General features: G+C 59.0%; 106 protein-coding genes, 4 tRNA genes and 1 pseudogene (2 of these 111 running past the window's edge). 52 read left to right on the forward strand and 59 right to left on the reverse strand.

What is annotated here, in order from left to right; translation table 11 throughout:
• The 6 genes from msrQ to LOY43_RS24010 all read right to left on the reverse strand — a co-directional run.
• Positions 1-57, reverse strand: partial view of a protein-methionine-sulfoxide reductase heme-binding subunit MsrQ gene (gene msrQ, locus LOY43_RS23985; RefSeq protein ID WP_258708823.1) — the 5' portion only. It extends 567 nt beyond the left edge of the window; the window shows 57 of its 624 coding nt (coding positions 1-57); its start codon is at positions 55-57; its stop codon lies beyond the left edge, outside the window.
• Positions 57-1,070 (reverse strand): protein-methionine-sulfoxide reductase catalytic subunit MsrP, encoded by a 1,014-nt coding sequence (msrP, locus tag LOY43_RS23990; protein WP_095048651.1) that lies wholly within the window; start codon positions 1,068-1,070, stop codon positions 57-59. The genes msrQ and msrP overlap by 1 nt, the downstream gene beginning before the upstream one ends.
• A 63-nt stretch (positions 1,071-1,133) precedes the next feature.
• Positions 1,134-1,991, reverse strand: coding sequence for a CDP-diacylglycerol--serine O-phosphatidyltransferase (gene pssA / locus LOY43_RS23995; protein WP_016983477.1), 858 nt, complete (start codon positions 1,989-1,991; stop codon positions 1,134-1,136).
• A 149-nt stretch (positions 1,992-2,140) separates the two neighbouring features.
• The gene (ilvC, locus tag LOY43_RS24000) at positions 2,141-3,157 is read right to left on the reverse strand and encodes a ketol-acid reductoisomerase (RefSeq protein WP_007909969.1); all 1,017 of its coding nucleotides are present in this window, start codon (positions 3,155-3,157) and stop codon (positions 2,141-2,143) included.
• A gap of 48 nt (positions 3,158-3,205) precedes the next feature.
• Positions 3,206-3,697 (reverse strand): acetolactate synthase small subunit, encoded by a 492-nt coding sequence (gene ilvN / locus LOY43_RS24005; RefSeq protein WP_003176102.1) that lies wholly within the window; start codon positions 3,695-3,697, stop codon positions 3,206-3,208.
• 2 nt (positions 3,698-3,699) lie between these two features.
• The gene (locus tag LOY43_RS24010) at positions 3,700-5,424 is read right to left on the reverse strand and encodes an acetolactate synthase 3 large subunit (RefSeq protein WP_093434972.1); all 1,725 of its coding nucleotides are present in this window, start codon (positions 5,422-5,424) and stop codon (positions 3,700-3,702) included.
• 399 nt (positions 5,425-5,823) lie between these two features.
• Here LOY43_RS24010 and LOY43_RS24015 point away from each other — a divergent pair, with 399 nt between their 5' ends.
• On the forward strand, positions 5,824-6,240 hold the full coding sequence (locus LOY43_RS24015) for a DUF4124 domain-containing protein (RefSeq protein WP_095048652.1): 417 nt from the start codon (positions 5,824-5,826) through the stop codon (positions 6,238-6,240).
• 105 nt (positions 6,241-6,345) lie between these two features.
• On the opposite strand, the gene LOY43_RS24020 is transcribed toward LOY43_RS24015, so the two are convergent.
• From LOY43_RS24020 to mrcB, 3 genes are read right to left on the reverse strand one after another with little or no spacing between them, the layout of a single operon-like run.
• Complete coding sequence (locus tag LOY43_RS24020; RefSeq protein ID WP_095048653.1) at positions 6,346-6,681, reverse strand: YqcC family protein; 336 nt, start codon at positions 6,679-6,681, stop codon at positions 6,346-6,348.
• Positions 6,681-7,430, reverse strand: coding sequence for a hypothetical protein (locus LOY43_RS24025; protein WP_095048654.1), 750 nt, complete (start codon positions 7,428-7,430; stop codon positions 6,681-6,683). Before LOY43_RS24025 ends, LOY43_RS24020 begins: the two co-directional genes overlap by 1 nt.
• 16 nt (positions 7,431-7,446) lie before the next feature.
• Complete coding sequence (mrcB, locus tag LOY43_RS24030) at positions 7,447-9,771, reverse strand: penicillin-binding protein 1B (protein WP_095048655.1); 2,325 nt, start codon at positions 9,769-9,771, stop codon at positions 7,447-7,449.
• A 118-nt stretch (positions 9,772-9,889) separates the two neighbouring features.
• On the opposite strand from mrcB, the gene LOY43_RS24035 reads away from it, so the two are divergent.
• From LOY43_RS24035 to LOY43_RS24050, 4 genes are all read left to right on the forward strand, one after another.
• Positions 9,890-11,446 (forward strand): bifunctional aminoglycoside phosphotransferase/ATP-binding protein, encoded by a 1,557-nt coding sequence (locus tag LOY43_RS24035; RefSeq protein WP_095125441.1) that lies wholly within the window; start codon positions 9,890-9,892, stop codon positions 11,444-11,446.
• Positions 11,447-11,536: 90 nt separating this feature from the next.
• A complete protein-coding gene (locus tag LOY43_RS24040) occupies positions 11,537-11,881 on the forward strand; it encodes a pentapeptide repeat-containing protein (RefSeq protein ID WP_007909940.1) in 345 nt (114 codons plus the stop codon).
• Between the two features lie 286 nt (positions 11,882-12,167).
• Positions 12,168-12,440, forward strand: a complete 273-nt coding sequence (locus tag LOY43_RS24045) for a TfoX/Sxy family protein (protein ID WP_258708824.1) — start codon at positions 12,168-12,170, stop codon at positions 12,438-12,440.
• Between the two features lie 16 nt (positions 12,441-12,456).
• Positions 12,457-13,257, forward strand: a complete 801-nt coding sequence (locus LOY43_RS24050; RefSeq protein ID WP_220556999.1) for a Crp/Fnr family transcriptional regulator — start codon at positions 12,457-12,459, stop codon at positions 13,255-13,257.
• Positions 13,258-13,484: 227 nt separating this feature from the next.
• On the opposite strand, the gene LOY43_RS24055 is transcribed toward LOY43_RS24050, so the two are convergent.
• Genes LOY43_RS24055 through LOY43_RS24070 form a run of 4 tightly spaced genes read right to left on the reverse strand, consistent with a single transcriptional unit; the run spans position 13,485 to position 17,031 of the window.
• Positions 13,485-14,336, reverse strand: a complete 852-nt coding sequence (locus LOY43_RS24055; protein WP_099757198.1) for a ChaN family lipoprotein — start codon at positions 14,334-14,336, stop codon at positions 13,485-13,487.
• A gap of 21 nt (positions 14,337-14,357) precedes the next feature.
• Positions 14,358-15,125 (reverse strand): heme ABC transporter ATP-binding protein, encoded by a 768-nt coding sequence (locus tag LOY43_RS24060; protein WP_258708825.1) that lies wholly within the window; start codon positions 15,123-15,125, stop codon positions 14,358-14,360.
• Entirely contained in the window at positions 15,125-16,162 is a 1,038-nt protein-coding gene (locus LOY43_RS24065) for an iron ABC transporter permease (RefSeq protein WP_095048660.1), read from the reverse strand. Before LOY43_RS24065 ends, LOY43_RS24060 begins: the two co-directional genes overlap by 1 nt.
• On the reverse strand, positions 16,159-17,031 hold the full coding sequence (locus LOY43_RS24070; RefSeq protein ID WP_095048661.1) for a hemin ABC transporter substrate-binding protein: 873 nt from the start codon (positions 17,029-17,031) through the stop codon (positions 16,159-16,161). Before LOY43_RS24070 ends, LOY43_RS24065 begins: the two co-directional genes overlap by 4 nt.
• A gap of 166 nt (positions 17,032-17,197) precedes the next feature.
• Here LOY43_RS24070 and LOY43_RS24075 point away from each other — a divergent pair, with 166 nt between their 5' ends.
• Positions 17,198-17,515, forward strand: a complete 318-nt coding sequence (locus LOY43_RS24075) for a Rieske (2Fe-2S) protein (RefSeq protein WP_095048662.1) — start codon at positions 17,198-17,200, stop codon at positions 17,513-17,515.
• On the opposite strand, the gene sfsA is transcribed toward LOY43_RS24075, so the two are convergent.
• Both sfsA and LOY43_RS24085 read right to left on the reverse strand, forming a co-directional pair.
• Positions 17,512-18,225: a DNA/RNA nuclease SfsA gene (sfsA, locus tag LOY43_RS24080; protein WP_258708826.1), complete on the reverse strand. Its 714-nt coding sequence runs from the start codon at positions 18,223-18,225 to the stop codon at positions 17,512-17,514. The two genes, LOY43_RS24075 and sfsA, sit on opposite strands and share 4 nt — an antisense overlap.
• Complete coding sequence (locus LOY43_RS24085; RefSeq protein WP_095048664.1) at positions 18,225-19,397, reverse strand: pyridoxal phosphate-dependent aminotransferase; 1,173 nt, start codon at positions 19,395-19,397, stop codon at positions 18,225-18,227. The genes sfsA and LOY43_RS24085 overlap by 1 nt, the downstream gene beginning before the upstream one ends.
• 334 nt (positions 19,398-19,731) lie before the next feature.
• Here LOY43_RS24085 and dksA point away from each other — a divergent pair, with 334 nt between their 5' ends.
• The 16 genes from dksA (at position 19,732) to LOY43_RS24165 (ending at position 40,775) form a co-directional block, all read left to right on the forward strand.
• On the forward strand, positions 19,732-20,175 hold the full coding sequence (gene dksA, locus LOY43_RS24090; RefSeq protein WP_007909922.1) for an RNA polymerase-binding protein DksA: 444 nt from the start codon (positions 19,732-19,734) through the stop codon (positions 20,173-20,175).
• Positions 20,176-20,367: 192 nt separating this feature from the next.
• Positions 20,368-21,264 (forward strand): tRNA glutamyl-Q(34) synthetase GluQRS, encoded by an 897-nt coding sequence (gene gluQRS / locus LOY43_RS24095; protein ID WP_258708827.1) that lies wholly within the window; start codon positions 20,368-20,370, stop codon positions 21,262-21,264.
• A 77-nt stretch (positions 21,265-21,341) separates the two neighbouring features.
• The gene (locus tag LOY43_RS24100; protein WP_003176118.1) at positions 21,342-21,518 is read left to right on the forward strand and encodes a hypothetical protein; all 177 of its coding nucleotides are present in this window, start codon (positions 21,342-21,344) and stop codon (positions 21,516-21,518) included.
• Positions 21,502-24,456: a sensor histidine kinase gene (locus LOY43_RS24105; RefSeq protein WP_176471287.1), complete on the forward strand. Its 2,955-nt coding sequence runs from the start codon at positions 21,502-21,504 to the stop codon at positions 24,454-24,456. The genes LOY43_RS24100 and LOY43_RS24105 overlap by 17 nt, the downstream gene beginning before the upstream one ends.
• Before the next feature lie 22 nt (positions 24,457-24,478).
• Positions 24,479-25,915 (forward strand): sigma-54 dependent transcriptional regulator, encoded by a 1,437-nt coding sequence (locus LOY43_RS24110; protein ID WP_095125446.1) that lies wholly within the window; start codon positions 24,479-24,481, stop codon positions 25,913-25,915.
• A gap of 734 nt (positions 25,916-26,649) precedes the next feature.
• Positions 26,650-28,050 carry a polynucleotide adenylyltransferase PcnB gene (locus LOY43_RS24115; protein ID WP_095048669.1) on the forward strand — a complete coding sequence of 467 codons (1,401 nt, stop codon included), beginning with the start codon at positions 26,650-26,652 and terminating at the stop codon, positions 28,048-28,050.
• A gap of 4 nt (positions 28,051-28,054) precedes the next feature.
• Complete coding sequence (gene folK / locus LOY43_RS24120; protein ID WP_258708828.1) at positions 28,055-28,540, forward strand: 2-amino-4-hydroxy-6-hydroxymethyldihydropteridine diphosphokinase; 486 nt, start codon at positions 28,055-28,057, stop codon at positions 28,538-28,540.
• 401 nt (positions 28,541-28,941) lie between these two features.
• On the forward strand, positions 28,942-29,742 hold the full coding sequence (panB, locus tag LOY43_RS24125; RefSeq protein ID WP_095048671.1) for a 3-methyl-2-oxobutanoate hydroxymethyltransferase: 801 nt from the start codon (positions 28,942-28,944) through the stop codon (positions 29,740-29,742).
• A complete protein-coding gene (gene panC, locus LOY43_RS24130) occupies positions 29,739-30,599 on the forward strand; it encodes a pantoate--beta-alanine ligase (RefSeq protein WP_220557003.1) in 861 nt (286 codons plus the stop codon). The genes panB and panC overlap by 4 nt, the downstream gene beginning before the upstream one ends.
• A gap of 210 nt (positions 30,600-30,809) precedes the next feature.
• A complete protein-coding gene (panD, locus tag LOY43_RS24135; protein WP_003205654.1) occupies positions 30,810-31,190 on the forward strand; it encodes an aspartate 1-decarboxylase in 381 nt (126 codons plus the stop codon).
• Between the two features lie 229 nt (positions 31,191-31,419).
• A complete protein-coding gene (pgi, locus tag LOY43_RS24140) occupies positions 31,420-33,084 on the forward strand; it encodes a glucose-6-phosphate isomerase (protein WP_095048674.1) in 1,665 nt (554 codons plus the stop codon).
• 230 nt (positions 33,085-33,314) lie between these two features.
• Positions 33,315-35,252, forward strand: a complete 1,938-nt coding sequence (gene acs / locus LOY43_RS24145) for an acetate--CoA ligase (RefSeq protein WP_258708829.1) — start codon at positions 33,315-33,317, stop codon at positions 35,250-35,252.
• A gap of 51 nt (positions 35,253-35,303) precedes the next feature.
• Positions 35,304-36,176: an oxygenase MpaB family protein gene (locus LOY43_RS24150; RefSeq protein WP_095048676.1), complete on the forward strand. Its 873-nt coding sequence runs from the start codon at positions 35,304-35,306 to the stop codon at positions 36,174-36,176.
• A gap of 138 nt (positions 36,177-36,314) precedes the next feature.
• Positions 36,315-37,331, forward strand: coding sequence for a class I SAM-dependent rRNA methyltransferase (locus tag LOY43_RS24155; protein WP_095048677.1), 1,017 nt, complete (start codon positions 36,315-36,317; stop codon positions 37,329-37,331).
• Positions 37,332-37,530: 199 nt separating this feature from the next.
• On the forward strand, positions 37,531-40,479 hold the full coding sequence (locus tag LOY43_RS24160) for a DUF748 domain-containing protein (protein ID WP_258708830.1): 2,949 nt from the start codon (positions 37,531-37,533) through the stop codon (positions 40,477-40,479).
• Positions 40,479-40,775, forward strand: coding sequence for a DUF2845 domain-containing protein (locus LOY43_RS24165; protein ID WP_258708831.1), 297 nt, complete (start codon positions 40,479-40,481; stop codon positions 40,773-40,775). Before LOY43_RS24160 ends, LOY43_RS24165 begins: the two co-directional genes overlap by 1 nt.
• 287 nt (positions 40,776-41,062) lie before the next feature.
• Here the strand turns inward: LOY43_RS24165 and LOY43_RS24170 are convergent, their stop codons facing one another.
• Positions 41,063-41,419: a BON domain-containing protein gene (locus LOY43_RS24170; RefSeq protein ID WP_047600285.1), complete on the reverse strand. Its 357-nt coding sequence runs from the start codon at positions 41,417-41,419 to the stop codon at positions 41,063-41,065.
• A 294-nt stretch (positions 41,420-41,713) separates the two neighbouring features.
• Positions 41,714-42,145 (reverse strand): pilin, encoded by a 432-nt coding sequence (locus LOY43_RS24175; protein WP_095048680.1) that lies wholly within the window; start codon positions 42,143-42,145, stop codon positions 41,714-41,716.
• A gap of 226 nt (positions 42,146-42,371) precedes the next feature.
• On the opposite strand from LOY43_RS24175, the gene pilB reads away from it, so the two are divergent.
• Genes pilB through yacG form a run of 5 tightly spaced genes read left to right on the forward strand, consistent with a single transcriptional unit; the run spans position 42,372 to position 46,983 of the window.
• The gene (pilB, locus tag LOY43_RS24180; protein ID WP_095048681.1) at positions 42,372-44,072 is read left to right on the forward strand and encodes a type IV-A pilus assembly ATPase PilB; all 1,701 of its coding nucleotides are present in this window, start codon (positions 42,372-42,374) and stop codon (positions 44,070-44,072) included.
• Positions 44,073-44,074: 2 nt separating this feature from the next.
• Positions 44,075-45,292 (forward strand): type II secretion system F family protein, encoded by a 1,218-nt coding sequence (locus tag LOY43_RS24185; RefSeq protein ID WP_093434875.1) that lies wholly within the window; start codon positions 44,075-44,077, stop codon positions 45,290-45,292.
• A 1-nt stretch (position 45,293) separates the two neighbouring features.
• Positions 45,294-46,166: an A24 family peptidase gene (locus LOY43_RS24190; RefSeq protein WP_095048682.1), complete on the forward strand. Its 873-nt coding sequence runs from the start codon at positions 45,294-45,296 to the stop codon at positions 46,164-46,166.
• Positions 46,163-46,786, forward strand: coding sequence for a dephospho-CoA kinase (gene coaE / locus LOY43_RS24195; protein WP_258708832.1), 624 nt, complete (start codon positions 46,163-46,165; stop codon positions 46,784-46,786). Before LOY43_RS24190 ends, coaE begins: the two co-directional genes overlap by 4 nt.
• Positions 46,783-46,983 carry a DNA gyrase inhibitor YacG gene (gene yacG, locus LOY43_RS24200; RefSeq protein ID WP_095048684.1) on the forward strand — a complete coding sequence of 67 codons (201 nt, stop codon included), beginning with the start codon at positions 46,783-46,785 and terminating at the stop codon, positions 46,981-46,983. The genes coaE and yacG overlap by 4 nt, the downstream gene beginning before the upstream one ends.
• Before the next feature lie 6 nt (positions 46,984-46,989).
• Here the strand turns inward: yacG and LOY43_RS24205 are convergent, their stop codons facing one another.
• From LOY43_RS24205 to LOY43_RS24215, 3 genes are all read right to left on the reverse strand, one after another.
• Positions 46,990-47,205, reverse strand: coding sequence for a hypothetical protein (locus tag LOY43_RS24205; protein ID WP_007909901.1), 216 nt, complete (start codon positions 47,203-47,205; stop codon positions 46,990-46,992).
• 65 nt (positions 47,206-47,270) lie between these two features.
• Positions 47,271-47,960 carry an energy-coupling factor ABC transporter permease gene (locus tag LOY43_RS24210; RefSeq protein WP_095048686.1) on the reverse strand — a complete coding sequence of 230 codons (690 nt, stop codon included), beginning with the start codon at positions 47,958-47,960 and terminating at the stop codon, positions 47,271-47,273.
• Positions 47,957-48,424 (reverse strand): FAD/FMN-containing dehydrogenase, encoded by a 468-nt coding sequence (locus tag LOY43_RS24215; protein WP_095048687.1) that lies wholly within the window; start codon positions 48,422-48,424, stop codon positions 47,957-47,959. Before LOY43_RS24215 ends, LOY43_RS24210 begins: the two co-directional genes overlap by 4 nt.
• A 130-nt stretch (positions 48,425-48,554) precedes the next feature.
• Here LOY43_RS24215 and LOY43_RS24220 point away from each other — a divergent pair, with 130 nt between their 5' ends.
• From LOY43_RS24220 to LOY43_RS24240, 5 genes are all read left to right on the forward strand, one after another.
• On the forward strand, positions 48,555-49,181 hold the full coding sequence (locus LOY43_RS24220) for a DUF1780 domain-containing protein (protein WP_007909887.1): 627 nt from the start codon (positions 48,555-48,557) through the stop codon (positions 49,179-49,181).
• A complete protein-coding gene (locus LOY43_RS24225) occupies positions 49,178-49,705 on the forward strand; it encodes an MOSC domain-containing protein (RefSeq protein ID WP_095048688.1) in 528 nt (175 codons plus the stop codon). Before LOY43_RS24220 ends, LOY43_RS24225 begins: the two co-directional genes overlap by 4 nt.
• 51 nt (positions 49,706-49,756) lie before the next feature.
• Positions 49,757-49,930: a DUF3094 domain-containing protein gene (locus LOY43_RS24230; protein ID WP_007909875.1), complete on the forward strand. Its 174-nt coding sequence runs from the start codon at positions 49,757-49,759 to the stop codon at positions 49,928-49,930.
• Positions 49,931-49,996: 66 nt separating this feature from the next.
• Positions 49,997-51,295 carry an NAD(P)/FAD-dependent oxidoreductase gene (locus LOY43_RS24235; protein WP_016986237.1) on the forward strand — a complete coding sequence of 433 codons (1,299 nt, stop codon included), beginning with the start codon at positions 49,997-49,999 and terminating at the stop codon, positions 51,293-51,295.
• Positions 51,296-51,613: 318 nt separating this feature from the next.
• Positions 51,614-52,021, forward strand: a complete 408-nt coding sequence (locus LOY43_RS24240) for a hypothetical protein (RefSeq protein WP_016986236.1) — start codon at positions 51,614-51,616, stop codon at positions 52,019-52,021.
• A 63-nt stretch (positions 52,022-52,084) separates the two neighbouring features.
• On the opposite strand, the gene LOY43_RS24245 is transcribed toward LOY43_RS24240, so the two are convergent.
• The 8 genes from LOY43_RS24245 to rluD form a co-directional block, all read right to left on the reverse strand.
• A complete protein-coding gene (locus tag LOY43_RS24245; RefSeq protein WP_095048689.1) occupies positions 52,085-53,710 on the reverse strand; it encodes a methyl-accepting chemotaxis protein in 1,626 nt (541 codons plus the stop codon).
• Between the two features lie 165 nt (positions 53,711-53,875).
• Positions 53,876-53,952, reverse strand: a tRNA-Pro gene (locus tag LOY43_RS24250).
• A 97-nt stretch (positions 53,953-54,049) separates the two neighbouring features.
• A tRNA-Lys gene (locus LOY43_RS24255) sits at positions 54,050-54,125 on the reverse strand.
• A 5-nt stretch (positions 54,126-54,130) separates the two neighbouring features.
• Positions 54,131-54,207 (reverse strand) — tRNA-Pro (locus LOY43_RS24260).
• Between the two features lie 9 nt (positions 54,208-54,216).
• Positions 54,217-54,292 (reverse strand) — tRNA-Asn (locus tag LOY43_RS24265).
• A 296-nt stretch (positions 54,293-54,588) separates the two neighbouring features.
• A complete protein-coding gene (clpB, locus tag LOY43_RS24270) occupies positions 54,589-57,153 on the reverse strand; it encodes an ATP-dependent chaperone ClpB (protein ID WP_095048690.1) in 2,565 nt (854 codons plus the stop codon).
• A 129-nt stretch (positions 57,154-57,282) separates the two neighbouring features.
• Positions 57,283-58,005 (reverse strand): peptidoglycan editing factor PgeF, encoded by a 723-nt coding sequence (gene pgeF, locus LOY43_RS24275; RefSeq protein WP_095048691.1) that lies wholly within the window; start codon positions 58,003-58,005, stop codon positions 57,283-57,285.
• On the reverse strand, positions 58,002-58,964 hold the full coding sequence (gene rluD, locus LOY43_RS24280; protein WP_016986220.1) for a 23S rRNA pseudouridine(1911/1915/1917) synthase RluD: 963 nt from the start codon (positions 58,962-58,964) through the stop codon (positions 58,002-58,004). Before rluD ends, pgeF begins: the two co-directional genes overlap by 4 nt.
• Before the next feature lie 151 nt (positions 58,965-59,115).
• Between rluD and LOY43_RS24285 the strand changes: the two genes are divergently transcribed.
• The 4 genes from LOY43_RS24285 (at position 59,116) to LOY43_RS24300 (ending at position 63,423) form a co-directional block, all read left to right on the forward strand.
• Positions 59,116-60,132 carry an outer membrane protein assembly factor BamD gene (locus LOY43_RS24285; RefSeq protein ID WP_258708833.1) on the forward strand — a complete coding sequence of 339 codons (1,017 nt, stop codon included), beginning with the start codon at positions 59,116-59,118 and terminating at the stop codon, positions 60,130-60,132.
• Positions 60,133-60,258: 126 nt separating this feature from the next.
• Positions 60,259-60,501: a PP0621 family protein gene (locus LOY43_RS24290; RefSeq protein ID WP_093434843.1), complete on the forward strand. Its 243-nt coding sequence runs from the start codon at positions 60,259-60,261 to the stop codon at positions 60,499-60,501.
• Positions 60,491-62,080: a PAS domain-containing sensor histidine kinase gene (locus LOY43_RS24295; RefSeq protein WP_095125453.1), complete on the forward strand. Its 1,590-nt coding sequence runs from the start codon at positions 60,491-60,493 to the stop codon at positions 62,078-62,080. The genes LOY43_RS24290 and LOY43_RS24295 overlap by 11 nt, the downstream gene beginning before the upstream one ends.
• Positions 62,077-63,423, forward strand: a complete 1,347-nt coding sequence (locus tag LOY43_RS24300) for a sigma-54 dependent transcriptional regulator (protein WP_220557010.1) — start codon at positions 62,077-62,079, stop codon at positions 63,421-63,423. The genes LOY43_RS24295 and LOY43_RS24300 overlap by 4 nt, the downstream gene beginning before the upstream one ends.
• A 115-nt stretch (positions 63,424-63,538) precedes the next feature.
• On the opposite strand, the gene thiO is transcribed toward LOY43_RS24300, so the two are convergent.
• The 7 genes from thiO to LOY43_RS24335 are packed head-to-tail and all read right to left on the reverse strand — an operon-like array spanning position 63,539 to position 70,309.
• Positions 63,539-64,639 carry a glycine oxidase ThiO gene (gene thiO, locus LOY43_RS24305; RefSeq protein ID WP_095125454.1) on the reverse strand — a complete coding sequence of 367 codons (1,101 nt, stop codon included), beginning with the start codon at positions 64,637-64,639 and terminating at the stop codon, positions 63,539-63,541.
• A 57-nt stretch (positions 64,640-64,696) separates the two neighbouring features.
• Entirely contained in the window at positions 64,697-65,098 is a 402-nt protein-coding gene (locus tag LOY43_RS24310) for a type IV pilin protein (RefSeq protein WP_258708834.1), read from the reverse strand.
• A 15-nt stretch (positions 65,099-65,113) separates the two neighbouring features.
• Positions 65,114-68,203 carry a pilus assembly protein gene (locus tag LOY43_RS24315; RefSeq protein ID WP_258708835.1) on the reverse strand — a complete coding sequence of 1,030 codons (3,090 nt, stop codon included), beginning with the start codon at positions 68,201-68,203 and terminating at the stop codon, positions 65,114-65,116.
• Positions 68,190-68,669: a PilX N-terminal domain-containing pilus assembly protein gene (locus tag LOY43_RS24320; protein ID WP_258708836.1), complete on the reverse strand. Its 480-nt coding sequence runs from the start codon at positions 68,667-68,669 to the stop codon at positions 68,190-68,192. Before LOY43_RS24320 ends, LOY43_RS24315 begins: the two co-directional genes overlap by 14 nt.
• Positions 68,670-68,679: 10 nt before the next feature.
• Entirely contained in the window at positions 68,680-69,393 is a 714-nt protein-coding gene (locus tag LOY43_RS24325) for a PilW family protein (RefSeq protein ID WP_095048698.1), read from the reverse strand.
• Positions 69,390-69,839 (reverse strand): type IV pilus modification protein PilV, encoded by a 450-nt coding sequence (gene pilV / locus LOY43_RS24330; protein WP_095048699.1) that lies wholly within the window; start codon positions 69,837-69,839, stop codon positions 69,390-69,392. Before pilV ends, LOY43_RS24325 begins: the two co-directional genes overlap by 4 nt.
• The gene (locus LOY43_RS24335) at positions 69,836-70,309 is read right to left on the reverse strand and encodes a GspH/FimT family pseudopilin (protein ID WP_095048700.1); all 474 of its coding nucleotides are present in this window, start codon (positions 70,307-70,309) and stop codon (positions 69,836-69,838) included. The genes pilV and LOY43_RS24335 overlap by 4 nt, the downstream gene beginning before the upstream one ends.
• 130 nt (positions 70,310-70,439) lie before the next feature.
• Here LOY43_RS24335 and LOY43_RS24340 point away from each other — a divergent pair, with 130 nt between their 5' ends.
• Positions 70,440-70,994: a GspH/FimT family pseudopilin gene (locus LOY43_RS24340; protein ID WP_095048701.1), complete on the forward strand. Its 555-nt coding sequence runs from the start codon at positions 70,440-70,442 to the stop codon at positions 70,992-70,994.
• Here the strand turns inward: LOY43_RS24340 and ispH are convergent.
• The 6 genes from ispH to murJ all read right to left on the reverse strand — a co-directional run bounded on the left by ispH (position 70,966) and on the right by murJ (position 78,388).
• A complete protein-coding gene (gene ispH, locus LOY43_RS24345) occupies positions 70,966-71,910 on the reverse strand; it encodes a 4-hydroxy-3-methylbut-2-enyl diphosphate reductase (RefSeq protein ID WP_095048702.1) in 945 nt (314 codons plus the stop codon). The genes LOY43_RS24340 and ispH overlap by 29 nt on opposite strands.
• Positions 71,911-71,986: 76 nt before the next feature.
• The gene (gene fkpB, locus LOY43_RS24350; protein WP_177409248.1) at positions 71,987-72,424 is read right to left on the reverse strand and encodes an FKBP-type peptidyl-prolyl cis-trans isomerase; all 438 of its coding nucleotides are present in this window, start codon (positions 72,422-72,424) and stop codon (positions 71,987-71,989) included.
• Between the two features lie 7 nt (positions 72,425-72,431).
• On the reverse strand, positions 72,432-72,944 hold the full coding sequence (gene lspA, locus LOY43_RS24355) for a signal peptidase II (protein WP_095048703.1): 513 nt from the start codon (positions 72,942-72,944) through the stop codon (positions 72,432-72,434).
• Positions 72,937-75,768, reverse strand: coding sequence for an isoleucine--tRNA ligase (gene ileS / locus LOY43_RS24360; RefSeq protein ID WP_258708837.1), 2,832 nt, complete (start codon positions 75,766-75,768; stop codon positions 72,937-72,939). Before ileS ends, lspA begins: the two co-directional genes overlap by 8 nt.
• Positions 75,769-75,781: 13 nt before the next feature.
• Positions 75,782-76,720, reverse strand: a complete 939-nt coding sequence (gene ribF / locus LOY43_RS24365; RefSeq protein WP_258708838.1) for a bifunctional riboflavin kinase/FAD synthetase — start codon at positions 76,718-76,720, stop codon at positions 75,782-75,784.
• A gap of 129 nt (positions 76,721-76,849) precedes the next feature.
• Entirely contained in the window at positions 76,850-78,388 is a 1,539-nt protein-coding gene (gene murJ, locus LOY43_RS24370) for a murein biosynthesis integral membrane protein MurJ (RefSeq protein WP_095048705.1), read from the reverse strand.
• Positions 78,389-78,640: 252 nt separating this feature from the next.
• On the opposite strand from murJ, the gene rpsT reads away from it, so the two are divergent.
• Positions 78,641-78,913, forward strand: coding sequence for a 30S ribosomal protein S20 (rpsT, locus tag LOY43_RS24375; RefSeq protein WP_003228351.1), 273 nt, complete (start codon positions 78,641-78,643; stop codon positions 78,911-78,913).
• Between the two features lie 183 nt (positions 78,914-79,096).
• Here the strand turns inward: rpsT and LOY43_RS24380 are convergent, their stop codons facing one another.
• From LOY43_RS24380 to rplU, 5 genes are all read right to left on the reverse strand, one after another.
• Positions 79,097-79,564 carry a CreA family protein gene (locus LOY43_RS24380; protein ID WP_007909822.1) on the reverse strand — a complete coding sequence of 156 codons (468 nt, stop codon included), beginning with the start codon at positions 79,562-79,564 and terminating at the stop codon, positions 79,097-79,099.
• A gap of 10 nt (positions 79,565-79,574) precedes the next feature.
• Complete coding sequence (proB, locus tag LOY43_RS24385) at positions 79,575-80,693, reverse strand: glutamate 5-kinase (protein WP_042561149.1); 1,119 nt, start codon at positions 80,691-80,693, stop codon at positions 79,575-79,577.
• Between the two features lie 220 nt (positions 80,694-80,913).
• On the reverse strand, positions 80,914-82,137 hold the full coding sequence (gene cgtA, locus LOY43_RS24390; protein WP_016986202.1) for an Obg family GTPase CgtA: 1,224 nt from the start codon (positions 82,135-82,137) through the stop codon (positions 80,914-80,916).
• 193 nt (positions 82,138-82,330) lie between these two features.
• Complete coding sequence (rpmA, locus tag LOY43_RS24395; protein WP_003176049.1) at positions 82,331-82,588, reverse strand: 50S ribosomal protein L27; 258 nt, start codon at positions 82,586-82,588, stop codon at positions 82,331-82,333.
• Positions 82,589-82,622: 34 nt separating this feature from the next.
• Positions 82,623-82,937 (reverse strand): 50S ribosomal protein L21, encoded by a 315-nt coding sequence (gene rplU, locus LOY43_RS24400; protein WP_003176051.1) that lies wholly within the window; start codon positions 82,935-82,937, stop codon positions 82,623-82,625.
• A gap of 239 nt (positions 82,938-83,176) precedes the next feature.
• Between rplU and LOY43_RS24405 the strand changes: the two genes are divergently transcribed.
• From LOY43_RS24405 to LOY43_RS24415, 3 genes are all read left to right on the forward strand, one after another.
• Positions 83,177-84,145, forward strand: a complete 969-nt coding sequence (locus LOY43_RS24405; RefSeq protein ID WP_007950962.1) for a polyprenyl synthetase family protein — start codon at positions 83,177-83,179, stop codon at positions 84,143-84,145.
• Positions 84,146-84,291: 146 nt separating this feature from the next.
• Positions 84,292-84,633 carry a zinc ribbon domain-containing protein YjdM gene (locus LOY43_RS24410; RefSeq protein WP_016986200.1) on the forward strand — a complete coding sequence of 114 codons (342 nt, stop codon included), beginning with the start codon at positions 84,292-84,294 and terminating at the stop codon, positions 84,631-84,633.
• Positions 84,634-84,838: 205 nt separating this feature from the next.
• Positions 84,839-85,096 (forward strand): hypothetical protein, encoded by a 258-nt coding sequence (locus LOY43_RS24415; protein WP_034153845.1) that lies wholly within the window; start codon positions 84,839-84,841, stop codon positions 85,094-85,096.
• A 146-nt stretch (positions 85,097-85,242) separates the two neighbouring features.
• Here the strand turns inward: LOY43_RS24415 and LOY43_RS24420 are convergent, their stop codons facing one another.
• The 3 genes from LOY43_RS24420 to LOY43_RS24430 all read right to left on the reverse strand — a co-directional run bounded on the left by LOY43_RS24420 (position 85,243) and on the right by LOY43_RS24430 (position 86,911).
• Positions 85,243-85,860, reverse strand: a complete 618-nt coding sequence (locus tag LOY43_RS24420; RefSeq protein ID WP_008078561.1) for an FKBP-type peptidyl-prolyl cis-trans isomerase — start codon at positions 85,858-85,860, stop codon at positions 85,243-85,245.
• A gap of 121 nt (positions 85,861-85,981) precedes the next feature.
• Entirely contained in the window at positions 85,982-86,287 is a 306-nt protein-coding gene (locus tag LOY43_RS24425; RefSeq protein ID WP_258708839.1) for a DUF6482 family protein, read from the reverse strand.
• 135 nt (positions 86,288-86,422) lie between these two features.
• Positions 86,423-86,911 (reverse strand): TIGR00645 family protein, encoded by a 489-nt coding sequence (locus LOY43_RS24430; protein ID WP_007909801.1) that lies wholly within the window; start codon positions 86,909-86,911, stop codon positions 86,423-86,425.
• Positions 86,912-87,069: 158 nt separating this feature from the next.
• Here LOY43_RS24430 and LOY43_RS24435 point away from each other — a divergent pair, with 158 nt between their 5' ends.
• Positions 87,070-88,899, forward strand: a complete 1,830-nt coding sequence (locus LOY43_RS24435) for a hypothetical protein (RefSeq protein WP_095048708.1) — start codon at positions 87,070-87,072, stop codon at positions 88,897-88,899.
• Between the two features lie 36 nt (positions 88,900-88,935).
• Here LOY43_RS24435 and LOY43_RS24440 read toward each other — a convergent pair whose 3' ends face one another.
• Together LOY43_RS24440 and LOY43_RS24445 are read right to left on the reverse strand one after the other, a co-directional pair.
• Complete coding sequence (locus LOY43_RS24440) at positions 88,936-89,250, reverse strand: hypothetical protein (protein ID WP_007909799.1); 315 nt, start codon at positions 89,248-89,250, stop codon at positions 88,936-88,938.
• A 311-nt stretch (positions 89,251-89,561) separates the two neighbouring features.
• Positions 89,562-92,000 (reverse strand): Lon protease family protein, encoded by a 2,439-nt coding sequence (locus tag LOY43_RS24445; RefSeq protein WP_095125459.1) that lies wholly within the window; start codon positions 91,998-92,000, stop codon positions 89,562-89,564.
• 416 nt (positions 92,001-92,416) lie between these two features.
• Between LOY43_RS24445 and LOY43_RS24450 the strand changes: the two genes are divergently transcribed.
• From LOY43_RS24450 to LOY43_RS24465, 4 genes are all read left to right on the forward strand, one after another.
• The gene (locus LOY43_RS24450; protein ID WP_007909797.1) at positions 92,417-92,905 is read left to right on the forward strand and encodes a DUF3015 domain-containing protein; all 489 of its coding nucleotides are present in this window, start codon (positions 92,417-92,419) and stop codon (positions 92,903-92,905) included.
• Between the two features lie 94 nt (positions 92,906-92,999).
• A complete protein-coding gene (locus tag LOY43_RS24455; protein WP_258708840.1) occupies positions 93,000-94,853 on the forward strand; it encodes a DUF4105 domain-containing protein in 1,854 nt (617 codons plus the stop codon).
• Positions 94,854-95,064: 211 nt separating this feature from the next.
• Entirely contained in the window at positions 95,065-95,421 is a 357-nt protein-coding gene (locus tag LOY43_RS24460; protein ID WP_093434789.1) for a hypothetical protein, read from the forward strand.
• Positions 95,422-95,491: 70 nt separating this feature from the next.
• The gene (locus LOY43_RS24465; RefSeq protein WP_258708841.1) at positions 95,492-95,986 is read left to right on the forward strand and encodes a GreA/GreB family elongation factor; all 495 of its coding nucleotides are present in this window, start codon (positions 95,492-95,494) and stop codon (positions 95,984-95,986) included.
• On the opposite strand, the gene gdhA is transcribed toward LOY43_RS24465, so the two are convergent.
• Together gdhA and ettA are read right to left on the reverse strand one after the other, a co-directional pair.
• Positions 95,983-97,320 carry an NADP-specific glutamate dehydrogenase gene (gdhA, locus tag LOY43_RS24470; protein ID WP_258708842.1) on the reverse strand — a complete coding sequence of 446 codons (1,338 nt, stop codon included), beginning with the start codon at positions 97,318-97,320 and terminating at the stop codon, positions 95,983-95,985. The genes LOY43_RS24465 and gdhA overlap by 4 nt on opposite strands.
• A gap of 349 nt (positions 97,321-97,669) precedes the next feature.
• Positions 97,670-99,334 carry an energy-dependent translational throttle protein EttA gene (gene ettA, locus LOY43_RS24475; RefSeq protein WP_038361738.1) on the reverse strand — a complete coding sequence of 555 codons (1,665 nt, stop codon included), beginning with the start codon at positions 99,332-99,334 and terminating at the stop codon, positions 97,670-97,672.
• Between the two features lie 285 nt (positions 99,335-99,619).
• Between ettA and morA the strand changes: the two are divergent.
• The 5 genes and pseudogenes from morA (at position 99,620) to LOY43_RS24500 (ending at position 108,146) form a co-directional block, all read left to right on the forward strand.
• Positions 99,620-103,469 (forward strand): annotated as a pseudogene (morA, locus tag LOY43_RS24480) (cyclic di-GMP receptor MorA).
• Positions 103,470-103,722: 253 nt separating this feature from the next.
• Positions 103,723-104,976: a serine hydroxymethyltransferase gene (gene glyA / locus LOY43_RS24485; protein WP_095125462.1), complete on the forward strand. Its 1,254-nt coding sequence runs from the start codon at positions 103,723-103,725 to the stop codon at positions 104,974-104,976.
• Positions 104,977-105,310: 334 nt separating this feature from the next.
• On the forward strand, positions 105,311-106,624 hold the full coding sequence (locus LOY43_RS24490) for a C4-dicarboxylate transporter DctA (RefSeq protein WP_007909782.1): 1,314 nt from the start codon (positions 105,311-105,313) through the stop codon (positions 106,622-106,624).
• A gap of 87 nt (positions 106,625-106,711) precedes the next feature.
• On the forward strand, positions 106,712-107,416 hold the full coding sequence (locus tag LOY43_RS24495) for a FadR/GntR family transcriptional regulator (protein WP_034153832.1): 705 nt from the start codon (positions 106,712-106,714) through the stop codon (positions 107,414-107,416).
• A gap of 19 nt (positions 107,417-107,435) precedes the next feature.
• Positions 107,436-108,146 (forward strand): GntR family transcriptional regulator, encoded by a 711-nt coding sequence (locus LOY43_RS24500; RefSeq protein WP_095048716.1) that lies wholly within the window; start codon positions 107,436-107,438, stop codon positions 108,144-108,146.
• A 98-nt stretch (positions 108,147-108,244) separates the two neighbouring features.
• On the opposite strand, the gene yjiA is transcribed toward LOY43_RS24500, so the two are convergent.
• The 3 genes from yjiA to LOY43_RS24515 form a co-directional block, all read right to left on the reverse strand.
• Positions 108,245-109,216, reverse strand: coding sequence for a GTPase (gene yjiA / locus LOY43_RS24505; RefSeq protein WP_095048717.1), 972 nt, complete (start codon positions 109,214-109,216; stop codon positions 108,245-108,247).
• A 159-nt stretch (positions 109,217-109,375) separates the two neighbouring features.
• Positions 109,376-109,573, reverse strand: a complete 198-nt coding sequence (locus LOY43_RS24510; protein WP_003228401.1) for a YbdD/YjiX family protein — start codon at positions 109,571-109,573, stop codon at positions 109,376-109,378.
• Positions 109,574-109,588: 15 nt separating this feature from the next.
• On the reverse strand, positions 109,589-111,655 hold the full coding sequence (locus tag LOY43_RS24515) for a carbon starvation CstA family protein (protein ID WP_038361749.1): 2,067 nt from the start codon (positions 111,653-111,655) through the stop codon (positions 109,589-109,591).
• Between the two features lie 159 nt (positions 111,656-111,814).
• Here LOY43_RS24515 and LOY43_RS24520 point away from each other — a divergent pair, with 159 nt between their 5' ends.
• Positions 111,815-112,183, forward strand: coding sequence for a PilZ domain-containing protein (locus LOY43_RS24520; RefSeq protein ID WP_220557021.1), 369 nt, complete (start codon positions 111,815-111,817; stop codon positions 112,181-112,183).
• Positions 112,184-112,311: 128 nt separating this feature from the next.
• On the opposite strand, the gene radA is transcribed toward LOY43_RS24520, so the two are convergent.
• The 3 genes in view from radA to katB are tightly spaced (at most 60 nt apart) and all read right to left on the reverse strand, a layout consistent with a single transcriptional unit that may run on beyond the window.
• Entirely contained in the window at positions 112,312-113,679 is a 1,368-nt protein-coding gene (gene radA, locus LOY43_RS24525) for a DNA repair protein RadA (protein ID WP_007909773.1), read from the reverse strand.
• Between the two features lie 45 nt (positions 113,680-113,724).
• The gene (locus LOY43_RS24530; protein ID WP_258708843.1) at positions 113,725-114,270 is read right to left on the reverse strand and encodes an ankyrin repeat domain-containing protein; all 546 of its coding nucleotides are present in this window, start codon (positions 114,268-114,270) and stop codon (positions 113,725-113,727) included.
• Positions 114,271-114,330: 60 nt separating this feature from the next.
• Positions 114,331-115,343, reverse strand: partial view of a catalase KatB gene (gene katB, locus LOY43_RS24535; RefSeq protein WP_095048720.1) — the 3' portion only. It continues 529 nt past the right edge of the window; only the last 1,013 of its 1,542 coding nucleotides appear in the window; the start codon falls outside the window, past its right edge; its stop codon occupies positions 114,331-114,333.

The raw sequence follows: 115,343 nt of genomic DNA on the forward strand, positions 1-115,343 counted from the left end.
CATCGGCCAGACTGCCGCCGCAATGAAAACGCCTGTACGCCAGTACGGGAATCGCATCAGTAATTCTTCCGCAGATCGAGCCCTGTGTATAAAGAAGCGACTTCATCCGAGTAGCCGTTGAACATCTGCGTATCCCGCACATTTGGCTTGAACAGGCTGTTTGGCAGTCGCCGCTCCCGCGCCTGGGTCCAGCGTGGGTGATCAACCGTCGGGTTCACATTCGCATAGAAGCCGTATTCATCTGCCGCGATACTCTGCCAGGTCGTCTTCGGCTGCTCGCTGACCAGGCTGATACGGACGATGGATTTAACGCTCTTGAAGCCGTACTTCCATGGCACCACCAAGCGCAGAGGCGCACCGTTCTGATTCGGTAACTCGCGGCCATACATACCAACCGCCAGAATCGCCAGTGGATTCATCGCCTCATCCAACCGCAAGCCTTCTACATAAGGCCAATCGATCAGGGCAAACCCTGAACGCTGGCCAGGCATGCTCTTGGGATCCTGCAAGGTTTCAAAACGGATGTATTTGGCCTTGGACGTTGGCTCGACCTGCTTGAGCAGCGCCGAGATTGGAAAACCGATCCACGGAATGACCATCGACCACGCCTCGACACAGCGCAAGCGATAGATGCGCTCTTCCAATTGGTACGGCTTCATGAAGTCTTCCAGCGCATAGCGCCCTGGCTTACCCACCTCCCCGTCGACCACAACACTCCATGGTTCGGTTTTCAGCGAGCCCGCATTCGCCGCCGGGTCGCCCTTGTCGGTACCGAACTCATAAAAGTTGTTGTAGTGAGTGGCGTCTTTATAAGGCGTGATCGCCTCATCCTTGACGTTGACCGCTCCCCATTTAGTAGAAGGCAGCTTCTCAGTGAACCATGCAGGTGCCTTGCCCGGCTCGACATCGGCATACCGCGCCGCATCGTCGGCATTGGCCCAGCGCGGCAGGCTGCTGACGGCGATACCGGCAGCAGTGACCCCCAATAATTGGCGGCGAGAAAGATAAATGGCTTCAGGCGTGACATCCGACTCGTGGCAGTCGGACGCTTTGGGGACTTTGATCAACATGGCAACTCCGCAGCTTTGGAGGACAGATGCACCCATAGACTGCGGAGTATGCGGGAAATTACATCACTCGGCTTTTTTGTGCCGACGAAGATGCAATAAGTACTGCACCGGGCCGGAAGCGGCGTAGGCAAGGAACACCAACAGCAGAATGCGCGGTGGATCGCTAAACACCACGGCAAACACCAGCACTACCGCAAGAATCGCCACAAACGGTACGCGCCCCTTCAAGTCCAGCTCTTTAAAGCTGTTGTACTTGATGTTGCTGACCATCAGCATGCCGGCAGCCGCCACCATCAACGCGACCAGGAACGACATCTTCGAACCCTGGATCCCGTAATCACTGAATGCCCAGACAATCCCCGCCACCACACCGGCCGCTGCCGGACTGGCCAGACCGATGAAGTAACGTTTATCCGCCGTGCCAACCTGCGTATTGAAACGCGCCAGACGCAACGCCGCGCCTGCTACATAGATGAAGGCAACCATCCAGCCGACCTTGCCCATGTCGCCCAACGCCCAACCGAATGCCAGCAACGCCGGTGCAACACCGAACGCGACCATATCCGACAGCGAGTCGTACTCGGCGCCAAAGGCACTTTGCGTATTGGTCATGCGCGCGACACGACCGTCGAGGCCGTCGAGCACCATGGCGACGAAAATCGCGATCGCGGCGAACGCGAAATACTTGCTCGCGTTCGCCGAATCACCGGCACTCAACGCAGCCTGGGCGCTCATCGAGTTGATGATGGAGTAAAACCCTGCGAACAGGTTTGCAGTGGTGAACAGGTTCGGCAGCAGATAGATACCACGATGCCGGACTTTACGACCTTCTGCGTCGTGCCCTTCTTCGATGTGTTCATCGATGGGCAACAGGCTTTCGGCGTCAGAAGCCTTGTTCGGCTCTTCGGGACGTTCGCTCATGGACATTACCTTGCAACGGTTTGAAGAAAATTCGACAGATGCTTGAGGACGACAGTTCGGCCACAAACGCTGCAGCTTTATACCAGAACCACCGCCTCAAACGAAAAAACGCGGCCGAGGCCGCGTTTTTTCATACAAGAGACAACGACTTAGTTTTTGGCTTTGTCGACGATCTTGTTGGCACCGATCCACGGCATCATGGAGCGCAGTTGCTCGCCGATGACTTCGATACCGTGAGCGGCGTTGTTACGACGCTTGGCGGTCATCGAAGGGTAGCCGGTTGCGCCTTCGCTGATGAACATTTTGGCGTATTCGCCGTCCTGAATACGTTTCAGGGCGTTGCGCATGGCCTGACGGGATTCGGCGTTGATCACTTCCGGACCGGTCACGTACTCGCCGTACTCAGCGTTGTTGGAGATCGAGTAGTTCATGTTGGCGATACCGCCTTCGTACATGAGGTCAACGATCAGCTTCAGTTCGTGCAGGCACTCGAAGTAGGCCATTTCCGGCGCGTAGCCAGCTTCAACCAGGGTTTCGAAACCGGCTTTTACCAGTTCAACGGTACCGCCGCACAGAACGGCTTGTTCGCCGAACAGGTCGGTTTCGGTCTCGTCCTTAAAGGTGGTTTCGATGATGCCGGTACGACCGCCACCAACGCCAGCGGCGTAGGACAGCGCAACGTTTTTGGCGTTGCCCGAGGCGTCCTGGTAGATAGCGATCAGGTCAGGGATACCGCCGCCCTTCACGAACTCGGAACGTACGGTGTGACCCGGAGCTTTCGGCGCGATCATGATCACGTCGAGGTCGGCACGCGGAACAACCTGGTTGTAGTGGATCGCGAAGCCGTGGGAGAAGGCCAGGGTGGCGCCTTTCTTGATGTTCGGCTCGATTTCGTTTTTGTACAGCGAGGACTGGAACTCGTCCGGGGTCAGGATCATGACCAGGTCGGCGGCAGCAACAGCGGAAGCAACGTCGGTCACTTTCAGGCCGTGAGCTTCAGCTTTGGCAACAGTGGCCGAACCTTTACGCAGACCAACGGTAACGTCGACACCGGAGTCTTTCAGGTTGCACGCTTGGGCGTGGCCCTGGGAACCGTAACCGATGATGGCAACTTTCTTGCCCTGGATGATCGACAGGTCGCAGTCTTTATCGTAGAAAACTTTCATGAATTTCCCCTTTATATCCAGGCCGTTCAGGCCATTCGCTAATTTGGTTTAGATGCTGAGTACTTTGTCGCCGCGGGCAATGCCGGTCACGCCGCTACGGACGGTTTCCAGAATCGATGCGGTGCCGATGGACTGAATGAAGCTGTCGAGCTTGTCGCTGGTACCGGTCAATTGAACGGTATACACGCTGGCGCTGACGTCGACGATCTGTCCACGGTAAATATCGGTGGTGCGTTTGATCTCGGCGCGCTGGGCGCCAGTGGCCTTGACCTTGACCAGCATCAGTTCGCGCTCGATGTGAGCGCTTTCCGAGAGGTCCACCAGCTTGACCACTTCGATCAGCTTGTTCAGGTTTTTGGTGATCTGCTCGATGACTTCATCGTGGCCCACAGTGGTCAGCGTCAGACGCGACAGGGTCGGGTCTTCGGTCGGGGCCACGGTCAGGCTTTCGATGTTGTAGTTGCGCTGCGAGAACAGGCCGACTACGCGAGACAAAGCGCCGGGTTCGTTTTCCAGAAGCAAGGAAATAATGTGCCGCATGATTAAGTACGCTCCGTCTTGCTCAGCCACATATCGCGCATCGAGCCGTCTTTGATCTGCATCGGATAGACGTGCTCGCTGGTGTCGACCGAAATATCGATCACGACCAGGCGATCCTTCATGGCGAACGCTTCTGCCATCTTCGACTTCAAATCTTTCGATTCGGTGATGCGTACGCCAACGTGGCCGTAGGCTTCAGCCAGCTTGACGAAGTCAGGCAGCGATTCCATGTAGGAGTGTGAGTGGCGGCTGCCGTAGCTCATGTCCTGCCACTGACGAACCATCCCCAGAACACCGTTGTTGAGGATGACGATTTTCACTGGCAAGCCATACTGCAGGCAGGTCGACAGTTCCTGGATGTTCATCTGAATACTGCCTTCACCGGTGACGCAGGCAACGTCGTCATCCGGGAAGCTCAACTTGATGCCCATGGCCGCCGGAAAACCGAAGCCCATGGTGCCCAGACCACCGGAGTTGATCCAGCGATTCGGCTTGTTGAACGTGTAGTACTGCGCAGCGAACATCTGGTGCTGACCCACGTCGGAAGTGATGAAGGCATCGCCTTTGGTCACTTCGCAGAGGGTTTCGATCACGGTCTGCGGCTTGATCAGGCTGCCGTCGCCCTTTTCATAAGGGAACAGGCCGCGATCACCGCGCCATTCATCCACCTGCTTCCACCAACTGGCCACGGACTCCTTGTTCGGGGTCTCGCCGATTTCCTTGAGAATCGCGACCATTTCGGTCAGAACACTCTCAACCGGACCAACAATTGGCACGTCGGCCTTGATGGTCTTGGAAATCGAAGCCGGGTCGATGTCGATGTGAATGATCTTGGCGTTCGGGCAGAACTTCGCTGCGCCATTGATCACGCGATCGTCGAAGCGTGCGCCGACAGCCAGGATCACGTCAGCATGGTGCATCGCCAGGTTGGCGGTGTAACTGCCGTGCATGCCGAGCATGCCGATGAACTGACGATCAGTCCCCGGGAAACCACCCAGGCCCATCAAGGTGTTGGTCACTGGCAGGTTGAGCATTTTCGCCAGTTCGGTCAGCGGTGCGGAACCGTTGCCGAGAATTACGCCGCCACCGGAGTACATGACCGGACGCTTGGCCGCCAGGAGCATTTCTGCTGCCTTGCGGATTTGCCCGGAGTGACCACGAACGGCCGGGCTGTAGGAACGCAGCTTGGCTTTCTTCGGGAAGATGTATTCGAACTTCTCGGCCGGGTTGGTCATGTCTTTCGGGATATCGACCACGACCGGCCCCGGACGACCGGATTGCGCCAGGTAGAAGGCCTTCTTCATGACTTCCGGGATTTCCGAGGCGTGCTTGATCATGAAGCTGTGCTTCACGATCGGCCGGGAGATACCGATCATGTCGGTTTCCTGGAACGCGTCGGTGCCGACCATGGTGCTTGGCACCTGACCGGAAATGATCACCATTGGAATCGAGTCCATATAGGCGGTCGCGATACCGGTAATGGCGTTTGTGGCGCCAGGACCGGACGTCACCAATACCACGCCGGCTTTACCGGTGGCACGGGCATAACCGTCAGCCATATGGGTTGCCGCTTGTTCGTGACGAACCAGAATGTGAGTCACTTCCGGTTCTTTGAACAGGGCATCGTAAACATGCAGGAGAGCACCACCCGGGTACCCGTAGATATATTTGACGCCTTCGTCACGCAAGAAGCGGACGAGCATCTCACCGCCAGATAAAAGCTCCACGTTGTTCACCTCTAAAACGCCAGAATACCGTCCACAAAAAAGGGGCGGGTCTTAATAGGTTTACTTCTCGGCAGAGCATGAGCGACGGTGGTCGCCGACTACGTCAGCACTGACTGAGCAAGTATTGGGATCGTCCCAAGTGTTGCGGGCCTTTCCCACCCAGCGCGAGGTAACGCGTTGCGGGTGTAACAGGTCGGCGCGGATGTGCGCCTCATGATCTACCGAGTGGGTCTGCTTCTGGCAGTCCCTCTACAGCGGACTTTGGATTCTTCTGTTTCGCCCTCTCCAAGTCAAGCCGTCTATGTGGTTAATTGTGGGTAAGCACATGAGAACGCAAGAAAAAACCTGAAAACCGCTACTCTGTTAGTGTCAATTGCGCAATTTTGCCAAGGAATCAGCATGCGAACGCTCCTCCTTACTCTGCTGATCGGCCTCAGCCCATGGTGCATGGCCGCTCAAATCTACAAATGGGTCGATGCCCAGGGGGTCACGCACTTCGATGCGCAGCCGCCACCGGGTCAGCAGTCGACAACCTTGCAGACGCCCTCCTCGCCCCCACCGAAACCGGCGGCAATGCCGGGCAGCGGTGTATTGGGCGATCAGAAGGCGATTGATGACAGGGTGAAGAAACAGGTGGCCGACCAACAGGCGCAGCTCAAACAGTTTTGCGAGCAAGCACGCACGAACCTTGCGCAATTGCAGAACAATCCGCGTTTGAGGGAAGAGGTGGAGGGACAGATGCGACGGCTGGATGATGCGCAGCGTCAGGAACGCATTGTCGAGGCTCAGAAACAGATAGCCGAGAATTGCCAATAGGCATCTGCAGGACTGTAGGAGCTGTCGAGTGAAATGAGGCTGCGATCTTTTGACTTTAAAGATCAATAGATCGCAGCCTTCGGCAGCTCCTACACAGAATCGGTATTAGCGCGAGGCAGTGATCAGCAGGTCAAACTCTTTAAGCAGCACCTGAAGCTGCCGATCCTTGCCACCCAGGTTGCGCTGGGCGAAGACCATTTCAGCCATTTCCTGAATCCCCGAGGCATTCGGCAATGGCAGATCCTCCTCAAGGATGTATTTCATCTTCGGCAGGAAGATCCATTGCAGCCACTGCTCGAAATCCAGCGTATCGACCGAAAACGGCTCGACACTGCTCAACGCTTCCGCCGACGGCGGAACCTCGTCCCACCAGCCTTGAGTGCGCAGTTCACGCTCGATCAGCAACAGCTGATCGGCGATTTTCGGGAAACGGGCATCCATCACAGCGAAACCTTGGCCTTCTGACGGGCCTGAGCGGCGCCCGCTGAATCGCCTTGTTTCTCACGGGACTGAGCGATGACTTCCCACAGGTTGGCCTGCAGGTCCGGACGACCGTTGGCCATGGTCAGCGCACGACGGGCGAACTGCTCGGCTTGCGGCGCATCACCTTGGGCCATGCGCACTTGCGCCAAGCGATAAAGCACTTGCGGCTCACGCGGGGCAACTCGCTGAGCACGCTCCAGGCTGGAGGACGCACCGTTGAGGTCGCCGCCGGCCTGTTGCTGCTGCGCTGTGGTCAGCAAGGCGAGCACCGGACCATCCAGTTGCTCGTCGGCGGAAAGTCCACCGCCACTGCTGGCCGAAGGAATTCCGCTCGGCGTCGAAGGCATGTTGTAAGTGCCCGAGTTGATCGGCGCCGATTCAACTGCTGATGGGTTGTACGGCCCAGGCGTGATACCACCGGACGCCGGACCCGGCACGATTGGCGAGGAGCTGATCGGCGCAGAAGTCGTCGCGCCGCCACCCGGCACCATCACCACCACGCCAGTGTCACCTTGCGGAATCGCCTGGGTCTGGCCCTGTGCTGGACGCTTCACCGTCGTTTGACGGAAGCCGCCATTGGCCGAAATACGTTCGCTGTTGGACACCGCAGTACCGGAGTCAACCACTGGAATCGAACCACGCTGTACGGTAGAGCAGCCGCTGAGCAAAGCCACGGCGGTCACCGCTGGAATCAACCACTTGTTCACTTGAAACCCTCTTTGCTTAATTCATCCAGCCCTTGACCCAATCCATCACCGACTCGCCGGAGGCAGGCGTTTCGCCCGCACACGCGGCGCCGGGTGGCGGTTCGCTGCCGCGAATATACGGCATCTGCACCGCCCCCGGACAGTTGGCATCGGAACCCTGCCCGGTACGCGAATCGACCCAAGCCTGTACGACATTGTCCGGCTGCGGCATGTCCAGCGGTAGCGGATCGGCCTTGCGCATGAAACTGGTCCAGACCTGCAACGCACCGGTGGCCCCGGTGAACGGCGTCTTGCCGTTGTCATCGCGCCCCAACCAGACCACCGCCAGCAGATCCTGACTGAAACCGGCGAACCAGCTGTCCCGGGAATCGTTACTGGTACCGGTCTTGCCCGCCAGCGTCAGGGTCTTGGGCAACACGTTATAAACCGAGCTGCCGGTACCTTCACGCATCACGCGCTGCATGGCGTTCTGGATCAGATAGATGGACGCCGGATCGAAACGCTGCTCGATCTGGAACGGATAACGCTTGAGCGGTTCGCCCTCGGCGGTCAGCACACTGCGAATGCCGCGCATCGGCGTATTGAAACCACCGTTGGCCAGCGTCTGGTACATGGTCGCGACTTCGATCGGGGTCATGCCACCGGCGCCAAGCAACATCGACGGGAATGCCGGGAACTCACGCGTTACGCCCAGACGACCCAAGGTCTTGAGTACGTTAGGTACGCCCACTTCCAGGCCCAGACGCGAGGTCGACAGGTTGTAGGAATGCGCCAGGCCTTGATAGAGGAACACGGTGCCGTGGGAGCGACGGTCGTAGTTCTGCGGTTTCCACACCTGACCGTTCGCGCCTTTGACCGACAACGGATCATCAGACAGCCAACTGGTCAGGGTGTACTGGCTCGGCTTTTCCAGCGCAGTCAGATAAACCGCAGGCTTGATCAACGAGCCGATCGGTCGCACGGCATCCAGTGCGCGGTTGAAACCGGCATAACTGGCCTGACGACTGCCGATCATTGCCTGGACCTCGCCGGTTTCCGGATTGGTCACGACCATCGCCGCTTCGACATCGTCGGAGCCCTTGCGCCCGGACAGACGTTTAAAGGTGTCGTTTACCGAGGCCTCGGCTTTCATCTGCAGGATCGGGTCGAAGCTGGTGAAGATGCGCAGACCTTCTTCGGTCAAGTCTTCGTCGCGATAGTCTTCACGCAACTGGCGTTTGACCAGATCGATAAAGCCCGGGAACGAGCTGTCGGCGAGCTTGCCGCGAGTAGTCACGCCCAGCGGCATTTTCTTCGCCGCTTCAACCTGTTCGGCCGTCGCCACGCCTTGCTGCTCAAGCACGTCGAGCACCAGGTTACGCCGCTCCAGCGCGCGCTCAGGATTGCGACGCGGGTTGTAGTAGGACGGACCTTTGACCATGCCGACCAGCATCGCCACCTGATGTAGCTTCAGCTCGGACAATGGCTGGCCAAAGAAGAACTGGCTGGCCAGACCGAAGCCGTGCACCGCGCGCTGACCATCCTGCCCGACGAAGACTTCGTTGAGGTAGGCCTCAAGGATTTCCTTTTTGTCGTAATGCAGCTCCAGCAGCATCGCCATCATCGCTTCGGTGAGCTTGCGGGTCAGGCTGCGTTCATTGGTCAGGTAGAAGTTTTTCACCAACTGCTGGGTCAGCGTACTGCCGCCCTGCGTCATCTTGCCGCCCGAGGTGTTGACCCAGATAGCCCGGGCAATCGACTTCGGCGACACGCCCCAGTGGCTATAGAAGTCGCGATCTTCGACAGCGATCAGAGTTTCGAGCAGATACGGCGGCACTTGATCAAGCTTGATCAGAATGCGGTCTTCAAGATTCTTCGGATAAATACCGCCGATCATCAGCGGTTCGAGGCGCACCACAGACAATTTCGATCCGTTGGTCGCCGACAGCTCAGCCACATAATCGCCAGAGAAACGCACGCGCACCGGCTGCGGTTTCTCCAAGCCTTCATAGAACTGGAAGCCACGGGTATTCAGATCGACGGTATTGCCGCTAACGGCTGCCGCGCCGGGACCATTGCTCACGGCTTCGCGGCGATAACCGAGGGCATCGAGTTCGGTAAGGAAGTCGTCCTTGCTGAGCTTTTGTCCGACGAACAGCTCGAGCGGCCGCGCGTAAACCTTGGCCGGGATGGTCCAGCGCTTGCCGGAGAACTTCTCCTGCACCACGGCATCGAGGTAAACGGCGAAGCCAGCCAGCACGACAAGGCCGACCAGACTGAGTTTAATGGCCCAGCTCAACCATGGGCTAAGGCCCTTGGAGGGTGGTTTTTTCTTGGTACGGGGGGATCGAGTTCGAGTCATGGCGGCGGATTATACGCACTTTATTCATCCTCAACAGGAGCGCTCCGAGGTTTGCGTCGGGCTGGCGAGCGGCCATAATGGCGGACTCGAATTTCCCCCAGTCTCTGAAGGATCGCCCGTGAGCCAGTCTCTGATCGCTGCCCTGCAAAACCCGGCCCTCTACCCGCACCCTGTCGAAGGGTTTCAGGTCATCGAAACCCATATCTCGTGGGTGATCCTCACCGGTCCCTTCGCTTATAAAATGAAGAAGCCGGTTAATTTCGGCTTCCTCGACTTCACTGGCCTCGAATCGCGCGCGCATTTCTGTGCGGAAGAGCTGCGTTTGAACCAGCGCCTGACCGATGATTTGTATCTGGAAGTGTTGCCAGTCACCGGCAGCCTTGAAGCACCGCAACTGGGCGGCGACGGTCCGGCCATCGAATACGTACTGAAAATGCGTCAATTCCCGCAGAGCGGTTTGCTCAGCACCTTGCAAGCCAACGGTGAGCTGACGACTCGGCACATCGACGAGATGGCAGAGCAGATCGCACGCTTCCACCTCACCGCGCCAAAGGTCCCGGCCGAACACGACGCCGGCACCCCGGACAGCGTGATGGCGCCGGTCTCGCAAAACTTCGAACAGATCCTGCCGTTTCTCAGCGACAAAAACGATCTGCTGCAACTCGATGCACTGAAAGCCTGGGCCGAAAGCAGCTTCGAACGTCTCAAGCCACTGTTCGCTCAGCGCAAGACCGAGGGTTTCACCCGTGAATGCCACGGCGATATCCACTTGGGCAACGCCACGGTCATCGACGGCAAAGTGGTGATCTTCGACTGCATCGAGTTCAACGAACCGTTCCGCTTCACTGACGTCTGGGCCGACACCGGTTTCCTCGCGATGGACCTGGAAGACCGTGGTCTGAAATCCCTGGCGCGCCGCTTCATCAGCCAGTATCTGGAACTGACTGGCGACTATCAGGGCCTGGAAGTGCTGAACTTCTATAAAGCCTACCGTGCACTGGTGCGCGCCAAGGTTGCCCTGTTCAGCATGCCGGCTGACGCGACCCCGGTGCAGCGCGCCACCACCCTGCGCCAGTACCGCAACTACGCCAACCTGGCCGAAAGCTACAGCACCATTCCTTCGCGCTTCATGGCGATTACCCACGGCGTTTCCGCTGTCGGCAAGAGCCACGTGGCCATGCGTCTGGTCGAAGCGCTGGGCGCGATTCGCCTGCGTTCCGATGTCGAGCGCAAGCGTCTGTTCGGTGAGCAAACCGTTGCCAACGACGTGCAGGCCGGTATCTATAGTGCCGACGCCAGCGCCGCCACTTACGCGCGTCTGCATGAAATCGCTGAAGTGATCCTGCACGCCGGTTTCCCGGTGGTCATTGACGCGACTTACCTCAAACGCGAACAACGCGACAACGCGGCAAAGATCGCCGAAGCCACCGGCACGCCATTCCTCATCCTCGATTGCAACGCGCCACAAGCGGTGATCGAAAGCTGGCTGGCGATCCGTCAGGCCGACCAAAAGGATCCGTCCGACGCCACCCTGGCGGTGATCGAAGCGCAGCAGGCCAATCGCGAAGCGCTGACGCCGGAAGAAATCCTGCGCAGCAAACGCGTACAGACCAATGAGTCCGGCACGCTGGACACCGTGGTCGCGCAGATTCGTCAGCGCCTGCCAGGCCTGTAAGAAACTATTTCGGCCGTGAAGCCCTCGCTTGCTTCACGGCCGTCAAATAGTGGCACTATACTGGCGTCATAAAACCAACGGTGATATGACATGAGCCAGCCGAAACTTCTCGACACCCCGCTATATGCCTTGCTGCACAAAGACGACATCACAGGTTTCAACAAAGAGCGCCCACAAGATGGCCCGATCGACATGGTCGGCGGCGATTTCCGTGGTCTTGATTTGCGTGAACTGAATGCCGATGGCGTGGATTTCAGGGACGCGTATTTCCGTTCTGCCGATCTGCGAGGCATCGATTTCCGCAATGCGTCGCTGGAAGGCGCGAGCCTGGCTCACGCGCAGATTTCCGGGGCTTACTTCCCGCCGGAACTGAGCGCTGACGAGATTCTGATGTCGATGAATTTCGGCACGCGCCTGCGCTATCGCACCCGCTGATAGTTGCCTCCCCTCTGACACGACGCCCACCCTGTAGGAGTGAGCCTGCTCGCGATAGCGGTCTAACATTCAACACATGTGTGCCTGCCAGTCCGCTATCGCGAGCAGGCTCACTCCTACATTGATATGTGTTTTTTCCCCTTCTTTCTGCGTTCGCAGGCCTTTCAAGCGCCCTTTCTTAGAAGCGTTTGCGTTGAATCTGACCAAACAATCACGCTTTTCCTACTGATGGCTACACTCCTGAGAAGCTCGCCCACGCACCATTCGGCCGTCGCAAGGAGGCTTGATGAATGATGAACTGCAACACCTGAAGAATCTTGGCAAGACGTCGGCGCAATGGCTGCATGCCGTGGGCATCCACAGCGCCTCGGACTTGCGTCGCCTGGGCGCGGTGGACGCCTACCGGGCCGTGCGTACCCGCGGGTTTCGCGCATCGAAGGTGTTGCTGTATGCGATCGAAGGCGCGCTGATGGATCTGCACTGGAACGACATCCCCGCTGAACGCAAGGACGCCCTCAACAAGCAACTCGAAGCCATTTCCTCGCGCCACAAGAACTGAACGGGCATTGACCGTCATGTATTTACTGGGGGAACAATCGGCCTACGCCGATGCCTTGATCAACCGTTTGCAGAGCTTGCCCGCACTGTGGCTGCGCGATTTGGCGCCTTGCGGGCCAATGCTGGAACTGGAGGCGGCGGATGATTTGCTGACGCAGTTACCCGCCGATCAGCTATTCATGCTGAATGAAGGGATGATCAACGGCTGTATCGGCGCCCGTCCGCTGTTTTATTGGCAGGACGGCGATTTGATCGGCCTTCAGCAAGGTGAGGACTGGGCTGATTGCCGTTTGTGCAGTGACGGGGCGTTGCGCTTGACGCCCTATTGGCGCCGTGAGGTTTTCCAGCATGTGTATGCCGACGCTCATCGGACAGACCAGTTTCTAGAGTATCTGCTGGGGCAGATGGCGATCCTCGCCCATGCCGTCGCGGAACTGAAACCGCGTGAGTTTCGCAGCACCAATGGCTTCAAACGGGTCGAGGCGGGTGAAATCCTGATTAACCAAGGGGACGCGGCTGATCACGTGTTCGTGATCATCGACGGGCATGCCGAAGCGTTTGTCGACGGGCATAAGGTGGGAGATGTGGCCAAAGACGAGATTTTCGGTGCCATGGCCGTGTTTACCGGCGAGCCACGCAATGCCACGGTGATAGCACGAGAACCGAGCACGGTGATGCTGATTCCCGGTGATCATTTTTTGAGCATGACCCGCACCAATCCAAAGATCGCCCACAGCCTGATCGAGAGCATGGCACGGCGGATCGGCCAGTTGAATCGGCAGATCACGCAAATGACACCGACTGAAGGTCAACGCTAAAAGTCTTTGTTTGCGGGGCGTACCGACCATTTTCCGGACGATTTCAAAGAAACGGAAAAACAGTTGTTGACTCGGTAATGAGAATCGCTATGATTATCACAACTGGTCGCGAGATCAGTCGATATTCTGAAAAGCCCTTGGTTCGGACTCTCAGATTATCTCCTCATCAGGCTAATCACGGTTATTTGACCCGGTTTTTACCGGGTCTTTTTTTGCCTGTGGAAAAGTCATTTGCCGAACTGTTTACGCATCTGCTCGCAGTAATCCTGTTTTGGCGTGGCCGGCGTGTACCAAACGTAATCGGCCATCGCAGCCGTTACCTCGGAGCCATGCTCCGCCAACAGCAACACGGTGGGTGCCTGGGCGGCGCCCAGATCAACAACATGCAACGGCACGCCGACGTCCTTGCGCGCATGCCACGCACCGGCCAGCAGGACTGAAGGTGAAGGAGCCGCCAGCAGACGCTCGGCCATACGCCGATCACGTTGTTGCTGAACGGCGAGCATCGCCGGCATCTGTGATTCGGGCAGCAGGCCACAATGGGAATCGCTGATCTGTTCCAGCAAAACAGCTTTCACGGATGCTGTATTGCTGCGCTCCCCGTTAAGCACAGGCGGATCACGATAGAAGGTGCGGATTTCAGCGCTGTTCAAATTCGCCGCCAGCAGTGGATACGGCTGAGTCAGCGCGAAGCGGACAATGGGTCCATAGAGATTCCAGTCCCAGCCGTCCTTCCAGGCCAATGCGGCTGGGAAGTCCGCGGGCGGCGTTGCAGCCTGGCGCACTTGATCAATGCGAGGCTGCTGATCCGGCGTGAGCATTTCCAGTAACAGGCTGCCCTGCGGCCGCTGCTCACCGAGCGAGCGCAACAGCCACAATTGCGCGGCGTGATGATCGGCGTTGTCATGCTGTTCACCGATAATCAGCCGTTCAGACTCGACAAGACGCGTCAGCAACTGCTGTGCCGTCAGCACCTGACCGTTGCGCAGGTCGCGAATCTCGCCACTGATCGGCGGTGGCGCCGCAACATGCTGACACCCCGCAAGTAACATCACCGCCAACAACCACAACCCACGCATGCCATCACCTCAAGGATCCTGTCAGCGGGCGATGATCAGCGGATGCCCGCGCTCCGGGTGCGGCTGCACCAACACTTCGAGACCGAATACGGCCTGAAGCGTGTCCGGACGCAAAACCTGCTGCGGTGTATCCAGTACCACCGGACGCCCACCCTCCAGCAGCAGAATGCGATCACAATAACGCGCCGCCAGATTCAGATCATGCAGGATCACCAACACCGCCGCGCCACGATCGGCGAACTCGCGTACGGCCTGCAGTGTCGTATGTTGATGCAGCGGATCAAGCATCGAAGTCGGCTCATCCAGCAACAGTGTCTGCCCGGCCTGCCCCGGCCAAAGCTGCGCGAGCACCCGCGCCAGATGCACACGCTGACGCTCGCCCCCGGACAGCGCCAGATAACTGCGACCACTCAAGTGCCCGGCATCAGCTGCCGTCAATGCCTGTGCGATGATTTCGGCATCCCGCACCCGCCCGCTTTGCCAAGGCAAGCGGCCCATGCCGACCACTTCCTCGACGCGAAAAGCAAAATCCAGGGTCGACACCTGAGGCAACACCGCCAGTCGTTGCGCGCGCTGCGGGCCAGTCCAGTGGCTCAACGCTTGCCCGTCGAGCGAAACCCCGCCCGCGCTCGCTGCCAGCTCACCGCACAAGGCACCGAGTAACGTACTTTTGCCAGCACCGTTCGGCCCAAGCACACCGAGCACTTCACCCGGTTCGACCTGCAACGAGACATCGCTGAGCACAGCCTTGCGACCCCGAAGGATGTGCAGATTCTGCGCACGCAACATCAGGCACGCCCTCGCAGCAGCAAATAGAGAAAGAACGGCGCACCGATAAACGCGGTGACGATGCCGATCGGCAACTCTGCCGGCGCCAGCGCCAGCCGCGCGACCAGATCAGCCAACAGCAACAGGCTCGCCCCCGCCAGCACTGAGGCCGGCAGCAACACTTTGTGATCCGGTCCCGCCAGCAAGCGCACCAGATGCGGCACCACCAGCCCGACAAAACCGATCATCCCGGCTGCCGCCACTGCTGCGCCAACCCCCAGCGCCGTGCAAAACACCAATTCACGCTTGAGCCGCTCGACATCAATGCCCAAATGACCAGCCTCGGATTCCCCGAGCAGCAAGGCATTCAGCGCTTTGGCGCGACGTGGCAACCACAACGCCACGCCGGCGCTGATGATCAGCAATGGCCACAGCCGCGCGTAACTAGCGCCGTTGAGACTGCCGAGATTCCAGAACGTCAGCGTGCGCAAGGTCGCGTCATCCGCCAGATAAGTGAACAGCCCCACCGCCGAACCGGCCAGCGCCGTCAGTGCGATGCCCGCCAGCAACATGGTCGCGACGTTGGTCTGGCCATTACGGCGACCCAGTCGATACACCAGCGCCGTCACGCCGAGGCCGCCGAGAAACGCGCAGACCGACAGCAGATACGGCCCGAACCATTCCGGCAGGCCGCCAAAAAAAGCACCGCCGACAATCGCAATCGCTGCGCCCAATGCCGCGCCGCTGGAAACACCGACCAGTCCCGGATCGGCCAGCGGATTACGAAACAAGCCCTGCATCGCCACGCCGGACAACGCCAGCACACCGCCCACTGCCAGTCCCAGCAGCGTTCGCGGCAGACGAATCTGCCCAAGGATCAGTTCAGCCTGCTCCAGTCCGTCCGGTGCCAACGGCACACCAAGCATGCGTAGCGCAGCACGCAAAGTGTCGAACAACGGCAGACTGACGGGCCCGAGTGCCAACGATAGCCAGATCGCCAATAAACACAGGAGCGTCAGGCCAATGAACAAGCCACGGGGTTTTACCAGTGTGGTCATTGGCCGCTCTTGGCCGGGTAGAAACCGTCAGTCAGGGTTTTCAGCGCTGCCGGCAAACGCGGCCCGAGCCCACCGACCAGCAGGGTCGGATCCAGCTCCAGCACACGCCCGGTCTTCGCGGCGCGACTTGAATTGAGAATAGGGTTTTCCTTGAACAGCGCCGCTTTCGCCGCCTCACCGGTCAATGCACGGTCGGCGAACACCAGCACTTCAGGATCGAGACTGGCGAGGGATTCCACGGAAAACGGCTTGTAACCCGTGTGCGTCGCCAGGTTATGTCCGCCCGCCTGTTGCAGCAACCAGTCGGCGGCGGTGTCCTTGCCAGCAATCAATGGCTTGCCACCGGCATGTCCAAGCAACAGCAGCACACCCGGCGCTTTTTGTTTAGTCTGCACTTCAGTAACCCGAGCCTTCTGCGCATCGAGTTGCTGTTGATAACTTTGCAGCAGTTGCGCGGCCTGAGCCTGTGCGCCGAGCAATTGGGCCAAATGAGTAACGTTTTTCTCCAGCGTTGGCAGATCTGGCTGAGCCGAAAACAACGCCACCTGAACCCTGGCCGCTTTTACCTGCGACAGTACCGGTGGCGGGCCCATTTCTTCGGTGCCGATCAGGATATCTGGGCGCAAACTGAGAATGCCCTCAGCGGACAGACTGCGCTGATAACCAATACTCGGTAGCGCCTTCAACGACTCCGGATGCTGGCTGGTGGTGTCGACACCGACCAGTTTCGACTCGCCCCCCAACGCACTCACCCACTCCGACAGCGCACCGCCAGCACTGACCCAACGTTGCGGCAAATCGGCCGCTGCAGCCTGGTGGCTGACCAAAAGTCCGACACACAGCACGGCAACGCGGGTACTCAGGCGCATAAACAGCTTCCTTGAATAAGGTTTTTTCCCGGGCATCCGGATGGCAGGCCAAGTATCCTCGACATCTGCCAGACGCCTACGGGTGAAGGCCGCCATTTGATAATTGTTTGCATTTAAACGTCAAGCTCGGACATATCCAGACACGAGCGGACACTAGAGGATAGCCATGAAGTTTCTCTGCGCGGGCGCCGATCTGGCCGAAGCGAAAAGTCGTGGTTTCGAGATCGACGGAAAAAAGCTGTTTGCCGTGCGTCGCAATGGTCAGGCCTATGTCTACCTCAATCGCTGCCCGCACCGGGGCGTGGGTCTGGAATGGCAACCCGACCGGTTTCTCGACCCGAGCAACAGCCTGATCCAGTGCGCCACCCACGGCGCACTGTTTCTGATCGAGGACGGTGAATGCGTCGCCGGCCCCTGCGCCGGGCAAGCACTCACCGCCATTCCTTGCCGGGAAGACGTGCAAGGGCTGTGGATCGATGTTTAACCGTTAAGCAGCACCTCGAGACGCCGGTCGATGACCATCTCTTCATGGTCCAGCCGCACGCCATACGCCAGCACCTCAACGCCACAAGCCACCGCTTCGAGAAGCGCATCGGCGTAGGCCGAATCGATTTCCCTCGCCGGTCGCACCGCGTCAATCCCGGTCAGATTGACGCAATACAACTGCACTGCCCGAATTCCGTCCCGCGCCAGATGCGCCAATTCACGCAAATGCTTGGCGCCGCGCTGGGTCACCGCATCGGGAAACGCCGCCACGGCAGTGCCGTCGAAACCGAGGGTGACGCTTTTCACTTCAACATAAGCCGGGCCGCTCGGGTATTCGAGGCGGAAGTCGATTCGGCTCTTTTCCTGCCCGTACGCGACTTCACGTTTCAATGCGGTAAAGCCGTTCAACTCGCTGATGACGCCGGCCTGCAGCGCCTCCTCGACCAAACCGTTGGCCCGTGCGGTATTCACGCAAAACAACCGACCCTGCGGGGTTTCACCAATTTCCCAAGTGCCCGGTAATTTACGTTTCGGGTCATTTGAGCGGCTGAACCAGACCTGCCCGCCTTCGACCTGACAGTTGAGCATCGAACCAGTGTTCGGGCAGTGAATGGTCAGCAACTCGCCGTCAACGGTTTCGATATCGGCGAGAAAACGCTTGTAACGACGGATCAGTCGCGCCTCTTCCAGACCAGGATAAAAGCGCATCAGCCTTGCCAGCTCTTCAAGCCACGGGCAATACGCTCCACTGCTTCCTGTAGGCGAGGGAGGTTTTGCGTGTAGGCAAAACGCACATGGTGGCTGGCCTGATAGCGACCGAAATCCAGACCCGGGGTGAACGCTACATGTTCGGTTTCAAGGAAATGACGGCAGAACGCGAAGGCATCGCCGCCGAACTGGCTGATATCGGCGTAAAGATAGAACGCGCCTTCCGGCTCCACGGCGATGTTGAAACCCAACTCGCGCAACGCTGGCAGGAGGAAATCACGGCGGCGACCAAATTCGGTGCGGCGCTCTTCCAGAATGGCGATGGTGTCCGGTTCGAAACAGGCCAACGCCGCATACTGCGCCATGCTCGGCGCGCTGATGTAGAGGTTCTGCGCCAGTTTTTCCAGCTCGCTGACGGCAGCGTCCGGCGCCACCAGCCAGCCGAGACGCCAGCCGGTCATGCCGAAATATTTGGAGAAACTGTTCAATACAAAAGCGCTGTCGTCGACTTCCAGTACGCTGGCGGCATCGGTGCCGTAAGTCAAACCGTGGTAGATCTCGTCCACCACCAGATGTCCGTGCCTGGCCTTGATGGCGGTGGATAACCCGGCCAGTTCATCGCGGGTCAGGATGGTACCGGTCGGATTGGCTGGCGAAGCAACCAATGCACCGACGCTGTCGTGATCCCAATGACGCTCGACCAGATCCGGAGTCAACTGATAGCGCACGTCCGGCCCTACAGGAACAAGCTGCGCCGCACCTTCCACCAGGCGCAGAAAATGCCGGTTACACGGATAACCCGGATCCGCCAGCAGCCAGTGTTTACCTGGATCGACCAGCAAAGCGCTGGCCAGCAACAGCGCACCGGAACCACCCGGCGTGATCAGAATCCGCCGTGGATCGATGTTCAAGCCGTAGTGCGATTGATAAAAACCGGAAATCGCCTCGCGCAATTCAGGAATGCCGCGCGCAGCGGTGTAACGGGTCTTGCCCGCCGTTAAAGCGGCCTGCCCGGCACGGATGATCGGCTCGGCAGTAGTGAAGTCCGGCTCGCCGATTTCCAGGTGGATCACGTCGTGGCCTTCAGCCTGTAATTCATTGGCCCGCGCCAGCAGCGCCATCACATGGAACGGTTCGATCGCACGACTGCGCGCACTGTAGGGCTGAGCCATTGGTTTTCCTTCGGCAGGGAAAAAGAGACGATTCTACCCATCTGCCGGAACGAGCGAGAACCCGCAGCGGTCACAGCCTCAAGAACGCTGGACTGTAACGATATGAGCGTACGCTCCAGGATTGACTAAAATCAGTGATTGAACAGGTCTTCAGCACCACCAGACACGGCTTGCCAAACATTTGCAAGCGCCACCCGCCGGGGCCTCGACATCCGGGAGTAGCGCAGGCCGAATTGATCTGGTAAGTTCGCCCGCTTGCAGCCGCAGGGCCGGCAGGTGTCGGTGATGGAGCAATCCTGCGCAATGGATTACAAGAGTAGAGGCGGTCCATTTCATGCCCACCCAAGCAAAGCAACAGCAGCAAACGGCGATCAGTGGCTTCGAACCTTACGTTCAGGCCAAAGACGAAGAGTACATGGGCAAACCCATGCGCGCGCACTTCACCAAGATCCTGACCAAGTGGAAACTGGACTTGATGCAGGAAGTCGACCGAACTGTTGATCACATGAAGGACGAAGCGGCCAACTTTCCCGACCCGGCCGACCGTGCCAGTCAGGAAGAAGAGTTCGCCCTTGAACTGCGCGCCCGTGATCGCGAGCGCAAGCTGATCAAGAAGATCGACAAGACACTGCAACTGATCGAAGACGGCGAATACGGCTGGTGCGATTCGTGCGGCATCGAGATCGGCGTCAAGCGCCTTGAAGCCCGTCCTACCGCCGACATGTGCGTCGACTGCAAGAACCTGGCTGAGATCAAGGAAAAGCAGGTCGGCAAGTAACCTCGACCTGAACGAAAAACGGAGCGTGCGAACGCTCCGTTTTTGTTTCTGCCTTTTGCCTTTTGTAGGAGTGAGCCTGCTCGCGATAGCGGTGGGTCGGTCAATATCGGTGTTGAATGTCACACCGCTATCGCGAGCAGGCTCACTCCCACAGGTTGACCTGCGTATAGCCTGAAAAGTAGCTTCGTCTCCATGACTGCCAAAACATCCCCCGCCTACATCGGCCGCTTCGCCCCAACCCCCAGTGGCCACTTGCACTTCGGTTCGCTGGTTGCCGCCCTCGCCTCTTACCTCGACGCTCGCTCGGTCGGCGGTCGCTGGCTGGTGCGCATGGAAGATCTCGACCCACCCCGCGAAGAACCCGGCGCACAAGCGGCGATTCTCAAGGCGCTGGAAAGTTACGGCTTCGAGTGGGATGGCGACATGGTGCGCCAGAGCGATCGCCACGACGCCTACGCGGACGTGCTCAACAGCCTGTTCAATCACGGCTTGGCCTACGCCTGCACGTGCTCGCGCAAACAGCTCGAAGCGTATAACGGGATTTATCCGGGCCTGTGCCGCAATGCCGGCCACGATCAGCAAGACGCCGCTATCCGCCTGCGCGTACCCGAAATGGAATACCACTTTATCGACCGCGTGCAAGGCGAATACCGCCAGCATCTGGGTCGGGACGTCGGCGATTTCGTGATCCGTCGCCGTGACGGTCTCTACGCCTATCAACTGGCGGTGGTGCTCGACGATGCCTGGCAAGGTATCACCGACATCGTGCGTGGTGCCGACCTGCTCGACTCGACGCCGCGCCAACTCTATCTGCAAGAGTTGCTGGGGTTGCGCCAGCCGCGCTATCTGCACCTGCCGCTGATTACCCAACCGGACGGCAACAAACTCGGCAAGTCCTATCGCTCGCCGCCGCTGCAAGCCGATCAAGCGACACCGTTGTTGCTGCGCGCCCTGCGTGCTCTGGGGCAAAACCCTGGCGCCGAACTGGCCCACGCCTCACCGCAAGAATTACTCAAGTGGGGCAGCACACACTGGGATGCCACGAAGATCCCGCGCACACTGACCCTGCCCGAAGCGCAACTGCTATGACGACACTTGCAGTCGTGCGCCCATCCGTTACCATCGCCGCACGTTTTCGGGCACGCGCATAAAAAAGAGAGGCCGGGATGTACATCTATCGCTTGGTCCTGCTTTTAGTCGTGGGGATCTACCTGTTTTCCCCCGCCATCATGGATTGGTGGATCGACGCTACGGGCGCCTGGTATCGCCCCTATCTGCTCTGGCTGATCCTGATTGTCGTGACCTTCATCCTGCAGAGCCAAAAAGATGCCGATGAGCTTTAGCCTGACCCAGATGATCCTGATCAGCGCCGCGTACCTGGCGGTGCTGTTCGGCGTCGCCTGGATCAGCGAACGGGGCATGATCCCGCGGGCGATCATTCGCCACCCGCTGACCTACACCTTGTCGCTGGGGGTTTACGCCAGTGCGTGGGCGTTCTACGGCACGGTCGGCCTCGCCTATCAGTACGGCTACGGCTTTCTGTCCAGTTACCTCGGCGTGTCCGGCGCATTTCTGCTGGCGCCGGTGTTGCTCTATCCGATTCTGAAGATCACCCGCACTTATCAATTATCGTCGCTGGCCGATCTGTTCGCGTTTCGCTTTCGCAGCACCTGGGCCGGCGCGCTGACCACGATTTTCATGCTGATCGGTGTGCTGCCGCTGCTGGCGTTGCAGATTCAGGCGGTGGCCGACTCCATCGGCATTCTGACCGGCGAGCCGATCCAGAGTCGCGTGGCGCTGGCGTTCTGTGCGCTGATCATCCTGTTCACGATTTTCTTCGGCTCCCGGCATATCGCCACTCGTGAGAAGCACGAAGGACTGGTGTTTGCGATTGCCTTCGAGTCGGTGATCAAACTGATCGCTCTCGGCGGCGTCGGTCTGTATGCGCTGTACGGCGTGTTCGATGGCCCGCAACAGCTGGAACTGTGGCTGCTGCAAAACCAGACCGCCCTCGCCGCTCTGCACACGCCGTTGCAGGAAGGCCCGTGGCGCACGTTATTGCTGGTGTTCTTTGCCTCGGCGATCGTGATGCCGCACATGTATCACATGACCTTTACCGAAAACCTCAATCCGCGCTCGCTGGTCAGTGCGAGCTGGGGCCTGCCGCTGTTCCTGCTGCTGATGAGCCTGGCGGTGCCGCTGATTCTCTGGGCCGGCCTCAAACTCGGCGCCACAACCAACCCGGAATACTTCACCCTCGGCATCGGCATCGCCGCCAACAGCAAACCGCTGGCGTTGCTCGCCTATGTCGGCGGTTTATCGGCGGCCAGCGGGCTGATCATCGTCACCACGCTGGCGCTGTCGGGCATGGCGCTGAACCACTTGGTTTTACCGCTCTACCAGCCGCCGGCCGAGGGCAACATCTACCGTTGGCTGAAGTGGACCCGCCGCGCGCTGATCGTCGCGATCATCATGGCCGGTTTCGGTTTCTACTTGATGCTTGGCGCCGAGCAGGATCTGGCCAACCTCGGCATCGTCGCGTTTGTCGCAACCCTGCAATTCCTGCCTGGGGTGTTGTCGGTGTTGTACTGGCCGACCGCCAACCGTCGCGGCTTTATCGCCGGTCTGCTGGCGGGGATTCTGGTCTGGGTAGTGACCATGCTGCTGCCGCTGGTCGGCAATCTGCAGGGTTTCTACATCCCGCTGCTGAACATGATTTACGTGCTCGACGACACCAGTTGGCACATGGCGGCCATCGCTTCGCTCGCTGCCAACGTGTTGATGTTCACCCTGATCTCGCTGTTCACCAACGCCAGTCCCGAAGAGGCCAGCGCTGCCGAAGCCTGCGCTGTGGATAACGTTCGTCGCCCGCAGCGGCGTGAGCTGCATGCCGCTTCGCCACAGGAATTCGCCACACAACTGGCGAAACCGTTGGGCGCCAAGGCTGCGCAGAAAGAAGTCGAGCAGGCCCTGCGCGATCTTTATCTGCCGTTCGACGAACGCCGTCCGTACGCCTTGCGCCGTTTGCGTGACCGCATCGAAGCCAATCTCTCCGGCCTGATGGGCCCGAGCGTGGCCCAGGACATGGTGGAAACCTTCCTGCCGTACAAGGCCGGCGGCGAAAACTACGTGACCGAAGACATCCACTTCATCGAAAGCCGCCTCGAGGATTACCACTCGCGCCTCACAGGCCTGGCCGCCGAACTCGATGCCCTGCGTCGTTACCACCGCCAAACCTTGCAAGAACTGCCGATGGGCGTCTGCTCGCTGGCCAAGGATCAAGAGATCCTGATGTGGAACAAGGCCATGGAAGAACTCACCGGAATCGCCGCACAGCGCGTGGTCGGTTCGCGCCTGAGTACCATCGGCGAGCCATGGAAAGGCCTGCTGCAAGGTTTCATCGATCTGCCGGACGAGCATTTGCACAAACAGCATTTGGCCCTCGATGGCCAAACCCGCTGGTTGAACCTGCACAAAGCGGCAATCGACGAACCGTTGGCACCGGGTAACAGCGGCCTGGTGCTACTGGTCGAAGATTTGACCGAAACGCAGATGCTCGAAGACAAATTGGTGCACTCCGAGCGTCTGGCCAGCATTGGTCGTCTCGCGGCGGGTGTGGCTCACGAAATCGGCAACCCGATCACCGGCATCGCTTGTCTTGCGCAAAACCTGCGCGAAGAACGTGAAGACGACGGCGAGCTGACGGAAATCAGCGGACAGATTCTCGAACAGACCAAACGCGTCTCGCGCATTGTCCAGTCGCTGATGAGCTTCGCCCACGCCGGCAGCCACCAGCACAGTGACGAGCCCGTTTGCCTGGCCGAAGTGGCGCAGGATGCGATTGGTCTGCTGGCGCTGAACCGACGCAATTTCGAAGTGCAGTTCTACAACCTCTGCGATCCTGATCATTGGGTCGAGGGCGATCCGCAGCGACTTGCCCAGGTACTGATCAATCTGCTCTCCAACGCCCGCGACGCCTCACCGCCGCACAGTGCGGTACGGGTCAAGAGCGAAGCCGGCGAACACACGGTCGATCTGATCGTCGAAGACGAAGGCAGCGGTATTCCGAAGAACATCATGGACAGATTGTTCGAACCCTTCTTCACCACCAAGGATCCTGGCGAAGGCACCGGTCTGGGCCTTGCACTGGTCTATTCCATCGTTGAAGAGCATTATGGACAAATCACCATCGACAGCCCGGCTGATGTACAAAGCCAACGCGGCACCCGTATCCGGGTGACCTTACCGCGTCATGTCGAAGCGACGTCCGCTGTGAACTGAGACCGTCGAGAGTATCGAATCAATGCCGCACATTTTGATCGTCGAAGACGAAACAATTATCCGCTCCGCCTTGCGCCGCCTGCTGGAACGCAACCAGTACCAGGTCAGCGAAGCCGGTTCAGTGCAGGAAGCACAAGAACGCTTCACCATTCCTACGTTCGATCTGATCGTCAGCGATCTGCGTTTGCCGGGCGCTCCGGGCACCGAGCTGATCAAGCTCGGCCAGGGCACGCCGGTGCTGATCATGACCAGTTACGCCAGCCTGCGCTCGGCGGTCGACTCGATGAAGATGGGCGCGGTGGATTACATCGCCAAGCCTTTCGACCACGATGAAATGCTTCAGGCTGTCGCGCGGATCCTGCGTGATCGCCAATCGGCACCGGCGGCCGGCGAAGCGGTTGCCAGCAAACCGACCAATGGCAGCGGCAAATCCGCCGTTGACAACAGTAACGGTGAAATCGGCATCATCGGTTCCTGCCCACCGATGCAGGATCTGTACAGCAAGATCCGTAAAGTCGCGCCGACCGATTCCAATGTGTTGATCCAGGGCGAGTCCGGCACCGGTAAAGAACTGGTGGCCCGCGCGCTGCACAACCTGTCGAAACGCGCCAAGGCGCCGATGATCTCGGTGAACTGCGCAGCCATTCCGGAAAGCCTGATCGAGTCCGAACTGTTCGGCCACGAGAAAGGCGCATTCACCGGCGCCAGCGCCGGGCGTGCCGGTCTGGTCGAAGCGGCGGACGGCGGCACCTTGTTCCTCGACGAAATCGGCGAACTGCCGCTGGAAGCTCAGGCTCGCCTGCTGCGTGTGTTGCAGGAAGGCGAAATTCGCCGTGTTGGCTCGGTGCAGTCGCAGAAGGTCGATGTACGCCTGATCGCGGCCACTCACCGGGATCTCAAGAGCCTGGCGAAAATCGGCCAGTTCCGTGAAGACCTTTATTACCGTCTGCACGTGATCGCACTGAAACTACCGGCCCTGCGCGAGCGCGGCGCTGACGTCAACGAAATCGCTACTGCCTTCCTCGCTCGTCAGAGCGCACGCATCAACCGTACCGACCTGAAGTTTGCCGCGGATGCCGAACAGGCGATCCGTCATTATTCCTGGCCGGGTAACGTACGTGAGCTGGAGAACGCGGTCGAGCGCGCAGTGATTCTGAGCGAAAGCCCGGAAATCTCCGCCGACCTGCTGGGCATCGACATCGAGCTGAGCGATCTGGAAGACGACGAGTTCATCGGTCTGCCGCCACAAACGGCGGGTAACGCCAGCAACAGCAGCCATGAGCCGACCGAAGACCTGTCGCTGGAAGACTACTTCCAGCACTTCGTTCTCGAGCATCAGGACCACATGACCGAGACCGAACTGGCGCGCAAACTGGGCGTCAGCCGTAAATGTCTGTGGGAGCGCCGTCAGCGTCTAGGCATCCCACGGCGCAAGACCGGGGTCGCCAGCGAGAGCTGAACGTTACCTGTCGAGTGTGCGGGTAACGCTTGAAGATGTGAAAAAACTGTTACCTCAGTCGATTCACGTAACAGAAGCCGGGGTTATCGGTAACGAAACCCCGGCTTTTTTTCGCCCCGACAAAACGGTTATATCGACCTAACCCCTTGTTTTATTGGGCTTCGCAAAAGTTGGCACGCCCCCTGCTATATGTTTGGTACAAGAACAATAACAAGCAATGCACAAGACAATAAAAATAAGACGAATCGACTCACGCACAATAAAAACAAGACGGCGAGAGGCGCAGCTAACTGATTCTTTTGGAGAGGCGTTGTATTTGGGGCTTGCCCCACGACCAGGCCGAGAACAACAAAAACTGTCCTAAGACAGAGCCTGTACTGGTTGGATCGAGAGATCACTGCAATTCAGCGACCAAAGCAATCCGTTTGCTCTTGGCTCCCGATTGGGAGGGTCACGAAGGAAACACTTCGTGGCGAGGGCACTCAACAAAAACAAGAAGCCCGAATCAATAATAAAAAGAGCACGCAACTACTTCTTGGGGAGCTTCGGCTCCCCTTGTAGTTTCTCCTCCCTGGTAAAATCCTCCATTTTATTCGCGCGCGATGCCTGTAGCCTGCGGCTTGCAGCTCAAATCGGCCGTGTCCTACACCATCCCCCGACTAAATGCTAGAATCTGCGCCCATCATGCGGTCATTCTTTGGTATGGCCGAACATTCCTTCAAACAGTGCATCCCATGCTGAAGAAGTTGTTCCAGTCATTCCGAACTCCCGTGCGTCGTACGCAACACATCCGCAGCACCCCTGAAGTGCTCAACAGCGGTCAACATTCGCTGCAGAAAACGCAATTCAGCCGCTATGCGGTGAATATTGTCGAACGCCTGCAAGGTGCCGGTTACCAGGCTTATCTGGTCGGCGGTTGCGTGCGTGACATGCTGCTGGGCATCACGCCCAAGGATTTCGACGTCGCCACCAGCGCCACCCCCGAGCAAGTCCGTGCCGAATTCCGCAATGCGCGGATCATTGGCCGTCGCTTCAAACTGGTGCACATCCATTTCGGTCGCGAAATCATCGAAGTCGCGACCTTCCGCGCCAATCACCCGGTCAACGAAGACGACGAAGACAGCAACCAGTCTTCGCGTAACGAGAGCGGGCGCATTCTGCGCGACAACGTTTACGGCACCCTGGAAGAAGACGCGCAACGCCGCGACTTCACCATCAACGCCCTGTATTACGATCCGGTCAGTGAGCGCATCCTCGATTACGCCAATGGCGTACACGACATCCGCAATCACCTGATCCGTCTGATCGGTGATCCGAAGCAGCGCTACCAGGAAGACCCGGTGCGCATGCTGCGCGCCGTGCGTTTTGCCGCCAAGCTCAACTTCGGCATCGAAAAGCACACCGTGCAACCGATCCGTGAATTGGCGCCGATGCTGCGCGAGATCCCGTCGGCACGCCTGTTCGAAGAAGTGCTCAAGCTGTTCCTTTCGGGACACGGCGCAATCACCTTCGAAATGCTGGTCGATCTGCAACTGTTCGCCCCGCTGTTCCCGGCCAGTGCCGATGCGCTGGAACACAACCCGGAATACACCCACACACTGATCAGCGAAGCGCTGACCAACACTGACCTGCGCATCAAGCAGAACAAACCGGTGACCCCGGCGTTCCTGTTTGCCGCGCTGCTGTGGCCTGCCCTGCCGGCTCGCGTGTTGCGCTTGCAGGAACGTGGCATGCCGCCGATCCCGGCGATGCAGGAAGGCGCCCACGAGCTGATCGCCGAACAGTGCCAGCGCATTGCGATTCCGAAACGTTTCACCATGCCGATCCGCGAGATCTGGGACATGCAGGAGCGTCTGCCACGCCGCAGCGGCAAACGTGCCGACCTGTTGCTGGACAATCCGCGTTTCCGCGCCGGTTACGACTTCCTCCTGCTGCGTGAAAGCGCGGGCGAAGAAACGGACGGCCTGGGCGAATGGTGGACTGATTATCAGGACGCCAACGACAGCGAACGTCGCGACATGATCCGCGACCTCAGCGGCAAGGGCGATGACGCTAGCGGCGCGCCACGTAAACGTCGCCGCAGCGGCGGCTCCAAGCGCAAACGCGCCGGCGCCCCGAGCGCTACAGGCGAATAAAGGCATGGAACGCATCTACATCGGCATGGGCAGCAACCTCGCTGACCCGGCCGAACAGTTACGCAGCGCCGTCGAAGCGCTTGGGCAATTGCCGCAGACCACACTCGCGGGCGTTTCCGCCTTCTATCAAAGCGACTCGTTGCTGCCAGGCCAACCGCGGTACACCAACGCGGTCGCTGCTCTCGACAGCGATCTTGCGCCGATTGAACTGCTCGACGCGCTGCAAGCCATCGAGAATGATCAGGGCCGCGAGCGCCTGGAGCGCTGGGGCCCGCGCACGTTGGACCTGGATATTCTGCTGTTCGGTGATCGACTGATCGACGAACCGCGCCTGAAAGTCCCGCATTATCAGATTCAGGAACGTGCGTTCGTGCTCTATCCCCTTGCCGAACTGGCGCCGCAAGATCTGCGTCTGGCCGATGGCCGCAGCCTGTCTGATCTGCTCGCCGCCTGCCCGTTCGTCGGCCTGGAACGCCTCCCCCACGCCTGACATAAATCCGCCCTTTGTAGGAGTGAGCCTGCTCGCGATAGCGGTGGATCAGCCAATAAATCTTTAGCTGACAGAACGCTATCGCGAGCAGGCTCACTCCCACAGGGATTGCGCCACATCCAGATTTATTGTCCGACAAAAACCCCGCAAATCAGCCCCGCCGCAGCGCTGAATCGCATCAGTAACGCCGGTAACACTCCCCTCGTAACAATGCGGTAACACACGCAATTGACTTCCTGTTGGCTCATCACGACTATAGGCGTCCCGCTGCCGCCAACCCGGCACATACGGGCGCAATCCAGGCCTTATAAGCACGACAAAAGAGCGTGCGCCTGAGTAGATGAAGAATCACGCGCGTTACTCGCAGTAGTTTCCAGAGCGCCTGAACGAGGATTTTTTACATGCCAGCCATCACCCTGACCACGCTCCAGAGCCTCAAGCAGAAAGGTGAAAAGATCACCATGCTGACCTGCTATGACGCGACCTTCGCCCACGCCTGCAACGAAGCTGGTGTCGAAGTGCTGCTGGTGGGCGACTCCCTCGGCATGGTCCTGCAAGGTCACGACAGCACTTTGCCGGTGTCCACCGCAGAAATGGCCTACCACACCGCGTGCGTCAAACGCGGCAACACTGATGCCCTGATTCTGGCCGACCTGCCCTTTATGGCTAACGCCACCCTTGAACAAACCATGACTAACAGCGCCATGCTGATGCAGGCCGGTGCGCACATGGTCAAGGTCGAAGGTCAGTTGTGGCTGGCCGAGTCGATCCGTCTGCTTGCCGAGCGCGGGGTACCGGTTTGCGCACACATGGGTCTGACCCCACAAGCGGTGAACATCCTCGGCGGCTACAAAGTGCAGGGTCGCAACGAGAACCAGGCGCGGCAGATGCGTGCCGATGCGATCTCGCTGGAACAGGCCGGCGCCGCCATGCTGCTGCTCGAATGCGTACCGAGCGAACTAGCTGCCGAAATCAGCCAGGCGGTGAAGATTCCAGTCATCGGCATCGGCGCCGGTAACGCCACCGACGGCCAGGTCCTGGTACTGCACGACATGCTCGGCCTGTCGATCACCGGCCGCGTGCCGAAATTTGTCAAAAACTTCATGCACGGCCAGGACAGCATCCAGTCCGCGCTAAAGGCTTACGTCAACGAAGTCAAAGCCACCACGTTCCCTGGCATCGAACACGGATTCTCTGCATGAACACCGTTAAAACCGTACGCGAACTACGCGCCGCCGTAGCCCGCGCCCGCAGCGAAGGCAAGCGCATCGGCTTTGTGCCGACCATGGGCAACCTGCACAGCGGTCACGTTGCACTGATCACCAAAGCCACCCAACGTGTGGACTTCGTGGTCGCGAGTATTTTCGTCAACCCGCTGCAGTTCGGCGCCGGCGAAGACCTCGATAAATACCCGCGCACGTTGGCAGCGGATCAGGAGAAGCTGCTCGAAGCCGGTTGTTCTCTCCTCTTCGCGCCGACTGTCGAAGAAATGTACCCCGACGGCATGGCCGGACAGACTCGGGTCAGCGTGCCGCAGTTGTCCGAAGGCCTGTGCGGCGCCAGCCGTCCGGGGCATTTCGAGGGTGTGGCGACCGTCGTCAGCAAACTGTTCAACATGGTCCAGCCGGATCTGGCGATTTTCGGTCAGAAGGATTACCAGCAACTGGCGGTGATCCGCGCGCTGGTGCATGACCTGAACATGCCGATCCAGATCATTGGCGAACCGACCGTGCGTGCAGCCGATGGCCTGGCGCTGTCATCGCGCAATGGCTTCCTCAACGAGGAACAGCGCGCGGTGGCTCCGGTGGTCTATCGCTCGCTGAGCAACATTGCCGAGTCGATCAAGCAAGGCCAACGCGACTTCCCGGCAATGATCAGTGCCCAGGTACAGCAGCTGGAAGCGGCGGGCCTGCGTCCGGATTACCTGGAAATACGCCATGCACTGACCTTGCGTCCGGCGACGGCGGAGGATCGCGATCTGGTGATTCTGGTGGCGGCGTTTCTTGGCACTACTCGGTTGATCGACAACCTGCACCTGAATCTCGATACACCCGCTTAAAAACACCGCAATACCCCCTGTAGGAGTGAGCCTGCTCGCGATAGCGGTGAGTCAGTCAGCATTAGTGTTGAATGACACACCGCTATCGCGAGCAGGCTCACTCCTACAGTGGTTTTCGGTGTTATGAAAATTGCGTTTCAAGCCTTATTGCCGCCCCTAAAGCCTTCGGGCACACTGCCCGCCGTTCGATTCCAACCCGGGAAAACCCTCATGCACGCGATCATGCTCAAGGCCAAACTGCACCGCGCCGAAGTCACTCATGCAGTGCTCGATTACGAAGGTTCGTGCGCCATCGATGGTGAGTGGCTGGACTTGTCCGGCATTCGTGAATACGAGCAGATCCAGATTTATAACGTCGACAACGGCGAGCGTTTCACCACCTACGCGATCCGTGGCGAAGAAGGTTCGCGGATGATCTCGGTCAACGGCGCCGCAGCGCACAAAGCCAAGGTTGGCGACCGTGTGATCATTTGTGCCTACGCCCATTACAGCGAAGCGGAACTGGTCAATTTCAAGCCGCGCATGCTTTACATGGCGCCAGGCAACGAGCTGAGTCACACCAGCAACGCCATCCCGGTTCAGCTCGCCTGATCCCGATTTCGCCCCGCCCCCTCCGTTTGTCGGCCAGTTCCCGGCCTCGATGTTAAAAAAGTACAGGGATCTGGTCAGACAAAGTCAAGACAGAACGCAGCGCGAGGTTTACTGTATTCGCCCTGTGTCCAGAAATCGTGTCGACGCAGTTGATCCCATGCCCAAACATGGCGTGCCGGGTCTGTTCAGTGTTCAAAAGGCCGTTCAAGTAAAAAGGAAAACCGCAGCGATGGCGTATTACCTCACTCCTCAAGACGTTACCGCTCTGCCCGCCTGGCAAGCGTTGAAAGACCACCGCCAAGCCATGCAGGATTTCAGCATGCGCGAAGCCTTCAACGCCGATCCGCAGCGTTTCAATCAATTCACCCTCAGCAGCTGCGGACTGTTTCTCGATTATTCGAAGAATTTGATCAACGCCCAGACCCGCAACCTGCTGGTCGGTCTGGCCAATGAAGTCGATCTGAAGGGCGCGATCAAAGCGCTGTTCGACGGCGAAATCGTCAACACCTCCGAAGGCCGCCCGGCGCTGCACACCGCCCTGCGCCGCCCGGTAGGAGACAAACTGTCGGTCAATGGCGTCAACGTGATGCCGGAAGTCCACAAGGTCTTGAACCAGATCACCGATCTGGTTGGCCGCATTCACGACGGTCTGTGGCGTGGTTACACCGAAAAGCCGATCACTGATGTGGTGAACATCGGCATCGGTGGCTCGTTCCTCGGCCCTGAGCTGGTGTCCGAAGCGCTGCTGTCGTACGCGCAGAAAGGCGTGCGTTGCCATTATCTGGCGAACATCGACGGCAGCGAATTCCACGAGCTGACGCAGAAACTGCGCGCCGAGACCACACTGTTCATCGTTTCGTCGAAGTCGTTCAACACCCTCGAAACCCTGAAGAACGCTCAGGCTGCTCGTGCCTGGTACCTGGCGCAGGGCGGTTCGGAAGCCGAGCTGTATCGTCACTTCATCGCCGTATCGAGCAACAACGCAGCGGCCGTTGCGTTCGGTATCCGCGAAGAAAACATCTTCCCGATGTGGGACTGGGTCGGCGGTCGTTATTCGCTGTGGTCGGCCATCGGTTTGCCGATCGCCCTGGCCATCGGCATGTCCAACTTCAAGGAACTGCTGTCCGGCGCCTACACCATGGACCAGCATTTCCAGACCGCACCGTTCGAACAGAACATGCCGGTGCTGCTGGCCCTGCTTGGCGTCTGGTACGGCAACTTCTGGGGCGCGCAAAGCCACGCGATCCTGCCGTACGACCACTATCTGCGTAACATCACCAAGCACTTGCAACAGCTGGACATGGAATCCAACGGCAAGAGCGTGCGTCAGGACGGCACGCCGGTGTCGACCGATACCGGTCCGGTGATCTGGGGCGGCGTCGGCTGCAACGGTCAGCACGCCTACCACCAGTTGCTGCATCAAGGTTCGCAGTTGATTCCGGCCGATTTCATCGTGCCGATCGTCAGCTTCAACCCGGTCTCCGACCACCACCAGTGGCTGTACGCCAACTGCCTGTCGCAGAGCCAGGCACTGATGCTCGGCAAGACCTTGCCGGAAGCCGAGCAGGAACTGCGCGACAAGGGCATGAGCGAAGATGAAGTGCACAAGCTCGCGCCGCACAAGGTGATCCCGGGCAACCGTCCGAGCAACACCCTCGTGGTCGAGCGCATCAGCCCGCGTCGTCTCGGCGCACTGGTGGCGATGTATGAACACAAAGTGTTCGTGCAAAGCGTGGTCTGGGGCATCAACGCCTTCGACCAATGGGGCGTGGAACTGGGCAAGGAACTGGGCAAAGGCGTTTACAACCGTCTGGTCGGCAGCGATGAAAGCACTGCTGATGACCCTTCCACTCAGGGCTTGATCAACTACTTCCGCGGTCGTCACCGCGGGTGATAGGCTGAAGGGGCGGTTTGCCTGCCCCTACAGCTTGCAACATCGACAGTTCCACGGCACCGGGCTAATCGCAGAATCGGTGGCGTACACGATCCCTGTAGGAGCTGCCGAAGGCTGCGATCTTTTGATCTTGACCTTAAAAAACAAGATCAAAAGATCGCAGCCTTCGGCAGCTCCTACGAGGGTCGTACAGCTCCCCTCTTGTCGCACAACAAGAATAAGGAACCGTCATGTTCGATATCAGCACGTTCCCCAAAGCCGATGCCGTCCGCCGGGCTGCGCAATTGAGTCAGGATGACTATCGGCGCCTGTACCGCGAATCCATTGAACACCCCAGCACCTTCTGGGCCGAACAGGCCACGCGGTTCCTCGACTGGAGCACGCCGTGGCAGACCGTTCAGCGCTACGACCTGAAAACCGGTGAAGCCGCCTGGTTTGTCGGTGCGAAGCTGAACGTCAGCTACAACTGCATCGACCGCCATCTGGACAAGCGCGGAGATCAGACCGCCCTGCTCTGGGAGGGCGACGACCCGGCAGAATCAGCGCAAATCACTTATAAAAAACTCCATCACCACGTCTGCCGCCTGGCCAACGTGCTGAAAAGCCGTGGTGTGAAGAAAGGCGACCGGGTGTGCATCTACATGCCAATGATCCCCGAGGCCGCATATGCCATGCTTGCCTGTTCGCGGATCGGCGCAATTCATTCGGTGGTGTTTGGCGGTTTCTCCCCCGATTCCCTGCGTGACCGCATCCTTGATGCTGACTGCCGCACGGTGATCACCGCCGATGAAGGCGTGCGCGGTGGCAAGTTCGTGCCGCTGAAGCAGAACGTCGATAAAGCCCTGCAAAGTTGCCCCGACGTCAGTACTGTCGTGGTGGTCGAATGCACCCAGGGCAAAGTCGATTGGGTCGAGGGTCGCGACCTCTGGTATCACCAGGCCGTGCGCGAGGTCAGCGACGATTGCCCACCGGAGCCGATGGACGCCGAAGACCCGCTGTTCATCCTCTACACCTCCGGCAGCACCGGCAAACCCAAAGGCGTGCTGCACACCACCGGCGGCTACCTGCTGCAAGCGGCGATGACCTTCAAGTACGTGCTCGATTACCGCGACGGCGAAGTGTTCTGGTGCACCGCTGACGTCGGCTGGGTTACCGGCCACAGCTACATCGTCTACGGCCCGCTGGCCAATGGTGCGACCACGCTGATGTTCGAAGGCGTGCCGAGCTATCCGAGCAGTTCACGTTTCTGGCAGGTGATCGACAAACACAAAGTCAACATCTTCTACACCGCGCCGACCGCCCTGCGCGCGTTGATGCGTGAAGGTGCCGAACCGTTGAAGGAAACCTCGCGCGCCAGCCTCAGATTACTCGGCAGCGTCGGTGAGCCGATCAACCCGGAAGCGTGGGAATGGTATTTCAATGTCGTCGGAGAACAGCGCTGCCCCATCGTCGACACTTGGTGGCAGACCGAAACCGGCGGCATCATGCTCAGCCCGCTGGTCAGCGCCCAGCGAATCAAGCCTGGCTGCGCCACGCAACCGATGTTCGGCGTGCAACCGGTGCTGCTCGATGAGCACGGCAAGGAAATCAAAGGCGCCGGCAGTGGCGTGCTGGCGATCAAGTCGAGTTGGCCAGCGCAGATCCGCAGCGTCTATGGCGACCCGCAGCGCATGGTCGACACCTATTTCAAACCCTACCCCGGCTACTACTTCACCGGCGACGGCGCACGCCGCGATGAGGACGGCGATTACTGGATAACCGGGCGCATCGATGACGTGATCAACGTCTCCGGCCACCGCATCGGTACCGCCGAAGTGGAAAGCGCACTGGTATTGCACGACAGCATCGCCGAGGCCGCCGTGGTTGGTTACCCCCACGACGTCAAAGGTCAGGGCATCTACGCCTTCGTCACACCCATGAACGGCACCGAACCCAATGACGAGTTGAAGAAAGAATTGCTGGCCCACGTCAGCAAGGAAATCGGCAGCTTCGCCAAACCGGATCTGATCCAGTGGGCGCCGGCCTTGCCGAAAACCCGTTCAGGCAAGATCATGCGGCGCATCTTGCGCAAGATCGCCTGCAACGAACTCGACAGCCTCGGTGATACCTCGACCCTGGCCGATCCGAGTGTGGTGCAAGGCCTGATCGACAAGCGCCTCAATCAGTAACACCCCGGGCGCGGTCCATCGGCCGCGCCCTCCCTTCTTCACTGAGTGTTCATGGAATTCATCCGCAGCCGTATCGAACAGCAACTCATGAGCCTGACCGGGCTGTCGCTCGGTCAGCTCGACCTGGAAAACCCCAAGGGCGATCCCGGCCTGTTCGGCCCGGATTCGATCAGCTGGCAGGTGCACGGCGATTTCAGCAGCATGTTGATCGGCGGCATCAGCGCGCTGTTGCTGCAAGCTTTGCATCCGCTGGCACTGGCCGGGGTCTGGGATCATTCGAACTTTCGTGAAGACATGCTCGGGCGCTTGCGGCGTACCAGTCAGTTCGTCTCCGGCACTACGTTTGGCTCAAGAAAAGACGCCGACTGGCTGATCGAGAAAGTGCGCACCATTCACCTGCAAGTGGTCGGCACCGCGCCGGACGGACGACCTTACGCGGCCAGCGATCCGGATTTGCTGACCTGGGTGCATGTGGCGGAAGTCAGCAACTTTCTTGCCGCGCATTTGCGCTATCGCAACCCGCAGTTGTCAAGCATGGATCAGGATCGCTATTACGCGGAAATCGCCGTGGTGGCTGAACGTTTGGGCGCGCGGGATGTGCCGAAATCGCGGCAAGCCGTGGCTGATTATCTGCAACGCATGCGCCCGCAGTTGCTGTGCGATGAGCGCAGTCGTGAGGTTTTGCGCTTGCTGCTCAACGCCCCGGCGCCCAGTGTTCTGGCCCGGCCGTTTGGCGATCTGATGATGAAGGCCGGTATCGACCTGTTGCCGGACTGGGCCAGCGACATGCTTGATGTGCGACAGAGTTCGCTGCAACGGCAACTGATTCGCGCCAGCGTCCGGCGCAGCGCACCGATGCTGCGCTGGGCGATGCGCAATGGTTCGGTGCAACGGGCTAAACGACGAATGGGTTTGCTGACCTAAAAGCTTCGCGAGCAGGCTCGCTCCCACATTTGGAATGCATTCCCATGTGGGAGCGAGCCTGCTCGCGAAGGGCGCAACTCGATTGCCCGCCAAGCTGCTAAACTCCCGCGCCCCAATTCTCACCAGCAAGGCGCCCGCATGTCTTCCTTGAATCAGGCGCTGCGCGCCGCCCTCGATCAACGCCAGGACTTGCTCGCTGAGCTGCACAGCCAGGGCACCGATTGCTATCGGCTGTTCCACGGCAGCCAGGAAGGCGCCGGCGGCCTGACCATCGACCGCTACGGCCCGCAACTGCTGGTGCAAAGCTTTCACCAGACGCTGGAGCGTGACGACCTGCTGCAACTGCACGCCATGGTTAATCAGAGCCTGGGGATGGAAACCTTGCTGGTTTACAACGACCGTTCCCGTGGCAACTCGCGCATCGACCGGGAAGACAGCGTCTACAAAGCTGAAGACGCGGCACTGGCCGATCTGGTCGGCCACGAATGGGGCCTCAACTACCGGGTGCGCGGACGCCATGCTGGACAGGATCCGCTGCTGTTCCTCGACCTGCGCAATACCCGTGGCTGGGTCAAGGATCACGCCCAAGGCAAATCCGTGCTCAACCTATTCGCCTACACCTGCGGCGTTGGCCTCAGTGCGGCCGCAGGTGGCGCGCGCGAAGTGTGCAACCTGGATTTCGCCGAGGGTAATCTGGCGGTCGGTCGCGAAAACGGTCTGCTCAATCCGCAGTTGCCCGAGATGCAGTTCATTCAGTCCGATTACTTTCCGGCGATCCGGCAACTCGCCGGTCTGCCAATCAGTCAGCGCCGGGGACAGAAACTGCCGAGCTACCAGCGCCTCGATCAGCGCCAATATGATCTGGTCCTGCTCGACCCGCCCGCCTGGGCCAAGAGCGCATTCGGCACCGTCGACCTGCTGCGCGACTATCAGAGCCTGCTCAAACCGGCCCTGCTGACCACCGCCGACAATGGCGTGTTGATCTGCTGCAACAATCTGGCGAAAGTCAGCATGGACGACTGGCGCGAGCAAGTGCTGCGCTGCGCCGAGAAGGCCGGGCGACCGGTGCGTGAGTGGAGCGTGATGACCCCAGGCGCCGACTTCCCGTCGATGGATCAGCAACCGCCGCTGAAAACCCTGATCCTCCAGCTATAAACAACCCTGTGGGAGCTGGCTTGCCAGCGATTGCGGTGGGTCAGTCAACAAAGTTGTCGACTGGTATTGCCTCATCGCTGGCAAGCCAGCTCCCACAGGGGTTCTGTGTTTTGAGACAAATCTGAACAATCCTGCTCCATGCGAGGTACTTCGGAACCAGAATCGCGTGCCATACTCCAAGGCACTCCGATTCAGACAGATGAAGCCGCACATGCCCAAAGGATTGATTCGCGCGATTGGCGCCTTGTTGACTGCTCTGGCCCTCTATAGCCTGCTGGGGTTTCTGATTTTGCCGGGCATCGCCCTGCGTGTGGCCAATCAACAACTGGCCAATTACGCAACGGTGCCTGCGCATATCCAGCGTATCGAGCTCAACCCGTTCAGCCTTGAAGTTACCTTGTGGGGACTGGTGATCGGCGAGCCGGGCAAGGAGCAGGTCGGTTTCGATCGCCTGTACGCCGACCTGCAAATCGACAGTCTGTGGACCAAAGCTCTGCATCTGGCGAACATCGAGCTGGACAAGCCAAAGACCGAAATCCTTTTCGCCAAAGACGGCAAGCTCAACCTGCTCGGCCTGTTCAATGTGCCGGCCAGCGAGCCGACACCGGCCGACCCGGACGCCAAGCCCTTCCCGCTGCGCATCGACAACATCAAACTGGCCGGCGGCGTCGTGCACTTTGAGGACGTGCGCCCCAGCGAACCCATCGAGTTTCTCTACGATGACCTCAGCTTCGAGCTGAAAAACCTCAGCACCCTGCCCGAAGACAGCGCCGACATGACCCTGGTCGCCATCGGCCCGGCCGGTGGCCGGATCGACTGGAGTGGCAATTTCAGCCTGATCCCGTTCACCTCCGAAGGCACCCTGAAAGTCACTGACGGCAAGATGAAAGCGTTCTGGCCCTACGTGCGTGACTCGGTACCGCTGGTACTCGAAGATGGTGTGATCAGCCTCAGCAGCGAATACAAACTCAATCTGTCGAAAGAAACCGAACTGCAGTTGAACAATGTCGCAGTGAGCATCGCGCCATTCGCCATCAAGGCTCCGGACGGGCGGCCACTGGCGAAACTTGAACGCCTCGACGTCAGCGAGACCTCGGTGGATCTGGCCAAACAACAAGTCGTAGTCGGCAAGATCCGCAGCAACAAACTGGAAACCTGGGCGGCGCTCGAAGCCGACGGCCAACTCGACTGGCAGAAACTGTTTGCCAGCCAGCCATCGAAACCGGCTGCCAAAGCGGCTGCCGAACCGGCGAACACACCGGCAGCTGCCGACTCGCCGAAAACCCCACCGGCGCCGAGCAAACCGTGGCAGGTGCTGCTCAAAGACGTGCAATTGCGCAATTACACCGTGCATCTGGCCGACCGCTCGGCCAAACCGGCAGTATCACTGGACATCACCCCGCTGAATGTCGATCTGCAGGATTTCGACAGCCTCAACGGCTCGCCCTTCAAGCTCAAGCTCGATAGCGGCGTGGGCAAACAAGGCAAGATCACGGCTGACGGCACGGTCAATCTCGCCCCGGTCAACGCCCAGCTCAATGTAAAAACCCAGGACATCGACCTGCGCGTCGCGCAGTCCTACATCAACCCGTTCATTCGCCTGGAACTGCGCAGCGGCATGCTCGGCAGTGATCTCAAGGTCAATCTCAAGAGCACCGAGCCGCTGGCCCTAAGCGTCACCGGGCGCGCGCAGATCGATCAACTGCACACCCTCGACACCCTGAAAACCCGCGATTTCCTCAAGTGGCAGCAGGTGGTGGTCGAAGGCTTGAACTATCAGCACGGCGACAGCCTGTCGATTGACAAGGTCAACCTGTTCCAGCCTTATGTGCGGTTCATGATCAACGACGATCGCACCACCAACATCGACGACCTGCTGATCCCGCAACCGGCCGACAGTGGCGCGAAAAGCACCGCAGCGAAACAGGCCAGCAACGAGAAACCGTTGGGCATTCACATCGGCGGCATCGCCATCAACGACGGTTCGGCCAACTTCGCCGACTTCAGCCTGACGCCGAACTTCGCCACCGCCGTGCAGCAGCTCAACGGCCAGATCGGCACCATCGACAGCCGTCAGGCGAAACCGGCCAGCGTCGACATCAAAGGCAAGGTCGATCGCTATGCTCCAGTGACCATCAAGGGCGCGGTCAATCCGTTCGACCCGATGGCCAGCCTCGACATCGCCACCAGTTTCAAACGCGTCGAGCTGACCACGTTGACGCCCTACTCCGGCAAATTCGCCGGTTACCGCATCCGCAAGGGCCGGCTCAACCTCGACCTGCATTACCTGATTACCAAGGGCCAGCTAAAAGCCGAAAACAAAGTGGTGGTCGAGCAATTGCAGCTCGGTGAGAAAGTCGACAGCCCGGATGCTGTGAGCCTGCCACTGAAACTGGCGATTGCCTTGCTCAAGGACGTCGACGGCAAGATCTCCATCGAGTTGCCGGTGACCGGCGACTTGAACAACCCGCAATTCAGCGTGATGCCGATTGTCTGGCAGACCCTGCGCAATCTCATCGTCAAAGCCGCTGCCGCACCCTTCAAAATGATTGGCGGGCTGATCAGTGGTGGCAGTTCGCAAGACCTTGGCACCGTGTCGTTTGCTCCGGGTTCCAGCGAGTTGAGCAAGGATGCCGAAGCGGCGCTGATCAAACTGTCTCAAGCGCTGAAGGAGCGTCCGGCACTGCGTCTGGAGATCGAAGGCACTGCCGCCAAAAGCAGTGACGGCCCGTTACTCGCCGAGCAACGTCTGGAACGTGAATACCAGTACAACTACTACAAGATGCTCCAACGTCGCGGCGATAAAGTCCCGGCCCAAGCTTCGTTGCTGCAAGTGCCAGACAGCGAAAAAGGTCCACTGCTCGAAGGCATTTACCGCACCCGTCTGAAAACCCAGCCGCCAGCCGAATGGAAGGATCTGGGCAAGGAAGAACGCACGGCGAAGATGCGTGAAGGCGTGATCCAGTTCTGGAGTGGCAGCGATGTGCTGCTGCGTCAGTTGGGTCAGGACCGTGCCAGCAGCATCAAGGATTATCTGGTCGATAAAGGCCAACTGGCAGACGACCGCGTGTACTTCATCGACGCCAACCTGGGCGAGGCCGAAAGCGATGGCCGCGTGGTCACGCAAATGCATCTGGATGCCGAGTGATGAAACTGCAGTGGCTGGCCTTGATCGCAATGACCTTCGCGGCCAGCCACGCCTCGGCCTCCGATACCCTGCGCTGCGGCAGTCAGCTGATCAGCCTGGGCGACCGTTCCAGCGAAGTCCTGCAAAAGTGTGGTGAGCCGGTCAGCCGTGATGTCTTGGGTTACAAGCGCAGCGCCAACCGCCGCGAGGAGTTTCAGGTCGAGGAGTGGACCTACGGACCGAGCAACGGCATGTACCAATACCTGCGCTTCGAAGGCAATCGCCTGCGGCAGATCAACAGCAAACGCAGTAACTGACCCGAAACCGATCCCCCCTGTAGGAGTGAGCCTGCTCGCGATAGCGGTGTGTCAGTCAACACATTAATCGGCTGATACACCGCTATCGCGAGCAGGCTCACTCCTACAGTTGTTTTGTGGTGCCATTTGATTCTTTCGTCCCTGAAATAGAACAGGCCCCGACACAAGTGCCGGGGCCCGTAATGGTCACATCCGTGTGACCGTTCGCATGAACTCTAAAGTTGCGGCAGACGTATTGCTCGGCCCGTCTGTCGCGCCTTCTCCCGGTCCAGGCGAGAAGTCATGCCTTACTCGGCTTTCAGGCCGTCAGCGGAGACCGCTTTAACGCCTTTGATTTTCTTAGCGATCGCAACAGCAACGTCTTTCTGCGATTCAGTTACAGCAGTAGTCGACGAAAGCGATACAACGCCTTTGTTGGTTTCTACTTTGATGTCAGTACCTGGAATGCCTTTTTCGGTTACCAGGTCAGCTTTGACTTTGGTAGTGATCCAAGTGTCGGAAGTAGCTTCTTTCGCCTGGGTGACTTCACCGGCAGCCAGAGTCATTGGAGCCTGGGTAGCCTGAGTGGATTGTGCGAATGCACCGGAAGCCATGGTCAGGGTCAGCGCGGTAGCAGCAGCGGCAGTGATAGCGAACTTCTTCATACGAGTAACTCCTGTTTTTCTGGAAAGTCTGCTGGTTGTCTTGTCAGCAGGGTTACCAAGGTAGTTGCGAACGCTGTGCCAACTTTTTCGAACGAACAATATTCTTAATAATCAATAACTTACAGATATCACCAATTTCCGAAATCATGCAATTTGCATGAACTGGCCAATGTTCGCATGCAAGTTGCGGTTTTTGGGAAAGTTCCTAAGACGCTGAAATTATTGAAGCTTTTTAGAAGTGTGAACCAAGAAAAATGCCCCGCATAGCGGGGCATTTGGCAGTCCATCAACAACTCAGGTACCGCTGGCAGTACATCCTTTTGGCGAATAGTCCGGTGCAACGGTCGTACCGCAAGTCCATACGCCCGCACCGGTTCCGGAGGAACGAGTAAGCGTGATGGTTTTATCCAGCACCGGACCTGGCGCATTTTTAATCGTGCAGACGATCGAACCTGCACCCGAAGATGCGGTACCTGTTGCAGACACTGAGCAGTTGGAGGTTAAAACAGTTGCACTGCCAGCCACGTTTGTATTGGTAGGATCGGTGCCCTGATTGATCACATCCTCAAACGGCACTTTCATCGCACTGATTTCCGCCAGCCCCGCCGTCACCTTCGACCGCGCCTGATACTTGGAATACTGCGGCAAGGCGATGGTCGCCAGAATCCCGATGATTGCCACCACGATCAGCAGTTCGATCAGCGTAAACCCTTGTTGTTTTTTCATAGACACGCTCCATGCATGAGTCGAAATCTCATGATCTGAAAGTGACGCAGCATAGGCCATGCCAATGCCTTCAAGACCCGCCCATTGGGGCGCGAAGCGCTTGCAACGCCAATTCCTACAACCTGCAACCGCACTATCTGACACTTTTTGTCACCTGCACCCGCCGTGTTTGGCGCTGTCACTTGACTAGGCTATAAGTCATGAACGGCAAGCGTGCGGAATCCCCATGAATGACATCGCTCTGAGCGGTCTGGCCAAGCAATTGGTCCAGGCCGAACTGCTCACGGAAAAAAGCGCCCAGCAAGCTTGGCAACAGGCCCAACGCAATCGTCTGTCGCTGGTCAGCTATCTGGTGCAGAACAAACTGGTCAAGAGCTCACAGGTCGCCGAGATCGCCTCCGAGCATTTCGGCATGGCCTTGCTTGATCTCAACTGCCTGGACAAGGAAACCCAGCCCAAAGGCCTGGTCAGCGAAAAACTCGTGCGTCAGCATCACGCCATGCCCTTGTGGCGTCGCGGCAACAAGCTGTTCGTGGGCATTTCCGACCCGAGCAATCATCAAGCAATCAACGACATCCAGTTCAGTACCGGGCTGAGCACCGAAGCCATTCTGGTCGAGGACGACAAACTTACCGATGCCATCGAGAAATTCTTCGACACCCACACCAGCGGTCTGGAGGACATGGCCGATGTCGATCTCGACGGGGTCGATGTCGAATCCGTCGACGACAGCAAGCAGGACGCCATCGGCGGGCTCGACGCCGACGATGCGCCGGTGGTGCGCTTCGTGCACAAGATGTTGCTGGATGCGATCAAGAGTGGCTCTTCCGACTTGCACTTCGAGCCTTACGAAAAAAACTACCGGGTGCGGGTGCGCACCGACGGCATCCTGCGCGAGGTTGCCAAACCGCCGATTCAATTGGCCGGGCGCATCGCCGCACGCCTGAAAGTCATGGCCAGCCTGGATATTTCGGAACGGCGCAAACCTCAGGACGGGCGGATCAAGATGCGCCTGTCGAAAAGCAAGTCGATCGATTTCCGGGTCAACACGCTGCCGACCCTGTGGGGCGAAAAAGTGGTGATCCGGATTCTCGACCCGTCCAGCGCGCAGATCGGTATCGACGCGCTCGGCTATGAGCCAGAGCAGAAAGACCTGTACATGGCCGCACTCAAGCAGCCACAGGGCATGATTCTGGTCACCGGGCCGACCGGTTCGGGTAAAACCGTTTCGCTGTATACCGGCCTGAACATCCTCAACACCGTCGACATCAATATCTCCACCGCCGAAGACCCGGTGGAAATCAACATGGAAGGCATCAACCAGGTCAACGTCAATCCCAAGCAAGGGCTCGACTTTGCCCAGGCACTGCGCTCGTTTCTGCGTCAGGACCCGGACGTGATCATGGTCGGCGAGATTCGTGATCTGGAAACTGCCGAGATTGCGATCAAGGCTGCGCAGACCGGTCACCTGGTGCTCTCGACCCTGCACACCAACAGCGCTGCGGAAACCCTGACGCGCCTGCACAACATGGGTATTCCCGGTTTCAACATCGCTACCTCGGTCAGCCTGATCATCGCCCAGCGCCTGGCGCGCAAACTGTGCAGCCACTGCAAAAAAGCCATCGAGATCCCGCGCGAAACCTTACTCAAGGAAGGCTTCCCCGAGGAACGCATCGGCCATTTCACGATCTACGAGCCGGTCGGTTGCGATCACTGCAACGGCGGTTACAAAGGACGCGTGGGGATTTATGAAGTGGTGAAAAACACACCGGAGCTGCAACGCTTGATCATGGCCGAAGGCAATTCGCTGGAAATCGACCTGCAGATGCGCCGCGACGGCTTCGACGACCTGCGCACCTCCGGACTGCACAAGGCCATGCAAGGCATCACCAGTCTTGAAGAAATCAACCGGGTCACCAAGGACTGAACATGGCGGTCAAGGCAGCAAAAATCAGTATTTATGCCTGGGAAGGCACGGACAGAAAAGGCAGCAAAGTCACCGGTGAATTGAGCGGACAGAACCCGGCGCTGATCAAGGCACAATTGCGTAAACAGGGGATCAATCCCGGCAAGGTGCGCAAGAAATCCGCGTCATTGTTGAGCTTTGGCAAACGCATCAAGGCCCGGGACATTGCCCTGTTCACCCGGCAGATGGCGACCATGATGAAAGCCGGCGTACCGCTGTTGCAGTCGTTCGACATTATTGGCGAAGGCTTTGATAACCCGGCCATGCGCAAACTGGTGGACGACGTGAAACAGGAGGTCGCGGCCGGTAACAGCTTCGCCGCAGCCCTGCGCAAGAAACCGCAGTATTTCGACGAGTTGTATTGCAACCTGGTCGATGCCGGCGAACAGTCCGGCGCCCTCGACACCTTGCTCGAACGCGTCGCGACCTATAAGGAAAAAAGCGAAAGCCTCAAAGCCAAGATCAAGAAAGCCATGACCTATCCCACCGCCGTGGTGCTGGTCGCGGCTGTTGTCACCGGGATTCTGCTGGTCAAAGTAGTGCCACAATTTCAGTCAGTGTTTTCCGGTTTCGGCGCCGAACTGCCGGCGTTCACCCTGATGGTGATCAGCCTGTCGGAATTCATGCAGCAATGGTGGTGGGCCATTCTCGCTGCGCTGGTCGCGGCCATTTTCGGCACCCGCCACGCGCTGAAAACCTCCCAGGCACTGCGCGATCGCAAAGACACTTGGCTGCTGAAACTGCCACTGGTGGGCACGCTGATGTACAAGTCCGCCGTGGCGCGATTCGCTCGAACCTTGTCCACCACGTTTGCCGCCGGTGTGCCGTTGGTCGAAGCGCTTGACTCGGTGGCCGGCGCCACCGGCAACGTGGTCTTCAAGCGAGCCGTGCTGCGCATTCGCCAGGACGTGTCCACCGGTATGCAGCTGAATTTCTCGATGCGCAGCACCGGGGTCTTTCCCAGCATGGCCGTGCAAATGACCGCGATTGGCGAAGAGTCCGGCGCCCTGGATGACATGCTCGACAAGGTTGCGGGCTTTTACGAGGAAGAAGTGGATAACATGGTCGACAACCTCACCAGCCTCATGGAGCCGTTCATCATGGTCGTGCTGGGGGTAATCGTCGGCGGGCTGGTGGTGGCCATGTACCTGCCGATCTTCCAACTCGGCTCAGCGATCTGACATGCCTATCGACGAACTGTTTGCCGTGTATCCGCTAGCGTTTGTCGGCACCGCCCTGCTGCTGGGCCTGGTGGTCGGCAGCTTCCTCAATGTGCTGATATGGCGCCTGCCGAAAATGCTCGAACGCGACTGGCGCCAGCAGGCACACGATGTGCTCGGTTTGCCCGGCGAAGCCTCGCAACCCGTCTACAACCTGATGCTGCCGCACTCCGAATGCCCCCATTGCGCCCACCGTATTCGCCCGTGGGAAAACATTCCCCTGCTCAGTTATCTGTGGCTGCGTGGGCGCTGCTCAGCGTGCTCCGCACCGATCAGCAAACGTTATCCGTTGACCGAGCTGGCCTGTGGGCTGCTCTCGGCCTTCATCGCCTGGCACTTGGGTTTCGGTTGGCCGGCGTGCTTGCTGATCGTCCTCACCTGGGGTCTGCTGGCGATGAGTCTGATCGACACCGAGCATCAACTATTGCCTGATGTGCTGGTGTTGCCGTTGCTGTGGCTGGGGTTGATCGTCAACAGTTTCGGCCTGTTCGTGACCTTGCACGATGCGTTGTGGGGCGCGGTGGCCGGTTATCTGGCGCTGTGGTCAGTGTTCTGGCTGTTCAAACTGCTGACTGGCAAGGACGGCATCGGTCATGGTGATTTCAAGCTGTTGGCGCTGCTGGGGGCATGGGGCGGCTGGCAGATTCTGCCGCTGACGATTCTGTTGTCATCACTGGTCGGCGCCATTATCGGGGTGATTTTGTTGCGCCTGCGAGAGCAAAAAACCTCGACGCCAATCCCCTTCGGCCCTTATCTGGCAATTGCCGGCTGGATTGCCTTGCTCTGGGGTGGTCAAATAACCGCCTTCTATTGGCAGTTTGTCGGTTTGAAATGAATACCCCTGTGGAAAAACCCTGGATTCTCGGCCTCACCGGCGGCATCGGCAGCGGCAAAAGCGCAGCGGCTCAGCACTTCATTGATCTTGGTGTCCACGTGGTGGATGCCGATCACGCGGCACGCTGGGTGGTTGAGTCGGGGCGTCCGGCGCTGGCGCAGATTGCCGAACACTTCGGCCCCGGCGTATTGCAGGCCGATGGCACGCTGGATCGCGCTGCCCTGCGCAAACTGATCTTCGAAGAGCCGGAGCAACGCCGTTGGCTCGAAGCCCTGCTGCATCCGTTGATCGCCGAGGAAATCGCTCATCACCTGGCGCAGGCAAAATCGCCTTATGCGATTCTTGTGTCGCCGCTGCTGATTGAATCCGGGCAATACGCGATGACCCAGCGCATTCTGGTGATCGACGCTCCGCAACAATTGCAGATCGAACGCACTTTGCAGCGTGACCAGACCAGCGAGCAGCAGGTTCAGGCGATCCTCAAGGCCCAGTCGAGCCGCGAAGAGCGTGTGAGCCGCGCCGACGACGTGGTCGTCAACGACCGCGACCTCGCCTGGCTGCACAGCGAAGTCGAGCGTCTGCATCACTTTTACCTGACTTTATCCGGAGGCCAAGCATGAGCCAGATCCCCACCGTTGAATGCCCGACCTGCGGCGCCCCCGTGGAATTCATCCCCGAAAACAAGTTTCGGCCGTTCTGCTCTGATCGCTGCAAGCTGATCGACCTCGGCGCCTGGGCGTCGGAAGAACACAAGATTCCGGTCGCACCGGATGCCGAGGACGAACTGTTTTCCGGCGACTTCGATCCGCGTCACTGATCTCGATCAGGGCCGCATAAAGCCGTAGTCCTGATCGTCGTCGAGGTTTTCCGCCAGAAAGCGCAACTCGTCGGCCAGGTCTTCGGCGTTGCGCACGGCCTTGCTCTGCTGCACCACCGCACTGAGCAAGGCACGCAAACTCAACCCCGGGTCAAAGCCCACCTCCTGCGCCATGTCCAGACTCTGCCGGGTCTCCTGCCTTGCCCACTCGTAAACACTCATGCCGCTGCTCCTGAAGGGATTTGCGCGAGCATGAAATTTCCCGCGCGTGGCGGATTTGATGTGGATCAAGACTTCGGATCGTCGTCCTTCCACGGCGCCGAAAGGTAGCGCGTGCGGTTGAAGGTCTCCAGCCACTCCGGGCTGAATACCACCAGCGCACTGATGATCATGCCGTTGATGAACGCTTCGGGGAAAATGATCAGCCACACGTAACCGATGAAGTCTTCCAGCCACTCCGGCATGGCGAAAAGGCCGTCGTACCACAGCAGCGTCAGGCTGAGGATCAGGCACAACAAGGCCGACAACGCGGCGGCAAAAAAACCGGAACAGAAGATGTACACGAACGGGTTGCGCGGTTGAGCACGCTCGACAAGGATTGCCACGCACTCGGTGACCAGCACCGGCAGCAAAATGAACAAGGCGCCATTGACCCCCATCGCCGCAAGATCCTGACGCCCGAGCAGCACCAGGCCGATTTGCGCCACCAGTCCGCCAACGATCGCCAGCGGCCAGTCCAGCAACAGGGTTACCGCCGTCATGCCGAGGAAGTGATACGACACGCCTGTGTCGAAATCCCTGCGCATCAACCACAAGAGAAACAACGCAAACACGGTGCCGAACAGCAGATGCTGACGCCGGCTGTCGCTGAACAACTCGACCCACGGCGCCCGCACGATCGCCCAAAGTAGCACCGGCAGATAAATCAGCCAGCCCAGCAACAGACTTTCGGTCGCCAGCACCTCAACGCCGATCATGGGCGCGCCTTCTCCAGTGCCTCGCGCAGGTCACCCGCGTTGGCGTACTCACGTTGCGAGAGCAATCGACCGTCCTTGAGTTGCAACCACAACACCTGGCCTTCCGCGCCGGGATAGCGCGACGCAACCCGTCCTTCTCGATCCAGCATGACCCGATAGTGGTAGTCGCGCATGGCCGGTACGGCAAACATTTTGGCAATCAGCGCCGGCATGCGCTGGATGTCGGCAACGAACACCGCGTGACGGGCCTCCAGATAGCCCTTGGGTTGGTCCTTCAACGCTTCCTTGATCAGCTTGGCGCCGTCCATATCCCGTGCCACCAGCAGCGTGTTGGTGCTGTTGTCGAGGGTGAAGGGTTGCTCGTACTGATCGAGCAACGTCCAGGGAGCCAGACGCTCACCGGTTTCGAGTGCATGGGCACACAGCGGAAAAACAGCAAACAGCAGCAGCCAGCGAAATTTCACGATGAGTCCTCACGGTTTGGCGCAAATAATCGATTTCCATGAGTCTACACCGCCCTTCTCCACTACCCACTGATGCACTTTGCCGCGGAACGCTTTCAGCTTGTCGCATTTGAACGCTAAGCTTGGGCTTATGGATGACTCAGATTATTTACGCCTGCTGACCATCGCGGCCGAGCAGGCCAACGCCTTTCTGTCCAATGCCCGCAAATGGGAGCGTGAGCGTTGGGTTTGCCAGCGCCTGCTGCAAGGCCTGAACATTCCCTACCGCGCCGATGAGTTCGCGCCGGCCGGCGAGCCGCCGGACGTATTGTTTCGCGATGCCAATTTCGAGGTGTTCTTCGTGCTCGACGAGGGGCGCCGGCTCAACGACGAATGGCGCGATGAATTGCAGCGGCGGCGTAGCGCCTTTTCTCTCAGTCAGTTGGTCCGCCGTGAAGCCAAGCCGAAACGAATCCCGGCCAATGAATTCCTGCTGCGACTGGCGCCGACCCTGCGCAAAAAAGCACACAACTACAAAGAGCGCGGCATGGATCTCGGCGAACTGGACATCATCGCCTTCGCCAGCCTCAAACGAGAAGTACTGGATTTGAACAGCCATTTCCCCCCGCCCACCGAATACCTACGTCAGGGCTGGCGCTCGCTGTCGCTCGTCGGCCCGACCTTCGCCCGCGTGCTGTTCGCCCACCCGGACGCGCCGGATTTTCTGCGCAGCAACCTCGGTCGCAGCATCGTTTTTGATGTGGGAATCAGCCTGTGACCCCCCTTCAGCAATTGATCGCCGATGTACCGCAGACCGGATGTGTGCGCTGGATTGGCGTGCGCCCCGAGTCGCGCGGGCCGATGATCGAACTCGATGCCGTCGAGGCGCGGCTGGAAGCTGGACTGACCGGCGATCACGCCCGTCCCGGTGTGCGTAACGCGCGACAGGTGACCCTGATCCAGTGGGAACATCTGGCGGTAATCAGCGCCTTGATGGGTCGCCCCGACGATCAACCCGTCAGGCCTGAAGATCTGCGGCGCAATCTGGTTATCAGCGGTATCAATTTGTTTAGCCTCAAGGGTCGGCGCTTTCGCATCGGTCAGGCAATATTCGAAACCACGGGCTGGTGTCAGCCCTGCGCACGCCTGCAGAACAACCTCGGCCCGGGCACCTTTCAAGCGGTGCGCGGCCATGGCGGAATTACCGCGCGGGTGTTACAAAGCGGGATCATTCGCCTCGAAGACCGGGTGAGCGTCGAACCGGTTCCGGACAGCGGCTATGCTGCGTTCAACCCCGGATAAAAACCGCTGTAGCTTCTGCCCATTCAGCAACGTCTACCTGACGAGGCAAATATGACCAGCCGCCTGAACCCCGAAGACCAGAAACATGTCGAAGAGTACCTGCAACTGTCCCAACACCGAGTCGAGCGCCGGCCTTTCCGGCCGTGGATGCTCCTCGTGCTGGTGCTGGCAGTGACCATTGGTCTGGGCCTGTTGAGCCGATTTATCAGTTACCTGACGCTATGAGCAGCCTGGCGCTCGCTTGGGTAATGACGACAAAGATTTCCTTTAAAAACCTTGCGAGTTATCCCTATGTCCCATCGTATTGTTATTGTCGGCGGCGGCGCCGGCGGTCTGGAGTTGGCTACCCGTCTGGGTAAGACTCTGGGCAAGCGCGGCACGGCCAGTGTGATGCTGGTCGACGCGAACCTGACGCACATCTGGAAGCCCCTGCTGCACGAAGTAGCCGCCGGATCGCTGAACTCCTCCGAAGACGAACTCAACTATGTTGCCCAGGCAAAATGGAACCACTTCGAGTTCCAGCTAGGGCGCATGAGCGGGCTCGATCGCGCACAGAAGAAAATCCAGCTCGCCGCCACCTACGACGAAAACGGCGTAGAACTGGTGCCTGCACGTGAAGTGCAATACGACTCGCTGGTGATCAGCGTCGGCAGCACCACCAACGACTTCGGCACTCAGGGCGCGGCGCAGCACTGCCTGTTCCTCGACACACGCAAACAGGCCGAGCGCTTCCACCAGCAATTGCTTAATCACTATCTGCGTGCACACGCCGGGCAAACCGATGTGGTCGAGCAGATCAGCGTGGCGATTGTCGGTGCCGGCGCCACAGGCGTTGAACTGGCGGCAGAACTGCACAACGCCGCCCATGAACTGGCGGCTTATGGCCTGGACCGGATCAAACCGGAAAACATGCACATCACCCTGATCGAAGCCGGTCCACGGGTGTTGCCCGCCCTGCCGGAGCGCATCAGCGGGCCGGTGCACAAGACCCTGGAAAAACTCGGGGTCAATGTGATGACCAACGCTTCGGTCAGCGAAGTGACCGCCGACAGCCTGATCACCGCCGATGGCAACGAGATCAAGGCCAGCCTGAAAGTCTGGGCAGCGGGCATTCGCGCGCCGGGTTTCCTCAAGGACATCGACGGCCTGGAAACCAACCGCATCAATCAACTGCAAGTGCTGCCGACACTGCAAACCACCCGCGACGAGAACATCTTTGCTTTCGGTGACTGCGCCGCGTGCCCGCAACCGGGTACCGATCGCAATGTGCCGCCGCGTGCCCAAGCCGCACACCAACAGGCGTCGCTGCTGGCCAAATCGCTGAAACTGCGCATCGAAGGCAAGACCTTGCCGGAGTACAAGTACACCGACTACGGCTCGCTGATCTCGCTGTCGCGTTTTTCGGCGGTGGGTAACTTGATGGGCAACCTGACCGGCAGCGTGATGCTCGAAGGCTGGCTGGCGCGGATGTTTTACGTGTCGCTGTATCGCATGCACCAGATGGCGCTGTACGGGCCATTCCGCACAGCGATGCTGATGCTGGGCAGCAAGATTGGCCGTGGTACTGAACCGCGTCTGAAACTGCACTAAAAAACCTGTGGGAGCGAGCCGGCTCCGGGCGGCGATCCGACGAATGCGGTGTGTCAAACGACAAAAATGTCGACTGATACAACCTCTTCGTCGGATCGCCGCCCGGAGCAGGCTCGCTCCCACAATGTTTTGTGTTGATCGAAAGGTCTGTTTCTTACTGTATCCCCGCCCCGCTTTTCCCTCCTTCGCTTACAAACTCCCCCGCTCCGCGACACAGTCGCGATACACCGCCACCGCTTAATGGCCACACCCGAGCAACACCTGCTCAGGCAATCGTCCTTAACGTGTGGTTGCGCAGTGCAGCCCAGGAGAATGTAAATGTCCCGTACTTCGACCCTCGGTAAAAAATCCATTGGCCTGATCGGCGCCGCGCTGGCGGGCGGCCTGATGTTGTCCGGTTCGGTGTTTGCCGCTCAGCCACTGGCGCAGGGCTACATGGTTGCCTCGGCGGAAACCTCGGTGAAAGCGCCGGAAGGCAAATGCGGTGAAGGCAAATGTGGCGATGCTTCGATGGCCAAGACTGACAGCGATGGTGACGGCAAGGTCTCGCGCGCCGAATTTCTGAAAGTCGCGCCGAAGTCCGACTTCGACAAGATCGACACCAACCATGACGGTTTCATCGACGAGCAAGAGGCCTACAACAACGTGAAGGCCAACTTTGAGGCCAACGGCAAGAAGATGCCGAAAGGCCTGTTCGAACACCTGAAAGACCAAGACGGCGCCTGATCGACAATAAAAAACAAGCCGCGCTTCTCCTGAAAGAAACGCGGCTTTTTCACGTCTGCCCGTTTACAACTGGAAGCGCCGTACCATGCCCTGCAAGGCATTGGCCAGTTGCGATAACTCATGGCTGGACGCGCTGGTCTGGTCAGCACCTGCGGCAGAACGTACCGATAAATCACGAATATTCACCAGGTTGCGATCCACTTCCCGGGCTACTTGCGCTTGTTCTTCAGCTGCGCTGGCGATCACCAGATTGCGTTCATGGATCTCATGCACCGACGCGGTAATGGTTTGCAGCGCCTCACCGGCGCGCTCAGCCAAGGCCAGCGTGGTCGTCGCCCGCGCGGTACTGGCCTGCATCGAATCCAGCGCCAGGCTCGAACCGCTGCGCATGCCCTGGACCATCTGCTCGATCTCCTGCGTCGATTGCTGCGTGCGATACGCCAGGGCCCGCACTTCATCGGCGACTACGGCAAAGCCTCGCCCGCTCTCACCGGCCCGCGCCGCCTCAATCGCCGCGTTGAGCGCCAGCAAATTGGTCTGCTCGGCAATCGCCCGAATCACGTCCAGCACTTTGCCGATGTCCTGCGATTGATTGGCCAGTGATTGCACCAACTCACCGGTCTGTTGCACATCGCTGGCCAGTGCATTGATGGCCGTGGCGGTCTCACTGACCCGCACCTGGCCCAGATGCGCCGACTCGCTGGATTGACGGGTCGCGTCAGACGTCGACACCGCATTGCGTGCGACCTCTTCCACTGCTGCCGTCATCTGGTTGACGGCCGTCGCGGCTTGTTCGATTTCGTTGTTCTGTTGTTGCAGTCCCTGGGTGCTGTCGAGCGTCACCGCATTGAGTTCATCCGCAGCGGTCGCCAGCTGCGTGGCCGAACCGCTGATGCCTTGCAGCGTCTCTCGCAGGTTTTGCTGCATGGTCGCCAAGGCTTTGAGCAAGCGACTGACTTCATCGTTGCCATGGGTTTCGATCGGCCGGGTCAGATCCCCCTGCGCGACACTTTCTGCTGCGCTGACGGCGCTGCTGAGTGGACGAACGATACTGCGGGTGAGCATCATCGCCAGTGCCACCGTGGCCAGCGCGGCCAACGCAATAAACAAACTGACAATCGTGCGCGAGTTTTCATAGTGCGCAGCGGACTTCTGGCTTTCGGCGGCGACCTGTTTGGCGAACAGGTCTGCCAGGTCGTTGAGTTGTTTGCCGGAGCCATCGACGACGGTTTTCATGTCGACCAGCAACAACCGGGTCAACTCATCACGTTTGCCTTGCTCGGCGAGGGCGAAGGATTGAGCGATACCGCTGCGATAAGCGGCGAAGGTCTTTTTGAATTGGTCATATAGCTGCTGGCCTTCCGGGGTGTTGACCAGTTTGTCGTAGGCGGCGATTTTCTCGCTCAGCTCCTTGTCGCGGGTGTCCATCTGGCTGCGGTAAGTCGCAATGTTGGCCGGATCCTGATCCAGCGCCATGCGCAGCGAGATGGTGCGGATGCGCAGCATGATCTCGCGAATCTCGTCGCCGCCACGAATACTCGGCAGCCACTGATTTTCCACCGCGACTTCACTGTCGCGAATACTCGACATCTGCCCGAGCGCAAACACGCCGAGCAAGGCCACCAACACCGCGATCAGGGCGAACCCCAGGGCCGCCCGGGGAGCAATATTCAACTGACGAAGCAACATGACGAACGCCCTTATTCTTGTATTGGCCAGATTCAAGGGGCGAAAGCCATGGCAGTCCCCTCGTGTTAGCGGGCTATCGGCAGGTTGTATGATGACTTGAAGGGGAAATGAGTTTTTGTCGGACAAAAAAAATCCCCGTATCTTTCGATACGAGGATTTTTAATATGGTCGGGGTAAGGGGATTCGAACTCCTGACATCCTGCTCCCAAAGCAGGCGCGCTACCGGACTGCGCTATACCCCGGTAAAAAAAAGGCGACCTTTCAAAGATCGCCTTCTTCGATCAGCGCTTTTGGCCTCTGATCTTAAGATTCGATCCCAGCGCAAACTGGTTTCAAAAATGGTGGGTCGTGTGGGATTCGAACCTACGACCAATTGGTTAAAAGCCAACTGCTCTACCAACTGAGCTAACGACCCAAAAATGGTCGGGGTAAGGGGATTCGAACTCCTGACATCCTGCTCCCAAAGCAGGCGCGCTACCGGACTGCGCTATACCCCGGCTTGAAATTGGCTCCGTGACCAGGACTCGAACCTGGGACCCAATGATTAACAGTCATTTGCTCTACCGACTGAGCTATCACGGAACTACATATTTCAATTTACAACGGTGAAACTTACTGCATCTAGCCACTCGTTCGCATCGCTGCGTTCGTGTGTCTGAGGCGCGCTATTCTACAACCTAGAACACCTCTGTCAACCCCCTAAATTGCTTTCAAGTTAATGATTTGCAACTTATTTCAGATTTCAACTCAGTGAGCTGAGACCGTCTTGGCGACTGACTGCGGGGCGCACTTTACAAGCCTTTTCCTTTGAGTTCAACAGCCTAACGAAAAAAAGGCCCCACAATGTGGGGCCCTCCTTTTTTCATTGGCGCTCAGGCTTAGTTGAAAACGATTTCGTCGTTCTCGACAGTGCCGGTTGCCGTGTCGCCCGGCATGAAGTGACCCGAGAGGATCAACTGCGCCAGCGGGTTTTCGATCCAGCGCTGAATTGCCCGTTTCAAAGGACGTGCGCCATACACCGGGTCGTAGCCAACGGCGATCAGCTTATCCATCGTCTCTGGACTGAGTTCCAGCTTCAGCTCGCGCTCGGCCAGACGGCTGCGCAGACGGCCCAACTGGATCTCGGTAATGCCCGCGATCTGATCCCGCGCCAAAGGCTCGAAGATCACCACTTCGTCGACCCGGTTGATGAACTCCGGACGGAAGTGCGACGTCAGCGCATCCATGACTGCAGCACGTTGAGCCTCACGATCACCGACCAGTTCCTGGATCTGTACCGACCCCAGGTTCGAAGTCATGACGATCACGGTGTTGCGGAAATCCACCGTACGGCCATGGCTGTCGGTCAGGCGACCATCCTCGAGCACTTGCAGCAAGATGTTGAACACATCCGGGTGCGCCTTCTCGACTTCGTCCAGCAGGATCACCGAATAAGGCTTGCGACGCACCGCCTCAGTCAGGTAACCACCCTCTTCGTAGCCGACGTATCCCGGTGGTGCACCGATCAGGCGAGCCACGGAATGTTTCTCCATGAACTCGGACATGTCGATCCGCACCATCGCCTCTTCCGTATCAAAGAGGAATTCGGCCAGCGCCTTGCACAGCTCGGTTTTACCGACACCGGTCGGGCCGAGGAACATGAACGAGCCGCTCGGACGATTCGGGTCGGACAACCCGGCGCGCGAACGGCGTACCGCGTTGGCGACGGCGACCACGGCCTCTTCCTGACCGATCACCCGTTTGTGCAACAGGCTTTCCATCTTCATCAGCTTGTCGCGCTCGCCTTCGAGCATTTTCGACACCGGGATGCCGGTCCACTTCGACACAACTTCAGCGATTTCTTCTTCAGTCACCTTGCTGCGCAGCAACTGGTTCTCGCTCTTGCCGTGCTGGTCGACCATTTGCAGGCTGCGTTCCAGATCCGGGATCACCCCGTACTGCAATTCAGCCATACGGTTGAGGTCACCTTTACGGCGCGCGGCTTCCAGTTCCTGCCGCGACTGCTCGATCTTCTGCTGAATCTGCGCAGAACCCTGCACCTCGGCTTTTTCCGAGTTCCAGATTTCTTCCAGATCGGAATACTCGCGTTCGAGGCGGACGATTTCTTCCTGGAGTTTCTCCAGACGTTTCATCGCCGCTTCGTCGCTTTCTTTCTTCAGCGCCTGGGATTCCACCTTCAACTGAATCAGGCGACGTTCCAGACGATCGAGCACTTCCGGCTTGGAGTCGATTTCCATGCGGATGCGGCTGGCGGCCTCGTCGATCAGATCGATGGCCTTGTCCGGTAACTGCCGGTCAGTGATGTAGCGATGGCTGAGCTTGGCAGCAGCAATGATCGCACCGTCGGTGATTGCCACCTTGTGGTGAACCTCGTAACGCTCTTTAAGGCCACGCAGGATGGCAATGGTGTCTTCTTCGCTCGGCTCATCCACCAGAACTTTCTGGAAGCGTCGCTCGAGGGCCGCATCCTTCTCTATATATTGGCGGTACTCGTTGAGCGTGGTCGCGCCAACGCAGTGCAACTCACCGCGAGCCAGCGCAGGCTTGAGCATGTTGCCGGCATCCATCGAGCCTTCGCCTTTACCGGCGCCGACCATGGTATGCAGTTCGTCGATGAACAGAATGATCTGCCCTTCCTGCTTCGACAGTTCGTTGAGCAACGATTTCAGGCGCTCTTCGAACTCACCGCGATACTTGGCACCGGCAATCAGCGCGCCCATGTCCAGCGAGAGCAGACGCTTGCCTTTAAGGCCGTCCGGGACTTCGCCGTTGATGATGCGCTGGGCCAGACCTTCGGCAATCGCGGTTTTACCCACACCAGGCTCACCGATCAGCACCGGGTTGTTCTTGGTGCGGCGTTGCAGAACCTGAATGGTGCGACGAATTTCGTCGTCACGGCCAATCACCGGGTCAAGCTTGCCGTCTTCGGCGCGCTTGGTCAGGTCGACGGTGTATTTATCCAGCGCCTGCCGCGACTCTTCGTGGTTGGCGTCGTTTACCGCTTCGCCGCCACGCAGGTTGTTGATCGCGTTTTCCAGGGCCTTCTTGCTCACGCCTTGGCCGAGCAGCAACTTGCCGAGCTTGCTGTTCTCGTCCATTGCGGCGAGCAGCACCAGTTCGCTGGAGATGAACTGGTCGCCCTTCTGCTGGGCCAGACGGTCAGCCTGATTGAGCAGGCGCGCCAGATCCTGCGACATGTTGACGTCGCCGGTCGGGTTCTGGATTTTCGGTAATTGGTCGAGCTCTTTGGTCAGCTCTTTACGCAAGCTGTTGACGTCGAAGCCCACCTGCATCAGCAGAGGCTTGATCGAACCACCCTGCTGTTCAAGCATGGCTTGCATCAAGTGCGCCGGCTCAATCGCCGGATGATCGTGGCCGACAGCCAACGACTGGGCGTCGGACAAGGCCAACTGTAATTTGCTGGTTAAACGGTCTATTCGCATAAGTCACCTTCCTTTTGAGCAGGCCGGACCTAAAAACCATCCTGAATAAAGAAACCTGCCAGATACCGCTATAGATGCGGTCGATTCTGCAAGATTCAAGCGTCAGAGGGTTGATGCAGATCAGACAGTTTAGCGGGTGAGCCAAACGAGGGAGGCAAAGCGACCGGTGCGTGACGCACGGCGATAGGAGAAGAAGCGTGGATCGGTCACGGTGCAGAAACCACCGCCGTAAACCGCTGTGACACCACGTTCAGCCAGACGCAGGCGCGCCAGCTTATAGATGTCAGCCATGAACTTGCCGGCATTGTCGCTCGGTACGAAGGCTTCTGCTGCTTCAGGCAGTTGATTGATGAAGACTTCCCGTACTTCCGGGCCGACTTCAAAGGCTTTGGGGCCAATGGCAGGGCCGAGCCAGACCAGCACTTCTGCGGCCGGAACATCGAGACTGTCGAGGGTAGCTTCCAGCACACCCGCCGCCAGACCCCGCCAACCGGCATGAGCCGCCGCTACACGAGTGCCGGCACGATCGCAGAACAATGCTGGCAGGCAATCCGCCGTCATCGCCGCGCAGGCGATACCCGGCGTTGCTGTCCAACTGGCGTCTGCGGTCGCAACAATGCCCGGATCCGCATGCGCCACGGCAATTCCGTGCACTTGCTGCAACCAGGCAGGCTGTATAGAGAAGTGATCGGTGAGGCGCCGACGGTTCTCGGCCACAGCCTCAGGACGATCATCGACATGATCGCCCAGATTGAGGCTGTCGAACGGCGCCTCGCTGACGCCACCCTCGCGGGTGCTGACGCAGGCTTTGACGCTGGCCGGCGCAGGCCAGTCCGGCGTCAGCCAGTTCATCCGACGAAGGCCTCGCGATCCTGTTTGAGCAGGGTCAGCAGCCAGACGAAATCTTCCGGCAGCGGTGACTCCCAGCTCATGCGCTCACCGGTCGTCGGATGATCCAGCTCAAGGAAGCGCGCGTGCAGGGCCTGACGCGGGAAATGCTTGAGGGATTCAACCATCGTCGGGTTAGCCGCTGGCGGAATGCGGAAACGGCCGCCATACGCCGGATCGCCGACCAACGGAAAGTTGATGTGCGACATGTGTACGCGAATCTGGTGAGTACGACCGGTTTCCAGCTTCACCCGTACGTGGGTGTGCGAGCGGAAGCGCTCCAGCACACGGTAGTGACTGACGGCAGGCTTGCCGCCCTCCATCACCGCCATGCGCTGGCGCTGCTGGCCGTGGCGACCGATCGGGGCGTTGATCTTGCCCCCAGCGGTGACCACACCGATCACGATGCACTCATAGATGCGGCTGACGCTGCGACTCTGCAGTTGCGTCACCAGCTTGGTCTGCGCCTGAATGGTCTTGGCCACCACCATCAGACCGGTGGTGTCCTTGTCCAGACGATGCACGATACCGGCGCGCGGGACATTGATGATGTCCGGCACATGGTGCAGCAACGCGTTGAGCAGCGTGCCATCGGCGTGACCGGCAGCCGGGTGTACCACCAGGCCCGCAGGCTTGTTGATCACCAGGATGTCGTCGTCTTCATAGACGATGTCGAGTTCGATGTCCTGGGCGATCCATTCGCCCTGGGCTTCCTGCTCGGCAGTCAGCTCAAGGATGGCACCGCCGTGCACGATGTCGCGAGGGCGGATGACCGCCCCGTCCACAGTCAGGCGACCTTCTTTGATCCAGGCGGAAAGGCGCGAGCGAGAGTGCTCAGCGAAGAGTTGGGCAGCGACTTGATCGAGGCGTTGGCCGCCCAATTCGGACGGCACCTCTGCGCGAAGTTCAATTTTATCGGACATGCTCTGACTGTGCGTCGGCACAGCTTTTGGTTTCGGCTGCGCGCTTGTGGTTAAATACGGCGTCTTTTGCCCCGAGGCTTTTCAACGGGGCGCTCATCATAACAGGACGGCCCCGCCCAAGACAGCGGCCGTCATAGGGACGCAAGCCGCCATGCAAGTGAAACACCTGCTGCTGATCGCCATCCTCGCATTGACCGCTGCTTGCTCATCGAAGGAAGTCGTAGACGAAAACCTCAGCGAAGCCGAGCTGTATCAGCAGGCTCAGACTGACCTGGACAACAACAGCTACACCAGCGCCACAGCCAAGCTGAAGGCTCTGGAGTCGCGTTATCCGTTCGGTCGCTACGCCGATCAGGCACAGCTGGAGCTCATCTACGCCAACTATAAGAACGCCGAGCCGGAAGCAGCAAAATCCGCTGCCGAGCGTTTCATTCGTTTGCACCCGCAGCATCCGAACGTGGATTACGCGTACTACTTGAAAGGTCTGACGTCTTTCGACCAGGACGTCGGCCTGCTGGCGCGCTTCCTGCCGCTGGACATGACCAAGCGTGACCCGGGCGCCGCGCGCGACTCGTACAACGAGTTCGCCCAGCTGACCAGCCGCTACCCGAACAGCCGCTACGCGCCGGACGCCAAGCAGCGCATGATTTATCTGCGCAACCTGCTGGCCGCCTACGAAATCCACGTGGCTGACTACTACCTGACCCGTCAGGCTTACGTAGCCGCTGCCAACCGTGGTCGCTATGTAGTGGAAAACTTCCAGGAAACCCCATCGGTCGGCAACGGCCTGGCGGTGATGACTGAAGCCTACCAGCGTCTGCACCTGGACGACCTGGCAGCCACCAGTCTGGAAACCCTGAAGCTCAACTACCCGAACCACCCGAGCCTGCAAGACGGCCAGTTCGTGCCACGGGTTGCCGAAGCCGACAACCGTTCGTTCCTGAGCAAGGCGACTTTGGGTCTGATCGAGTCGCGTCCACCGCTGCCGCCGGGAGAAACCCGCGCCAACCAGGACGTGCAGAAGCAGTTCCAGGACGCGAAAGACGCGATTCCGAACGAGCTCAAGCCTAAAGACGAAAACGGCGACGTGATCGAAGAGCCAGAGCCTGAGTCGAGCAACACCGACCGCTCGTGGTTCAGCTACATGACTTTCGGCGTGTTCGACTGATCACACCGTTTGCACCGAAAAGGGAGATCTGCGGATCTCCCTTTTTTATTGCCGCGCGTTAATAGGCTGTGCGCTTGTCGGGAGCTTGGCTAAACTGCCGGATCATCAGTCGGAAAGCCGCTCATCATGCTTCGTTTATTGTTCTGGATCGTCGTGATTTTTGCCGCGATATGGTTGTGGCGTAAATTCAAGGCGCCTGCCGCGTCCAACCAATCCAACCGTGCCCCTCGCGAACAGGACGCCCCACCGATGGTGCGTTGCGCCCATTGCGGCGTGCATCTGCCGCGCGACCGCGCGCTGAGCGTGCAACAACAGTGGTATTGCAGCCAGGCTCACCTTGAGCAAGGCCCGGGTACCCGTGATCGCTGAGGCCACCCACGCCGACAGCAAACAGGCGCAGCGCCTGCTGCGCCTTTATCATCTCTACCGCTTGAGTATCGGCATCACGCTGGTGCTGCTGATCTCCAGCAACATGGACAACCGCCTGCTGACGTCGGCCAACGACGAATTGCTGCGCGCTGGCAGTTGGCTGTATCTGATCCTCAACATTCTGTTGGTGGTGTTCCTTGAGAACACCCGACGGCCAGCGCAGCTGTTCAGTCTGGCCCTCGTCGATGTCCTGCTTTTATGCGGTTTGTTCTTTGCTGCGGGCGGCGTCGGTAGTGCGCTGGGCAATTTGCTGATTGTCTCGGTGGCGATCAGCAACACCCTGCTACGGCGGCGCATCGGGCTATTGATCGCCGCCATCGGTGCGCTGGGCATCGTCGGCTCGAGCTTCCTGCTCGGCTTCAACCATCCCCTTAGCGCCAATGAATACTTGCAGGCCGGCACCCTCGGTGCGCTGTGCTTTGCCGCGTCGTTGCTGGTGCAGGGACTGATCCGCCGCCTCGAAGTCAGCGAAACCCTTGCCGAGCAACGTGCCAGTGAAGTGGTCAGCCTCGAAGCCCTCAACGCGCTGATCCTGCAACGCATGCGCACCGGCATTCTGGTGCTCGACGAGGCGCGGCGAGTGCAACTGGCCAATCACAGCGCGCAAACCCTGCTCGCGCAGTCGCACCTTCAGGGGCATTTGATCGATGACTATTCCACGGCGCTGGTCGATCGCCTGCAACTGTGGCTGAACAACCCGACCTTGCGCCCGCAGAGTCTGAAAATCCCCGGCAACGGCCTGGAACTGCAACCGAGCTTCATTGCCCTCGAACAAAGCCCCCACCAGCAAACCCTGGTATTTCTCGAAGACCTCGCGCAAATCGCCCAGCAAGCCCAGCAACTTAAGCTCGCCGCACTCGGGCGCTTGACCGCCGGCATCGCCCACGAGATCCGCAATCCGTTGGGCGCCATCAGTCACGCCGCGCAGCTATTGGCTGAGTCCGAGGAACTCGATAGCGCGGATCGGCGTCTGACGCAGATCATTCAAGACCACTCCCAGCGCATGAACCGAGTCATCGAAAACGTCCTGCAACTGTCTCGCCGCCAGCAAAGCGCGCCGCAACGCCTGGATCTCAAGCCATGGCTGGAAAACTTCGTTGTCGAAAGTCGTGAACAGGCCAGCGAACGCCAGCAGATTCACCTGCGGATCAATTCGGGAGATTTCACCACGCTGATGGACCCGAACCAGCTCACGCAAATTCTCGACAATCTGCTACGCAATGGCTGGCGCCACAGCGCCCTGCTGCATGATCAGGCCGAAGTCTGGCTCTCGTTGTTCAGTGATCCCGACAGCCAGTTGGCGGTCCTCGAAGTGCAGGACAACGGCCCCGGCGTGCCTGCCGATGAACAGACACATCTGTTCGAACCCTTCTTCACCACCAGCAGCCAGGGCACCGGCCTTGGGCTTTATCTGTCCCGTGAGCTGTGCGAAAGCAACCAAGCGCGCCTAGACTTTCAGTCACGCCAAGGCGGCGGTTGCTTTCGCATCACCTTTGCTCACGGACGGAAACAAAGTTGAATACGAGCCCACGGCAAAAAATTCTCATCGTCGACGACGAACCGGATATCCGCGAACTCCTGGAAATCACCCTGGGACGGATGAAGCTCGACACCTACAGCGCACGCAATCTGGCTGAAGCCCAGGCGCTGCTGAACCGCGAGAGTTTCGATCTGTGCCTGACCGACATGCGCCTGCCCGACGGTACGGGGCTGGAGCTGGTGCAGCACATTCAGCAACGTTATCCACAACTGCCGGTGGCGATGATCACCGCTTATGGCAGCCTGGAAACGGCCATCAACGCTTTGAAAGCAGGTGCTTTCGACTTCCTGACCAAACCGGTCGACCTTACGCGCCTGCGCGAACTGGTCGGCACAGCCCTGCGCATGCCGGCGGCGGGAGGCAGCTTTACCTCCATTGATCGGCGCTTGCTCGGCGATTCGCCACCGATGCGCATTCTGCGCAAGCAAATCGACAAACTCGCTCGCAGCCAGGCGCCGGTGTACATCAGTGGCGAGTCGGGCAGCGGCAAGGAACTGGTCGCGCGGCTGATCCATGAACAAGGGCCGCGCGCCGGCCAGCCGTTCGTGCCGGTGAACTGTGGGGCAATTCCTTCCGAGCTGATGGAAAGCGAATTCTTCGGACATCGCAAAGGCAGTTTCACCGGCGCGGTCGAGGACAAGCCCGGGTTGTTTCAGGCAGCCCATGGCGGTACGTTGTTTCTCGATGAAGTGGCGGACTTGCCGTTGTCGATGCAAGTCAAACTGCTGCGGGCGATTCAGGAAAAAGCCGTGCGCAGTGTCGGCGGCCAGCAGGAAAGCGTGGTCGATGTGCGGATTCTCTGCGCCACGCACAAGGATCTCGACGCGGAGGTGGCGGCCGAACGCTTCCGTCAGGATCTGTATTACCGCTTGAACGTGATCGAACTGCGCGTGCCGTCCCTGCGCGAAAGGCGTGATGATATTGAAGTGCTGGCGGCCAGTATGCTCAAGCGTTTGGCCAAGGACACCGGCCAGCCGGCAGCACGCTTGCATCCGCAGGCGTTGGAAGCGCTGAAGAATTACCGGTTTCCGGGGAATGTGCGGGAGTTGGAGAACGTGCTTGAGCGCGCGCACACCTTATGTGAAAACCGCACGATCGAGGCTGAAGATTTACGTCTGAGCGAAGGCAACTGCGCGGCGGATGGCGGGATTGCCGATCTGACCCAGATCGATAATCTGGAAGATTATCTGGAGAACGTCGAGAGGAAGCTGATCTTGCAGGCGCTGGAAGAAACGCGCTGGAATCGCACGGCGGCGGCGCAGCGGTTGAGTCTTTCGTTTCGTTCGATGCGCTATCGGCTGAAGAAACTGGGCCTGGATTGAGGGCCCCTTCGCGAGCAGGCTCACTCCCACAGTTGATCTTTGTCGGTCACAAAATCCAGTGTGGGAGCGAGCCTGCTCGCGAAAGCGATCTGCCAGGCTCAACAGATATATCTGACTAGATCCGGCCCTCGGGCGCATACGGCGCCGGATCAATAATCGGCGTCCTTCCCAGCATCACATCGGCAAACAACTGACACGACGCCGGCGCCAGCACCAGTCCATTGCGGTAATGCCCGCAGTTCAACCACAACCCGTCAAACCCCGGCACCCGGCCAATGTAGGGAATCCCCTCCGGCGAACCCGGACGCAACCCCGCCCAGTGCCCGACCACTTCGGCATCCGCCAGCGCCGGCAACAACTCAACCGCTGAAGCCTTCAGGCTTTCCAGGGCCACATCGGTCGGCGTCTTGTCGAAACCTTCGTGCTCCAGCGTGCTGCCGATCAGGATATGCCCGTCACGACGCGGAATCGCATAACGGCCCTTAGCCAATACCATGCTCGGCAAAAAGTCCGCCGCGCACTTGTAGAGAATCATCTGGCCTTTGACCGGTTCGACCGGCAGCGACAGGTCCAGCATCTTGAGCAGATCACCGCTCCACGCCCCTGCCGTCAGCACGACCTGATCGCCCTTGATTACACCCATCGATGTCTCGACTCCAATTACCTGCTCGCCCTCTTGGACAAAGCCGCTGACTTCGCACTGTTCGTGAATGGTCACGTTCGGTAATGCCTGCAGTGCAGCTTTCAGTGATTTGACTAGGCGCGGATTGCGCACGTTGGCGACATCGGCCATGTAGATCGCCCGCGAGAAACCGCCACCAAGCACCGGCACCGCATCATGCGCAGCCGAGATATCCACAGCCCTCAGCGGACGGTTCTCCCGCTCGGCCCAGGCCAGTGCTTCGGCTTCATCGTCCAGATCCAGCCAGTACAGGCCGGTGGTGTGCACTTCAGGATCCACTCCAGTGTCAGCGAACAATCGCTCGCCGAGCTGTGGATAAAAGTCCTGCGACCAGTGCGCTAGCGCCGTGACCGCCGGGCTATAACGCCACGGATACAACGGCGAAACGATACCGCCGCCGGCCCAAGACGATTCCTGGCCGAGGTTCGAACGATCGAGCAGCACCACACTGCGCACTTCGGAGGCGAGATTGTAGGCGGTCAGCAGGCCAATCACTCCGCCACCGACAATTACCACTTGCTGTTGCCTGGTCATGTTTGATCCAACCGTAAATAAGACAGTGGGCGCAAATGGCACCCGAAAGAAAGCGCCTCAGCGGCCCCAGCAATCCTTGGTGGTCAGCCCGGTGGTCGCGTTGTTCATGCTGCGGACACCGGTGTTGGTCAGGGTGAAATCCCCGCACTTGTCGGTGGCCATGGAGGTGCCCGTTTTACGGGTAGCGGTCAGCAGGAAGGTCTGGTCAGCGATGGTCGGGGTAATCGTGTAGAAATCATTACCCGTGCTCAGACCAGTGATGCCGGTGTAGACATTGTTCTTGGTGTAGAAACGCTCGAGGGTTTGCGCCTGCTCCGAGAGCAATCCCACCACTTCAGCGCGGCGGCCTTTTTTTACGTATTCGGTATAGCTCGGTGCGGCGATGGTGATGACGATACCGATGATCGCAATCACGATCATGATTTCGATCAGGGTGAAACCACGGTTGGATCTGCGCATGCCTCAAACTCTCACTTACTGTATTTGCCGCCACATGATACGACGACTGCCGCCGCCGCCCTTCTCCACAATGATCGTGATGGTGCCACTGGTGTCGGTCGTCCCCTTGCGCTTGCCATCGCTGGAGACGAAGTTCAGGGTCGGAATGCCACCGGTGAATATCACTCCGCTGGAGATCGAGTCATTGCTGTCGACCAAACCGTCAGAGCTGGTGTCCAGCACGGCGTAATTGAGCATCTTACCGCTGAACGCATCCAGTTCGACCAGTTTGCCGGTACCAAAACTCGCACAGGGATCAGTGGTATCAACACTCGCCGTGGTAAAGACAATACGGCCCAGCACGATACTCGCCTGATTGATCACCCGCTCGCCAGTCAGCACGTTGTTGTACACCAGCGGAAGATACCAGCCCTTCTCCCCCGGATAAGTCGTCTCATTTTGAGTTGTGGTCAGGAATTGCCCGGAGCTGCCGGAGAATGAACCGGTTATCGCCTGCGCCTGCAAACTGCTGACCGTGAGCTGTCCCGAGCCCCCATCGGCATCCCACACCGAGTAAAACGCCTGCAAATCCTTGTTGGCCTTGTCTGCAGTTTCGTTGAATTTACCGGTACCGGCGAAAATCTGTTTGCCACCCAATGAATTGTCCGCCAGCAATGGTTGCGCGGTGATCGGCTGACTCGCGCCGCCTGCCGTGGTGAACAGCGGCTTGCCGGAAAACGCCACGCCCCAGCTTTCAGGCGCAGTAGCACTGAGGTCGAACTTCCACAATCGCCCTCGCAAGTCACCGCCATAGGCAGCCTGCACCACATTTTGCGAATTGACCTTGAGCTTCACCGACGACAGACCGTTAGTGGTTTCCGAACTGTCGATTACGATTTTCTTGATCAGCGAACCATCGCGTACGTCCAGCACATACAACGCCGCCACGCCGGAGTTGCTGCCGTAACCGTTGGAAATGAACGCCGCCCAGCGACCATCGGCCAAGCGTGCCACTTCCGGCCGGGCGTAGGCATAACCCAGATCATTGAAAACATTGGCGGTGTTCGCAGTCGTTGGCCCACTCACTTCCCACAGCGCACGCATTACGTTGCCAGCCGAAGCGTCGAACAGTTGCAGCGCATAGAACGTCTTACCGCCGGCGCCGGTGCCGCCGATGGCCAAGGTTTTCCAAGCGCTGTTGAATTGCGCGTCATAAACCCCGACCGGGCCATCGACCAGAAACTTGTGGCTGACACCGTTGATGTAGCTCGGATCGGCAATCAGCCGCAGCGACGGCAATACACTCGACGGCATATAACCGTAACGCCGGGTGCCGTTGGCCGAGTTGATCACGTTGACGAAACCGTCGTTGGCATTTACCACCAGGCTTGCATTCATGTTCGCCGCTTTAGTGGTCAGGTAGGAGGAGTAAGAGGTATCGCCCGACAGGTCTGAGGCGGTTTTATCGGTAGGTGAAGCCAGCACCAATGGCGAATTGATGATGTCGCCCAATAACACGCTGCGTGACTTGAGCCCGGTTTTGTTTGTGCCCTTGCTCCACTCCACCAGGTCAATCCCGGTAATGCCGGTGGGCAGGCCCTGATTCAGCGTGGCCTGCTGTGCGGCGGAAAAATTTCCGTAGGTCAGCGTCACAGCGGCGTTGCTTGCGGTGTTCCAGGACTGATAGGTCGGTGCGGTCGCACCTGGCACGATTGTCGTGTCAGTGTTCCAGAGTGCTGTCGATGTATTAACGGTTCCGGTCGAGGTAAAGCCGAATGACTTGATCGTGCCGCGCCAGTCCTTGGGATCGTAAGTGGTCTGATAAAAGCTGCTGCCACTGCTGATCGTTGTCCCACTGACGGTGCCCGCCCCGCCGGAGCCGGCCTTGGAAGTGATATCGCTCAATGCCGAGGACAGCGCGTTGTTGAGACCCGTGCTGTCGGTGGCCTGATAGTACCGGCCTTGCCCGTAACTTGCCGCGTCAGAGAGCATGTCGTTGTCGGCGGTGAAGCCCACGGTATAGGTGTTCATGTTCTGCTTGGGAAAATCCACCGCGTTCCAACTCTTGCCCGCCGCGTCGGTACCGGTCGAGCGCATGTCGATATCGAAGGCGAACTTGGCGATGTCATCCAGATACAGCGTATCCCCTTCTTTGTCGCCATAGAGGTTGTTGCCGTCATTGCTGACACCGTCCCAGTTCGGTAACCGGCTGCCGCCCAATGGGTCGTTGCTCGAAAAGGTACGGTCGAAGGTCGGCAAGCCATCGGTTATCACCACGCCATAATTTTTCTGGCAGCGGTACTGGATCGGACTGGTGTAGGTCGCGGGCGTGCTGTTGTAGTAAGGCGCCATACCGCGCATGTAGCGGGTGATTTCATAGTAGGTTTCTGCCAACGGCGTGTTGGCCACGGCACTCAAACCATTGATCGATGAGATCAGCGCGTTGTAGTTGGTGTCTGCCTGCGCCTGCGTGACGCTCCCGGACACCGGCGCCAAGTCGCTGATCGAGCGGGCGATATAACCGCCATTACCAGAGTCGTTGTTGGTGACCGGGTTGAAAGTCGACAGACCAATACGCAAAGTGCGATTGCTGGTGACCAGCGCCGTCGACACGTTACGCGCAACGTTCATTCGGTAATCGTTGGGAATCGCCCCTGTGGTGAAGTCACGGGTGCCGTTGCTCGTAGCCAGGCCGACGATATAGGAAATGTAATCGGCGGAATATCGGGTGTTCTCATTGCCTACGGGGTCGGGCAGCTTCAGGCATAACGGCGCCACGCTGTTGTTGTAGAACGCATAGGCGCCGCCCGAGCACCCGGAGGTCGGCAGGCTCGATAGAAACACCGTGTCGCCGGTGATCTGCGGAGCATTGAGCGCAGAGCACAATCCCAGGAAGGCATTGCACTGCCGGGCGGGTGCACGGTTGATGTTCGGATCAAATCCGGCGGCGTAAATGATGCTGTTCATACTCCCCGAATCATCGATCAGCAGCATCACATTCGGTGGCACCGCTGCAGCACTCAACAGCGGCGAATCAGAGGGCGTGAATGCATAGACGGGCGTCGCCAGATACAAGCTCAGCAGCAGGCCGAGCAGCAGCGATGTGCAGCGTTCAATACTTCGCATAGACACTCTCCACCACACTGCGCGAGCTGCCGGCAATGCCGACAGCGGTGACGCGATACAACGTCGCCGAGGTGTTGCTCGGCACGTTGACGGCGGTCAGTGTGGTGCCGATGTTCTGCACACCATAGAAACCATTGCCGGCGGCGATCCAGGTCACCCCGGAGGTCGAGTTGAACCCCGCCGCACTGACCACCGACGACTCCGCCGGCGGTGCGCATTGGGTGGTGCCGCTGCACACGGCGAGCGAATAACTGTCCAGTTGCACAGAGCTCTCCCCAACACGCAGAGCCGCCTCGGCCGTCTGGAACGACTGATTGCGCAGGCTCACACTGCCGGCCATTTTTTCCTGCAGGTTGGCGCTTTGCATCGACGACAAACCAATCAGGGTCAACAACAGCAGGAATACCAGACTGACCAGCAACACCATGCCTTGCTGAGTCTGACGGGAGTGAAGAGAAATCCTCATCAGCGCGCCCTCACTGCAAGCGGTTGCGCAAAGCGGCAACCACGTTGAAGGTTTGATTGCGCACCCGATTGTTCGGATCGTTGAGGGTCAGGCTCAGCCGCACACTGCGAATGCGCGCCGGATCGGCGGGGTTGGCGCTGTAGGTCGAGGCCGCCACATCCGTCGCCGAACTGGCCAGACCAAACGTCACGTTGAATGCACTGACATTGTTCACCAACACCTGCTGGGTCGGTGTGCCGCTGCCGGTGCCCATGAGAATCTGATTGTTGCTGAAGCTGTAGATCAGACGCCGGATCGGGAACGCGATTTGCCCGCTCGCCGGGGAGCGCAAGCCGGTATAGGCCGTTGCGCTATTGCGGCAGTCGGAGAGCACCGTCCAGGTTGGCGTGCCCCCGCCGCTGCCGATATCGGCGGTCACCAGTGTCAGTTTCAGGTTGGCATTGTCCCAGTTGATCGGCATGACCTGCGCAGCGTTGAAGTCGCCCGCGGAGCTCGAATCGAGGATCGTGCCCAGACAGCCGAACATCCCGACCATGCGAATTTCCTGAATCATCTTGCTCAATACGAACCGCGCGTCTTCCTGCATCGCGGCGGCAGTGTTCTGGCTGACATAGGTATTTTTCGCCGCGATGAAAATCTGCACCACGCCAAGCACCACAATCAGCCCCAATGCCAAAGCGATAAGTAATTCGATCAGACCGAATCCACGGTTTTGCTGCTTCATGGCGTGGCCACCGGATCAACCGCAGCGCGGCTGGTCAGGATAAAACTGCGTTGAGCACTGGCGGTGTTGGCTGCCCGTGCGTCGCTCCAGTTGATGGTGATGGTGTAGACGCGCTGATTGAGGGTGATGCTGCCGGTGGCGGTCGGCCCGCCGAAATTGATGATGTTGGTCGAGAAGTCGTAGAGATCCTGATCACGCGCAACGCTCAAGTTGCCCGAAGTCGGCGGCGTGACGGTGTAGTCGGCGCCGGAATTGGCGCGGATGCGGTCCATCATGTCGTAGGCAATGAAACTGGCCTGACTGGTCATCCGTGAGCTGTCGGTGTATTTCAGCGCATTCAGTTGCACCGCTGCCGCGCCCAGCAGCCCGACCGTCAGAATCAGCAACGCGACCAGCACCTCGATCAGCGTCATGCCCTGCTGTACGTGTTGACTCCCTGCCCTCATCCGCAACTTCCACCCAATTGAATTCGTCCGTTCAAACACACATTCAGCGTCCTGCTTTGCGTTCCCAACGTGTAACTGATGGTCACCGCCGTCGACGGCGCTGCCAGACCACCGAGGTTATTGAAATCCAGTGCGGTCACTCCTGAGGGTAGCGTCAGAGTTGCGCCACTGCTCATCGCGGGAACAACCCGCAACACATTGGCCGAAGTGCCAGTACTGTCGTAAACCGACAACTCACTGGCCCAGACGCTGCCACCGGCGGTCGGGCGCAGACGCAGGGTAGTGCCTCGGTCGATGGCTTCGAGCCTGGCGAAGTTGATCGCCCGTTGCAGGTCACCCATCTCGGTATCAGCCTTACTGCCTTGTACCGAACGAGTGAACGCCGGCACCGCCAGAGTGATCAGGATCACGAAGATCGCGATCGCGACCAACAACTCGATCAGCGTGAAACCTTTTGTACGAAGATCCATCAATGCCCTCCGTTGCCGTCGGCTATACCTGCTTCTACACGCTAGAACATTCAACCGGCCCGCGTCGGTTGATTTGCCCTGCCCGGCGCACGGAGCGCGCCGTTCATCTCACTCCATGGAGGGAGTTTTCATGTCGCAACAGGGTTTCAGCCTGATAGAACTGCTTATGGGACTGGCGATTGGCGCAATTGTTCTGCTGCTGGTCAGTCCGGCGTTTGCCACGCTCAGAGAATCGAACCATCGGGATCAAGCGGCGCAATCGCTGCTCGATGGCCTTCGCAACGCCCGCACACTGGCCATCACGCGCAATCAGAGCGTGGTGATTCATGGCATCAACGGCGACTGGAGTCAGGGCTGGCGGATCATTCTGGATATCAGCGGCAAGGGGCAGAAAGACAGCAACAATCCACTGCTACAAGAAAGTGTGAGCGACACGCAGGTGCCAATTGTCGGCAATTGGTCGGTGAGTCGTTACGTACGCTTCAGCAGTCTGGGGCAACCGCTGATGCCCGGGCGGGCATTTCAGGCAGGGACATTACATGTCTGCTCGGCTCGCGAGCCGGTCAGCCAGCGTCAGATAGTACTGGCGGCGACCGGCCGTGTACGCCTGAACAGCCAAGAGACTGAGCAGGCGCTGTGCCACAAAAGCCAGCGTGTCAGATCGAACGCACGCGCAGCTCTTTAGGCATCGAGAACGTGATGTTCTCTTCGCGACCGGCCAGCTCATCGGCACCGGTGGCGCCCCAAGCCTGCAGTTGCTGAATCACGCCACGCACCAGTACTTCCGGCGCGGAGGCACCGGCGGTGATGCCGATACGCTCAACGCCATCGAACCAGCTCTTTTGCAGGTCTTCCGCGCCGTCAATCAGGTAGGCCGGTGTGGCCATGCGCTCGGCAAGCTCACGCAGACGGTTGGAGTTGGAGCTGTTCGGGCTGCCAACTACCAGCACCACGTCGCACTCGTCGGCCAGTTGCTTGACCGCGTCCTGACGGTTTTGCGTGGCGTAGCAGATGTCGTCCTTGCGCGGACCGCCGATGGCCGGGAAGCGCGTGCGCAATGCATCGATGACGCGACTGGTGTCGTCCATCGACAGCGTGGTCTGGGTCACGAAAGCCAGTTTATCCGGGTTCTGCACCTGCAGCTCGGCGACGTCTTTCTCGTCTTCGACGAGGTAAATCGCGCCGCCATTGCTGCCGTCATACTGGCCCATGGTGCCTTCGACTTCCGGGTGTCCGGCGTGGCCGATCAAAATGCACTCACGGCCATCGCGGCTGTATTTAGCCACCTCAATGTGCACCTTGGTCACCAGCGGGCAGGTGGCGTCGAACACTTTCAGGCCACGGCCGGCGGCTTCGGTGCGTACGGCCTGGGATACGCCGTGAGCACTGAAGATCACGATAACGTCGTCCGGCACCTGATCCAGCTCTTCGACGAAGATCGCCCCGCGGCTGCGCAGGTCTTCAACGACGAACTTGTTGTGCACCACCTCGTGACGCACGTAGATCGGCGGCCCGAAGACTTCCAGGGCGCGGTTGACGATTTCGATCGCCCGGTCCACGCCAGCGCAGAAGCCACGGGGGTTGGCGAGTTTGATTTGCATGCTGTGCCTCGTGTCTTGCGCGCGAAAACAATGAATAACCAACTGGGTGGGAGCGAGCTTGCTCGCTCCCACATTTTTACAGCGCTTTGACGGAAATGATTTCCACGTCAAAGGTCAGCGTCTTGCCCGCCAGCGGGTGGTTGAAGTCGATGGTCACTTGCGCGTCATCGAACTCTTTCACCACACCCGGCAACTCAGTATTGGCCGCATCGTTGAAGATCACCAGCAAACCCGGTGACAACTCCATGTCGACGAACTGCGAACGCGGGATGATCTGTACGTTCTGCGGGTTCGGCTGGCCGAAGGCGTTTTCCGGCTCGACGGTCAGCGTACGCTTGTCGCCAGCCTTGAAGCCGAACAGCGCCGCTTCGAAACCCGGCAGCAGGTTGCCGTCGCCGACCTTGAAGGTCGCCGGGGCTTTGTCGAACGTACTGTCGACGGTGTCGCCGTTCTCCAGGCGCAATGCAAAGTGCAAAGTGACTTCCGTGTTCTGGCCGATGCGTTGCTCAGCCAATACCTGTTCAGTCATGAACGGCTTCTCCGGTCTTTTTACTTTTGAACATATCCAGTGCCAACATCACCGCGCCAACGGTAATCGCGCTGTCAGCGAAGTTGAACGCCGGGAAGTACCAGCGGTTCTGCCAGTGCACCAGAATGAAATCGATCACATGGCCCAAGGCAATGCGGTCATACAGATTGCCCAGCGCACCACCTAGCACCAGCGCCAAAGCGACGGCCAGCCAGGTTTCGTTGCGGCCCAGGCGCTTGAGCCAGACCACCAGCACCGCACTGACCACAATCGCGATCAGGGCGAACAACCAGCGCTGCCAGCCGGAGCTGTCCGCCAGGAAGCTGAACGCCGCGCCGGTGTTGTAAGCCAGGGTCCAGCTGAAGTAATCGGGAATGATCACGATCTGCTGGAACATTTCGAGCCTGCCTTCGAAGTAGAACTTGCTGGCCTGGTCGATGACCAGAACCAGCAAACTCAACCACAGCCAGCTCAACCGTCCAAAACGGCCAACGGCATTAGGCATAGTGACGAACCTCGCCAGCGCCGCTGATGTTGTCGACGCAACGACCGCAGATTTCCGGATGCTCCGGGTTCACACCGACGTCTTCACGGCAGTGCCAGCAACGGGCGCATTTCGGGAAGGCCGATTTGACGATCTTCAGCTTCAGGCCGCTGACTTCAGTCACTACCGCGTCGGCCGGAGCCTGTACAAACGGTGCAACGCTGGCCGTCGAGGTGATCAAGACAAAGCGCAGTTCGTTGCTCAACTTGGCCAGGTCGGCGCTCAGGGCGTCTTCGGCGTACAGCGTCACTTCGGCTTGCAGGTTGCCACCGACAGCTTTCGCTGCGCGCTGGATTTCCATTTCTTTGTTGACCGCTACCTTGACCGCCATCACGCGCTCCCAGTAGTCGCGGCCCAGTTCAACGTCGGCCGGCAGTTCGGTCAAACCTTCGTACCAGGTGTTGAGCATCACCGATTCGTTACGCTCGCCCGGCAGGTATTCCCACAGTTCGTCGGCGGTGAAGGCGAGGATCGGCGCGATCCAGCGCACCAGCGCTTCGGAGATGTGGAACAGCGCGGTTTGCGCCGAACGGCGGGCCTTGCTGTTGGCGCCAGTGGTGTACTGACGGTCCTTGATGATGTCGAGGTAGAAACCGCCCAGCTCCTGCACGCAGAAGTTGTGGATCTTCGAATAGACGTTCCAGAAACGGTATTCACCGTAATGCTCTTGCAGCTCGCGTTGCAGCAGCAAGGTGCGGTCGACCGCCCAACGATCCAGCGCGAGCATTTCTTCGGCCGGCAGGATGTCGGTAGCCGGGTTGAAACCGCTCAGGTTCGAAAGCAGGAAACGCGCGGTGTTTCGGATACGACGATAAGCGTCCGCACTGCGTTGCAGGATCTGATCGGAAACCGCCATTTCACCGGAGTAGTCAGTCGAAGCAACCCACAGACGCATGATGTCGGCGCCCAGAGTATCGTTGACTTTCTGCGGCGCGATCACGTTGCCCAGCGACTTGGACATCTTGCGACCGGCTTCGTCGACGGTGAAACCGTGGGTCAGCAGTTCGCGATACGGCGCATGGTTGTCGATGGCGCAACCGGTCAGCAACGACGAGTGGAACCAGCCACGGTGCTGGTCGGAACCTTCCAGGTACAGATCGGCACGCGGGCCGCTCTCATGACCCATCGGGTGCGAACCGCGCAGGACGTGCCAGTGCGTGGTGCCCGAGTCGAACCAGACGTCGAGGGTGTCGCTGATCTTGTCGTACAGCGGCGCTTCGTCGCCGAGCAACTCGGCAGCGTCCATCTTGAACCAGGCTTCGATACCTTCGACTTCAACGCGCTTGGCCACTTCTTCCATCAGCTCGACGGTGCGTGGGTGCAGTTCGCCGCTTTCCTTGTTGAGGAAGAACGGGATCGGCACGCCCCAGTTGCGCTGACGCGAGATGCACCAGTCCGGACGGTTGGCGATCATCGAGTGCAGACGCGCCTGGCCCCAGGCCGGAACGAATTTGGTGTCTTCGATGGCTTTGAGCGAACGCACACGCAGGGTGTCACCGCTGGTTGGCTCTTTGTCCATGCCGATGAACCACTGCGCGGTGGCGCGGTAGATCAGCGGGGTCTTGTGGCGCCAGCAGTGCATGTAGCTGTGTTCGATGACGGTGGTGTGCAGCAGCGCACCGACTTCGGTCAGTTTGTCGACGATCGCCGGGTTGGCCTTCCAGATGAACTGGCCGCCGAAGAATTCCAGCGACGGCACGTACACGCCGTTGCTCTGCACTGGATTAAGGATGTCGTCGTTAACCATGCCGTACTTCTTGCAGGTCACGAAGTCATCCACGCCGTAGGCCGGAGCGGAGTGAACCACGCCGGTGCCAGCACCCAGTTCGACGTAGTCAGCCAGATACACCGGCGACAGACGGTCATAGAACGGATGACGGAAGTTGATCAGTTCCAGCTGTTTACCGGTGGTGGTCGCGATGACCGAGCCTTCGACGCCATAGCGCGTCAGGCAGGCTTCGACCAGCTCTTCAGCCAGTACCAGCAGCTTGTCGCCGATGTCGACCAGGGCGTAGTTGAATTCCGGGTGAACGTTCAGCGCCTGGTTGGCCGGGATGGTCCACGGGGTAGTGGTCCAGATCACGATCGAGGCAGGTTTGCTCAACGACGGCAGACCGAACGCAGCAGCCAGTTGGGCTTCGTCGGCGATCGGGAATGCTACGTCGATGGTCGATGACTTTTTGTTCTCGTACTCGACTTCCGCTTCAGCCAGGGCCGAGCCGCAGTCGAAGCACCAGTTCACAGGCTTGAGGCCCTTGAACACGAAACCGCCCTTGACGATTTCGGCGAGGGCGCGGATTTCACCGGCCTCGTTCTTGAAATCCATGGTCTTGTACGGGTTGGCCCAATCGCCCAGCACGCCGAGACGGATGAATTCGGACTTCTGCCCTTCGATTTGCTCGGTGGCGTAGGCACGGCACAGCTCGCGGGTCTTGTCCGCGCCCAGATTTTTGCCGTGGGTCACTTCAACCTTGTGCTCGATCGGCAGGCCGTGGCAGTCCCAACCCGGAACGTACGGCGCGTCGAAGCCCGACAGGGTCTTCGAGCGGATGATCATGTCCTTGAGAATCTTGTTCAGTGCGTGACCGATGTGGATCGTGCCGTTGGCATACGGAGGACCGTCGTGCAGAACGAACTTCGGACGATCCTTGCCAATCTCGCGCAACTTTCCGTACAGGCCAATACTGTCCCAGCGCTGCAGGATCTGCGGTTCGCGCTGTGGCAGGCCGGCCTTCATTGGGAAGGCGGTGTCCGGAAGGTTAAGCGTGGCTTTATAGTCGGTCATTTAAGGCTCTTCATTAGCGATGGGCGCTAGGTGCGGCTAGTGCACGGGCGGTGGCGACATCCGCATTGATCGCCGTTTTCAATGCCTCCAGGGAGGCGAAGCGCTGCTCTTCACGCAGCTTTTGGTGGAAAACCACCGTCAAACGCCGGTCATACAAATCGCCGGCAAAATCTAGAAGATGGACTTCAAGGTGGGCCTTGCCATCACCTTGTACCGTGGGCCGTACGCCGATATTAGCGACACCGGGCCAGGTCTTGCCGTCGATATCGACATTCACCAGATACACACCTGTGAACGGCACGCGACGACGTTTGAGTTGAATGTTGGCAGTGGGCGTACCCAGTTGCCGGGCCAGTTTCTGGCCGTGCAGCACGCGACCGGCAATGCGGTACGGGCGACCGAGCAAACGTTCGGCCAAGGCAAAATCGGCGGCAGCCAATGCATTACGCACCTGCGTACTGCTGACGCGAATGCCGTCCAGTTCGACGGTTTGCGCGGCTTCGACGGTAAAACCGTGCATCTGCCCGGCCTGCAGCAGGAAGTCGAAATCGCCGAGGCGGTCGCAACCGAAACGGAAATCGTCACCGACTTCCAGATGCTGCACGCCGAGACCATCAACGAGGATGGTGTCGACGAACTCACTGGCGCTGAGCTTGCTCAAGCGCTGGTTGAACGCCAGGCACAACACCCGGTCGACGCCTTCGGCAGCCAGCAATTGCAGCTTGTCGCGCAAGCGGGCCAGACGCGCCGGCGCGGTCTCGGGGGCAAAGAATTCCCGTGGCTGCGGCTCGAAAATCACCACGCAGCTGGGTACGCCCAACTCGAGCGCACGCTCACGCAGTCGGGCCAGGATAGCCTGGTGACCACGGTGAACACCGTCTAAGTTGCCAATAGTGGCGACGCAGCCCCGATGCTGGGGGCGCAAGTTGTGGAGGCCTCGAACCAGCTGCATAACGCGCTTCTTGCTCATAAAGTGGTCGATTATAACCACACCCGACGGTCGACGACAGGCAACACCGTAACGCAAAGTGAACGAGCCGACAAAACTGCCGGCCCGCGCCTGTTTATAAAGGGTAAAACCTCAGCTCAAGGCCTTGCGATTGAAATCACGCAAGCGGAAACCGAGCAACAGCAACATACCGAAATAGGACACCACGCCCGCCGCAACCAATGCGCCCAGACGCAGGAAGCGCTCAAGCATGTGCCCTTGATCCCACGCCGGCATGAAATGCATGCCAAGCAGCAACACTGCCGACATTACCGCCACCGCGATCACCAGTTTGAAACCAAACTTGGCCCAACCCGGCTGCGGCTGATACATCTGCTGTTTACGCAGTTGATAGAACAGCAGTCCGGCATTCAGGCAGGCACCGGCGCTGATCGCCAAGGCCAGACCGGCGTGAGCCAGAGGACCAATCAGCACCAGGTTGAACAACTGAGTGACGACCAGCGTGAAGATTGCGATTTTTACCGGTGTACGGATGTTCTGTTGCGCATAAAAGCCCGGAGCCAACACTTTGATCACAATAATCCCGAGCAGACCGACAGAGTAAGCAATCAATGCGCGCTGAGTCATTTCAGCGTCGAAGCCACTGAACTGACCGTACTGGAATAGCGAAACAGTCAGCGGCTCGGCGAGAATCCCCAACGCCAGCGCACAGGGCAGCACCAGCACAAAGCACAGGCGCAGGCCCCAATCGAGGATTCGCGAGTACTCATGGCGATCTTTGCTCGCGTAAGTTTTCGCCAGCGTCGGCAGCAGAATCGTGCCCAATGCCACGCCAAGCACACCCGAAGGCAGCTCCATCAAGCGATCGGCGTAATACATCCACGACACCGAGCCTGCGACCAGAAACGAGGCGAAGATGGTGTTGATGATCAGCGAGATCTGGCTGACCGACACGCCGAGAATCGCCGGCAGCATCTGCTTCATTACGCGCCAGACGCCGGTATCGCGCAGGTTCAGGCGCGGCAGCACCAGCATGCCGATCTTTTTCAGGTGCGGCAGCTGATAGAGCAACTGCGCCAGTCCACCGACCAGTACCGCCCAGCCCAGCGCCATCACCGGCGGATCGAAGTACGGCGTGAGGAACAGCGAAAACACGATCATGCTGACGTTGAGCAACGTCGGCACAAAGGCCGGCACCGAGAAACGGTTCCAGGTATTGAGAATCGCGCCCGCCAGTGAGGACAGGGAGATCAGCAATATATAGGGGAACGTCACCCGCAACAGATCGGAGGTGAGCTGGAATTTTTCCGGCGTATCGGTAAAACCCGGGGCCGTCGCCCAGATCACCCAGGGCGCAGCGATCATGCCCAGCGCCGTCACTACCGCCAATACCAGCGTCAGCAGACCCGACACATAGGCAATAAAGGTTCGGGTCGCCTCTTCACCCTTCTGGCTTTTGTATTCAGCGAGAATCGGCACGAATGCCTGCGAGAAAGCGCCCTCAGCGAAGATACGCCGCAGCAGATTGGGCAGTTTGAAGGCAATAAAGAAGGCATCCGTCGCCATCCCGGCGCCGAATGTGCGAGCAATCAACGTGTCACGAACAAAGCCCAGAATCCGGGAAAGCATCGTGATAGAGCTGACGGCGGCCAACGATTTGAGCAGATTCATTGAGGGAATTTGTGCCTGTCGATAAACAGCAGGCGAACAAAGCGCCTACTTGTGCGATACTCCGCGCCGCAGCAGCACAGAGCCAAAGCTCGCGAGTTTACAGGTCAAGCGCCGGAAATAAATATCCCGCCTCTTTATACCTACCACTTAGCGGAACGTTTCAAGTGCCCTTGACAAGACTTCAACTCATCGGCATGATTCGCGGCCTATTTTGTTTGCTATTTCCTAAAAAGTCTTTCGAGGAGCTCGACGGTGGCCAACTCACCTTCCGCCAAAAAACGTGCAAAACAGGCTGAGAAGCGTCGCAGCCACAACGCCAGCCTGCGTTCCATGGTTCGCACCTACATCAAGAATGTAGTTAAAGCCATCGACGCAAAAGACGCTGAAAAAGCTCAAGCTGCATACGTTCTGGCTGTGCCAGTTATCGACCGTATGGCCGATAAAGGCATCATCCACAAGAACAAGGCTGCTCGCCATAAGAGCCGCCTGAATGGCCACGTCAAAGCGCTGAAAGAAGCTGCTTAATCCGACGTAGTCATTAAAAAACCGACCTTAGGGTCGGTTTTTTAATGCCTGTGATTTAGCAAATACAGCGCAAAAAAAAATGTAGGAGTGAGCCTGCTCCGGGCGGCGTTCCGACGATGGCAGTGTGTCAGTCAGCAAATACATATCTGACGCAGGCTCACTCCTACAGTTGGATTTGCGGTGTTATTGCTGGACGGGTACCCACGGCAGGATCGGGATCGCGGTCACGGCATTCTGCGGACTGCCTTCGATCAAGCGATCGCTGTAGACCAGATACACCAGCGTATTGCGCTTCTTGTCCAGGAATCGCACCACCTGCATGGTCTTGAATACCAGCGAAGTGCGCTCCTTGAACACCTCATCACCATCCTTCAGATCACCCTTGAACTTGATCGGGCCGACCTGACGGCAAGCGATCGACGCTTCTGCGCGATCCTCAGCCAGACCCAGGCCACCCTTCACACCGCCGGTCTTGGCGCGCGACAGGTAGCAGGTCACCCCCTCAACTTTCGGATCATCGAAAGCCTCGACCACAATGCGGTCGTTCGGACCGACAAACTTGAACACCGTCGACACCTGACCGATTTCCTCGGCCGAGGCCAGCAATGGCATCGCCATCAGCAAGCCCAACAATCCTTTCGCTAAACGCATCGAATTTTCCTTAGACCAGAATCAGGTTGTCACGGTGAACCAGTTCAGGCTCCGCCATGTAACCGAGCAAACCGACAATCGCATCCGACGACTGACCGATAATTTTTTGTGCTTCCAGCGCGCTGTAGTTAGCCAGGCCTCGGGCAATCTCACGACCATCGGGCGCCACGCAGACGACCATTTCACCGCGACGGAAACTGCCCTGCACCAACTTCACACCTACCGGCAGCAAACTTTTATTGCCCTGTGACAGCGCCGACACCGCACCATCATCCAACACCAACGTGCCGCGAGTCTGCAGATGCCCGGCCAGCCATTGCTTGCGTGCCGCGAGCATGCCGCGCTCAGGCGACAGCAACGTACCGATACGCTCACCCGCCTTCAGGCGATCAAGCACACGCTCAAGACGCCCACCAACAATGATGGTGTGCGCACCGGAACGCGCAGCCAGTCGCGCCGCTCGCAACTTGGTCTGCATACCGCCACGCCCCAGCGCACCACCCGTGCCGCCCGCTACCGCATCGAGACTCGGATCATCAGCGCGCGCTTCGTAAATCAGCTGCGCCTCGGGATTGTTGCGCGGATCGGCGTCAAACATGCCATCGCGGTCGGTCAGGATCACCAGCAGATCCGCCTCGACCAGGTTGGCCACCAGCGCCGCGAGCGTGTCGTTGTCGCCGAAACGGATTTCGTCGGTGACCACGGTGTCGTTTTCGTTGATCACCGGGATGACTTTCAGCTCGACCAATGCGCGCAAAGTGCTGCGGGCGTTGAGGTAGCGCTTGCGGTCGGACAAATCGTCATGCGTCAGCAGAATCTGCGCAGTGTGCCGGCCATGCTCGGCGAAGCTCGATTCCCACGCCTGCACCAAGCCCATCTGACCAATTGCCGCAGCCGCCTGGAGCTCATGCATCGCACTGGGTCGTGCGGTCCAGCCCAAACGGCTCATGCCGGCCGCTACCGCCCCGGAGGACACCAGCACCAACTCGACGCCAGCCTCATGCAAGGCCACCATCTGCTCCACCCAGACACTCATTGCCGCGCGATCCAGCCCTTTGCCATCAGCTGTCAGCAAAGCGCTGCCGATCTTCACGACCCAACGCTGCGCACCTGTCACCTTGCTCCGCATCATCTTCAACCTTAGCTTGAGGGCAACGCGACCCAGCGCCGCCCATGACGTTATTTGTGACTTGCGATTTCCAGATACTAAAACGCCGCTCGATTGAGCGGCGCCTTAGAAAAACGGCTTGCAGCGATGATAACACCGCCCTGAGATGAAGACTCAGCACACACCAGCGATCTTCTAAAGGTCAAAAGATCGCAGCCTGCGGCAGCGCCTACCCAACGAATCAGTCACGCACGTAAATGATTTCCGGACCGTCTTCGTCATCCACATCTTCTTCGTCCCAATCATCGTCGCCGATGTCATGGACCGACTTCACGCCGCTGCGACGCAGGGCACGCTTGTCATCCAGCGCCTGCAGCTGCGCACGGGCTTCGTCTTCGATGCGCTGATCGAGGTCGGCCAGCTCTTCCTTGTAAGCCGGGTCATTGGCCAAGCGATCGGCGCGATCTTCCATGTAACGCATGATGTCGTGGCACAGACGCTCGGTACCGATCTTGGCGATCGCCGAGATCACGTAGACCGGGCCAGTCCACTCCAGGCGATCAACGATTTCCTTGACGCGCTCATCGTGCTCTTCTTCAAGGATCTGGTCGCACTTGTTCAGCACCAGCCAGCGATCACGCTCGGCCAGGGACGGACTGAACTTGATCAGTTCGTTGACGATCACTTCAGCGGCATCCGGCGCGCTGGAATCATCAAGCGGCGCCATATCGACGAGGTGCAGCAACAGACGCGTACGCGCCAAGTGCTTGAGGAAGCGAATGCCCAGGCCAGCACCGTCGGAAGCGCCTTCGATCAGACCCGGAATATCGGCAATGACAAAGCTCTTCCAGCGATCGACGCTGACCACACCGAGGTTTGGCACCAGCGTGGTGAACGGGTAGTCGGCGACTTTCGGCTTGGCCGCAGAAACGGAACGGATAAAGGTACTTTTACCGGCGTTCGGCAAGCCCAGCAGACCGACGTCAGCCAGTACTTTCATTTCCAGTTTCAGGTCGCGCTGCTCACCCGGCTTACCCGGCGTGGTCTGACGCGGCGCCCGGTTGGTACTGGATTTGAAACGGGTGTTACCCAGACCGTGCCAACCACCCTGCACTACCATCAGTTTCTGGCCAGCCTTGGTCAGGTCACCAATCACTTCCTGAGTAGCAGAGTCGATCACCGTAGTGCCGACCGGCACGCGCAGGATCAGGTCTTCACCTTTTTTACCGGTGCAGTCGGTGCTGCCGCCGTTAGAGCCACGCTCGGCATCGAAGTGCCGGGTGTAACGGTAGTCGACCAGAGTGTTGAGGTTTTCGTCAGCCATCATGTAGATGGAACCGCCGTCACCACCATCACCGCCGTTCGGGCCACCGTTTTCGATGAATTTTTCCCGACGGAAACTCATGGCGCCATTGCCGCCGTCACCAGCCTTTACGCGAATCGATACTTCATCAACAAACTTCATAACCAACGCCTCTCGCCGTACGGACGAGCCGAAAAACAATCAAGACATAAGACTCTTGCAAAAATGAGCGCAGCGACCCCAAAACACGACCTGCATCGCACGCCGACAGCCCATACAAACAGTTTTGCAAGAGACTCACCCCACAAACGAAAAAGCCCCGTCGCGAGACAGGGCTTTTCCAGCGATCGCGCAATTAAGCTGCGACAACGCTCACGTAACGGCGGTTGAACGCGCCTTTTACTTCAAACTTGATCACGCCTTCGATTTTCGCGAAGAGGGTGTGATCCTTACCCATGCCAACGCCGTAACCAGCGTGGAATTGGGTGCCGCGCTGACGCACGATGATGTTGCCCGGAATGATTTTCTGGCCGCCATACATCTTAACGCCAAGGCGTTTGGCTTCTGAGTCGCGACCGTTACGGGTACTACCACCAGCTTTTTTGTGTGCCATGAGTCAATTCTCCTAGTGAGGAATTAGGCTGAAATTAAGCCTGAATACCGGTGATTTTGATCTCGGTGTACCACTGGCGGTGGCCCATACGCTTCATGTGGTGCTTACGGCGACGGAACTTGATGATGCGGACTTTATCGTGACGACCTTGGGAGATCACTTCAGCCACAACGGTAGCGCCAGCAACAACTGGAGCGCCGATATTCACGTCGTCGCCATTGGCAACCAACAGAACGCGATCAAAGGTAACGGATTCGCCGGTAGCGATTTCCAGTTTTTCGATCTTCAGGTATTCACCCGGGGCGACTTTGTACTGCTTGCCGCCAGTAACGATTACTGCATAAGACATGGTATTTCTCCGATAATCCTGCTCACCCAGCTCTTTATAAGAAGAGGTATTGGCTGGCATGGCTGCATAAGGCTGGAAGGCCCGTTGCAATTGCGTAAGGCAGGTGCTGCCCAGGAAGTTCAGGGTGCGCGATTGTACGCAAGGTGCCGCAGGCTTGCAAGTAGCCGTCTATCGCGCCTTGACAGGTCTGGATGGGGGTCCTAGCATGCCGCGCAACCCTTCTGGAGCGACTCTCGCTGATGCAACCCCAAGCTTTCTACCGCGCGGTGGCGGACGATTTTAGCGCCGTCGACGGCATCATCAAGAAGCAGCTGACTTCCCGAGTACCGCTGGTATCGAAAATCGGCGATTACATTACCTCGGCCGGCGGCAAACGTCTGCGTCCTTTATTAGTGTTGCTGTGTGGCAAGGCCCTGGGTCGCGAAGGCGACGACATGCGCCTGCTGGCCGCCACCATCGAATTCCTGCACACCGCCACCCTGCTGCATGACGACGTGGTCGACATGTCCGGCATGCGCCGTGGCCGTTCGACCGCCAACGCCATGTGGGGCAACGCCCCGAGCGTGCTGGTCGGCGATTTCCTGTACTCGCGCTCGTTTGAAATGATGGTCGAACTGGGCTCGATGCCGGTGATGAAGATCCTGTCCCAGGCCACGCGCATCATCGCTGAAGGCGAAGTACTGCAACTGTCCAAGGTGCGCGACGCCAGCACCACCGAAGAAACCTATATGGAAGTCATCCGCGGCAAGACCGCGATGCTCTTCGAAGCTTCGACCCACAGCGCCGCTGCATTGGCCGGTGCTACCGCTGAGCAGAGCGAAGCCTTGCGCACCTTCGGCGACCACCTCGGTGTGGCGTTCCAACTGGTCGACGACCTGCTCGACTACAAGGGCGACGCCGAGACCCTGGGCAAGAACGTCGGTGACGATCTGGCCGAAGGCAAACCGACCCTGCCGCTGATCTACACCATGCGCGAAGGCACGCCGGAACAGGCTGCACTGGTGCGTCAGGCGATCCAGAAAGGCGGGATCGAAGATCTGGAAAGCATCCGCATTGCTGTGGAAGCTTCTGGTTCGCTGGAATACACCGCGCAACTGGCCCGTGATTACGTGGCCCGCGCGATCAAGTGCCTCGATGCACTGCCAGCCAGCGAATACCGCGATGCGCTGGTTGAACTGAGCGAGTTTGCGGTCGCCCGTACGCACTGATACCGCTGAAGCAAAATCAAGAGATCGCAGCCTTCGGCAGCTCCTACAGGGGTTGTCGATGCTGCGATCTTTTGCATTTGACTGCCTGAAAAACTAAAACCCTATACAATGTGCGACTTTTAGCGATCCACACCCAAGGAGCCTTAGTGAGCACGTTGCCACCCTGCCCGAAATGCAATTCCGAATACACCTACGAAGACGGTACCCAACTGGTGTGCCCGGAGTGCGCCCACGAGTGGTCCGCCAGCGGCGAAGCCGAAGTGGCGTCTGATGATGCCGTGAAGAAAGACTCGGTCGGCAACGTCCTGCAGGACGGCGACACCATCACCGTGATCAAGGATCTGAAGGTCAAGGGCACTTCGCTGGTGGTCAAGGTCGGCACCAAGGTCAAGAACATCCGTCTGTGCGATGGCGACCACGACATCGACTGCAAGATCGACGGTATCGGCCCGATGAAACTCAAATCCGAGTTCGTCAGAAAGGTCTGATTCCGTTGTCATCCATCCCGCGCCAGGCGTGGGATGGAGCTTCGCCCTCCCCGCTCCCCCCCAGCAAAACCGCGCAATAGCCAAACGCCAGCCGTTTTGACCTTACGCAATCTTTACCCGGAAAATTTCAGAATCCGCCAATAGACGCTTGCTATTTGACGAATAAGAATTATTCTCATTGAAACCCTTCAAGGAGATGAGAACCATGACTTATTTGATCGACGCGTGGCTGGATCGCCCACACCCTTACCTCAGAATCCTCCATCGGGAAACCGGTGAAGTCTGTGCGGTGCTTGAAGAAGAAGCCTTGCATGAACTGCAGGATCAAGGGGATCTGGACGTCAGCAGTCTCAATTCCAGCGAGCCGTTGGTGCTCAAGGAGCTGGTGCGCAATCTGTTCCTGTTCTGCTATGCCCGGGCCTTGCGCCCGACCAGTGAACTGCATCACAAGATAGAACTATGAAACGCGGTAAAAACTGTAGGAGTGAGCCTGCTCGCGAAATCGTTGTATCAGGCAACAGATTTGCTGACTGAAAGGACGCCATCGTCGGATCGCCGCCCGGAGCAGGCTCACTCCTACATTAGCCCGCCATCAAGGCAGGCCCGGTCTTACAGAACGTCCAGCAGCTCGACGTCGAATACCAGAACGCTGTGCGGCGGGATGCTGCCAACGCCTTGAGCGCCGTAAGCCAGTTCGCTCGGCACGTACAGACGCCATTTGCTGCCGGCATTCATCAGTTGCAGGGCTTCGGTCCAGCCAGCGATCACGCCGCCAACCGGGAATTCTGCAGGCTGGCCGCGCTCGTAGGAGCTGTCGAACACAGTGCCGTCGATCAGGGTGCCGTGGTAGTGAGTACGTACTTGATCTTCACGGGTCGGCTTGGCGCCTTCGCCCTGAGTCAGCACTTCGAATTGCAGGCCGGAAGCCAGGGTAGTGATGCCGTCACGCTTGGCGTTTTCAGCCAGGAAGGCCAGGCCTTCGCCAGCAGCGGCTTCAGCTTTGGCAGCGGCTTCGGCTTGCATGATTTCGCGGATAACCTTGAAGCTGGCGGACATTTCTTCCTGGCCAACACGGCTTTCCTTGCCGGCGAAAGCGTCGGTCAGACCGGCCAGGATGGCGTCCAGGCTAACGCCCGGTGGCGGGTTGTCGCGCAGCTGGTCACCCAGCTGACGGCCGATGCCGTAGCTGACGCGGGTTTCGTCGGTGGACAGATTTACTTCGGACATGACACTGCTCCGCTGTGCGGACGGCCACAAGACTTGCCGTGCGAGCACAGCGCGTCCCGGCGCGCCCGGAACCAAAAGGGCGAGCAGACTAGCACAGATGCCCGGCGATGGGGCGCAAGGCCTACAGGGCTGAACGCCAGGCGAGCGGCACCTTCAGGCTTTCATCGATACTACCGGCCAGGCCGCACATTTCGTCATGCACCGAGGTGTGTACAAGATTGAAGGGCAGCACCGGAAACGCATGCAGCAGATCCCGCGCATGCTCCACTGATCGCAGGGTCAGCATCTTGCCTTTGGGATCACTCAACGGATATGCCGCCCCGTGCATCCGCGCTTCGAGCAGATAAATCCCGCCCTCCATGGAGATCAGGTTCAACTCATCGACCTTCCTGGCGATGGCAAACGCATTCAGCTCTTGCAGGTTCATGAACGCACCTCACACAGTGGCGAGTCTGGACCTCTACAGGGATATGCTCGCGCGCACCAAAGCACAAGCCACAAACGACACCGCCCGTCTGTTTCGCAACAGACGGGCGGTGTTTTTGCAGCGATCAACGGTTGATCAGTGCTTGGTGACTTTGTCCAGGTAACCCATGGCGAACGCCGAAACCACAAAGGTCATGTGGATGATCACGTACCACATCAAGTGCTCGGGATCGACGTTCTTGGCGTCCATGAAGATGCGCAGCAAGTGGATCGAGGAAATCGCCACGATCGAAGCCGCCACTTTCATCTTCAACGACGAAGAGTCCATGGTGCCGAGCCAGCTGAGCTTTTCCTTGCCTTCGTCGATGTTCAGTTCAGAGACGAAGTTCTCGTAGCCGGAAATCATCACCATCACCAGCAGACCGCCGACCAGTGCCATGTCGATCAACGACAGCAGCACCAGAATCAGTTCCGACTCGGCCATCGAAAAAACGTTGGGCAGGATGTGGAACACTTCCTGGAAAAATTTCAGTGCCAGCGCCAGCAACCCGAGCGAAAGCCCGATATAGATTGGCGCCAGCAGCCAGCGCGAGGCGTACATTGCATTTTCGATAAAGCGTTCCATTGAATCTCACACAAGGGGTGGAAATGGCGGCGAGTATACCAGCCCCCTGTGACAGCCAGAAACTGCCCGAAAATCCGCCACCTGCGCGTGCGGATGATTTTTTTCTGCTAGTGTCGAAACCATTGACAGCCCAGCGACTGCAGACAGGACGTGTGGAAATGGATGTGCGATTACCGATAACGACGGCCGGAATTTGCCTTGCTCTGTTGATCAGCGGTTGCTCGCCCGGCGACGAAAAACACACCACCAGCCTTGAAGAAAAAACGGCAAAGTTCGAACAGTCACTGGACGCCATCACCGACACCAAACTCAAGGACGCCATCACCGAACTCGGCGGCTCACTGCTGCTGCTCGAACGCGCGCAACTCAAGCTCAACGACAATCCGCCGCGCACCGAATACGGTGAAGACGCGCTCGCCGTGCTCAAGCACTACCCTGCCCCGCAGACGCTGGTCGATACGTTTATCAACGGCCTGTTCGTGCTGCACAAGGATGCCAGCTCCGATTACCTCACCGATCTGCAACCGGTGTTCCCGTTCAACCTGAACATTCCCGGCGGTTTCTTGTTTCCACACGGTGTGGAATGGCAGTCGGTGACGTTGAGCAACAAACGCGTGATCGCCTATCAGCCGGAATGGTCGGAAACCGATCCGGGCATTCAGCTCAGCCCCTCCAGCTCCAACGTCACCAACCCCGATGACCTGACCGTGACCTACCCGTTCATTGACGGACTGGACGTGGACAAGAAGTCCCTGCCGCAACCGGTCAGCCTGCAAGGCCAGATCGAAGTCATCGCACCGCGCCGCTTGTACAGCTTCGACCTGACGCCAAAAGACGTCGGCCAGACCCGCAGCAATGACAACCTCAGCGTCAAACTGCTGAAGCTCGAAAACAACTACGCCGAAGTCGAATTCAGCAACAGCCTGCCATTGGCTGCGGAAGTCGCAGAGACGCAGCTCAATCCGCTGATCGTCCAGGCCCGCGACAAGACCGGGCAATACCTGATACGCGCCGGCTCGATCAACGAGAGTCCGGAGCAAGTGGCCTTCTATGAAAAACAACTGGCCTACCTGCAACAGCAGAAGGGCTGGAGCGATGCGCTGGAAAAGCAACTCACCGAAGAGCAGCAGGCATTCGAGGACAAGCACCCGCGTCGCTATAACAAGGTCTATTTCAATGGCCCGATCGACACTCTGGAAGTCAGCGTGCTCGACTTCTCCTCGGCGACGGTGACGCGCAAATCGCTGGATCTGCCGATTCGCACGTTCAGTCAACACACGACGCAGAAGGCTATCCAGCCGCTGGACCTGCCAGTGACGGTCTACGACGATCTGGCAGCCAACTGGCTCAAAGGCGCGAGCCTGACCGAGGACCAATTGAAGGCTGGCATCCGCGTCCATCAATCCGTGGAAGAACCGAGCGCTGCGCGCATCGAGTTTTCCCATCGCCGTACGTTCAACGATGAATTGCTCGGCGATGACTTCAGCCCGGGGGTCAGTCCTGTCACGTTCTTCACTGAAAAGCGCAGTGGCAAGCTTGATGAGCCGATCGAACTGCCGCCCGAGGCTTACCAGGTCGATCCGCTGCGCGCGACGATCACTTACGACCTGAACCTGTTCCCGGAAACCCCGGCGATCGCCGTCGGCTCAATGCCGCTGTTTCTCGCGACTGTGGCCAAGCAGGCATACGACGCCAAGTCCTTGCCCAAAGGTCTGGAGATCAAGAACAACCTGCTGGTGGTGGACCTGAAATTGTTTCCGCCCAACGAATGGCGTTTCTTCGTCAAAGACGACAGCGGCAACTACCTCAAGCAGATTCTTTCTGTCAGCCACGATGCGAGCGCAGAAGGCCCGGCGCTGTTCGGCGTGCACTATTTTTATGGCCGCCCGACTCACGTAGAAACCTACCAGCGCACCGACCTCGCCACTGTGCAATACGGCTTTGAGGTCAAGCTCGACAAGGCGCAGGTGCCTGAGACTGCCCATTGAAGAGCAAGATCAAAAGATCGCAGCCTGCGGCAGCGCCTACAGGGCGCGGCCACGGCCACCGTTGATCTGCCGCAGTTGAGCTTGCAGGTGCAAACTCCAGATCTGCGGATCGTCGGCCAGTTCGTAGCCATGCAAGGTCAGGCTTTCAACGATGGTGTCGAGTATCGATTCGGCGGCGACCGGCCCATGAAACGGGCCTTGGGCCTTGATGGCGGAAGGTTGTTCACCGGCCATGCCGGCGGCGAAGAGCAGCGTCCACATGCCGTTATCGCCGGCCAACGGCTTGATGGCGCATTCGATACGGGTCACAAGACCCAGGCATTGACGGGTAAGGCAGAGGTTGCGCGACATGGCGGCGACCCTCGGTGAAGCCGGTATTCAGCCCTCACGGGAGGACTGGCTCGATCCAGTGATACTGTCGATATCCTTGAGCTGAGAATAGAAGAAAAGTCCGCTGCGCAAGCCGAATGAGACCAGAAGGCGCCGAATGGTCATTGTGTGAATATTGGCGTCAGAGTTGTGGCGATTTTCCCGAAGATCACCACAAAGACCAATGTAGGAGTGAGCCTGCTCGCGATAACGGTGTGCCAGGCAACTTATTCGCCGACTGACACTCCGCTATCGCGAGCAGGCTCACTCCTACAGTTTGACCGCGTTTAGGTTCAGGCCGGTTTGGCTTCGGCCAGCGCTTCTTGGGCCAACTCTTTCTCGGCTTCCTTGAGGTCTTCTTCGCTGATCATCTCGGCAATGTCACGCAAGCGCTCGACCACCCGTGCGTTGATGCTGCCTTCGGGGAATTCGCCGTCGGCATTCGGTTCACCGGCCGGTTCGCCCACCAACAGACTCAACGCCTCGTCGGCCTGACGCACCGCGTACACGTGGAACTGTCCGGCACGCACCGCCGCCAGGACTTTCTCATCGAGCATCAGCGTGGCGACGTTGGCCTGCGGAATGATCGCGCCCTGCTCGCCGGTCAGCCCGCGTGCTTCGCAGAGACGGAAGAAGCCTTCGATTTTCTCGTTAACCCCGCCCACTGCCTGTACTTCACCGAACTGGTTGATCGAGCCGGTGATCGCAAAGCACTGTTTCAATGGCGTTTTCGACAGCGCCGAAATCAGCGTACAGGCCTCACCCAGCGACGCACTGTCGCCGTCGACGTAACCGTACGACTGCTCCAGCGCGATGCTCGCGGAAATCGCCAGCGGGAATTCCTGGGCATAACGGCTGCCCAGATACCCGGTAAGGATCATCACACCTTTGGAGTGAATCGGCTGGCCGAGGTTGACCTCACGCTCAATGTCGACAATGCCGCTGCCGCCCGGATACACCGTGGCGGAAATCCGCGCCGGCACACCAAACGCCGAGTCGCCGACTTCTAGCACGGTCAGACCGTTGCACTTGCCGACAGCGGCGCCATCGGTGTCGATCAGGATGATCCCGGCAAGCATGTCGTCGAGAATCCGCGCCGACACACGACCGGTGCGCGTGGCCTTGGCTTTCAAGGCACGTTCGATATGCCCGGCATCGGTCATTTCATCGCCGGCCAGGTGACGGATGAAATCCGCTTCGCTGACCAGTTGGAACAGATCACCAATGCGCGCCGACAAACGCCCTTGGTGCTCGGCCAAACGTGCGCTGTAGGTTGCCAGACGCGCTACCGCATCAGCGGTCAGCGGCGCCATGCCTTCTTCCGAAGTACGGGTTTTCAACAACTGGGCGAATTGCTCCAGGCTCTCGTCGACCATCGGAATGTCTTCGTCGAAGTCGACCAGAACACGGAACATCTCCTGGAAGTCCGGATCGAGATCTTGCAGCGTGTAGTACAGCGACCGCGCACCGATGATGATGACTTTGACCTGCAACGGAATGTGCTGCGGGTTGAGCGTCACGGTGGCGAAACGGCCCATCTCGCCCAGCGGTGATTCCATTTTCAGTTTGCGCGATTGCAGGGCGCGTTTCAGCGCGTCCCATACGAACGGCTCGCTGAGCATTTTTTCTGCTTCAAGAATCAGGAAACCGCCATTGGCGCGGTGCAAGGCACCCGGACGCAGCTGACGATAGGTGGTGTAAAGCGCGCCCTGATCGGTGGTGTATTCGATGCGACCGAAGAGGTTTTCGTAAGTCGGGTGCGGTTCGAACACTACGGGTGCACCGCCGCTCACTGGGTGACCGACTACCAGGCTTGGCGCGTATTGCTCCTCCAGCAGTTTGCGTGCGACGGCGTCAGTCTTGCTGTCGTCGACCAGTTGCTCGACCACGGTTTTCAGCAGGTACACCTGCATCGCTTGCAGGTAACCGCAGACCGCAGCGTTCTCGGCGTACTTCTCCGACAACGGCGACAGTAGCGGCTGCAAGGCCAGGGTGATGGTTTCTTCGTTGAGCGAGCGCAGTTGATTGTTCGACTCACGCTTCCACTGCGGCAGGCTGGCGAGTTCTTCGTTCAGGCGCTCTTCGAGGCCGGAAATGTCATCGTGAAAACGCTCGCGATCGGCTTCCGGCAACTGGGCAAATTCCGCTTCGTCCAGTGCTTTGCCGTCGAGCATCGGCGTGAAGGCGATGTTGCTGCTGTCGCGATACAGGGCAACGTCTTTTTCCAGGGCCAGGCGCTCGATGATGTCGAGGGCTTTGTCGTAGCGCTGGTTGAAGGCGCGGTCGATGGCGCTTTTCTTTTGCTGATAGGACGGGTGTTCGAACACCGCTGGAAATGTCGCCAGCAGGTTGTCGATCAAACCGTTGATATCACCGATGAATGCACCGGCAGTGCCCGAAGGCAGTTCCAGGGCGCGCGGTTCGCGCGGCTCATCGAAGTTATTGACGTAGACCCAGTCCGCCGGGGTCTGCAGGCGTTTGCCTTCGGCCTTCAGGTAGCGTTTGACGAACGAGAAACGGCCAGTGCCGGGCTCGCCCATGACGAAAACGTTGTAACCGGGGCGTGGCATGGCCACACCGAACTGCAAGGCTTCGACCGCGCGTTCCTGGCCGAGCACACCGCGAAAGGGCTCCAGATCATTGGTGGTAGTGAAGCTGAACTGTTCAGCGGAAAACGGACGGGTCAGCGCTTCGGGCGCGAGACGCAAGCTGGCAGCAACAGGATCAGGCATCGGGCTTCCTTAACAATCAGGCGGGGCAGATAGCGGCATTCTGGCGCTGCCTGTGCCCCACTGGCAAGGCGCGCCACATGACAAAGCATAGACAACCGGCAATGCCAGCGGCCCGCCCCCTGAAATCGGGGTTTATTCCAAATATTTTGCAAAAAACCACGGAACCCCTGGAACATGCCTAAACTCCAAACTGCGCGGCTGGAACTAATACCGGCCCACTGGCTTCGTTTGGCTCTGAACGTAAGCTCGCCGAGCGGCGATCAGGCAAGGCGAAAACAGGCGAGGAAGCGGAGTGTAGGGACCTACATGAGCATTCCGAGCCTGTTTTCAACGCAGCATGATCGTCGCGCAGGCAGCTTACGTTTAGAGCCGGCCAGAACCCTGTCCATTGGTATGCACATAAAGAGAAAAAAGCTATGAAACGGATTCTTCTCGGTACTCTCTTCACCGCTGTATCCATCAACGCAATGGCGCAAGCTCCAGGCGGCCCGGATTGCGGTTGGGGCAACATGCTGTTCGAAGGTCAGCGTGGCACCCCGGCGCACTTCCTCGCTTCCACCACCAACGGTACTTCCGGTAACGCCACCTTCGGGATGACGTCCGGCACCAACGGTTGCTCGACCAACGCATCGCTGACCTACGGCGGCAAATCCTGGTTTGCCATGAATGGCATGATGAACGAGCTGTCCGAAGACATGGCCAAAGGCAACGGCGAAGCGCTGACGACTTATGCCGTGGTACTGGGCGTGGCACCGGAAGACCGTGCGCACTTCGCTGCTGTGACTCACGAGCACTTCCAGCAGATCTTCAGCAAGGCTGACGTGACCGCTGAAGACGTGCATACCAACACCCTGGCCGTACTGAAATCGGATCCTCGTCTGGCCAAGTACGCGACTCAAGCTTAAGCTCGACCCTACCCGCTTCCTTCGGGAAGCGGGTTTTGTTTTTTCGGCCCGCCCTCCTTGGGTCTTTATTTCTTTCCTGTTCAAGTTGCCGACTATGCTCAAACGCCTTGCCTGGCTGGCGCTCTGTGTCTGCGCCCCGCTGTCCGCCGCGCCCCACATCGACCCTCAACGTTTGCAGCAACTGGCCAACGACCGCTTCTGGATTTCCCTCGGTCACTACGAAACCGCCAAGCTTGGCGGCTGGCGCAGCTATGTCAGTGACAAGAAATTCTTTCTCGCGCCCGATGGCAACGAACATCCCGATCATGAGCTGGAAGCCACCGTGCAAGCGCTGTACGCCCCGGCGAGCCTTGGCGAGCAACATGCGCAATGCGTTTATCCGGCGCGCACTCGCTGGCTGAAAGCGCAGCTCAATCTCAGCGATCTGCCAGCGCCGGCATGCGCCGAATACAAGAAGTGGTTCAAGGACGTCTCGCCGCACAGCGCGGTGATGATCTTCCCGGCGGCTTATTTGAACAGTCCGTCATCGATGTTCGGCCACACCCTGCTGCGCATCGATCAGGCCGATGTGCAGGCCGACAAGACCTCGCTGCTCAGTTACGCGATCAACTTCGGCGCCTACATCGAAGGCTCGGACAACAGCATCCTGTACGCCTGGAAAGGTTTGATGGGCGGTTATCCGGGACTGTTCGCGCTGGTGCCGTACCAGGAAAAGCTCTCCGAATACCGCAGCCTGGAAAACCGCGACCTGTGGGAATACCGGCTCAACCTGACGCAAGAAGAAACCGCGCGCATGGTCGAGCATGTGTGGGAGTTGAAGCAGATCCAGTTCGACTACTTCTTCTTCGACGAAAACTGCTCGTATCGTCTGCTTGAGTTGCTGCAGGTGGCACGCCCGAGCCTGCGCCTGACTGAACAATTCCCGTTGACCGCGATTCCCACCGACACCGTCAAAGCGGTGAAGGAAGCCGGGCTGGTGGAAAGTATCGAATACCGCCCGTCACGCGAGCGCGAATTGCTCAGCCGTGCCGAGCCTTTGAACAGTGACGAACAGCAATGGGTGCTGAACGTCAGCGCCGATCAACAGCAGTTGCAGAATCCGGCGTTCAAAGCCCTACCCCGCGATCGTCAAGCGTTGATCATCGACGCGGCATATCGTCTGGAGCGCTACCGCGCCAACGGTCAGGAACGCGATCCACAACGGGCACAGCGCAGCTTTGAACTGCTGCGAGCGATCAACAAAAACCCCGCACCCGAACTGGAAATACCACAACCAGGCTTGCCCGAAGACGGCCACGAATCGCGCACCTGGCAGGCCGGTCTCGGCACCCGTGGTGATCGCGCATTCGGTGAGTACGGCTTGCGCATGGCCTATCACGATCTCAACGACAACGCCGAGAGCTTCCCGCTCGGCGCGCAGATCGAGATCCTGCAGATGAAACTGCGTCAGTACGAGGGCAATCAATGGCAGTTTCAGCAACTGGATCTGGCGACCATTCGTTCGCTGACACCGCGTAATGAGCTATTGCAGCCGCTGTCGTGGCAAGTCACTGGCGGTCTTGAGCGCGTACCGGGCAAGCACGATGACGAGACGCTGGTCAGCCACGTCAATGGTGGCGGCGGCGGGACGTGGGCGCTGGGGGATGATGTGCTGGGTTTTGCCCTCGGCACCGTGCGCGTTGAACACAACAATGATTTCGCCGAGTTCGTCTCGCCAGCCGGCGGTTTCAATACCGGCGTGTTGTGGAAAAACCCGTTGGGCAATCTCAGTCTGGAGGCTAAAGGCGATTACTTCTTCAATGGCGAAGTACGCCGCAGCCTCAGCCTGAATCAGCAGTGGGAGTTGTCGCGCAACCTTGGTTTGCGCTTGAGTGCGCAGCGTGAGTTCAGCCATCTCGCCACCCCGGAAACCGAGGTCATGCTTGAAGTGAAGTGGTATCACTACTGATCCCGAACACATCCCCCTGTAGGAGTGAGCCTGCTCGCGATAGCAATTCATCAGTCACTGGTGCGGTGACTGATACACCGCTATCGCGAGCAGGCTCACTCCTACAGGGGATTTGTGGTGCTCAACGAATTACTCACATGCCTTTCACCAACGCTCGACGAATCAGCTTCTAGACTTTCCCATAAGCCGAGAACCGGCGCGGGAGAGTGCGATGTGGCGGTGTGCGGGTTTGCTGGGTGTTGTGCTGTTACTGGGCGGTTGCCAGACCACCCATGAAGATTTGATCGCCAAGGGTTATCCACCGGCCTTCGCCGACGGCTTCGATGACGGTTGTGTCAGCGGTCGTCAGGCGGCGGGTTCGATCAGCGGCGAGTTTCGCAAGAATGTGCCGCGCTATCTCAAGGACAAGCAATACGCCGAAGGCTGGACCGACGGCTTCCGCCAGTGTCAGGCAATGTTGGAAAACAAGGACCGCGAACAGTATCGCAATGAACATTGGGACGAACGCGAGCGCGCCTGGCAGCAACAGAAAGATCAGGACGCCGGGCGGGCCTATCGCTCGCAATAGGTCGTTTCCAGACATCCAGTGAAACCAAATGCCTGCGAGCATGGCCCAAACCTCATACGAGGAGAACACCATGAGTCGCGCATTCGTCAACGAAGACAACGCCGCCGCGCAAGCCGATCAGCCGGTCGAACGGCAGGTCAGCGAGCAGCCCAATTACGTCACCGCGCAAGGGCTGGCGCAGTTGCAGGAAAAAGTCGCCGAACTGCAAACCCTGCATGCCGAACAATCAGCCAGAGGTGATCAGGCCGACAAGCAACGGCTGGCGGATCTGCAACGTGATTTGCGTTATTTCAATCAGCGCCTGAGCAGCGCACAAGTCGCGGTTGCCGCGACCTCCACCGACAAAGTGCAGATCGGCAGTTGGGTGACCTACGCCGACGAACACGACACCGAACGGCGGGTGCAACTGGTCGGCGAAGATCAGGCCGATGCCAGCAAAGGCCTGATCAATTGGGGCTCACCGCTGGGCCGCGCGCTGCTGGGTGCGCGGCTCAATGACGAGGTGCTGTGGCAGCGCCCCGCCGGCGATCAAGTGATTGAAGTGATCCGTATCGAACCGGCTTAAACCACGCCCTGCGCGAGCATTGCGTCGGCGACTTTGACGAAGCCGGCGATGTTCGCGCCTTTGACGTAGTTGATCCGTCCGTTCTCTTCGCCGTAGTGCACACAAGCGTGGTGGATCGACTGCATGATCGCGTGCAGCTTGCTGTCCACCTCACCTGCCGTCCACAGCAAGCGCATGGCGTTCTGTGACATCTCCAGGCCACTCACCGCCACACCGCCGGCGTTGGATGCCTTGCCCGGAGCGAAGAGAATGCCGGCCTCGATAAAGATATCCACAGCCTCCAGCGTGGTCGGCATGTTCGCGCCCTCAGCTACGCACACGCAGCCATTGCGCAGCAGTGTGCGCGCGGCTTCGGCGTCGAGTTCGTTCTGCGTAGCGCACGGCAGCGCGATGTCGCATGGCAGCGACCACGGCAGTTGACCGGCGCGGAATTCCAGACCGAACGCTGCCGCCAGTTCACTGATGCGTCCGCGCTTGACGTTTTTCAGCTCCAGCAGCGCCAGCCACTGCTCTTCGCTCAGCCCAGCCTCGCAATACAGCGTGCCTTCTGAGTCGGACAGGGAAATCACTTTGCCGCCCAGATCCATGACTTTGCGCGCGGCGTACTGCGCAACGTTGCCGGAACCGGAAATCGCCACGCGTTTGCCTTCGACGGTCTGCTCGCGGCGTTTGAGCATTTCTTCGGCAAAGTAGACGCAGCCGAAACCGGTGGCTTCCGGACGAATCAGGCTGCCGCCGTAGGTCATGCCCTTGCCGGTCAGCACACTGGTGAACTGGTTGCTCAGGCGCTTGTACTGGCCAAACAGGAAACCGATCTCGCGCGCACCGACACCGATGTCACCGGCCGGCACGTCAACGTCGGCGCCGATGTGGCGGTACAACTCGCTCATGAACGCTTGGCAGAAACGCATGACTTCGCCGTCGCTCTTACCCTTCGGATCGAAGTCCGAGCCGCCCTTGCCGCCGCCCATGGGCAGCGAGGTCAGGGAGTTTTTGAAGGTCTGTTCGAAGGCGAGGAATTTCAGCACGCCCATGTTCACCGACGGATGGAAACGCAGGCCACCCTTGTACGGGCCGATCGCACTGTTCATCTGGATGCGGAAACCGCGATTGACCTGGACCTTGCCCTGATCGTCGACCCACGACACGCGAAAAATCACCGCGCGCTCCGGCTCGCAGATGCGCTCCAGAATCCCCGAGGTCAGGTAATGCGGATTGGCTTCGAGAAACGTCCACAAACTGCGCAGGACTTCTTCTACGGCCTGGTGGAATTCGGGTTGATCCGGGTCGCGTTTTTTCAGGCGAGCGAGGAAGGATTCGACGGATTCGATCATGGGAAAAGTCTCGGCAAATTTATTGTCGTTGGAGGAGATTGGGCCGGACTGTAACAAACGGATCGCGCACAGGAACAGAGCAAAATGTCGCAGTTATGAAATTAAATGGTGCACAGGATATAAATCAGGCGGTTTTTTGAGCTTGTTTTGCACCTGAATGGGGAGTCTGGGTTCAAGAAATGCACCACCAGTTATACAGCTATCGCGAGCAGGCTCACTCCTACAGGGGAACGCATTTCAAATGTAGGAGTGAGCCTGCTCGCGATGGCCACACCTCGATCCCGCTGAAAAAAACCAGGCAAAAAAAACGGAGCCCGAAGGCTCCGCTCTTTTATGCAACCAACCCGAATCAGGCCAGTTTCTTGTGACGCACGCGGTGTGGCTGGGCAGCCGCTTCGCCGAGACGCTTTTTACGATCCGCTTCGTACTCGGTGTAGTTGCCTTCGAAGAACACCGCTTGCGAGTCATCTTCGTACGCCAGGATGTGCGTCGCCACGCGGTCCAGGAACCAGCGATCGTGAGAGATCACAATGGCAGCGCCCGGGAAGTCCAGCAGGGCTTCTTCCAGCGAACGCAGGGTTTCCACGTCGAGGTCGTTGGACGGTTCGTCGAGCAGCAGGACGTTGCCGCCCTCCTTCAGGGTCAGCGCCAGGTGCAGACGACCGCGCTCACCACCGGACAGATCCTTGACGAACTTCTGCTGATCGCCGCCCTTGAAGTTGAAACGACCGACGTAGGTACGCGACGGGATCTCGTAGTTGCCGATGCGGATCTGGTCGGAACCGTCGGAGATTTGCTGGAATACAGTCTTGCTGCCATCCAGGTCATCACGGCTCTGGTCAACGCAGGCCAGTTGCACGGTTTCACCGACTTCGATGCTGCCCGAATCCGGCGTTTCCTTGCCCATCAGCATGCGGAACAGGGTCGACTTACCGGCACCGTTACCGCCGATCACGCCGACAATGGCGCCTTTCGGCATCGAGAACGACAGGTTGTCGATCAGTACGCGATCGCCGTAGCCCTTGGTGACGTTCTTGAATTCGATGACCTTGTCGCCCAGGCGCGGACCGGCCGGGATGTAGATCTCGTTGGTTTCGCTGCGCTTCTGGAATTCCTGCGATTGCATTTCTTCGAAGCGTTGCAGACGCGCCTTGGATTTCGACTGGCGGGCTTTCGCGCCTTTGCGCACCCACTCCAGTTCTTCTTTCATGGCTTTTTCGTGAGCCGACTGCTGCTTGGATTCGGCGGCCAGACGATCGGACTTGGCTTCGAGCCAACCCGAGTAGTTGCCTTCGTACGGAATGCCCGCGCCGCGGTCGAGTTCGAGAATCCAGCCAGCGACGTTATCGAGGAAGTAACGGTCGTGCGTGATCGCTACCACAGTGCCCGGGAAGTCGTGGAGGAAGTGCTCCAGCCACGCCACCGAGTCGGCGTCCAAGTGGTTGGTCGGTTCGTCGAGCAGCAGCATGTCCGGCGCGGACAGCAGCAGACGGCACAGGGCCACACGACGCTTTTCACCACCGGACAGGTGTTCTACTTTGGCGTCCCAGGCCGGCAGACGCAGCGCATCGGCGGCGACTTCCAGTTGACGCTCAAGGTTGTGACCATCGCTGGCCTGCAGGATCGCTTCGAGTTTGGCTTGCTCGGCAGCCAGCTTGTCGAAGTCGGCATCCGGATCGGCGTAAGCGGCGTAGACCTCGTCCAGACGCGCTTGCGCATCCTTGATCACGCTGACCGCTTCCTCGACCACTTCACGCACGGTCTTGGTTGGATCAAGTTGTGGCTCTTGCGGCAGATAGCCGATGTTCAGGTCCGGCATCGGACGGGCTTCGCCCTCGAACTCGGTGTCGACGCCAGCCATGATTTTCAGCAGCGTGGACTTACCCGAACCGTTGAGGCCGAGTACACCGATCTTGGCGCCGGGGAAGAACGACAGCGAAATGTTTTTGAGAATTTCCCGCTTCGGCGGAACAACTTTGCCCAGCCGATGCATGGTGAAGACGTATTGAGCCATGGAGAACCTTGGGTCAGTGACAGATGAATGATTGCAGCGCAGGCGAAGCCCGGCCAGACCATGCGCGTCGTTCACTTGATGGTTATCAATGCGTGCGCGCTGAAAAAGTCTGAGTCTAGGAGCTGGAACGCTCCCGCGTAACCGGCAAAGCTACCTGATTGACCAGTGGCAGTCCAGCCGCGCGGGGCTGGCACTTCGCCACGACTCAAGGCATGCTAGCCGCCCTTTGGGCGTCCGGCTTATAGTGCACGTCGCGCCAGTCCAGCCAAATCGCAGGATCACAGCTTGTCCAATGTCACTCCGCCAGCTTCTGTGAGCAGCACCCCACCGGCGCCCGGCTCGTCCCTGCGCGGTACATTAAAGGGTGCGCTGGCGACGCTCGTGCTTTTATTGCTCGCGTTGCTGTTCTGGCAACTGCTCGATCAACTGCGCGAAACCCAGAAAAACCAGCGCCAGTACACCATCGATTACACCGCAGACCTCGCCTCGCAGGTCAGCCTGAACATGGCGCTGAACGCGCAAATCGCCCTCAATCTGCTACCGATCGTCGAACAACCGCAATCAGCCGACGAACAGCAGGTGCTATTGCGCAAGCTCCAGCAATCCTTGCCTGACCTGCGCAGCCTGGCCCTGCTCACCCCTTCCGGCAAAATCATCAGCGACAGTGACGACAACAGCCACGACGCCAGCTACCTCACTGAACTGGTGCGCCGCAGCCGTGCACAGGCGCATTACTTCAGCAACGCCGACGACGGTTCTGTGGTGCATCTGTTATTGCATCAGGCCAGCGGCAGCACGCGCGGTTATTGGGCACTGCGCCTGACTCCGACGTTCTTCGACTCGCTGACCAAACAGGGCGAAACCGGCATCCGCCCGTTGTGGCTGGTGGAAAACCGCCTCAACCATCAGATCATCAGCCGCGACGAAGCGCAGCCCTCGGCCAGGGCCGGCGTCTTGAGTCCGGACGACATGGCCAACACGGTGTTGACCGTGCCGCTGAGCAGCAGCGACTGGCAGTTGCGTGGCCTGTTCGACCGCCAGCGTGTGCTCGAGGAACTGCTGCCGGCGTTCATCGGCAAATGCCTGCTGGGCCTGGCGTTCTCGATGTTGCCGGTGATTGCCCTGCTCAACATGCGCCGGCGCCAGCGCCAGTTGCATGAGGGTCGCCGCCGTTATCAGGACATTTTCGAGGGCACTGGCGTGGCCCTCTGTGTGCTGGACCTGTCCGGCCTGAAGCAGGTCTTCGACAAGGCGCAGATCCAGACCAGCGACCAGCTCAAGGCCTGGCTCGACCAGCCGGCGCAACGCCAGCAACTGTTGCAGGAATTGCGCGTCACCGAGGTCAACCAGGTTGCGCTGCAATTGCTCAATGTCAATTCCTGCGAGCACGCCTGGCAACTGTTGATCGACGGCCATCCACACCGCCAGTGCGCCATCGGCAATCAAGTGCTCGACGCCGTCCTGCAGCAGCAAAAGCAGCTGGAACTGGAAATCAAATTGCCGGACATCAACGGCCGCGACCAGCACCTGTGGATGGTGTTGCGTCTGCCGACCGAGCAACACGACTATAAAGCGGTGATTCTCAGCATCAACGACATCACTAGCCGCAAGCTGATCGAACTGTCGCTGCTCGAACGCGAAGGCTTCTGGTCGGACGTGGTGCGCACGGTGCCGGATCACCTGTATGTGCAGGACGTGATCAGCCAGCGGATGATTTTCAGCAACCACCACCTCGGTCAGACCCTCGGCTACAACCGCACCGAACTGCACCAGATGGGTGAGTATTTCTGGGAAATTCTCCTGCACCCGGAAGATGCCGACTACTACCATCGCTCGCGGCAGATGCAGCGCCACGCCGGTTACAGTCAGTTGCTCCAGTGCCAGTTGCGTTTCCGCCATCGCGACGGCAAATGGCGGCGTTTCGATATTCGCGAACAAGCGCTGGCCCGGGACAAACACGATCAGGTCACGCGGATCATCGGCGTGGCCAAGGACATCACCGAACAGATCGAAGCCAGCGAATCCCTGCGCGACAGCGAGCAGCGCTACCGCATGCTTGCCGAAAGCATCAGCGACGTGATTTTCTCCACCGACAGCAAGCTCTCGCTGAACTACGTCAGCCCGTCGGTGCAGGCCGTGCTGGGTTATGACGCTGAGTGGATTTTCCAGAACGGCTGGCAATCGACCATCGCCAACCCGCAACAACTGAGCGGCATCTACACGCTGATGGATCGCGTCAGCAAGGCGCTGGACAAACCCGAGCAACTGGCGGTGTTGCGCAACCAGGTACAGACGCAATTGTTCCTGTTCGACTGCCTGCGCGCCGATGGCCGCAAGATCCCGATCGAGCTGCGTCTGGTGCTGGTGTGGGACGAACATGGTGCGTTTGAAGGCGTACTCGGTGTCGGTCGCGACATCAGTCAGCAGCGCCGCGCAGAGAAAGACCTGCGCATGGCCGCCACGGTTTTTCGAACACTCGACCTCGGCGATCCTGATCACCGACCCGGCCGGTTACATCGTGCAAGCCAACGAAGCCTTCAGTCGCGTCAGCGGTTACGCCGTGAGCGAAGTGCTCGACCAATTGCCGAACATGCTCACCGTTGATGAGCAGCAGGACGCACACCTGCGCTACGTACTCAAACAACTGCATCAGCACAGCACCTGGGAAGGCGAAGTCTGGCTCAAGCGCCGTAACGGCGAGCATTACCCGGCGTGGGTCGGCATCACCGCGGTGCTCGACGACGAGGGCGATCTGGCCAGCTACGTGTGCTTCTTCAGCGACATCAGCGAGCGCAAGGCCAGCGAGCAGCGGATTCACCGCCTCGCCTACTACGACGCCCTGACCCACTTGCCGAACCGCACGCTGTTCCAGGATCGTCTGCACACCGCGCTGCAATCGGCCGAGCGGCAGAAGTCGTGGGTGGTGCTGATGTTCCTCGACCTCGACCGTTTCAAACCGATCAACGACTCCCTCGGTCACGCCGCCGGCGACCGCATGTTGAAAGACATGGCCACGCGCCTGTTGGCCTGCGTCGACGATGACGACACCGTGGCGCGCATGGGCGGCGACGAATTCACGCTGCTGCTGCAACATCGCTCCAGCCGCGAAATGGCGCTGAACCGGGCGATTCATGTCGCCGAGCAGATCCTCGGCAGCCTGGTGCGGCCATTCGTGCTCGAAGGTCGCGAGTTCTTTGTCACGGCCAGTATCGGCATTGCCCTGAGTCCTCAGGACGGCAACGAACTCAGCCAGTTGATGAAGAACGCCGACACCGCGATGTACCACGCCAAGGAGCGCGGCAAGAACAACTTCCAGTTCTATCAGGCCGACATGAACGCCAGTGCGCTGGAGCGTCTGGAACTGGAAAGCGATTTGCGCCACGCCCTGGAACAGAACGAATTCGTCCTGTATTACCAACCGCAATTCAGCGGTGACGGCAAACGCCTGACTGGCGCCGAAGCGCTGTTGCGCTGGCGTCATCCACGCCGTGGCCTGGTGCCGCCGGGGGATTTCATTCCGGTGTTGGAAGAGCTGGGTCTGGTGGTGGACGTCGGCGACTGGGTGATCAGCGAGGCGTGCCGTCAGTTGAAGACCTGGCACCAGAATCGTGTGCGTGTGCCGAAGGTGTCGGTGAACATCTCGGCGCGGCAATTCTCCGATGGCCAACTCGGCACGCGGATCGCCACAATCCTGCGTGAAACCGGCCTGCCACCGGCGTGTCTGGAACTGGAGCTGACCGAAAGTATTCTGATGCGCGAAGTCAGCGAAGCGATGCAGATTCTCGCCGGGCTGAAGAACCTTGGCCTGAGCATTGCGGTCGACGACTTCGGCACCGGTTACTCATCGCTGAACTACCTCAAACAATTCCCGATCGACGTGTTGAAGATTGACCGCACCTTTGTCGATGGTTTGCCGTCCGGTGAGCAGGATGCGCAGATCGCCCGGGCGATCATCGCCATGGCGCATAGCCTGAATCTGGCGGTGATCGCCGAGGGCGTGGAAACCCATGAACAGCTGGACTTCTTGCGTGAGCATGGTTGCGATGAGGTTCAGGGGTATCTGTTCGGCCGACCGATGCCGGCGGGGCGGTTTGAGGCGCAGTTCAGCAATGACGCGCTGTTCATGTTCGACTGAAGTCCTGCGGCGCGACCGAAAAGATCGCAGCCTTCGGCAGCTCCTACAAGGATTGATGTCGGTCACAGTATTCGGGATCAGCTCGGATTACTGTAGGAGCTGCCGCAGGCTGCGATCTTTTCAGGCCGGCACAATCACCATCTATCCGCGCATGAACGCCACTTGTCTGCGACATGATGTCGTTTCATATGCCATCCAAAACCCATTGGGTTAGAATGCCCCCCTTTTCTGCCCCCGATCCTTGAGGACCGCCATGTTCAGCCGTGATTTGACTATTGCCAAGTACGACGCCGACCTTTTTGCCGCCATGGAGCAAGAAGCTCAGCGCCAGGAAGAACACATTGAGCTGATCGCTTCGGAAAACTACACCAGCCCAGCGGTGATGGAAGCTCAAGGCTCGGTCCTGACCAACAAGTACGCTGAAGGCTACCCAGGCAAGCGTTACTACGGTGGTTGCGAGTACGTTGACGTTGTTGAGCAACTGGCCATCGACCGCGCCAAGGAACTGTTCGGCGCCGATTACGCCAACGTTCAGCCGCACGCCGGTTCGCAAGCCAACGCCGCTGTTTACCTGGCCCTGCTGCAAGGTGGCGACACCATTCTGGGCATGAGCCTGGCACACGGTGGTCACCTGACCCATGGCGCCAGCGTTTCCTCCTCCGGCAAGCTGTACAACGCCGTACAGTACGGCATCGACGCCAACGGCCTGATCGACTACGACGAAGTCGAGCGTCTGGCGGTTGAGCACAAGCCGAAAATGATCGTGGCCGGTTTCTCTGCCTACTCGCAGATTCTCGACTTCCCGCGTTTCCGCGCCATCGCTGACAAAGTCGGCGCTTACCTGTTCGTCGACATGGCTCACGTGGCCGGTCTGGTCGCCGCTGGCGTCTACCCGAACCCGGTGCCTTTCGCTGACGTCGTGACCACCACCACCCACAAGACCCTGCGCGGTCCACGTGGTGGCCTGATCCTGGCTCGCGCCAACGCCGAGATCGAGAAGAAGCTGAACTCCGCGGTATTCCCGGGCGCCCAGGGTGGCCCGCTGGAGCACGTGATCGCCGCTAAAGCGATCTGCTTCAAGGAAGCGCTGCAGCCTGAGTTCAAGGCCTACCAGGAACAAGTGGTGCTGAACGCCCAGGCCATGGCCGAAGTGTTCATCGAGCGCGGTTTCGACGTAGTTTCGGGCGGTACCAAGAACCACCTGTTCCTGCTGTCGCTGATCAAGCAGGACATCTCCGGTAAAGACGCCGACGCCGCTCTGGGCAAAGCGTTCATCACCGTGAACAAGAACTCCGTGCCAAACGATCCACGATCGCCGTTCGTTACTTCCGGCCTGCGCTTCGGTACTCCGGCTGTGACCACTCGCGGTTTCAAGCAAACCGAGTGCAAAGAGCTGGCCGGCTGGATCTGCGACATCCTGGCTGACCTGAACAACGAAGCGGTGATCGACGCCGTTCGTGAGAAAGTCAAAGCCATCTGCAAGAAACTGCCGGTATACGGCGCTTAATTGCGACGTTAAACCCGCAGCATGAAAAACCGGCCAAGCGATTGGCCGGTTTTTTTTCGCCCCTGATTTCCCGTGTAGGAGCTGCCGAAGGCTGCGATCCTTTGATCTGGATCTTAAAAACAAGATTAAAAGATCGCAGCCTTCGGCAGCTCCTACGCGGCTATGACCACTGGTCAGACCGGTCATGCCAATTTTGATATTTTCACTTGTCATCGCGAAAAAACCGAGCGTAGACTGCACCCGCACTGGACATACCGGTAAGACCACAATAATTAAGTCCTGAATCTGATGCGCCACGCGCACGGCAGCCAGGACACCGACCAGGATTCCTCCCATGCTCAGATGGTGCTCGCGCTCAATCTTCCTCCAAGTGGTTCTCGGACTGATGCTCGGCATCGTCTGCGGGCTGACCCTTCCTGAATACTCGGCCCAGCTCAAACCGCTCGGCGACGGCTTCATCAAACTGATCAAGATGCTCATCGGCCTGATCGTGTTCTGCGTGGTAGTCAGCGGCATCAGCGGTGCCGGCGATCTGAAGAAGGTCGGGCGCATCGGCCTCAAGTCAGTGATCTACTTTGAAGTGCTGACCACCATCGCTTTGGTGATCGGCCTGGTCTTCGCCTTCAGCACCGGCATCGGCAGCGGCGCGAATATCCATCTCGAGCAACTGTCTGCGGCCGACATGGGCGATCTCGCCGAACGCAGCCAGCACATGCACACCACCACGCAGTTCCTGATGGACCTGATCCCAACCTCGGTGATCGGCGCCTTCGCCGACAACAACATCCTGCAAGTTCTGCTGTTTTCGGTGCTGTTCGGCAGCGCGTTGAATCTGGTCGGTGAAGCGGCCTCCGGGATCTCCCGACTGATCAACGAACTCAGCCATGTGATCTTCCGGATCATGGGCATGATCGTGCGTCTGGCACCGATCGGCGTGTTCGGCGCCATCGCCTTTACTACCAGCAAATATGGCCTTGATTCCCTGCAACACCTGGGCAGTCTGGTCGGTTTGTTCTACCTGACCTGCATCGCATTCGTCAGCGTGATTCTCGGTCTGGTGATGCGTGCTTCCGGCCTGCGCATGTGGCCGCTGTTGAAGTATCTGCGTGAAGAACTGCTGATCGTCATGGGCACGGCATCGTCCGACGCCGTGCTGCCACAGATCATGCGCAAACTCGAACACCTCGGCATTGGCAGCTCGACCGTGGGTCTGGTGATTCCGACCGGCTACTCGTTCAACCTCGACGGTTTCTCGATCTACCTGACTTTGGCCATTGTGTTCATTGCCAACGCTACCGGCACGCCGCTGGCCATGACCGATTTGCTGACGATTCTGCTGGTATCGCTGATCACCTCGAAAGGAGCCCACGGGATTCCCGGTTCGGCACTGGTGATTCTCGCAGCGACGCTGACCGCGATCCCGGCTATTCCGGTGGTCGGCCTGGTGTTGGTGCTGGCCGTGGACTGGTTCATGGGCATCGGCCGCGCGTTGACCAACCTGATCGGCAATTGTGTCGCCACGGTGGCGATCGCCCGTTGGGAAAAAGACATTGATGTACAGCGAGCCAACAAAGTACTGAGCGGCCAGCAGGGCTACACCTTTCAGCCGCGTAAAACAGCGACTCCGGCGCACCAGCAGGAGTTCTGATTTAACCCCTGTAGGAGCTGCCGCAGGCTGCGATCTTTTGATCTTGAGTTTGCGGCTATCTCCCCCCAGGCAAATGGAGCAAGACCCTTGATAACCACATCAACCGTCGTCAACTCAGTCGTAGAAAAACTCCGCGCCGCATTGGCCCGTGGCCAGTGGCGCTCCGGCGACATGCTGCCGGGTCAGCGCGAACTGGCCGAACAACTGGGCATCAGCCGCCCGAGCCTGCGCGAAGCGGTGATCGTTCTGGAAACCCTTGGCCTCGTACGCTCGATGCCAGGCAAAGGCGTAGTCGTACTCGACGCGCAACTCAGCGACAGCCAAAGCCATGACAGTGCAGTCGCCGGTGCCAGCCTCGAAGACGTGCTGCAACTGCGCTACACCCTTGAGCCGTTCATTGTCGGTCTGGTCGCACAATCGATCAGCAGCAAGGAAGTCGGCCAGTTGCGCCTGACCCTGATGGACATGCGCGAAGCCCTCGAGGCCGGCGACAGCGAGGCCGGGGTCAGCGCCTACATCGCCTTTCACGAAGAGCTGTTCACCCTGACCTCGAATCCGATCTTCCAGAGTGTGGTGCAGCAAACCAGCAACGCCCTCAAGCAAAGCGCCGAGGTGCTGCGTAATTCTCCGGAGCATCTGGCCGAGCGACTGGAAGAAAACGAAGCGGTGGTCCGCGCGATCCGCAGCAAGAACAGCGCCCAGGCCAGCGCCGAAATGCGTCGGCACATTTTGCGCGAAGGCCAGCGGATGGGGATTGAGCTGAATATTCCGGAAGACAACTTGAGTCGCTGACCCCAACTGGAGACAGGCCATGAACAGTTTCGCTGCAGCGTCGCACACTCGCCAGACCACGTCGCCCCTGCCCTTCTCGTGCCTGCGCACACCGGCGGAGGATCTGTATCCGCGACTGTTCGATGCGATTCTGGAACAGCGCATCGATTCGGCCAGCCGTTTTACCGAGGACAGTTTGAAAGAGATGTTCGGCGCCAGTCGCGCCGACGTGCGCCGGGTGCTGACCCAACTGTCCCATGAGCACGTCATTGTCTTGCGCGCCAATCACCGGCCGCGGGTGGCGGCACCTGATCGGGAACAAACGCGGCAGGCCCTGCATGCGCGGCGACTGACCGAGAGCACGCTGGTGCGTCTGGCCTGTCAGCGTCCGCAGGCAGACGATTTGAAGCACCTTCGCACGCTGATCGAGCGCGAACGTCAAGCGGTCGAGCAGGATCGGCGGGGTGCGGCGATTCGCTTGTCCGGGGAGTTTCATCTTCAATTGGCGCAAATGGCGGGGAATGCACCGTTAGCGCATTTTCTTGGCAGTCTTGTGCCGCTTACATCATTGGCGATTGCGCGAAGTGTGGGCCAGACGCATAGCTGTTGCGCTTGGAAGGAGCATTTGGCGTTGGTGGAAGCAGTGGACCATCGGGATGTTTCCAAAGCAGCCATGCTGATGAATCAACATCTGGACAATCTTGAGCAGACGCTGCTGGGTTCAGACCTTGAGCATTGTGCTGTCGGTTAGATAGCTATCGCGAGCAGGCTCACTCCTACATTTGAAATGCGTTCCCCTGTAGGAGTGAGCCTGCTCGCGATGGCGTGATTACGGGCACCGAAAGCCCATCAGGCAGAAGCCACTCTGGCAAACCCCGCCCGAATCTTCTCTTCCGGCAAATCATCGGCAATAAACACAATCACACTTTCCCGCGCCTCACCCTCGGCCCATTCGGTATCCCAGTCAAAACCATAAAGCTTCAACACCCCCTGAAACACTAGGCGCCGATCCTCACCCGCGATGTTCAGCACGCCTTTGTAACGCAGCAATTGCTTGCCGTGTTCTTCCAGCAATTCATTCATGAACTCGCTGAGCTGATCGATATCCAGCGGCTGATCGGTGCGCAATACCAGACTGGAAATGCGATCAATCGACGGCGCCTTGCTCACCGGACGCAGGCTCAATCCGCCGCCGAGATCGGCGTTGAGGTTGAAGCCGCGCACATCAAGAAGTTCTGCCAGATCAATGGTGCCGTGTTCGACCACACGAATCGGCGCCCGGCGGTTGATCCGTGTCAGGCGCTCGCTCAGTGCATTGAACGTGGCTTCATCGACCAGATCGGTTTTGCTCACCAGCAAGCGGTCGGCAAAACCGATCTGCGCCTGGGCGATCGTCTGGCTCAGGTGTACGTCGGCGTGGGCGGCATCGACCAGGGTGATGATGCCGTCGAGCAGATAGCGCTCGCGCAGTTCTTCATCGATGAAAAAGGTTTGCGCCACCGGCGCCGGATCGGCCAGACCGGTGCACTCGATGACCAGACGATCGAACGCGATCTCACCGCTGTCCAGCCGTTCAAGCAGCAGGTACAGCGCTTTGGTCAGGTCAGTGTGAATGGTGCAGCACACACAGCCGTTGGCCAGGGTCATGACTTGCACCGGCTCATCACCCAGCAACTGAGTGTCGATACCGGCGTCGCTGAATTCGTTTTCGATCACGGCGATTTTCAGGCCGTGCTCGGCTTTGAGGATATGGCGCAGCAAGGTGGTCTTACCGGCGCCGAGGAAACCGCTGAGTACCGTGACCGGGATGGGAGAGGACAAAACTCGATCTCCTTCAAATGAATGAACAATACAAAAACAAATGTGGGAGCGAGCTTGCTCGCGAAAGCGGTGTGCCAGTCAAATTATTCATCAACTGACACTCCGTATTCGCGAGCAGGCTCGCTCCCACAGGGATTACCTCAACCTTGCGCTGTCAGCTCAACAGCACTTCGGCCCACCCTTGCCACCGTAACGGGCTTCCTGACGTTCGCGAAAGAACATCTCGTAGCTCATCACCGGCTTGTCCGGGTGCTTGGTTTGCATATGCTCGACGTAGGTGTCGTAGTCGGGCATGCCGACCATCAGGCGCGCGGCCTGACCGAGGTATTTACCGAGGCGACTCAGGTCATTGAACATGCTGCAATCCTCTGGTTACGCATCCGGCAGGGCCTGGAATGGCGATTCTTTATCCGTACGCTCTTTTTTGCCCCAAGCGGCGATGCCGACCTTGAGCGCATAGAACAGGATGCTGAAGACCACGAACAGGAACAGCGCGGTGAGCGTTGCGTTGGTGTAAGCGTTGAAGATCACGTGCTGCATCTGCTCGACGCTTTTTGCCGGTGCCAGCACCTGACCGTTGGCCAGCGCATCGCTGTATTTCTTGGCCAGCGACAGGAAGCCGATCGCCGGGTTGGCGTCGAACAGCTTGATGAAGCCCGCGGTCGTGGTGCAGATCAGCAGCCAGGTAGCCGGCAGCAGAGTGACCCAGATGTAGCGCTGGCGCTTCATTTTGATCAGGACCACGGTGCCGAGCATCAGCGCAATACCGGCCAGCATCTGGTTGGAGATACCGAACAGCGGCCACAAGGTGTTGATGCCGCCCAGTGGATCGATCACGCCTTGGTAGAGCAACCAGCCCCACATCGCCACACAACCGGCGGTGGCGATCAGGTTGGCGGTCCACGATTCGGTGCGCTTCAGCGCCGGAACGAAGGAACCGAGCAGGTCCTGCAGCATGAAACGCCCGGCACGGGTGCCGGCGTCCACAGCCGTCAGGATGAACAGCGCTTCAAACAGGATCGCGAAGTGGTACCAGAACGCCATGGTGTTTTCACCCGGCAGGACACTGTGCAGGATCTGCGCGATACCGACCGCCAGGGTCGGCGCACCACCGGCACGGGCCAGGATGGTGGTTTCACCAATGTCATGCGCCACGGCTTGCAGCGCTTCCGGCGTGATCGCGAAGCCCCAGCTGGAAACCACTTGCGCAACCGAAGCGACGTCACTGCCGACCACAGCAGCCGGGCTGTTCATAGCGAAGTACACGCCAGGCTCGATCACCGACGCGGCAACCATGGCCATGATCGCCACGAACGACTCCATCAACATACCGCCGTAGCCGATGTAGCGAGCGTTGGTTTCGTTATCCAGCAGCTTCGGCGTGGTGCCCGAAGAGATCAATGCGTGGAAGCCCGATACCGCACCGCAAGCGATGGTGATGAACAGGAACGGGAACAGACCGCCCTTCCACACCGGGCCAGTGCCATCGACGAACTGGGTCAGCGCCGGCATTTTCAGCTCGGGCATGGTCACCAGAATACCGATCGCCAGGGCGACGATGGTGCCGATTTTCAGGAACGTCGACAGGTAGTCGCGCGGTGCCAGAATCAGCCAAACCGGCAGCGATGCAGCGACGAAACCGTAACCGACCAGCATCCAGGTAATCTGCACGCCGGTGAAGGTGAACGCCTTGGCCCACACCGGATCAGCAGCAATCTGCCCACCGAGCCAGATCGACCCGAGCAGCAGCAACACGCCGACCACGGAGATTTCGCCGATGCGGCCCGGGCGGATGTAGCGCATGTAAATGCCCATGAACATCGCGATCGGGATGGTCGCCATTACGGTGAAGATGCCCCACGGGCTCTCGGCCAACGCTTTAACCACGATCAGCGCCAGCACCGCGAGGATGATGATCATGATCAGGAAGCAGCCGAACAGGGCAATGGTGCCGGGCACGCGGCCCATTTCTTCACGCACCATGTCGCCCAGGGAACGGCCGTTGCGCCGGGTCGACATGAACAGCACCATGAAGTCCTGCACCGCGCCCGCCAGCACCACGCCGGCAATCAGCCAGAGCGTGCCGGGCAAGTAGCCCATCTGCGCGGCCAGCACCGGGCCGACCAGAGGTCCGGCGCCCGCGATCGCGGCGAAGTGGTGACCGAAAAGAATGTGTTTGTTGGTCGGCACATAGTCCAGACCATCATTGTTGAGCACGGCGGGGGTGGCCCGACGCGGGTCCAGTTGCATCACGTTGTTGGCGATGAACAGACTGTAGTAACGGTACGCAACCAGATAAATGGCCACAGCGGCGACCACGATCCACAAGGCGTTGATCGCCTCGCCGCGGCGCAACGCCACTACGCCCAGGGCGCACGCTCCTACGATTGCCAGCACTAGCCAGGGTAAGTGGCGTAGCAGGCTATTATTATTTTTCATTTTATTATTCCAGCCAGGGTGGACAAGAAAGACAGCCACCCCGAGTTTAGCGCTTACGGCGACAAAGGCCATACCCCGACATTGGTCTAGACGCTTTAGCAATTGGCTGGCGCCCGCATTCGCGGTCTATAGTCAGCAAACCTTCGTGAGGATTGCGCCATGAGCCAGCACCCAGCTGAGCGTCGCCGCTTCAAACGTATCGCGTTCGATGCCAAGACTGAATTGAGTCAGGGCGATTACATCTGGCCGGTCAAATTGATTGATCTGTCGCTCAAGGGGCTGTTGATCGATAAACCCGAGCCGTGGCTAGGTGATCGGGAGCGGCATTTTCTGGTCGATATTCATCTCAACGATGAGGTCGGCATCAAGATGGATGTGCAACTGACCCACGACGACCATGGCCAGCTCGGCTTCGTCTGCAAGCACATCAGCCTGGAGTCCATCGAACGCCTGCGGCGCTTGATTGAGTTCAACCTGGGTGACCCGCAGGAGCTGGAACGCGAACTGGGTGCCTTGATCGAAATCTAGCCATCACTGCAAATCCCCTGTGGGAGCTGGCTTGCCAGCGATAGCGATTTCAGACTCGACGAATATGTCGACGGACAGAACGCAATCGCTGGCAAGCCAGCTCCCACAGGTTATGCAGTGGGTTCAAGTTATTCGAAGAGCGCGTCAAGGGCCTGTTCAAGGCGGGTCACGGCAATGATCTGCAAGCCTGGTGGGGATTCCTTCGGCGCATTGCCCTTCGGCACGATCGCCCGTTTGAAGCCATGCTTCGCCGCTTCCTTCAACCGCTCTTGACCGCTCGGCACTGGGCGCACTTCGCCGGACAGGCCGACCTCACCAAACACCAACAGGTCATGCGGCAATGGCCGGTTGCGCAGACTCGACATCACCGCCGCCATCAACGCCAGATCAGACGCCGTTTCCAGCACCTTCACGCCACCCACCACGTTAAGGAACACGTCCTGATCATGGGTCGGAATCCCGCCATGGCGATGCAAAACTGCGAGCAACATCGCCAAACGGTTCTGATCCAGCCCCAGCGTCACCCGACGCGGATTGGCCAGATGGCTGTCATCGACCAGCGCCTGCACTTCCACCAGCATCGGCCGTGTGCCTTCCCACGTGGCCATGACCACACTGCCGGGGACTTCTTCCTGCGCACGGGTGAGAAAAATCGCCGAAGGGTTGGAGACTTCTTTCAACCCCTTGTCGGTCATGCCGAACACACCGAGTTCGTTGACCGCACCGAAACGGTTTTTCACCGCACGCAGCAAACGCAAACGCCCATCGGACTCGCCTTCGAAGTACAGCACGGTGTCGACCATGTGTTCGAGAACTCGGGGACCCGCGAGCGCGCCTTCCTTGGTGACGTGGCCGACGAGGAAAATCGCCGTGCCGCTCTGTTTTGCATAACGCACCAGCAGCGCCGCGCTCTCACGTACCTGGGAAACACCGCCGGGGGCAGATTGCAGCTGTTCGGTGAAGATTGTCTGGATCGAGTCGATCACCATCACCTTGGGCTTTTCCTGTCGGGCGGTGGCGATGATGGTTTCGATGCAGGTTTCGGTCATTACCCGCAGTTGATCCTGCGGTAAGCCGAGGCGCCGGGCACGCATGGCCACTTGCTGTTGGGATTCTTCGCCGGTGACGTAGAGAGCCGGCATGCTTTTGGCCAGGTTGCACAGGGTCTGCAACAGGATGGTCGATTTACCGATACCCGGATCACCGCCTATCAGCACCACCGAGCCGTCGACCAGACCGCCACCGAGGACCCGGTCCAGCTCACCGGAGGCGGTGGAAAAGCGCGGAATTTCTTCGATGCTGACTTCGGCCAAGGTCTTGATCTGCGCCTGCTGCCCGGCCCAGCCGGTGCGGCCGGTCGGTGCTGTGGCGCCGCCGCTTTCGATCATGGTCTCGGTCAGGGTGTTCCAGGCGCCGCACTCGCCGCACTGGCCCGCCCACTTGGGAAAGGTTGCGCCGCACTCGGTGCAGCCGTACATGCGCTTGGCCTTGGCCATCAGAACCCCCGACAAAAACCGCGATGATAACGCACGTGCCGACGATCAGCGCGGCGCCGCACTACGGATTTCGCCACTGGCCAGACGCGTGGCGCTATTACCGAACGGATCTTCGGCATTCAGGTCCGCGCCCTTGGCTTTCAGCGCATCAAGCAATTCCAGGCGCTTGAACAATCCGGCGTACATGGCTGCCGTCTGCCCGGCACCGTTACGCTGATCGGGGCTGCAATCGGTGGCCATCAGGCGCCGGGCGATCTGTACTTCACCTTTGAAAATCGCCCCCATCAGCGCGGTGTTGCCACGTTGATCCTGGGCACAGGCATCGGCGCCGGCTGCAAGTAAACGCTCCACGGCCGGAGCCTGACCGTGATAGGCCGCCAGAATCAGCGCGGTGTAACCCTTGCTGTCGCGGGTGTCGAGGGAATACCCGGACTCGATGAACGTGTCGATCATCGGCACATCACCGCGTCGGGCCGCATCGAAGTAATAGTCGCGCAGTTGGGCCTGGATTGCCTCGGGACTCTGCTCGACCGGTGCCGCCCATGCCGCGAACGACAGGCAACCGGCCAAGAGTAAAAGACAGCTTCGCATCAGCATTCTCCTTTAAACGAAACGGGGCCTGACTCAGGCCCCGCGTGCGCTACATCGGTATCAGTCGACCAGTTTCGCTGCCAGCGCCTTGACCCGGCTCAGGTCGCCTTTGGCCACTTCAGTGACGCCAGTGCCGTATTCCGGATCGGCCTTATAAAGGAAGGACAGGATGATGTGCTTGCTCTCATCATCGGTGGTTGCCAGCGAGCCGCCGAAGCTGTCGATCAGGTCCCGGCGTTCTTGCTTGCTGAACGAGCGATACAGATCGCCGGCCTGCTTGAAGTTCTGCTCACGCTGAATTTTCGCCTGCTGGGTGCTGCCCGATAGCGCCGATTGGCTGTAACGCGCGCCTGGCGTCTCGTCACGGGGCTGCAGTCGGCTTGGCTGATAGTTCACACCACTGTTGCTGGCGCCGAAGTTCATCGCGCCATCCTGGTTGCCATTGTTCACGGCAACTTTCGGCGCATTGATCGGCAATTGCAGGGCATTGGCACCCAGGCGATACATTTGCGTATCGGCATAGGAGAACACTCGACCTTGTAACAAACGGTCTTCGGAAGGTTCGATACCCGGAACTACATTGGCTGGCGCCATGGCCACTTGTTCGGTTTCCTGGAAGACATTCGCCGGATTACGGTTCAACACCATTTGTCCAACTTTTCGCTCAGGAATACCTGGCCAGATCTTGGTGGCGTCTAATGGATCAAAATCAAACTTGGACAAGTCTTGTGGTTTCAGCACTTGAATGTACAAGTCCCATTTTGGGAAGTTACCTTTATTAATGTTGCTCACCAGATCATTGGTCATATGACTGTAGTCTTGACCCTGGACGTTCGCGACTTGTTTTGGCGTGAGGTTATTAAGTCCCTGCAAGCTCTTCCAGTGAAACTTGACGTAGTGGACTTCACCCTTGGCGTTAATCAACTTGTAAGCATGAACACCATTACCGTCCATTTCTCGATAACTGGCCGGCGTTCCCGAGTTCGAATACAACTCGGTCAGGGTACGGGTGGCCTCCGGTACATGAGAGAAGAAGTCGAATCGGCGAGAATCGTCATCTAGGTTAGTCCGCG

Origin of the sequence: Pseudomonas sp. B21-041, from assembly GCF_024748675.1 — a bacterium.
Lineage (GTDB): Bacteria > Pseudomonadota > Gammaproteobacteria > Pseudomonadales > Pseudomonadaceae > Aquipseudomonas > Aquipseudomonas neuropathica.

Bases quoted from the DNA above. Each gene is read 5' to 3' on its own strand.
- proB (WP_042561149.1), bottom strand. From the start codon at position 80,693: ATGCGGAGCAAGGTGACAGGTGCGCAGCGTTGGGTCGTGAAGATCGGC.
- thiO (WP_095125454.1), bottom strand. From the start codon at position 64,639: ATGACCAGGCAACAGCAAGTGGTAATTGTCGGTGGCGGAGTGATTGGC.
- LOY43_RS24310 (WP_258708834.1), bottom strand. From the start codon at position 65,098: ATGCGCAGATCCAACCGTGGTTTCACCCTGATCGAAATCATGATCGTG.
- LOY43_RS24055 (WP_099757198.1), bottom strand. From the start codon at position 14,336: ATGCGTGGGTTGTGGTTGTTGGCGGTGATGTTACTTGCGGGGTGTCAG.
- clpB (WP_095048690.1), bottom strand. From the start codon at position 57,153: ATGCGAATAGACCGTTTAACCAGCAAATTACAGTTGGCCTTGTCCGAC.
- LOY43_RS24070 (WP_095048661.1), bottom strand. From the start codon at position 17,031: ATGCGCCTGAGTACCCGCGTTGCCGTGCTGTGTGTCGGACTTTTGGTC.
- LOY43_RS24500 (WP_095048716.1), top strand. From the start codon at position 107,436: ATGAACAGTTTCGCTGCAGCGTCGCACACTCGCCAGACCACGTCGCCC.
- LOY43_RS24110 (WP_095125446.1), top strand. From the start codon at position 24,479: ATGCCGCACATTTTGATCGTCGAAGACGAAACAATTATCCGCTCCGCC.
- pssA (WP_016983477.1), bottom strand. From the start codon at position 1,991: ATGAGCGAACGTCCCGAAGAGCCGAACAAGGCTTCTGACGCCGAAAGC.
- panD (WP_003205654.1), top strand. From the start codon at position 30,810: ATGCACGCGATCATGCTCAAGGCCAAACTGCACCGCGCCGAAGTCACT.
- LOY43_RS24510 (WP_003228401.1), bottom strand. From the start codon at position 109,573: ATGTTCAATGACCTGAGTCGCCTCGGTAAATACCTCGGTCAGGCCGCG.
- LOY43_RS24105 (WP_176471287.1), top strand. From the start codon at position 21,502: ATGCCGATGAGCTTTAGCCTGACCCAGATGATCCTGATCAGCGCCGCG.
- LOY43_RS24245 (WP_095048689.1), bottom strand. From the start codon at position 53,710: ATGTTGCTTCGTCAGTTGAATATTGCTCCCCGGGCGGCCCTGGGGTTC.
- LOY43_RS24325 (WP_095048698.1), bottom strand. From the start codon at position 69,393: ATGAAGCAGCAAAACCGTGGATTCGGTCTGATCGAATTACTTATCGCT.
- ileS (WP_258708837.1), bottom strand. From the start codon at position 75,768: ATGACCGACTATAAAGCCACGCTTAACCTTCCGGACACCGCCTTCCCA.
- LOY43_RS24170 (WP_047600285.1), bottom strand. From the start codon at position 41,419: ATGAAGAAGTTCGCTATCACTGCCGCTGCTGCTACCGCGCTGACCCTG.
- cgtA (WP_016986202.1), bottom strand. From the start codon at position 82,137: ATGAAGTTTGTTGATGAAGTATCGATTCGCGTAAAGGCTGGTGACGGC.
- rplU (WP_003176051.1), bottom strand. From the start codon at position 82,937: ATGTCTTATGCAGTAATCGTTACTGGCGGCAAGCAGTACAAAGTCGCC.
- mrcB (WP_095048655.1), bottom strand. From the start codon at position 9,771: ATGACTCGAACTCGATCCCCCCGTACCAAGAAAAAACCACCCTCCAAG.
- LOY43_RS24435 (WP_095048708.1), top strand. From the start codon at position 87,070: ATGGATGTGCGATTACCGATAACGACGGCCGGAATTTGCCTTGCTCTG.
- LOY43_RS24335 (WP_095048700.1), bottom strand. From the start codon at position 70,309: ATGGATCTTCGTACAAAAGGTTTCACGCTGATCGAGTTGTTGGTCGCG.
- LOY43_RS24450 (WP_007909797.1), top strand. From the start codon at position 92,417: ATGAAACGGATTCTTCTCGGTACTCTCTTCACCGCTGTATCCATCAAC.
- LOY43_RS24380 (WP_007909822.1), bottom strand. From the start codon at position 79,564: ATGCGTTTAGCGAAAGGATTGTTGGGCTTGCTGATGGCGATGCCATTG.
- LOY43_RS24165 (WP_258708831.1), top strand. From the start codon at position 40,479: ATGAAACTGCAGTGGCTGGCCTTGATCGCAATGACCTTCGCGGCCAGC.
- dksA (WP_007909922.1), top strand. From the start codon at position 19,732: ATGCCCACCCAAGCAAAGCAACAGCAGCAAACGGCGATCAGTGGCTTC.
- LOY43_RS24060 (WP_258708825.1), bottom strand. From the start codon at position 15,125: ATGTTGCGTGCGCAGAATCTGCACATCCTTCGGGGTCGCAAGGCTGTG.
- gluQRS (WP_258708827.1), top strand. From the start codon at position 20,368: ATGACTGCCAAAACATCCCCCGCCTACATCGGCCGCTTCGCCCCAACC.
- LOY43_RS24445 (WP_095125459.1), bottom strand. From the start codon at position 92,000: ATGCCTGATCCTGTTGCTGCCAGCTTGCGTCTCGCGCCCGAAGCGCTG.
- LOY43_RS24530 (WP_258708843.1), bottom strand. From the start codon at position 114,270: ATGCGAAGCTGTCTTTTACTCTTGGCCGGTTGCCTGTCGTTCGCGGCA.
- LOY43_RS24460 (WP_093434789.1), top strand. From the start codon at position 95,065: ATGTGGCGGTGTGCGGGTTTGCTGGGTGTTGTGCTGTTACTGGGCGGT.
- folK (WP_258708828.1), top strand. From the start codon at position 28,055: ATGGAACGCATCTACATCGGCATGGGCAGCAACCTCGCTGACCCGGCC.
- LOY43_RS24320 (WP_258708836.1), bottom strand. From the start codon at position 68,669: ATGAGGATTTCTCTTCACTCCCGTCAGACTCAGCAAGGCATGGTGTTG.
- LOY43_RS24045 (WP_258708824.1), top strand. From the start codon at position 12,168: ATGAATGATGAACTGCAACACCTGAAGAATCTTGGCAAGACGTCGGCG.
- LOY43_RS24465 (WP_258708841.1), top strand. From the start codon at position 95,492: ATGAGTCGCGCATTCGTCAACGAAGACAACGCCGCCGCGCAAGCCGAT.
- LOY43_RS24020 (WP_095048653.1), bottom strand. From the start codon at position 6,681: ATGGATGCCCGTTTCCCGAAAATCGCCGATCAGCTGTTGCTGATCGAG.
- LOY43_RS24065 (WP_095048660.1), bottom strand. From the start codon at position 16,162: ATGACCACACTGGTAAAACCCCGTGGCTTGTTCATTGGCCTGACGCTC.
- rluD (WP_016986220.1), bottom strand. From the start codon at position 58,964: ATGTCCGATAAAATTGAACTTCGCGCAGAGGTGCCGTCCGAATTGGGC.
- lspA (WP_095048703.1), bottom strand. From the start codon at position 72,944: ATGCCTAATGCCGTTGGCCGTTTTGGACGGTTGAGCTGGCTGTGGTTG.
- acs (WP_258708829.1), top strand. From the start codon at position 33,315: ATGTTCGATATCAGCACGTTCCCCAAAGCCGATGCCGTCCGCCGGGCT.
- panC (WP_220557003.1), top strand. From the start codon at position 29,739: ATGAACACCGTTAAAACCGTACGCGAACTACGCGCCGCCGTAGCCCGC.
- pgi (WP_095048674.1), top strand. From the start codon at position 31,420: ATGGCGTATTACCTCACTCCTCAAGACGTTACCGCTCTGCCCGCCTGG.
- LOY43_RS24160 (WP_258708830.1), top strand. From the start codon at position 37,531: ATGAAGCCGCACATGCCCAAAGGATTGATTCGCGCGATTGGCGCCTTG.
- LOY43_RS24230 (WP_007909875.1), top strand. From the start codon at position 49,757: ATGACCAGCCGCCTGAACCCCGAAGACCAGAAACATGTCGAAGAGTAC.
- murJ (WP_095048705.1), bottom strand. From the start codon at position 78,388: ATGAATCTGCTCAAATCGTTGGCCGCCGTCAGCTCTATCACGATGCTT.
- LOY43_RS24150 (WP_095048676.1), top strand. From the start codon at position 35,304: ATGGAATTCATCCGCAGCCGTATCGAACAGCAACTCATGAGCCTGACC.
- LOY43_RS24405 (WP_007950962.1), top strand. From the start codon at position 83,177: ATGCAACCCCAAGCTTTCTACCGCGCGGTGGCGGACGATTTTAGCGCC.
- LOY43_RS24420 (WP_008078561.1), bottom strand. From the start codon at position 85,860: ATGTCCGAAGTAAATCTGTCCACCGACGAAACCCGCGTCAGCTACGGC.
- LOY43_RS24315 (WP_258708835.1), bottom strand. From the start codon at position 68,203: ATGCGAAGTATTGAACGCTGCACATCGCTGCTGCTCGGCCTGCTGCTG.
- LOY43_RS24430 (WP_007909801.1), bottom strand. From the start codon at position 86,911: ATGGAACGCTTTATCGAAAATGCAATGTACGCCTCGCGCTGGCTGCTG.
- radA (WP_007909773.1), bottom strand. From the start codon at position 113,679: ATGGCCAAGGCCAAGCGCATGTACGGCTGCACCGAGTGCGGCGCAACC.
- LOY43_RS24425 (WP_258708839.1), bottom strand. From the start codon at position 86,287: ATGAACCTGCAAGAGCTGAATGCGTTTGCCATCGCCAGGAAGGTCGAT.
- glyA (WP_095125462.1), top strand. From the start codon at position 103,723: ATGTTCAGCCGTGATTTGACTATTGCCAAGTACGACGCCGACCTTTTT.
- LOY43_RS24220 (WP_007909887.1), top strand. From the start codon at position 48,555: ATGGATGACTCAGATTATTTACGCCTGCTGACCATCGCGGCCGAGCAG.
- rpmA (WP_003176049.1), bottom strand. From the start codon at position 82,588: ATGGCACACAAAAAAGCTGGTGGTAGTACCCGTAACGGTCGCGACTCA.
- panB (WP_095048671.1), top strand. From the start codon at position 28,942: ATGCCAGCCATCACCCTGACCACGCTCCAGAGCCTCAAGCAGAAAGGT.
- LOY43_RS24455 (WP_258708840.1), top strand. From the start codon at position 93,000: ATGCTCAAACGCCTTGCCTGGCTGGCGCTCTGTGTCTGCGCCCCGCTG.
- LOY43_RS24050 (WP_220556999.1), top strand. From the start codon at position 12,457: ATGTATTTACTGGGGGAACAATCGGCCTACGCCGATGCCTTGATCAAC.
- ettA (WP_038361738.1), bottom strand. From the start codon at position 99,334: ATGGCTCAATACGTCTTCACCATGCATCGGCTGGGCAAAGTTGTTCCG.
- ilvC (WP_007909969.1), bottom strand. From the start codon at position 3,157: ATGAAAGTTTTCTACGATAAAGACTGCGACCTGTCGATCATCCAGGGC.
- LOY43_RS24040 (WP_007909940.1), top strand. From the start codon at position 11,537: ATGAGCCAGCCGAAACTTCTCGACACCCCGCTATATGCCTTGCTGCAC.
- ilvN (WP_003176102.1), bottom strand. From the start codon at position 3,697: ATGCGGCACATTATTTCCTTGCTTCTGGAAAACGAACCCGGCGCTTTG.
- sfsA (WP_258708826.1), bottom strand. From the start codon at position 18,225: ATGCGCTTTTATCCTGGTCTGGAAGAGGCGCGACTGATCCGTCGTTAC.
- gdhA (WP_258708842.1), bottom strand. From the start codon at position 97,320: ATGATCGAATCCGTCGAATCCTTCCTCGCTCGCCTGAAAAAACGCGAC.
- LOY43_RS24440 (WP_007909799.1), bottom strand. From the start codon at position 89,250: ATGTCGCGCAACCTCTGCCTTACCCGTCAATGCCTGGGTCTTGTGACC.
- LOY43_RS24340 (WP_095048701.1), top strand. From the start codon at position 70,440: ATGTCGCAACAGGGTTTCAGCCTGATAGAACTGCTTATGGGACTGGCG.
- LOY43_RS24100 (WP_003176118.1), top strand. From the start codon at position 21,342: ATGTACATCTATCGCTTGGTCCTGCTTTTAGTCGTGGGGATCTACCTG.
- pilV (WP_095048699.1), bottom strand. From the start codon at position 69,839: ATGAGGGCAGGGAGTCAACACGTACAGCAGGGCATGACGCTGATCGAG.
- msrP (WP_095048651.1), bottom strand. From the start codon at position 1,070: ATGTTGATCAAAGTCCCCAAAGCGTCCGACTGCCACGAGTCGGATGTC.
- LOY43_RS24205 (WP_007909901.1), bottom strand. From the start codon at position 47,205: ATGAGTGTTTACGAGTGGGCAAGGCAGGAGACCCGGCAGAGTCTGGAC.
- LOY43_RS24520 (WP_220557021.1), top strand. From the start codon at position 111,815: ATGAGCCAGCACCCAGCTGAGCGTCGCCGCTTCAAACGTATCGCGTTC.
- yacG (WP_095048684.1), top strand. From the start codon at position 46,783: ATGAGCCAGATCCCCACCGTTGAATGCCCGACCTGCGGCGCCCCCGTG.
- LOY43_RS24285 (WP_258708833.1), top strand. From the start codon at position 59,116: ATGCAAGTGAAACACCTGCTGCTGATCGCCATCCTCGCATTGACCGCT.
- LOY43_RS24515 (WP_038361749.1), bottom strand. From the start codon at position 111,655: ATGAAAAATAATAATAGCCTGCTACGCCACTTACCCTGGCTAGTGCTG.
- LOY43_RS24490 (WP_007909782.1), top strand. From the start codon at position 105,311: ATGCTCAGATGGTGCTCGCGCTCAATCTTCCTCCAAGTGGTTCTCGGA.
- LOY43_RS24075 (WP_095048662.1), top strand. From the start codon at position 17,198: ATGAAGTTTCTCTGCGCGGGCGCCGATCTGGCCGAAGCGAAAAGTCGT.
- LOY43_RS24185 (WP_093434875.1), top strand. From the start codon at position 44,075: ATGGCGGTCAAGGCAGCAAAAATCAGTATTTATGCCTGGGAAGGCACG.
- pgeF (WP_095048691.1), bottom strand. From the start codon at position 58,005: ATGAACTGGCTGACGCCGGACTGGCCTGCGCCGGCCAGCGTCAAAGCC.
- coaE (WP_258708832.1), top strand. From the start codon at position 46,163: ATGAATACCCCTGTGGAAAAACCCTGGATTCTCGGCCTCACCGGCGGC.
- LOY43_RS24085 (WP_095048664.1), bottom strand. From the start codon at position 19,397: ATGGCTCAGCCCTACAGTGCGCGCAGTCGTGCGATCGAACCGTTCCAT.
- LOY43_RS24240 (WP_016986236.1), top strand. From the start codon at position 51,614: ATGTCCCGTACTTCGACCCTCGGTAAAAAATCCATTGGCCTGATCGGC.
- LOY43_RS24415 (WP_034153845.1), top strand. From the start codon at position 84,839: ATGACTTATTTGATCGACGCGTGGCTGGATCGCCCACACCCTTACCTC.
- pilB (WP_095048681.1), top strand. From the start codon at position 42,372: ATGAATGACATCGCTCTGAGCGGTCTGGCCAAGCAATTGGTCCAGGCC.
- LOY43_RS24155 (WP_095048677.1), top strand. From the start codon at position 36,315: ATGTCTTCCTTGAATCAGGCGCTGCGCGCCGCCCTCGATCAACGCCAG.
- LOY43_RS24290 (WP_093434843.1), top strand. From the start codon at position 60,259: ATGCTTCGTTTATTGTTCTGGATCGTCGTGATTTTTGCCGCGATATGG.
- LOY43_RS24210 (WP_095048686.1), bottom strand. From the start codon at position 47,960: ATGATCGGCGTTGAGGTGCTGGCGACCGAAAGTCTGTTGCTGGGCTGG.
- LOY43_RS24175 (WP_095048680.1), bottom strand. From the start codon at position 42,145: ATGAAAAAACAACAAGGGTTTACGCTGATCGAACTGCTGATCGTGGTG.
- LOY43_RS24190 (WP_095048682.1), top strand. From the start codon at position 45,294: ATGCCTATCGACGAACTGTTTGCCGTGTATCCGCTAGCGTTTGTCGGC.
- LOY43_RS24115 (WP_095048669.1), top strand. From the start codon at position 26,650: ATGCTGAAGAAGTTGTTCCAGTCATTCCGAACTCCCGTGCGTCGTACG.
- ispH (WP_095048702.1), bottom strand. From the start codon at position 71,910: ATGCAAATCAAACTCGCCAACCCCCGTGGCTTCTGCGCTGGCGTGGAC.
- LOY43_RS24235 (WP_016986237.1), top strand. From the start codon at position 49,997: ATGTCCCATCGTATTGTTATTGTCGGCGGCGGCGCCGGCGGTCTGGAG.
- LOY43_RS24015 (WP_095048652.1), top strand. From the start codon at position 5,824: ATGCGAACGCTCCTCCTTACTCTGCTGATCGGCCTCAGCCCATGGTGC.
- ribF (WP_258708838.1), bottom strand. From the start codon at position 76,720: ATGCAGCTGGTTCGAGGCCTCCACAACTTGCGCCCCCAGCATCGGGGC.